The sequence below is a fragment of the Williamsia sp. z71 genome (assembly GCF_059553375.1).
The window spans coordinates 172,526-285,799 of the sequence record NZ_JCANWX010000006.1; the positions used below are offsets into that span (position 1 = coordinate 172,526).

Here is a 113,274-nt window from a genome sequence, read left to right on the forward strand (position 1 = left end):
GATCTTGCGCGAGGAGCGTTTCGTAGTCGAGGTGATCGCCGCTGTCGCCGGCGTCGACGACGATGATGGTGTCGATGGCGCCGGTGGACGCTCGCACCGCGTCTGCCACCGGCGCGAGCAGCCTTTCGGTGAGAACTATCGTGGCGCCACTGTCCTGGACCAGGTAACCGACCTCGGCCGGACTCATGCGAATGTTGACCGGAACCGGGATCGCCCCAAGCAGATTCGCTCCGAGCACGGCCTCGACGTATTCGGTGCGATTGAGGAGTGCGATCAGGATGCGATCACCGAATTGGAGGCCGCGACGTTGCAGCGCCGCGGCAAATCGGCGCGACCGGTCGTCGAGCTCATGCCAGGTGGTTGCGGTGTCGAGATACTTCACAGCAATCTGATCTGGTGTCATCAGCGCATGCCGTCGTACCTGGTTGTTCCAGGTATTGCGACCGGAACGCATCGGTTCACCGAGAAGCTCGCTGGTCGAGGCTGCGGCGTCTGTCATGGCGACTCCCCTGGTGTCGTCGGGCGCGGTGTGCGGCCCTCCCGCCCACCACTGTGCTCCGCGTCACACTCTAGAGGCTGAGACGATTATGCATCGAGAAATCTCAATCGGACCGTGAATTGCGTTCGGTGGCTCTGTGTCTCGGTATGTGGCAAACTCCCGTCGGCCTACGCAATCTTCGCGTCAGCCAATCTGTTCGCACAGGGACACGATGATCCCGTCCGGGCCCCGCACGTATGCCATGCGCACGCTGTTCTTGTACTCGCCGATGCCACCGACGAGCCCGTATCCGTCCCTGGCCAGCTCATCGACGACCGCCTCGAGGGCACCGACCTCGAATGACACGTTGCGTAGGCCGAGCTCGTTGGCCATCGCCGTGGGCAAACCGGGTGCGGGGTCGGGACTCACAAACTCCGCAAGCTCGATCCGCGACCCGCCATCGGGTGGCCGCAGCATTGCGATCTCGCAGTGTGCGCCCGGGATACCGCAAACGGTCTCCACGAACTCCCCCTCGACGGTCGCCGTGCCCTCGACCTCGAGACCTAGTTTGACGAAGAACGCCGTGGCTGAGGCCAGGTCTGAGACAGTGACGCCGATGTGGTCGAAACGTAGTACGTGCGCCATGGGATCAATCCTCCGGTGGTTGTCTACTTCTGCAATGGGGAGACGGAGTCGGAGCTGGAATTTCGACACAGCGGCACCATCCATACACAACGTCTCACACCGAATATCTCGCGGACAGATATTGCCGGTGCCGACTCCGGACGAGGACAGGCGCTTTGTCGCGTTGTGACTTCAAAATGGGACCGCACCCCGTGGAACCACACCCATGGGGCTCTGCGGCTCAAGGTAGGTGGAAAGGTTCGTCGATGACGAGGTGATCCCTTCGGCATGGTCACGGGCCCGAATCCCGGCGGGGACGTTCCGTGCCACCACCTCGACGTCCGTGCCCTCGTCCGCGCGGCGCAGATTCCACTCCATCTGCATCGTCTCCTGGAACGCCGGGTCGTCGGACTCGAAGTCGATCTTCTGCACAATTTGCTCTCCCGGGATGATCCGCGAGATCTGAACTTCCGTGACGTCCGAATCAGCCGATGTCTTTCCATGAGCGTCGGAAGCACCCACGCAGCGATTGGACGGTGCCGCGTAGGAATGGCGTAAGAACCCCGTTCTGGCTACGTCACCGCAGACAACCCTGCGAGCGCTTGTTCGACGTGCTCGGGCCATTCCCTCCGCTCCACCCGGTGCACGGCCGACTCGCCGCCAAATGCACTCGAGATCACCACATCCGGTTCCAGCGATGCCAGCAGCTGCAGACTGTCGGCCAGCGCGCGGGCATCGCTGAAGGCTGCGAGGTAGCCGCCGGTCCAGTCGCCCACCGCGTTCACGAAGAGCACGTCACCGGTGAACAGGTACCGGCTGCCGTCGGCGCCCGGCACCAGGTAACTCGTGCTACCCACGGTGTGCCCCGGCGTGGGGATGACCTCTACCCCGTTATCGTCGATGTGGCGGTCCGCCAGGGGAATATCGATGTGGGCGTACTTACCGATGGCGTCTGCCTCTGCCACCGGAGCGCGTAGCCTCGGCCCGAATCGCTCGGCAATGCGACCCAGCATCGGCCCGGCCTCATCCACATGGGACAGGTAGTGATCGACGAAACCGCCGCGACGGTCCAACTCGTCAAAATCTGCGTCGCTGGCAACCGAGTAAAACAACGCGTTGCGGTTCCCGGCCCACAGATAGGCATGCGTGGTCAAACCTGGGAACGGGTTGTCTTTCCGTGTCTCCCACACGCCAGGTAGGACTTGTCGCACCACGATCCTCCTCATGGACGTCGCGTTTGATCCACGCCCCATGCTGCAACTTCATGCGCAGTTGAAGTCAAGGGGTTGCGACTGTCTCGAGAAGGCACGAGCGATCAGAGATTGGTGAGAGAGTGAACCCCCCGAGGGTGCCCGGAAAGGAACGGCAGATGCGCGGACGTCGACTGATGGTGGGTTTGGTAGTCGCAGGTCTCGTACTGGCAGTGCCGGCTTGCGGTATCGGCGACAGTGGAGTTGCCGAGGGACCCGACGCCACAGCGGCCGCGAGCGTGTCCACGAACGAGACCGGCTCGCCTGACAGGCCCGATTCAATTCCCGCTCAGGTGACCGTGCACCGACCAGGCTTCGTTGACATCGATCAATCCGCCGGCGACCTGCCCGTGTGGCCCGGACCGGACCCCACCGAGTTCCTCAAGCCCAACCCGCCCGCGGGTGAGATCGGCCAGCTCACGGGAGTGCAGGCAACGGACGTGTTTGTTGTGGCCCAACATAATCCGGATTCACTGTGGAACGTTGCCGGCACAGCCCAGTGGCTGGTGGCCCCCTCTCGTGAGGGTCGTGGACCGAGCGGCGGATTCTGGCCTGGTCAAAGGCTCGTTGTTTCGAGCGAGCGTCTCAAACAGCCGGGACAACGGTGTGGACCAGTTCCCGCAGTTCCGCCTTCACTTGTTGCGCGCTCAGACCAGACTTCAGTAGGTACTCGATGAGATCTGAACGCAGCGCGGCGAGCAGCGCGTGTGCCTGGAAGGAGGCGCGCTCACCCGCACCTGCATCAGCGAGAGCGTCACTGATTGCGTTGTGCCACAACGCATATTGCGCACTGCTATAGGGGTCGTTGACACCCTCGAACGCCAGCATCAGATAACGGTTCTCGAGTTTGAATGTCGCGAGCGCCTCCACTATGGCGCGAACTCTTTCGGAGCCGGGGCCTCCCGGGCCGAGGGGTGGCGCGCCGTCGAGAACGCGCTCCTGCAGCGACTGCTGCTTTTCGGCTATCAGGCTTTGCAGCAGCCCATCGCGATCACCAAACCGCCGAAACAGGGTTCCCTTGCCAACGCCGGCCGCGGTGGCCACATCATCCATCGACACGTCGCGGGAGCTGGCCGCGGAGGCGAAGAGACGATCCGCTGCGGCAAGGATGGACTCGCGATTGCGGCGCGCATCGGCGCGCTCCTTCGGTTGCGTCACGGGGGTACCTTCCTGCCACCTTGCTATACGGACCGCCGGTCCGTATGTTCATATTCGGACTGCCAGTCCACATCGTAACCGAGGGGAACGCCATGACGAATCCGCCGCCGACTGCGGACCAGGTCTTTCGCCGCAGTCTCGCTCTGCTGCTGGCCAAGGACATCACCGCATGGCTCGCACTATGTGCGGACGACATGGTGATCGATTTCCCGTTCGCCCCCGAGGACTACCCCAGCCAGTTGAACGGCAAGGCCGCGGTGGCGGAATACATGAGGGACTACACCGACCTCGTTGACCTGCACCACATCACAGCCCTGGAAACCCATCCGACAAATCATGGGGACCGTGTGGTCGCCGAGTGGAGCGGCGCGGGCCGCGTGGTAGCGACCAAGACCCCGTATTCGATGTCGTACATCGTCGTCGTCACCGTCCGAAACGGCCTCATGACCCACTATCGCGACTACTGGAATCCACTCGGAATTCCCAAGTCTTTCAGCGATGCCAAGACCAACCAGGATGGAATAACAACAGCATGAGTACATCGTCAACTCTCGTCATCGGCGCCTCGGGCAACACCGGCCGCCGGGTGGTCCACCACCTGGTCGAACGCGAGCAGTCCGTGGTGGCCGCCGGCCGTCAAGGCACGGCAATCCCGGGGGCAGCGTCGGCAATCTTCGATTGGTACGACAGCTCCACGCACGCGTCGGCTTTGATTGGCGTGGACCGCATATACATTGTTCCGCCGGTCGGTGATCCCGAGCCGAGCCGAGTGGTGATCCCATTCCTTCGCCTGGCCGCTCAAAAGGGCGTGCGCCGCGTGGTGCTGCTCAGCTCGTCGGCAATTCCCGTCGGCGGGCCCGGTGTCGGCGCAGTGCACGCCCAGCTGCCACAGATCATCGACGAATGGACGGTGCTGCGACCGTCGTGGTTCATGCAGAACTTCACCGACAACCACCTCCACGCAGATTCGGTGCGCTCCGACGACACGATCTGGACGGCCACCGGAACAGCACGTGTTGGCTTCATCGACGCCGACGACATCGCCCGTGTCGCGGCCGAAGCCCTGCTCGAGGCGCAACCGCGAAACCAGGAGCTCATCCTCACCGGCCCAGAAGCGGTGTCCTACGACCAGATCGCCGAGGTCTTGTCGGCGACCACCGGGAGAGCGGTTACGCACAAGCAGCTTTCAGGAACTGCACTCCGGGTCCGGATGGGGCAGGTCGTGCCGCCCGCGTTCGCGGAGATGCTTGCGGTCATGGATGAGTCGATCGCCGAGGGGTCCGAGGATCGCACGACCGAAGAGGTGGAGCGCGTGACCGGCGACCCCCACGTAGCTTCCGCGAGTACGCAGAGTTGCACGCGCACAAGCTCAACAGGTGATCTGAGGTTGACGTCGGCGTTCAGGTCGGATCGACGCTCATGTCCCCCGTCTCGGGTGTCCCATCAACCAAGCCATAGCGCAGGTATACAGCGCCTCTCGAACCAGCCACTGGGGGTTCGAGAAGCTTGAGATTGGTCGGCACAGCCCCACCGTCGAACACCCCCTTCCCCACACCGAGCACGATCGGATGCACCCAGAGGTCGAGCCGGTCGAAGAGCTTCTCGCGCAGCAGGGTCTGCACCAGGTTCAGGCTGCCGACAACCTTGATGTGTTCGTGGCGGTCCCGGATCTCGCGGACCGCGTGGGCCAGATCCGGGCCGAGCTGCTTCGATCCCGCCCACGGGAGGTCGGGTTTGCCGCGGGAGGCGACATACTTCGGGACGCTGTTGAAGAGCGTGGCGATCTCGTTGTCCTCGCCCCCCTCCTGATGCGGCCAGTACGCGGCGAAGATGTCGTACGTCCGCCGGCCGAGCAGCAGCGCGTCCGTGCCCTCGTACGCAGCGTGTACCTGCGCACCGGTGGCGTCGTCGATTAGAGGCGCCTGCCAACCACCGAACGGGAATCCCTCGGGATCTTCGTCGGGGCCGCCAGGCGCCTGCCCGACGAGGTCGAGGGTTGCGAACAGCTCTATGTCGATCAGGCCCATGGTCAGCTCCCCTATGCGTTGGTTACCTATGTCCAGAGATAGACCAGCGAACGCAGGAGAAGTCATCGGCGCAGTGGGGCTACTGTTCGCTGAGCAAGGCTGCGACCAGAAACGCGGTCGTGGTGCGTTGCCAGTGCTCCGGCGTCCAGCCGAGAGTATTTATGGCGACGAAGTAGTTCTCGACGCTGGCGATCAGAAAGGCAAGATCGGCGGCGTCCTCGACAGTGAGTCCACTACGTAGCGCGTCGCGATCGGCCAGTAGGTCTGCGAGGGCGCGGTACGCGGTGCGGCGTTGGCCCTCATTGACATCCCACTGGGTCGCAAGGTCGGGATCGGTGCCGACGGTGCCGCGGACGACGGCGAGCAGCGGAGCCACCCGCTGCAAGATCTCGCGGCCACCGGCCATCCAGAGCTCGATGATCCGGACCGGGTCGGATTCGGCCATCAACTCTTGGAACCACGGACGGTCGAGCAGAGGCACCGGCTCATCGTCGCCGACTGCCGCGATGTCGAGTGCCTCCTTGAGCAGCGTCGCCTTGTTTCCGAAATGGAAGTAGACCGTCTGCGTCGCGACGGCCGCGCGCGTCGCGACCTGATCGAGAGTTGTTGAGCCGTAACCCTTGTCAAGGAACAGGTCTGCAGCTGCGGTGATGATCCTGCGCCTGGTCAGCCGGGTCTTCTCGGCGCGGCTGACAGTCGGTGCCGGTTCGTTGTTGACGGAATTGATCATTTGTTAGAGACTACTCTAGTGACTCACTATAGTTCACTACAACGGAAATGGAGGAGATCATGCCCGACCTCGCCCCGATCCATCACGTGAAGATCCCGGTCAGCGACGTTCACGCCAGCATCGACTGGTACCGGCGGGTGCTCGGGCTGGAAGTGGCCATCGAGTTCACCGAAGATGACGAGCTGCGTGGCGTCGCCCTCAAGACCCCTGACGGCACCACCCAGATCGCGCTCCGGCACGATCCCGTTCGCGCCGCTGCCCTGTCCGGCTTCGACCTCGTCGCACTCCGCGTCCCGACCCGCGATGGTGTCCACGCATGGGTCGAACACCTGGCCACAGTCAGTCAGCAGCACGGTGGGATCGTCACCGGCCACCACGGCGGCGCCGTCCTCATCGGGCTGCACGACCCCGACGGCATAGAGATCCGTCTCTACGCGGACTGACCCAACCCACAAACCGAAAATGCACCGAGAAGAGGAGAACGCCATGAAATATCACGATTCCGGAGGAACCGGCGAGCCGCTGGTCCTCGTCCATGCGGCCGCATTCGCAGACTGGTTCGTCCCACTCGACCGCGAGCCGGCCGTCGCCGACCTGCGCCGGATCCGCGTCACCCGCACCGGATACGCCGACCCCGCACCCGCCGAACCACTGTCGGTCGCCGACCACGCCGCGGAGTGCGCCGAACTGGTCCGTAGCCTGGGGATCGAGCGGGCCCGCGTGCTCGCGCACTCCTCCGGCAGCGCGGTCGCACTACAGCTGGCGCTGGACCACCCGGAGGTGGTCGGTGAGCTCGTCTTGGTCGAACCGCCGCTGATCGACCCGCTTTTGCCACCCGAGGATCGGGCGGCCGTCGCCGCCGCCATCGGCCCGGCTCTGGGTGCAGCGATGGGCGCCGCGGCCCAGGGTGACCTGCCCACCGCCTTCGACACCTTCCTGGCTGCCCTGTGCGGACCGGCGTACCGAAGCGTCATAGCAAACGCCCTCGGCCAAGCCCGCCTCGAACGCGCCGAACGCGACTGCGGCTACTGCTTCACCGGCGAGGTGCCCGCGCTCAGCGCGTGGGACTTCGACAAAGAACTGGCACGCCAGATCACCCAGCCGGTCCAGCTCGTCGCCGGTGGCGACAGTCCAGTCTTCACGCATCGGCTGGTCGACTACGTCGCCGCGATGTTGCCCGACGCCTGCACCACCGTCGTCCCCGGGCACAACCACCTGCTCCCCCTCACCGCCCCAGCCCTGCTGGCCGAGCTGGTCCGGAACCCGGTCGTCACTGTCTGACCGCAACAGTTCTCGTCGTCAGCGCTCCGGTACGCCGAGAAGGAAGGTGCGCAGCGCTTCGTTGAACTCGTCCGGGGCTTCCAGGTTGCAGAGGTGCCCAGTTCCCTTGAGCACAACCAGTTCCGAGTCACTGATGGCGGAATGGAGAGACTGCGCCACGGACAGCGGAGCCCGGACATCCTGATCGCCGCAGACCACAAGCGCCGGAATCTCGATGCCGGGCAGTGTGTCTCGCAGGTCTACATCGGAGGCTCGCGCCATGGCGCGGAATCCGACGGGGCGAACCTGCAGGAGACTCGCCCCGAACGCTCCGACCACATCCCAGGGAGTCGTACCGCAGAACATCGTCGGGAGCAGTGTGTCGACGAGTTCCCCCGACGAGAGGTCGGCCAATTCCAAGGCCTGCCGTAGCCGTTGGTCGGCCACCTCGGAAGGCAATGACCCTCGCCACCCCGCGTAGGCCGATACCAATGTCAGAGAACGTGCAATGCCCGGGTGGCGCCGATTGAAATCCAAGGCCAGCGCACCACCGAAGGAGAGCCCGACAACGTGTGGGTTGTCGAGCCCAAGGTGGTTGATGAACTCCGCAAGATAGTCGGCATACTCCCCTACGCCGGTGCCGGCTGGAGGATCCGAAGAAGACCCGGCGCCGGGCGCGTCCCAGGCCACCACCGTGAAGTCGTCGGCAAGCCCGTCCAGTTGCGGCTGCCACGTTCGCGGGCCGTCACCGACGTATCCGTGGACGAGGACGAGCGGGGGTCCGTGCCCGGCCCGTTCGTATCCGATCCGTAGTCCCGCAACCTCGACCCTGTCCATGACTCGCCCCCCAGCGTCGGAAGTGCTCGACACCCAGATTGCCCCGATTGACGATGCCGAGCAAGGGTTACGGCGATTCTGGCGCAACGTTCATCAAAAGAATCGACTCCGACGCACACGAATACTCGGAGCCCGGCAACCGAAAACCGCATCTCCCTGATATTCGCCTCGACGGTCACTACGATTTTGGCGAACAGCGTTCGACAGAGCGTTGTTGAGTCGGGGGGCACACGTGAAGATCAGTCGGGCTACGGGCGCATTGGTGGTGGGAATCCTACTGGCCACAACCGCTCTGGTGGCAGTGCAAACCCCCGTCGCATACTCTGCACCGTCACGTCAGCGCACCGAATCAATCGTGCAGACCTCATCCCCGATCACCTCGGTCGTCGAATCAGTTGTTCGCGTCAATATTCCGCTTCCCAGTACGGTAGGCGCACATCCCACTGCCTGCGATTGGCTTTCGTACCAACGGTATCGCGCCGCCGACGGGCCAACAGCCTCCGCGGACGCAGACAAAATATTGATTGCTCAGCCCGGCGTGCTGGAAGGCGCCGGCGCGTTCGACAGCGTCGCGCGCAATACCGTGGCCGCCGCCGCGGCCGACGGCCGGCAAATCGAGTTCTGGGCTCTGGACCGGCGCTCGAATTGCTTGGAGGACCACACCGGAATCGACGCAGCGGTCGCCAACCAAGACATCAGCGTTGCCATCGATTACTACTACGGGCAAGGCGCAGTCGATGGACGGCGATTCGAGGGATTCGTACCCGATACCGATCTGGGGTGGCTCTCGCACATCGGGATCGAGCAGACCGTCGTTGATCAATACGATCTGCTGAGCGCCGAACTGCCCGACCCGGCGTTTCGGAAAAACAAGGTGCTCTGCGGTGGTCATTCGCTCGGTGGCTCACTGACCGCCTATTTCGTCCAATGGGAATTCGATGGCCGACCTGGTTACCAACAGTGTTCCGGCTACTTCGCACTCGACACCACAATCGATACGACGTTGCCACTCGGGGACATGTCGACACTCAGCGCGCTGCTCCCCCAGACGTCTCTCGGAATGGACGCTCTGGACGCACTGACCACCCGCGGACTGCTCCCACGATCGGCGAACCTTCCAGCACTGATCAACCCCGAGACCATGAACCTACTCGGCCTTGTCGGCGCCGCCGCCCACATCGATCCGAACAGTGAAACGCACTTCCTGAAGAGTGTGCGCAACAACAATATTGACAATTCGTTACGGCTACTCTTTTCCCGAGACGCCGCGGGCCTCGCCACCGACACGACGCCGCTCAGAGAATTTCGCCTCACCAACACGGCCCTCCTCGGCGGGTTGATGGACAACAACTCCCAACCATTGGCCTTTCTGCAAACCTCCGTCGGCATGTTCGATGGCGGATTGCTGGCCGACAAGAACTTCCCCCTGTCACACGACCTCAATGTCGCGAACCGCCGAATCGCCGCGGGAATGCTCGGACCCGATCCCCTGGTCATACCTGCAGTCGCACGGGGACCGCTCTACACGTGGCAAAACTTCGACGAGGTCACCAGCAGTACGCCTCTCGACCAATACGGGCGCCCCTACACCACCCCCGCCCACGAAGTCACCGACATCAACGACCTCGCCAGGAGTCTCGCGGACCATCCCTTGGATTTCACTGAGCAGTACTTTCCGATGAGGCTGTTGGTCGAGAGTGTCCTGGGACCCACCACGCCCGCGATCACCAACCACCTCCGCCACCCAGCGGGACTCACCGCCCACCCGATCTTGAATCTCCTCGGTGGGAGTGGAATCACCGCCGGCGTGATGACCACACCGGAAGATCTTCCACGTGGCCGGACCGTCATCGCCCCCGGCTACCACCACCTCGACGTCCTGACGGCCGCAGCCCGGCAAAACAACGGAACCGCGGACCCCATATCGTCCAACCTGGCCGAGTTCGCCACCAAGTAGCTCCTGGAGGCTGTTGTCGACGGTGTCGAACCCGAACCGGTCTCGAGTTCCGAATTTGCTGTGCCAGCGTCTGTTGCCGGTGTCAGGTCTCTGATGGTTGACGATGGTGGTTGTCTGATGCAGGCAGTGCAGCGGAAGCCAGGAGGGCAAGTTTGTCAGCGTCCGCGGACCCTGGGTCGGGGTGATAGACAACAAGTTTGAGGTGCTCGGCGCCACCGATGCTGAGCCTCTCCCGGTTGAGGGTCATCTCGCCGACCTGCGGATGATCGAAATGCATGGGCGCGCCGAACTGCCCTTTGACGTCGTGCCGGGCCCAGAGCTCACGGAACCGAGGGCTCGCGAGTGAGAGCTCGCCGGCGAGTTCGATGAAACGTGGATCGTCGATATCGGTGCCCACGGACTGCCGCAGATTTGCGATGAGGCACTGCGTGGAGTCCTTCCAATCGGGATACAGGGCCTGCTCGGCCGGATCGAGGAACAGATCTTTGAGCTGATTGCCACCGACGGCCAACCGAGGCGAAAGAGCAACTGCCAGTGCGTTCGAGGCCAGGATGTCGAAATACCGTCCCTCGATGTAGGCAGGCTGCGCCATCGAGGCCACGAGCTTGACCATGCCGGCGGGCACCGTCTCCTTGCGTGGCCGCCGTCGGCTCGGTCGGGGCTTTTCCGAGACCAGCGACATGAGGTATGCAACGTGATCCTCGTCGAGATGCAGTACGCGAGCGATCGATTCGAGGACCTGCGTCGACGGATTGCGATCGCGGCCACGCTCGAGGCGTAGGTAGTAGTCGGCACTGATACCGGCCAGCATGGCGACTTCTTCGCGTCGCAGGCCTGGCACTCGGCGCACGCCCACGTCGGGCATGCCCACCTGCTGCGGCGTCACGAGTCCACGGCGTGCGCGGAGATACTCGCCCAACGTGTTTGGCCGGTTCGTCATGACATCAGCGTAGAACTTCCGCGGCGACCGAGAGGGGGCCTGCCACACCCAGGGATCAACGGGGCACTGCCGCCGGCGGGCGGTCGTACCTAACGTCATTTTCGGCCCACCTGGGGCACGTATCGGAAGGAAGCGCCATGACCGTCACACTGATCACCGGAGCCAACAAAGGAATCGGGTTCGAAACTGCCAGGCAGCTCACGAATCTCGGTCACACCGTCTACATCGGGGCACGCGACGCCGACCGAGGCGCGAAGGCTGCAGCCGATCTCGGGGCGCGCTTCGTACAACTAGACGTGACCGACGATGCGTCGGTGAGCGCAGCGCTGGCCACAATCGACTCGGAACAAGGCCACTTGGACGTGCTGGTGAACAACGCAGGAATCTCCGGCGGCGGGATCGTCGACGGCCCAACCGCTCTGCGGGTATTCGATACCAACGCGGTCGGAATCGTCCGGGTCACAGAGGCGGCGCTGCCCCTGCTCCGCACGTCGCAGAATCCGATCGTGGTCACCATCTCCAGTAGCGCCGGGTCGTTCTGGGCGGTCAACAATCCCGACCGCCCGGAGTTCGGGCTGGCGGCGCCGCTCTATGCCGCCTCCAAATCGGCCGCGACCATGCTCATGGTCCAGTACGCCAAGGCCGAGCCCGGCATCAAGTTCAACGCACTCGAACCCGGCTTCACCGATACCGATATGACGGCAGCACTGGGGATGAGCGGCGGACGATCGGTTGAGGAAAGCGCCAGGACCGCCGTCCGCCTGGCCACGCTGGGCTCCGACGGCCCTTCCGGAACTCTCCGGGACGAAGCCGGCGAACTTGCTTGGTAGCCGAGCATTTTCACCGATCCTCCCTTGCCGTGATGCTCACTTGGACAGTAACTTGCCTTTGGGTATAGTTATTGAGTGACTCACATCACGGTCAAGGGGTGTCGTGGCCCATCGGTCGTCCACCACTTGTCCTCGCAGTTTTGTTGACATTGGTGCGATAAGCCCGTGTCCCGAACGGGATCCGGTTTTCCTGACCGAGGAGTTCGAATTGCCTGAGCCGACGGACCTTGACCACATCCGGAAACTTTATGCCGACGAGCGGCAGCGGCGAGTGCGAGCGCAGGGAACCGGCCAGTATCACTACGTCGAGGACTCGGTCGATCCATGGGCAACACCGATCGTCCGGGACGCGGTGCACGATGAGGTCGATGTGGTGGTGATGGGTGCGGGTCTGTCGGGACTCGTGTTGGGGGCGATGCTGCGAACCGAGGGTGTCGATCGGATCCGCATGATCGACAACGCGGGCGACGTGGGCGGTACCTGGTATTGGAATCGATATCCGGCAGCACAGTGCGACGTGCAGTCGTACATCTATCTGCCACTCCTGGAGGAAATGGGCTACATCCCGACCGAAAGGTACGCCTACCAACCGGAGATTCTGGAATATTGCCAGTCGATCGCCCAGAAGTATGACCTCTACCGTGACGCCTACTTCCAGACCGAGGTCGTAGATGCGACCTGGAACGAATCGAATGCACGGTGGACGGTTACCACCAATCGCGGCGATGTCATCGAAGCGCAGTTCGTGGTGATGGCGGGAGGCGCCCTGCAACGACCCAAGCTGCCGGACATTCCCGGACTCGAGACCTTCGGTGGCGCTTTGTTCCACTCGAGCCGCTGGGACTACGCCTACACAGGCGGAGCGCCGGGGCCCACAGGTGGCGGGCTTCCGGGGTTGGCGGACAAGCGCGTCGGCTTGATCGGCACCGGCGCCACCGGGCTGCAACTGGTATCGCCGTTGGCCCGGGCTGCGCAGCATCTGTCTGTCTTTCAGCGAACGCCGGTTGTCGTTCTCCCGCGGGACAACCGGCCCACGGATCCGACCTGGGCCGCGACACTGGAACCGGGTTGGCAAGACCGCCATATGTTCTCGTTCAACGAGCAGACCGTGGACGGAGCCGCCGAAGACCTCATCGACGACGCGTGGAGTCACACCGTGTTTCCGGTGATGGCAAGCCACAATCGGGCCATGTTCGGGGCCGGCGAGTTACTCGAGCAGGCCGAGGTCGACGACCTCGCCGCGATGAACGTCGCCCGCGCCCGGATTGCCTCGATCGTCAAAGATCCCGAGACCGCCGCCGCCCTGATGCCGAACTTCCGGATGCTCTGCAAACGGACCTCGTTCCACGACGACTATCTGGAGTCGTTCAACCGGCCCAATGTGGCCCTGGTCGACACCAAAGGCGCCGGTGTGCAGAAAGCCACCCCGACCGGCGTGGTTGCCGACGGCCGTGAGTATGAACTCGACTGTCTGATCCTGGCGACCGGCTTCGACATCGGCCGCGGGCTATTGAAAGCCTGGGGCGTTGATCCGGTCGGCGTGAACGGAATACGGATGACCGAGTACTGGGGCAAGGGCGTCCGGACGCTCCACGGTATGCAGGTGCACGGTTTCCCGAATCTTTTCCTACACGGTCCCGGCCAGGTCGCTCCGGCCTACAACTGGACGAGCAGCGTGATCGAGATGGGCCGGCACATCACCTATGTGATCGCCACGGCCCGAGCCAGGAACGTGCAGCGCGTGGACGCCACCACAGATGCCGAGGAGTACTGGGTCGGTGTGCTCGGCCAGACCCCCTCGGCGCTGGTCGATTACCGGAGGGATTGCACCCCGGGATATTTCAACAACGAGGGCAATGTCCGGGCGGGGGCGTCCCCGAACTTCGGCCGTGGCGCCAATGAGTACTACAGCATTCTGCAGAAGTGGCGTGCAGACGATCTTTTGACGGGACTCGAGTTGATGTGACGGCCAAACCCTGGGCCGAAGTTCGCGGACGGTCACCTATGTAGATACTGCTGCATCCAACAGCAATGCCGTTGGATGCAGCTTGGTGATCACCTACGCGTCAGCGGTTCATTCTCGAGAATTGGTCCCATCGGTCTGGGAAAAGAATCGCCAGTCGCCGTCCGCATTGACTTCCATACGGAAACCCAGCTGCCCGGAAGGAACCTCACGGTTCTTGAACCATTCGTAGGCATCTTCGGCATTGTTGAACTCGACCTCGTCGATAACATCTTCGTCAGGGTTGAGCACTCGATATTCCGCCATGTCTCCCTCTCGTCGAACTGCGTTCCCACGACTCTCCGCGGGTCATCCGTCGGGTACCCGACAGTTCGCGTGCCTACACATCGGTCAGGTCTCGGTCGTCTCCACCGGACTCCTGCGCCGCCGGACGATGCCGGTGACCACCGCAAGGATCGAGCCGACGGCGAGGATGACCGCCGATGCGAACGGAAGGAGATTGTCGATGAGTCCGATGATGAGGACCACCGGAATCGCCAGAGCCGGCCACGGGATGGTCATCCGCCAATTGCCCGAACTCCAGCCCAGGATGGCGCAGATCCCGGCAATGAACAGTGCCAGCCCGCCGCACAGGACCCAGCGGCCTGCTGCGGTCAATTCGCCGACCGGATGCAACACATACTGCTCGATTCCGACGCCGAGGAGAGCCGCCCCCAACGTGAGTGGTAGGTGGCCGTAGATATACCCATCGGCGCGTCCACTGCCGACCGCACGGTCATCGTCCTGTATCTCGGTCTTCGCCTCGGCACCACCGATGTCGAAATACATCCACCACACCGCCGCGGCAATGGTGAAGCCGAGCGCCGCCACCAATGAGGACGACCACGCCCAGTGGGTTTCGTGCATCCCGAGCACGATCGCCGAGATGGATTCACCCAGCACCAGAATGACAAAGAGCCCGAAGCGCTCCGGCAGATGTTCGAGGTGCAGTGGCACGTTGGGGCCCCATCGGGTGGCCGCGAATGGCGCCATCGCCTCGATCGCAATGCCGACCGCCCACAGGATGTACGTGATCGGCGACGGAGTGAACAAGGATACGGTCCAGATGACCACGCTGATGACCGTGGCCGCGAAATACAGGTTGATCGTGACCCGTACTTCGGCGATATGACGCCACGCGCGCAGATACAGCCCGGCGAGGATCACGCGGGTAGCGATGTAACCGACACCGAACGCCACGGTCCCGTCGCCTCCGACGGCGGTGGCCGCACTGGCCGCCATCACCGCAATCGCGAAGGTGGCGGCCAATTTCACCACGCGATAGACAACGTCATTGGTATCGAACCGGTTTGCGTACAGCGTGGTGGTCACCCAGGACCACCACGTGACCACGAACAAACCCGTGAAGACGGCCGCACCGTGCCACCCGAGATCATCTTTCAGGGCGAGCGCGAGCTGATGGATGACCAGCACATACGCAAGGTCGAAGAAAAGCTCGAGTCTGGTTGCCGCACGGTCATCTTTGGTCCGCAGTCGTGGCGGCTCGATGAGCGGGGTGCGCTGACCGCCACCGGTGTCGTCGTCGTCAGCGGTCTGATCGCCGGACTGGCTCGTAATGCGCTCACCCATCTGTGAGTTGTCCTTACTGTAGGCCCGCCGGTGTGCATTGAGCCAGGAACGACACAATCACGTCATTCCCCGATACCCACAGGTGAACGCCCGCAAACCGCCCGGTATCAGCCACTATCCGGCGCCCGCCGTCAGGCGGGCGACCACGCTCACGATTTGACGAATGCGGCCTCGATCAGCAGGTGGGTGGCCGGCCGGGAACCCTTCTTCGTGTAGCGCAGTCCCCAGTCGCTGCGATCGAGGTGGATGTCCGCGGTGACCGTCGCGACGCCATCCACCACGACGACCTGGGCTGGGACGGTCACGGGTCGTGTGTGACCGTGAACGGTCAGATCGCCGACGACATCTACCTGTCCCGAGTCCTCGGCTCGCACCTGTTTCGCCGCAAAGGTGATGGTGGGGTATGTCCGGACGTCGAAGAAGTCCGCCGAGCGCAGGTGCTCATCACGCTGACGGTTATTGGTGTTCAAGGACGTGGCGTCCACGACCAGCTTTCCAGTTACGCTCCCGTCGTCACCGACCGTGCCGGCACCTTCGGCGACCTCGAAAGTACCGGACACGGTGAACACCCATAAGCCCTTGGCGGAGAAGGTGATCGAGGTGCGGCCAGGGACCAGCGCCCACGGCCCGGCCAGCGCCCGTAGATCAGAGAGAGAATCGATCCGCGATGTCATGGTCAACCTCCGGTAGTCGGGATCCGAGGCCGGCGAACCATCGGGTCCGGCAGCAGGATCGCCAGTGTAACGAGGTCGAGCAACGCTACCCACGCGACAAAGCCGACGATCTTCGCGCTCAGCCACAACTTTTTGAGCAGCGACTCAGGCCGGATGAACCTGCAGGGTCGCCGACCGCGGGCCTTCTTCTTCGAGGTGGTCCACGATCGAGGCGTACTGGCCGTACTTGGCCCGATAGGCGGCGTCCACCCGCACGAGGTCCTGGTCCGCAGCGTCGGTGAAGGTGACGTCAAAGGTGTTCTGGCGCGCCACTATCTGACCGTTACGAGTGGCGATCGCGGCGCGGAACCAGGCTGCGGTGGGCCCGTTGGCCGAGCGGACGAACACGTCGGCGCCGTCGCGGACGATCCAGATGGTCGTCGGCCCGCGGGCGCTCCCGTCCCGCCGGTAGGTGATCACCTGCACCTCCTGCGGCGCGGTGAGTACGGCGGCGTCCTCAATATTCCATGTCTTCATCGGTGCCCCTCGGTTCGGCTTTGACCTGCGGATCACACCCGACGATTTCTTTCTGCACGGCCAGGCCCTCCGCCATGCGATTGTCCGGTGTGGTCGTGGGCTGGTCCGGCAGCGGTAACTCGATACCGTGTTCGGCCGGCACCTCGTTGGTCGCGTGGAGGAAATCCAACGCCTTCGACATGCCCACATACGGCCCCGCTTGGTACACAACCTCTTCCACCTCGATCGGTGTCACCCCGACCGTCAATGCCGCCCCGAGCGTGACCCGGTATTCGCGCACCGCCTGGACGGCGATCATCGAGGCGGGTTGCACCATGGGTCGGGTCCTGGCGTCGAGGCGGCTGTCCGCGAGCACCTCGTCGAAAGCAAAGTCGTCGAAGTAGTCGATCAACCCGGGATCGGTCTGCGCCAACGCAGATGCATGATCCGGAAACAGCTCATCGCGACTTTTCTGCGCTCGGGCATTCACCACCATCCTTTGCCCTCCTCATCGCGGCCACACCTTCAACTCGACAGAGCCCGACGTTTTGAATGTATGTCCGCTGTCTTGATCGCGGGAGGGCCTATCAGTACCCCGTTCGCGAACCGGACGGTCGATCTCGACAAATGGTGCATCACCCGCGGATTCATGTCCGACCGCGCGGAAGACCAGAACAGCCCGGTCCACCGTTTGGCTCCCGTGATGTCATTCACGACTCGTCAGTACCAGTGGCGCCCCGTCGGTGACGGCGATGGTGTGTTCGCTGTGAGCGGTACGCGATCCGTCGGCGGAGCGGATGGTCCAGCCGTCGTCGTCGTAGATGATCTTGTCAGTGGTGCGGGCGAGCCAGGGCTCGAGTGCGAGAGTCAATCCGGGACGCAGTTTGAGACCCCGTCCGGCGCGGCCGACATTCGGGACGTGTGGGTCTTCGTGCATGGTGCGCCCGAGTCCGTGGCCTCCGAACTCGGTGTTGACCGGGTACCCGTAGTCGGCGGCCACAGCGCCGATGGCGGCTGAGATGTCACCCAGGCGGTTGCCGGGCAATGCTGCCGCGATCCCCGCCTCCAGAGCGACTTCGGTGGCTTCGATGAGGCGCTCGTCCTCGGGCCGGGGAGCGCCGACGATCACACTGCGCGCGCTGTCGGCGACCCACCCATCGATCGAGACCGCAATATCCATGGTCAGGAGGTCACCGTCACGTAGTACGTAGTCATGTGGTAGCCCGTGCAGCACAGCATCATTGACCGACAGGCAGATGACGTTTCGGAACGGACCTCGTCCAAACGAGGGAGCGTAATCCCAATAGCACGACTCAGCACCGCGCTGGGAGATCAGATGGCGGGCGCGATGTTCGAGGTCGAGCAAGTTCACACCCGGTTTCGCCCGGGCGGTCAGGTCGTCGAGCAATCCGGCGATGAATGCGCCGGTGACGCGCATCGCTTCGATCTCGCGAGGTGTCTTCAGTTCGAGCACGGAATTCCTCTCCAACCGGCCCAGCTGGCCGGTATTTAAATACCAGCTTAGCCCGCGAATCCGGTATTTTCATACCGGCCTGGAGTAGGCTGGCGACATGGTTCGTCTCCCGCTCACTCCTGCTCAACTCGCGACCGGTCAGCGCCTCGGCGCGTATCTGCGTCAAGGACGCGGCGATCGCACTCTCGCCGAAGTGGCACAGGCCGCGGCGATCTCGCCCGAAACCCTGCGGAAGATCGAGACCGGCCGGATGCCGACCCCGGCATTCACAACCATCGCGGCACTGGCCCGTGCCCTCGCCCTGCCACTCGACGACCTGGCGGACATCTGTGTGGCTCCTGACACCGACCTTCGGAAAAGTGGCTGACGCGAGCTCACCGGTCTATCGGCCAGACCTTCCTCACCACCGCTTTACGGATCTCTTCGATCCACAGCACTGATGAGGCGACGGCGATGGCGAAGAACCACTGGGTGCCGGTCAGTGACGTGGTGTCGAAAAGGTCTTGAAGCGCACCGATATTGATGACCCCGATGTGCAGCACGATGATCGCCACGAGCGAGAACCAGATCGCCTGGTTCGTGAAGGTCTGCAGTGAGAACACGGATGTCCGGTCAGAGCGCACGTTGAGCAGGTTGAACACCTGATAGAAGACGAACGTCGTGAATCCCAGCGTGGTGTCGAGGAGCGGATCGTCGGCGTTATCCGGGAAGATCTCATCGGCGCCGGCGATGACGAGAATCGTTCCGGTGGCCATCACCACTCCCAGCGCAAGAATACGAAGCAGCCGATTGCGGGTGAGAAGACGTTCGGTCGGCGAGCGTGGCTTCTGCCGCATGATGTCGGGCTCGGTCGGGTCGACACCGAGCGCGAGCGCGGGTGGCCCGTCCATGATGATGTTGACCCAGAGGATCTGGATCGCAGTAAACGGTGATCCACCGGCGATCCCGGCGACACCCGCGGTGAGAAAGATCAAGACAAAACCCCACGCGGTCGTGAGCTGAAACTTCACGAACTTGATGATGTTGGCGTAAATGCCGCGCCCTTCTCGGACGGCCGCAATGATCGTCGCGAAATTGTCATCGGTGAGAATCATTTTCGCCGCGCCCTTGGACACGTCGGTTCCGGTGATACCCATCGCGATTCCGATGTCGGCTTGCTTGAGGGCGGGTGCGTCGTTGACTCCGTCACCGGTCATGGCCACCACCTCGCCCGCGTCTTGCAATGCCCTGACGTACCGGATCTTGTGTTCGGGTGCCACGCGCGCCAGAACACCGAATCTTGCTGCACGATCCCGTAATTCGCCGTCGTCGATCGTATCGAGATCAGTCCCCGACACGGCTTCACCGACGATCCCGAGGTCACCGGCAATCGTCGACGCCGTGGTGAGATGGTCACCGGTGATCATGTGTACCGCGATACCGGCATCCTTGGCGGTCTCGATGGCTTCGCGCGCTTCCGAACGCGGTGGGTCGAGGATGCCGACCACGGCATAGACGGTCAAACCGTCGACCGCGTCGAACAGCCCTTCTGCGTCGTCCGGCACGTTGTCGAGCGTCTTGCCGGCAATCATCAGGGTGCGCAGACCTTCTCGTGCCAGGTCGTCGACGACCGCGGCCAACCTCGCCCGGTCATCATCGGTGAGATCGCGATCCCCATCGATGTCACGCACCCGGCTCGCACGCTCCAGCAGTGGTCCCGGTGCGCCTTTGGCGTAACAACGCACGCCGGCGGTGTCGGGACTCTGGTGGACGTGGAACGTGGCCATGAACTTGTATTCGGAATCGAACGGGACCTCGGCCACGCGCGGATAGGTTCGGCGGGCGCCGAGTACGTCCACGCCACCCTTCTCGGCAAGGACCCCGAGCGCTCCCTCGGTGGGATCGCCGACCAACACGCCATCGGACACAGCGGCGTCGTTGCACAGTGCCATCGCCAGGAACGCGCGCCGAAAATCGGGCAGGGGTTGCTCTCCATCGGACAGGATCTTGCCCTCGGTGGAGTATCCAGAGCCGGTTACCCGGAAGGTTTGGCCCGCTGCCTCGAGTCGCCGGACCGTCATCTCGTTGAGTGTCAGTGTGCCCGTCTTGTCCGTGGCGATCTGCGTTGTGCTGCCCAGGGTCTCGACAGCCGCTAGCTGTTTGATGATGGCCCCGCGTTTGGCGAGCCGCGAGGCTCCCATCGCCAGCGTGAAAGCGACAACTGCGGTCAACCCTTCCGGAATCGTTGCCACCGCAAGCGAAACCGCCGTCAGCAGCATGTCCGACCATGACTCACCTCGAATCAGGCCGAGTACGAACACGATCAGAACCACCACAAACGCAACGCCGGTCAACAACGTGGCGAGTTGATCGATGCGGCGCTGCAAGGGGGTCTTGGCGGCACCCGCAGTATGCAGAAGCGCGGCGATGGTGCCGAACTGAGTGTTCATCCCGGTGCCGGTCACGACCATGGTGGCTCGTCCGCGGGTGACCTCGGTGTTCATGAACAGCGTGTTCGTCCGATCACCGATGGGCAGATCAGGATCGTCGAGGACAGCGATGCTCTTGTCCACCGGGTGCGACTCCCCCGTCAACGCCGACTCGGCCACCTGCAAGCGCGCGGCCTCGACCACCCGGCCATCGGCGGGTATGACGTCGCCCGCCTCCAACAAGACCACATCGCCCGGCACTATCTCGGTGCGGGGCACGTTCTGCACACGACCGTCTCGGCGCACCCGCGAGACCGCCACAGACATATCGCGAAGAGCCTGCAGATTGCCTTCGGCCTTGGTCTCCTGGACGTAATTCAGCACCGTGTTGAGAGTGATCACCGCCAGGATGACCACGGGCGTCTCCCATTCGTGGGAGACCGCTGCGCTGACCGCTGCGGCGATGATGAGCACCACCGTCATCTTGTCGGCGAGTAACCCGAGGATTCTGCGCCATGCCGGGATACGGGCGGCTTCGTCCAGGCTGTTCTCGCCATGGACCTCGAGGCGTCGGCGCTGGTCCTCACTTGACAGACCCTGCTCGACATCGACGTCGAGATCCCCGACGATCGTCTCCACACTCGCGGTGTGGACAACGCTTGGTAGCTGCTCGGTCATCTGGCGCTCCTTACTGGGCTCGCCAGAGATTGCTCAGAATAACCTCTGGCGCACAGGCCGATCCGCGCATACGTCCGAAAGGACCGATCCAGACGGGCGGCACTGCACCGGTCGCTCGGCCCAAGCGGTCCACGCTCGGACCCATCACCTCTGCGGGTCGAAGTCGACAGTGAATCGACCATGCGGCGGTTCCGACATTATCGCAGCCATCGCTCCCCTGCGTGTGGGTTGACGCACGCGGGTGAAAGTGAGTTCATGTTGTGACGACCAGCTTTTGGAGAGGCCACCGATGACCGAGGACAGCCGCAGGAAGGTACGGCGGAGCGGACCGTGGTGGTATGCCCCAAAGCGGTGGATGTACCGGGGCGGTCACCCTCATGCGCTCGCCCGGGCGATGAACTCGCTCTCGGCATGGATGTACGATCGCGGCTGGTTGACGGCGGGGCGGGCCGCGACGCTGGTGGTTCGAGGCCGACGCAGCGGCGCGCCCATCTCGGTGCCGGTGGTGGTCGCCGATTTCGAAGGAGCGCGCTACCTGGTGTCGATGCTCGGCGACGACGCCAACTGGGTACGCAATGTGCGCGCCGCGGCCGGCGTGGCCACGCTCGGTGCGCAACCGGTGCGTCTCGTCGAAATCCCCGTCGACGAACGAGCACCCATTTTGCGTCTTTATCTGAAGGTGGCGCCGGGAGCCAGGCCGCACATCCCGGTCCCCCGCACCGCGCCGATGACCGAATTCCAGAGTGTCGCAGCATCATATCCCGTATTCAGAATCGAACAACACCCCGACGCTCCCGGCTGACTGCCTACGATTCAGAGGGAGAAACCGTCACGAATCAGTCTTGATCATTGATGCGTGCGCGGATCGCAGCGGCGGTGTCGGCGTTCTCTGACTCCAGTTTTTGTATATAGGCGACGGCGTCGCCGACTGTACGCAGCGCAGCGAGATCTTCATCAGGGATTTTGACGCCATACTTATCTTCGGTTTGCACTGCTATTTCAACCATCGACAATGAGTCGATATCGAGGTCGTCGACGAATGATTTCTCGATGGTGATCTCTTCTGGCTCGATGCCGGTGACCTCTTCGATGATTTCAGCTATGCCGGCGATCAGTTCTTGTTCAGTGGCCATGCGTGGAAGTCCTTCTCTAGGAGGGGGTTACAGCGTTGAATGTCAGCTGGGAGATCGGCCGGCCTTTGTCTCGGCGACATCATTCGTGGTTCGAGTCGGGTATCGCGGTGTTGTGCCCGGCCGCCTTCGCAATTCCAATTCCGGGTACATGGGATCGAACACTTCGAAGCATTCTTCGATCGCCGCAGTGAGCAGCTTCCACACCTGGTGCGCCGTGGGTTTGCGGTCCTCCCACCCCGACCCGTAGACCTCGACACCATCGTCGAGGCCGAGTTCGCTCGGCGGTATGACGGTATGTGAACCGGCACACCCATCAGCGTGAAGGCCTGGGCAGCGATGGACGATATAGCTACCGCGGTGGTCCCAGCCCAATGCCGTCGATTGGTCAGGAAAACCATTCCATCGCGACTGGGAGAACACGAGTATCCGCTCCCCCGTGGCCATCTGAACATATTCCCGCGACATCGTGTCCGCGCGTCCCAGCGAAGCCGGGAATGCGAGCTCGATTCCATGCGCGGCCATTCGTTCGAAACTCGGGATGTCGTCCCCCTCGACCACGAACCTCTCACCGGCGAGATCGGCGACGTCCACCCACACCTGATGCGCCAGTCGTACGACTTCGCGCTGCTGATCGGAAGGGACAGTCGGCTCGAGCGACATGGCACGAATCGAAGATTTCGACAACCCGATCTCGCCGGCGATCTTCCGATCACTGAGACCCTCGGCCCGCATCAACGCAATGGCGCCCGCGATCACATGACGTTGCGCCAGGTCAGCGTCCGAAGAACGCGTACGAGCGGTCTCCACCGCTGCCGCCGCTACGTCGATGCGATACGAATGTGAGGAAGGCACCAACCGAGTGTGACACGCCCGGTTGCCAAGTGTCCATAGGTTTGGACAGTTGGCATTTGAAGTGTTCGCACCTCTCTCAGGAGTGTGACGTCAGACCGGGTGTTTTGATGATTCTTTCTCGGTACTGACTGCGCCGCCGGCGTCACCTTCTTTGTCTTCGGCTGCGGCCACGGTGATTTTCAGCCCGTCATCGCCCGCGTCGACGTTGACGGTGTCACCCGGCACGAGTGCTCCATTGAGCAGGTAACGCGACAGTTTGTTGTCGAGTTCTCGCTGCACCGTCCGACGTAGAGGCCGCGCACCGAACTCCGGCTGGTATCCGGTGCGTGCCAACCAGTCCTGGGCCGCAGTACTCACCTCGAGTTCGATGTCCTGGGCGTGGAGTCGACGTCGAGTGCTGTCCAGTGTCAACTCGACAATCTGTCGCAGCTGCACCTCGTCGAGACGCTGGAATGTCACGATTTCATCGATGCGATTGAGGAACTCCGGCCGGAAATGCGAATGCAGGCGTTCCATGAGTTGCACCGCGATCGTGTCGGCGTCCGGTGTGGTGAGGATCAGGTCGGACCCCAGGTTACTGGTCAGGATCACGATGGTGTTCTTGAAATCGACTGTGCGGCCCTGCGCGTCGGTGACACGACCGTCGTCGAGTAGCTGCAGCAGCACATTGAAGACGTCCGCATGTGCCTTCTCGACCTCGTCGAAGAGGATCACCGAATACGGCTGCCTGCGCACTTTGTCGGTCAACTGGCCGGCCTCTTCGTATCCGACGTAGCCGGGAGGAGCACCGACCAGACGGGAGACGGTGTGCTTCTCCTGGAACTCGCTCATGTCGAACCGAATCAGGCGATCCTCGTCTCCGAAAACGGCTTCCGCCAGCGCTTTTGCGAGTTCGGTCTTGCCGACACCGGTCGGCCCCAGAAAGAGGAACGAACCGATGGGTCGTCTGGGATCGGCCAGCCCGGCCCGGGCGCGTCGAACCGCCTCGGCGATGACGGCGACGGCCTGGTCCTGGCCCACGACACGGGAATGCAGCACGTCCTCCAAGCCGAGAAGCTTTGCCCGTTCCTCGGTGGTCAGCTCCGAAACGGGTACACCCGTTTGCCGGGAGACGACCTCCGCGATGTCCACGATGGTGACATCCTGGGTGCGCACGTCGGATGACTCTCCGAGGGTTTCCTTTTGCGCCGCGATCTCGGCCTTCAATTCAGCGGCACGATCGTAGTTCTCCGACGCGACGGCCGAGTCCTTCTCCCGCTCCAACCGAGCCAATTCTTCTTCGACGGCTTTGGCGTCGGTGTCAGGCGTCTTGGTACGCAACCGCACCCGCGCTCCGGCCTGGTCGATCAGATCGATCGCCTTGTCCGGCATGAACCGATCGGTGATGTAGCGGTCGGAGAGTTCGGCAGCGGCGACGAGCGCCTCATCGGTGTAGTGGACCTGATGGTGCGCCTCGTAGGTGTCGGCAAGCCCCCGCAGGATCTCGATCGTGTCATCGACCGATGGTTCCGCCACCAGGATCGGCTGAAAGCGACGCTCGAGGGCGGCGTCCTTCTCGATGTACTTGCGGTACTCGTCGATGGTGGTGGCGCCGATGGTGTGGAGTTCGCCGCGGGCCAGAGCCGGCTTGAGGAGGTTTCCCGCGTCCATCGATCCTTCACCACTCGAGCCCGCGCCCACGATGGTGTGTAGCTCGTCGATGAAGATCACCAGCTCATCCGTATGTGCCCGGATCTCATCGAGGATCTTCGTCAGTCGTTCTTCGAACTCACCTCGATACTTGCTGCCCGCCACCACCTGACCGATGTCCAGAGCGATCACCCGGCGGTCCGCGAGGGTGGACGGAACATCACCGTTGACGATGCGCTGCGCCAACCCTTCGACTATCGCGGTTTTGCCGACCCCCGGATCGCCGATGAGGACTGGGTTGTTCTTGCGGCGTCGGGAGAGGATCTCCACGGTTTGTTCGATCTCGTCCGCACGACCCACCACCGGATCGATGTTCCCGGCACGCGCCTCCGCGGTCAGATCACGTCCGTATTCCTCCAGGGCGGGCGTTTCACTGTTACCGCCGCCCGACCCCGATTGCGCTCCATCGGTTTTCAGATTGCCGGCCAGGGCCTGTGCCGCAGGCGTCTCGGCGCTCGACGCGATACCCAGCAGTATGTGCTCGGGTCCGACATAGCTGGCGCCGGCCTGATAGGCCTGCTGCTGGGCCGTACGAAGCGCGAGCTTGGTCGCGGGACTGAGCGGTAGGTCACCGCTGCGGGGTTCCGAGGGCACCGCGGTGATGCGCTCGTACATCTGGTTGGCGAGCTCCTCGGGGTCGATCCCCAACTCTTTCAGGATGGTCTGCGAGGTTTCGACCTGCGCTGCCGCATAGAGCAGGTGTTCCGGTGTGAGCTCACCACTGTCCCACTGCTTTGCGGCTTCGCGAGCCGTTGCCACCAGCAACTTGGCCTCATCGTTGAGCAGCCGCCCCAAGTCGACGCGTTGGACCTGCGGACGGGGCCGTTCAGTGCCGAAGAATCGGTTGAACATGTCGTCGAACGGGCTTTGATCCATCCAGGGATTGGTCATGAGCCGTGCCTTTCTCTCTCCAGTGCGGCGGCCTCACCACTCGGCGACATTGCCGCGCCAACGTGGTTCATCCGAGATCGAGAACAATCCGCCCATTTATCTCGCCATCGGTCATGGCCGTGAAGATGTCATTTATCTCCGGTAGCTGCCGCACCGTGTATGTGGGCTTGATGAGTCCACGCGCGAAGAAGTCGAGCGCTTCCGCCATGTCCTTTCGAGTGCCGACGATCGAGCCTCGCACGGTCAGACCGAAGAGCACCGTGGTGAAGATGTCGAGCGGAAACGCCTCCGGCGGCAGGCCGACCAGGGAGACGGTACCGCCGCGGCGAAGACCCGCCACCGCCTGCGGAAAGGCACGGGCATTGACTGCGGTGACCAACGCTCCATGCGCCCCGCCGCCCGTCGCCTCGACGATGACCGCGGCCGCATCGGAGACCTTGGCAGCATTGACGCCGATCTCTGCACCGTGTTGCTCGGCCAGGGCAAGCTTGGAGTCGTCGACATCGACCGCGATCACCCGCCGCCCCATCGCACGTGCGTACTGGACGGCGATATGCCCGAGTCCGCCGATACCGGAGATCAGCACCCAGTCACCGGGCTGGGTATCGGTGACCTTCAGACCCTTGTACACGGTGACGCCGGCACACAGGATGGGTCCGACGGCACCCAGGTCGACGTTGTCGGGAATGATCGGTGCGTACCTCGAGTCGACGAGCATATGCGTCGCGAATGATCCGTCCACGCTGTATCCGCCGTTGATCTGATTGGGGCACAACGTTTCCCATCCGGTCTCGCAATATTCGCATTCGCCGCAGGCACTCCACAACCAGGCGTTGCCGACGGTGTCCCCGATGGCGAGACGCGTCACGTTCTCGCCCGCGGCGATGACCTTCCCCACGCCTTCATGGCCAGGAACGAACGGGACTTGCGGCTTGACCGGCCAATCGCCCCGAGCCGCATGCAGATCGGTGTGGCAGACACCGGAGTACTGGACTCTCACCAGGGCCTCGAAAGGTCCCGGGGATGGGATCGGAGCGTCTTCGATGAACAGTGGATCGGTGAAGCTCTGCACGACCGCTGCCCTCATCATGTCCATCGCTGTGTTGACCCTTCTGTCCGAAGTTCCCGGTCCCTGACGTCCGGGCGGCAACCGCCGATCACGCCACGAATCCCAGTGCATCACGGTTGGTCTCACTGCCGCTCGGGCACAAAGTCATCGAACGAATGCCAACGGTCATCGCTAGGCGGGCCGGCCTGTGGACCTTCGTCATCAGGATCGTCCGGCTCGTTCACACTCGGCCGGCCGGCCCCTCTGGGTGTTGGCCGCAGACCTGCGGCACACAGAGCGTCCGCTGTTGGCAGCCGAATCCCTTGTGCCGCACTGCCGTTTATCGATCGAGCACCCCTACCCCGGCGTGCCGGCGGCACGATCCTCGCGGTGGGATCAACCCTGCCGGACTCTGAAATCCACTCGTGGAGAGTGCCCGACCAATTCGGACATCGTTCCGGTTGGTTGCACACCGAACTGACCCGCGTGGGCCCCAGGTGCCCTTCGGCATGGCATGTGGTGCCCTGCGGCCCTATCGAATCGGACCGAAAGGTGGGACCGTGGTTACGGTATGGGCCGTGCTCGATGTCAGGAGCGAACATGGAGAACAAACCGATTGTGGTCGGTGTCGACGGCTCGGCGGCGTCTTACGGCGCAGTGCGATGGGGAGCTCGCGAAGCCGTGATCAGATCGACCCGACTACTGCTTCTCTGCTGTGTCGATGACGACCTGATCACCCTCAGCGACTATCCGGTACCCGACGCATACTTCGATCTCCTCAACGACCGTGCAGACAAAGACCTCACCGAGGCGAAGGCGCTGGCGGCGTCCGAGGTCGCCGACGCGGGGACCGACATCGTCATCGACACGAGACGTCTTCTGATCGAACCGCGGCTGGGCCTGCAGCGCATGTCAGAGAGCGCGGAACTGCTGGTCGTCGGCGCTGAAGGGCAAACCCCCCGGGTCCCCGGCGTTCTCGGGCGGGTCGCCGATGCGCTGACCTCCCACGCGGCGTGCCCCGTGGTGGTGGTTCGCGACCATCCCGGGCCGGCGCGGGACACGACGCCCGACGCAGTGGTCGTCGGCGTGGACGGATCGAGATCCGGCGAGCTGGCGGTGCGTCAGGCCTATGAGGAAGCAGCCTTGCGCAACGTTCGACTCGTGGCCGTTCACGCCTGGAACGTCACGAAACTTCACCCGCTGTTCAAGGCCGAACACTCGGGCCTGTCCTGGGATGACGCCCACACCGCCGAAGAGGCGCTTCTCGCCGAAGCGCTTGCCGGATACCGCGAGAAGTATCCAGACGTCGAGGTGTCACCATTGGTACCCGCCAGCGACCCCGTCGGCGCACTCCAGGATGCATCGGCTGACGCCGCCCTGCTGGTCATCGGTTCACGAGGGCGGAGCAACTTCATCGCCCGGGTTCTCGGGTCGACCAGCCGTGTGCTGCTGAACACCGCCTCGTGTCCGGTGCTCATCGCACGACCCTGACCCGGGTGCTCAACGCGGTCGGTGGAGCAGGCGCCGACGCCTACAATCGATGCAGTGGCAGCTGGGTCCGCCATCACCATCCGAGGAGCACGACATATGGGAAGTGGATCTGTGACCTCGGTGTTCTTGGTCGATGACCACGAGGTGGTTCGCCGAGGGCTCGTCGAGATCATCGGGTCCGACCCTGAACTCACCGTCATCGGGGAAGCCGGCACCTACGCTCAGGCCCTTGCCCGGATACCGGCATTGAAACCCGATGTGGCTGTTCTCGACGTTCGGTTGCCTGATGGCAGCGGCATCGAACTGTGCCGGGAGTTACGCACGAAACTCGACTCCCTCCGGTGTCTGATGCTGACGTCATTCACCGAGGACCAGGCCATGCTCGATGCCATCCTCGCCGGAGCCAGCGGGTATGTCGTCAAGAACATCGCCGGAATGGACCTGGCCAAAGCGATCAAAGACGTTGGGGCAGGTAAGTCGCTGCTGGACAACACCGCGGCCGCAGCGCTCATGGATCAACTCCGCACGCAAGGGGCGGCCGGTCCCCTCGACGCGCTCACAGAGCAGGAACAGACACTTCTCGCCCTGCTCGGCGAAAGTCTGACGAATCGCCAGATCGCCGGCCGGATGCACCTCTCGGAAAAGACTGTGAAGAACTACGTCTCCCGGCTGCTGGCGAAGCTCGGAATGGAGCGCCGCACGCAGGCGGCGGTGTATGCCGCCAAGCTCGAGGGACATCCGAAGAACCCGGGCCACTGAGGTTGTCGGCCCTTTCGTTCGGCCGCCACAGCAGGGTCTTTCTGCCCTCCCGCCGACGTGTCGAAGTCGGGTGCAATAGGTAGACCGTTACCAACCGAGAGGCCCTCCGATGAACAAGCCTGCGACCCGCCATCCGATCCAGTCACTGCTCCCGGACGTGTCAGATTTCTTCGCCGGGTTCCCCGCACTCGGCTCCATGCGGCCGAGTTCGAATCTGATCCGGATCGAAGACGAGTTGAGCGACGACAAGTACGTTGTGCGTGCCGAATTGCCGGGTATCGACCCGAAAAAGGACGTCGAGGTCACAGTCCGGGACGGCATGCTGACCCTCAAGGCAGAGCGCACCGTCGAGGAGAAGTCCGACACCCGATCCGAGTTCACCTACGGGTCATTCATCCGCTCGATGCCGCTGCCCAACGGTTTCGAAGAGGACAAGGTCAAGGCCGACTACGACAAGGGCATTCTCACCGTCACGGTTCCGCTGTCGGAATCCAAGTCACAGGGCAAGCAGATCACCGTCGAGACCAAGTGAGCCGCTCGGCCATCTGAGAAGGCACACAGTCACATCGGGACGCGCCACGACAACACCAGACCGGTCCCCGAAGCCGGGCCGCCCAGCGTCAGGTCCCCGCCGAGTTCACGCGCCCGGGATCGCAGATTGCCCAGCCCGCTGGGACTCACGGTGGCCGGCATGCCGATTCCGTCGTCGACGACCTCGACCGTGAGGTCGTTGCCGACGGAAATCGTCACGGTGATCGTTTCTGCTGCGGCGTGACGAACACCGTTGCTGACCGCTTCCCTGACCACCGCAACGACATGGTCGCCCATGTCCGGTCCCACCACGGACAACGGACCACTCAATCGCAGGTAGGTCCTGACGCTGGTGTCCCCCGCCTGGTTGTCGATGACCTCGTGTATTCGCTGACGCAGCTGCGTGGATGGGGTCCCCTCATCCTGCAGATCGAAGATGGTCGTGCGTATCTCTTGGACCACGTCCTGCAGATCGTCGATCGTGCCGGTGAGCCGCCGCCGCACATCTGGGGACTGTGACCGCTGCAGGGTGCCCTGCAGATTCATTCCCGCGGCGAAAACCCGCTGGATGACGTGGTCGTGCAGGTCGCGCGCGATTCGGTCCCGATCTGCCAACACCTGTAGTTCGTGGCTTCGCCGTATGGCCGCCGCCATCGCCAGGTCCGATGCCGTCTGGTCTGCGAAGTCCGTGACCAGCTTCAGCACGTCATCGCCGAACGGTCGCTTTCCGGTGCGACGCGCGACGACCAATACGCCACTGATCGTGGCCCCGCCACTGAAGGGAACGACCACCGCCGGCCCTGCCGACCCCGCGGTGAGGCCCGTGAGCTGATCGTCCAATGTCTCGCACAAGACCGGCGTCTGTTCGGAAAAGGCCACGCCGACGGTCGTTCCTGCGACCGGGACGGCGCATCCGACCGATTGCGAAACGCGCTCACCGTCGGCAACGGTCACGGCGAGTTCGCGGACCGACTCGCGCGGTTGCTCCGGATCTCGCGGCCGCAGGACGAATACGACATCGCCGCTCGTGAGATCCATTGCCCTGCGGGCTGCCATCTCTACGACCCCGTCGATATCGGCGCCCGAGAGCAACTCGGCACGAACGTCGCTGATCGCCTCGATCCATCCCAATCTCGACTGCGACTCGTCGTAGAGCCCGGCACTGCCGACCACCACGGCTGCTGCAGAAGCCAGTGCCTCGATGAGTTCGTCTGTGTGCGTATCCGGTACATCCAGATGCGCGATCTGGTCGTGGACTTCGCCGAAAAGGTCACGCACGCGCAGGAGGGACGAGTCACCTCGCAGTTGCTGTGAAGCGGCGGACGTCAGTTCCATAGGTCCCCCGTAGATCGGGTGTTCATGCAGTATTACGTCACCCACGCTAGTGGCAATGTGCTCCCGCGGACTTCCGTTTGATCAAATTGGATCCGGCGTTTCGGAATATCGCCTTGAAATGCGAACATGCCTGCTTATCGGGCGTCACCCACGTCCGTGTGCAATATTCACATATGCGACACAACATGATTCACGACATTCCGAATTGTGGTGACCCGTCAATGCAACCGACGTTCGCCCAGCGCATAACGGTTCAATCACAATTCCGTTACAGAAGTTTGAAACATGACTTGTCTGAACTGCCTGATTCCGGGATCGCTTGTATTGCAACGCCACAACGCGATTTTCGTGAAAGAGATCATCACAACCCGAAGAATTCCACCACTTCTCAGCGAAGCGCGACGGCCAGTGCTGCGCCCATCCGGTCGACTGCCGCACGGGCGTCGGCGCTGATCAAGGTCATGTTCGCGAATCCGTGAATCAGACTCCCCGCACGATCCAACGTGACAGGAACGCCCGCTGCAGTGAGTCGCTTCGCGTAGGCAATCCCCTCGTCCCGAAGTGGATCGAATCCGGCAACGACAACATGAGCCGGCGGGAGACCCGAAAGATCTTGTGCCAGCAGAGGGGACACTCGAGGGTCGCTGCGCGTGGCATGGTCGGGCACGTAGTGGTCGAGGAACCAGTCGATGCGCTCGTCGGTCAGATACATCCCGGTCGCGAACTCCCGGCGCGAGTCCCGCCGGGTTGAAGCGTCCGTCCCCGGGTAGATCAACAATTGCAGGCAAGGGGTCACTGCCTCGCCCCGTACCTGTTGTGCCACAACAGCACTCAGATTACCGCCGGCACTGTCCCCGGCGACCGCAATCCGTGACGTGGAAACCCCCCAGTGCGGGGCGGAGGACACTGCGTACCGCCACGCGGCGACCGCATCGTCGACGGCGGCCGGAAAAGGATGCTCGGGAGCAAGCCGATAGTCCACGGACAGAACGTCGGCACCCGATGCAACGGCCAGCCTGCGCACCAGATTGTCGTGACTGACCCGATCGCCGATCACCCATCCACCACCGTGGAAGAAGACCACAATGCCCGTCGAGCCCACCTGGGCCCGGTACCGGGTGATCGGGAGCAGGCCGCCGGGGCCCTGAACCAACAGATCCTCTTCGACGGCCATCGCCGGGAGTTTCTCGGCCATGGCAACAGCGTTGTCCCGTAGGTCCGCACGCGCCTGGGCGACCGACTTTCCGGCGATGTCAAACGACTTCAGATGCGCCGCGACAAAACCCGTCACGGCCATCTCGACAGCCAGCCGGTCACCGTCCGCATTCACGCGGCTTCGGCGGCCCGCCACCCGCAACACGGCTTCGGGAATACGCGCGGCGGCCTGCATGAGGCAACGCTGAGTTCTGACGCGGGGTGACAATGACGGTTCGGTGGCCTGACTCACGCTGGTGAGCGTACTGCGTTCACTCGACGAGTGAGTTTGCCACCAAGACTTCGGACGATGACAACGGACCGGCGCATCGGTGGCCGGATGTCGGTCCGGCCACCGATGCATTCAACCTGCGATCAAATGTTGACCGCGGGTCACACCGTCCCGCGTTCGCGGAACTCCGCGATATCAGCTGGATCACAACCGATTTCGCTCAGGATCACATCGGTATCGGAGCCGTGTGGGCGTCCGGTGTGCCGAATGTTTCCCGGTGTCTCACTCATCCGCCACATCACGTTCTGCATCCGCATGGGACCCAGATCGGCATCGTGGACCGTTGTTGTCATGCCGATGTGCTGGACCTGTGGATCCTTGAGCAGGTCACTCGGCTTGTACACCGGTGCCACTGCCGCCCCTGCGGACTCGAACGCATCAATCACTTCGTCGCGCGTCCGTTCGGCGATCCAGGAACCGACATAGCCGTCGAGGAGATCTGCATGGGCTGCACGCTGACGGCCGGTGGCGAACCACGGTTCGTCGACGACCTCGGGATGCCCGACGAGCCGCAACACCCGTTCGGCGATGGAGTTCGCACTGGTGGAGATCGCGAGCCAGTGATCGTCCATGGTGCGGTACAGGTTCCGAGGAGCGTTGTTGCTCGATCGGTTCCCGCTCCGCTTCTGGTCGATGCCGAGTTGGTCCGCATAGATGATGCCCGGACCGACAGCGGTCATGATCGGACTGAGCAGGTCCAGATCGATGACCTGCCCCTTGCCTGTGCGTTCCCGATGAAAGAGCGCCATCGACACAGCCGAGGTTCCGGCGATACCGGCGATCGAGTCCGCGAGGCCGAAAGCCGGCAGGGTGGGCGGTCCATCGGCGGCACCGGTGAGATGGGCGAAGCCGCTCATCGATTCGACCAGCGTGCCGAACGCAGGCCGGGTGGAGTACGGCCCGGTCTGACCGAAGCCGGTCACGCGCAGCATGATCAGCCCTGGATTGACCTCGGACAGCACGTCGTAGCCCAGGCCCCACTTCTCGAACGTTCCCGGCCGGAAGTTCTCGATCACCACGTCTGCCTCGGCGACCAGGCGCCGGAAGATCGCTGCGCCTTCGTCGCTGCCCAAATACAGCGACAGCGTGCGCTTGTTGCGCGAGACCATCTTCCACCACAGTGGTTGACCGTCCTTTTCCAGTCCATGACCTCGCATCCCGTCCGGGCGGGTGGGATGCTCGATCTTGATCACATCTGCCCCGAAGTCACCCAGAATCTGCGCAGCCAACGGTCCGGCCAGGATGGTCGACACGTCGAGAACCCGAATGCCGGCCAGCGGGCCGGTCGGAACCGGCCCGCTGCTGACCTCCGTGGAATCGGTGGTCACCGGATCACTCATTTGTACGGACGGTGCAGGTAGCGACCGGCCGGCGTCCCGGACACAGCGCCGTCGGTCAGCACACGCTGTCCACGGACGAAGGTGTCGGTGACCTTGGCCGCCAGCTCAAATCCTTCGAACGGGGTGTATTCCTGCGCGGACTCCGAATCTTCCGGGCTGACCGTCCAGTTGTGGTCGGGGTCGACGAGCGCCAGGTCGGCGTCCATGCCGACCGCGATGGCGCCCTTGCCCGGGAGTCCGTAGCGCTCGGCCGGATTGGTTGCGGTGAGCCGGGCGATCCGCTGCCAGCTCAGGCCACGCTTGCGGCCCTCGCTGACCAGTCCGGGCAGAAGGTATTCGGCGCCACCGAATCCGGACTTCGCGGCGAAGATGTCGCCCCGGTCTTCGGCGAACTTCTTCTCGTCCTTGCAGCAGGCGTGATCGCTGACAACCCAGTCGACGTTGCCGGCGATGACGTGCTCCCACAGCGCCTCGACGTCGTCACGGGGGCGCAGCGGCGGGTTGACCTTTCCACCGAGGCCGTACGCGGTGTCGATATCGGCGAGGAGATGTCCGATGGTGACCTCACGCCGGAAGTTCACGTGCGGGAATGCTTTTGCCATCCGCATCGCGGCGACGAACGCCTTGGCCGAACTCAGGTGAAGCAGGTTGATGTTGGGCATCTGCGTCTCGTCGGCGAGGAACGACGCGATGGTGACCGCCAGGCCCTCCGAGTGCTGCGGGCGCGAGGCACTGTACGCGGCGAGGCCGGTCAACGTCCCCTCTTCTTCGACCAACTTGGTGTAGGCGCTCATGATCTCGGCGGTCTCGCAGTGCAGAGACAGCGAGACGTGGTCGGCCTTGTCGGCCAACTGCTCGCGCGCCTTCTGGATACCGCGCATGACGAACTCGAAGTGCGCGATGTCGTACCGCTCGTCCTTCGGGATCATCAGGAACTCACTCTGGTCGGTGGAGCGACCATGCAGTCCGTGACTTCCGTAGAACATAAAGATCTTGAACGAGGTGACACCGTGATCCTCGATCAGCGAGGGGATCTCGGCGATGTGCTCTTTCGACATCGGCGCCAGGTGGTAGGCGTAGTCGACGAAGGGCTTGCCCTCGGTCTGCTCGAGCACCTCGGGGAACACATCACCGTAAGCGCCACCCTTGTTGAGGTAGTACTGCCCGGTCCGCATGTACGAGAGCGCTGTGGTGACACCGCCCTGCACAGATGCCCGTGACTCGATCTCGGCGTCTTCGCCGAGCGGGTTGTAGATGCCCCAGTGCTGGTGCGCGTCGACGACACCGGGGAACGCGATGCGTCCGGCAGCATCGATGACCTCATAAGTGGGGTCGACGGGGATCGATGCCTCGATGCGGGAGAACTTGCCGTCGGTGATCAGGATGTCGAGGAACTCGCCCTCTTCCGGATGTTCCGGTCCGGTCTGAACGACCCTTGCATTCTTGATCAGCAGCGATGGACTCGCCATGGTGGTTCCTTTCAACTGGGGAGGATCGTGATTCGGCCGAGAGTCGTTCTCGGCTGGTTTCAAAGAGCGGCGAGGACCGAGTTCGCAGCCAGGTAGGACAGACCCAACGCGGGCAGAAGACCGTTTCCGGCCAGGTATCCGGATGCACCGTGGCCCGAGATACCCATGGCCGCACCGCCCGAGGCATAGAGTCCGGGTATGGGTGCGCCTTCGGCGGCAAGCACCCGAGCCCGACGATCGACCCGCAGGCCGCCCTGGGTGTGGAAGAGGGCCGGAACGATTTCCACGGCGGCATAAGGGGCTTCGAGGGTGTGGCCGAAGTTCGACCGCCCGAAGGGGTCGGCGTCGGAACCGTTCGAGTACTCGGCAACGCGGGCGAGTTCGTCGGCCACCTGCGCCTGCGGCAGTCCGGTCGCTTCGGCCAGCTGCTGGGCCGAGTCGGCCCACACCACGGCACCCGAGTCGACGGTCTGCCGAAAATCGGTGAACAGCAGGCACCGCTCGTAGATCTCTTTGTCGATGACGATCCAGCCGGACGAAGCAGGCTGTGCGGCAAGGATCGCGGCATATTCGGAATAGCCGGTGGTCTCGTCGCCGAATCGCTTGCCTTCGACGTTGAGGACCACTCCCCCGTGCATGATCGTCGCCCAGCCCACCAGAGTGGTCGCCTTCTTGGACAGCGCCGCATGACCCTGGTAGCCGTCCAAAAAGGCCGTGTCGGCACCGAGACGCCGGCCGATGTCCAGCGCATCGCCGGTCGAATACTCGCTGCCGTGGTAGACGGCAGAAGCGATCTCGGGCAACAATTCGGAGACCATCGCACTGTTGGCACCGAATCCGTTGGTGGCCAACAGGACGGCGGTCGTCTCGATCTCCTCGGTAGCCCCATCGGGCGATGTGATCGTCACCGAACACACCGCACCGGCGTCGTCCAGGGTGACGTCGCTGAGCTTGGCCGGGACCATCAGATCGATTCGGGGATGCGCCGCCACCAGGCGGATCAGGTGATCGATCAGGGCACTGCCGTGCCGACCCTCGATGGTGTGGCAGCGCAGTGCCGAGTGCCCGGGGTACGGGAAGTCGGTGACCAGATCGAGTGGCAGCTCGAGGTCATCGGCCATCCATTCCACGAGAGGAGCACTGACCTCGGCGAGCGCGCGGGCCAGCGCCATGTCGACCGCACCCTTGGTCTTGCGGACCATGTCCTCGATGAACCGCTCGGGCGAGTCGTCGATGCCGGCAGCTGCCTGCCAACGCGAACCGGCGCCGGGCACCATCGCCGTCGACATGGATGTGTTGTTGCCACGCCGGAAATGCTCGCTCGCCTCCACCACCAGCACGTCGAGACCGCCCTGTGCTGCGCGCAGCGCCGCGATCAGGCCGCCACCGGCACCGGCCACTACAAGGTCGGGTCCGTTCTCACTCATGAATGCCTCACAGTTCCTGGTCTTTCGTTCGAATCGGTTGGTGGTGGTCGTCAGTGGTCGGCGTTGTGGGGACGGGCGGACGTCGATGTGCTGATCGCGAAGGGCCCGGCAGGGGCGAGCGAAGGATAGTTCACGATCCGTCGTCGCCGGCGGGGCCGCGGCACCGGAACATGTTCGATCATTACTCAGCCCTGAGGCCATCTGAATCGCCATCGTTTCGTTAACCGGAACGTTAGTTGCCCTAAGCGGATTCGTCCACTGTATGAAGAAACACGTGGTCAAGAAACGTCTTCGTTACAATTAGACACCTTTTTGTCACACGATGGTGTTTAATATCCCTCATGCAAGCGCCTACCTGGCACCAGCAGGTCCGCTGGACGGAACAGCTCGAATCAGTGGACAGAATCAAGTCTCGTTAACGAACGGACGTCAACATGCGGCTTCGGCACGGTCGACCATCTCGGCACGACTCTGATTCGACAACTGATCTCACACAGCGAGAGGAACTCCTTTGACAACCGGGCTTCGGCAGCGTGGTCGTGCCAATTTCAACTTCCTCGCAGATCTGGCCGCGTGGAGCGGTAAGGAACTGCAGGCGGCGGCGTCCAAGGACCTCGACACCCTGACCGAGGGTGCGCAACTGCCCGAGGGCCTGCAAGCCCAGATCAGGTTTGCCGCAAATCTTCTGGAGCAGTCCCAGAACTACACATGGGACCGGTTCTACACCCGATTCTCGGGAGAACAGCAGTTCGCGGCAGCACGCGAAGCCTACGACGACGGCAGCCTCGCAGTCGAAGCCGAGTACGAGGCCAACACGGACAAGGGTGGAACCCTGGTTCTGGACCCGGCGGTCGAAGCACCGAAGTATTGGTCGGACACCGAGTTCCATCTCGCACCCGGCGGATGGGAAGGTCATGAACGAATGGGCTTCATGATCCATGACTACGTCTACGACCTGCTCTTCGCCACCGGCGGCATCGGCGCGGTCAAACCCGGTGAGTCATTCGCCGATCAACGCCTACTCGTCGCGCAAGAAGGCCGCCTCGGTTCCTACGAGTCGATCCTGGAGTTGGGCATCGGCACCGGGCGATACGCCTCGGCTCTGCAGCGGGCCTGGCCCGACGCCAAGGTCTCGGGTGTCGACCTCGGACGCACCGAGCTGGAGCACGCCAAACTCATCGCAGCCCGCAACGGCTGGGAATGGGATCTGCGCCAGGCGGCGTGCGAGGCGACGCCCTACGCGGACAACAGCTTTGACATGGTGACCGCGTTCATCCTGCTTCACGAGATCCCGGTCCCGGCGGCTCGTACCATCGCGGCCGAGGCCTTCCGGGTCTGCCGACCCGGCGGCGAGGTCATCATCGGCGATGTGGCACCGTACGCGGAGCAGGATTCGCTGTTCCGGTGTGTGGTACTCGACTGGGAGACCGAAAACCGCAACGAACCGTTCTGGCGTGGCGCACTGCTGCTGGACCGTACCGCTTTGCTTCGGGACGCCGGCTTCGTCGATGTCGAGGAATACGGTGTCGGCCCCGGCAACTACCCCTGGGTCGCGCGCGGCGTCAAACCTCAGGCCTGACCCCCTTGCCATCCATTGCTGGCGGACCCCGAACCGGCTGTTGCAAAAACGAATCGAGACGAACATGAGTAGCAGTCCCTCCTACTTGGAGAACGCGACCAATGACGAACTGGCGCGCATGGTCACGACACTGACCCAGGAACTGTGGATTCTGCGGGACCGCGTGATGACCCTCGAACAGGTCCTCGAAGACAAGGATGTCGTCACCGTGGAAGCCGTCGATCTCCACGAACCCGGCGAAGCCCTTTCTGCTCGTCTTGCCACCGAGCGCCGGCGAATCATCCGCAAGGTTCTCGGCGCACCCGTCGGCGTCCGGCGATGACAGCCGCGTTGCGATGCTCACCAGTGCAATGACTTTGAATGTTCACAATGGCCATACCCGAGCGGGGTGGGCCCCGCACCGGCAATACCGAGGAGTGGTCGATGGCAACCCAGTCGAATGACGAATCAGCGAGCAAGGCCGGCTCGGTGAACAACACCACCACCTCGGCCGCCCGGGCCGCAGACATCCTCCTGCACTTCACCAACGGACCGCTCGGCGTGTCGCGTGTGGCCCGGGAACTGAATCTGTCGAAGGCAGTGGTCCACCGCGTCCTGACCACATTCGTCGACCGTGGACTGCTGGTCATCACGAGTCCGGACCGCGAGTATGCACTCGGGCCTGCGGCCGCGGCTCTGGGCGCCTCCGCTCTGCGTTCGTCTCCGTTGCGAGAGGTAGCCCGGCCGCTGCTCACCGACCTGCAACAGCAAACCGGCGAGACGGCAACTGTGACAGCGATGGCCGGCCGCGGCCGGATCTATCTCGACCAGGTCGAGAGCCGCAACGAAATCAAGATGACAGTGGAACTAGGACGTCGGTTCCCGCTGCACACCGGAAGTTCCGGACGCGCAATCCTGGCTTTCCAGACGCGGGCGCTGAACGACGCCGTGCTGGCCGAGCCCCTCGACCGCCTCACCCCCGCAACGATCACCGACCCGGACGCCCTCCGGGCGAGTCTGCAGGAGATCAGGGAAAAGGGTTGGTGCGTCTCCAGCGGTGAGCGGCAGGAGGGCGCCTCATCGATCGCTGCTCCGGTTTTCGATCTCGATGGCCTGGCCGTAGGAGCGCTCTCGGTCTGCGGGCCGATCCACCGGATGACCAACGAAGTTCTTCTCGGCTATGTGCCAATTGTGACCGCGGCTGCCGACCAGGTGTCCCGAACACTCGGATGGCGAGGCGGTCTGCCGACCGATGATCGAACGGACGAAACGCATGCAGATGACGCCTAGGACCTGGTTGTACGTTCCCGGCCACTCCGGGACACGGATCGGCAAGGCGATCGCCAGCGGTGCCGATGCCGTCGTCATCGATCTCGAAGACGCGGTTCCGCCGGATGCCAAGGCGCAGGCCCGTTCTGCGGCTGTGGCGACGATCGAGCAATGGGCGGATGCACCGGATGCACCCCAGATCTGGGTGCGCGTGAACGACACGGCGAGCCCGTGGCATCGCGCCGACATCGACGCGCTGGCGAATACAAGCCTGGTCGGTAGCTCCAGCGGCGGAATCCGGATACCGAAAGCCGAAGCGCCCGAGTTGATCCAGGCCATCGGAGATCAGACCGGTATCCGGATGCAGCTCTTGGTCGAATCTGCGCGTGGTCTTCTCGGCGTTGCCGCGCTCGCCGCGGCACATCCCCTGGTCACCGGCATCAGCGCCGGCGAGGCCGACCTTGCCGCCGACCTGCGGGTACCTGCATCGGGGCTCACCTGGGCGCGTGGTTGGCTGGTCGCCTCGGTCCGGGCGGCCGGGCTCGAGTCACCGATCCAGAGTGTCTACACCAAGGTCTCGGACCTCGACGGACTGCGGGCCGACAGCGAATGCGGCCGCGATACCGGGTTTTTCGGACGGTCGGTGATCCACCCTCGGCAGATAGGCGTCGTGCACGAGGTCTTCACTCCGGCGGCAGCCGAGATCGATCGGGCTCAGGAGACCGTGGACGCTGCCGCACAGGCGCAGTCCGAAGGCACTGCCGCGTTCATCGACAAACATGGTCGTTTCATCGACAACGCGGTCGTGGAGCAGGCGCGTGCCGTACTCGCTCGCGCCCGAACCACACCGTCTTCGGCGAGCACCGGCGCCTGACGCGCAGCATCGCCCCCAACTAATCACGGTGCCGCCGGAGATCCCGGCGGTGCGAACGACAGGAGTATCTGATGACCTCAACAACTGCGGTGGATCCACTGATGTCGGCGGTCGCCGCCGGCGTGCGCCACGTCGAACTCGGCCACCCGTATTTCACCGGGATGCCCTGCTCCCCCAACCATCCCGGATTCCGGATGACACTGATCCGGCGGCACGGCGACATGGTTCGACCCGACGGCGGGTCGGCAGCGAACGAGATCATCGTCACCGGCGGTCATGTGGGTACCCACGTGGACGCACTGTCACACGTCAGCGACTGCGGCAAGCTCAACGGGGATGTCGACGCCTACGAGGCCCAGGCCGGCGGCCGCTTCAAAGACAAAGGCGCTGAACAGATCCCCTTCATGATGACCCGGGGGATCCTCCTCGACATCGCCGGCCTGCACGGTGTGGACACCCTGCCTGCGGGGTACGCGATCACCGCCACCGACCTGCAGAACGCGGCGGAACTCGCCGGAGTGACACCGCGTCGCGGGGACGTGGTTCTGGTCCGCAGCGGCTGGGCACGGCACTTCGAGAACCAGGACGTGTACCTCGGCCAGACCGACGGCGTACCCGGCCCCAACGAAGAGGCGGCGCAATGGCTGGCCGACTTCGGCATCGTCGCCACCGGTTCCGACACCACCGCCTACGAGAACATTCCGGCAGGCAAGGGGCACAGCGTCTTGCCGGTGCACCGAATCCTGCTCGTGCAGAACGGAATCCATATCATCGAACACCTGAACCTGGAAGATGCTGCGGCGCAGAAGCTCACCGAGTTCACGTTTGTGATGGCGCCGCTGCGCATCGTCGGCGGCACCGGATCCCCCGTTCGCCCGGTGGCAGTGGTGTCGGCATGAGCGCGGTTACACCGGACTCCCCCCAGCTCACCGTCGTCCAGCAACTGGCGGCATTGGCGTACACCGTCACCCGGGACGGTCTGGCCGACGACCTCCGCGGTGACGTGGCCCGGCGGGTCCTCGATCTGGTCGGCAACAGCGTTGCCGCCCGCCATGAGACCCCGGCCGCGGCCGTGATCGCGGTTGCGAAGAACTGGGGTGGCCGTGAGGCGGCAACCGGTATCGGCACCGGAATGCGATTCCCGGCAGCCACCGCAGCCCTGATCAACGGAACCCTCGCCCATTCGATGGACTCCGACGACACCCATCTGCCGTCGGTTCTGCATCCCTCCGCATCGGTGATCCCGGCTGCCCTTGCCGTGGCCGAGGCCGAGGGCGTCGACGCGGTCACCATGCTCGACGCAGCCGGTGTCGGTATCGAGGTGGCCGTCCGACTCGGAATGGGCGGCTACGACGAAACTTTGGGCAACTCGGAGTTCTTCGAGCGAGGCCTGCATGCGACGTCAATCTGTGGTGCCATCGGTGCTGCCGTCGCCGCCGCGATGGTGTACCGGCTCGACGAGTCCAAGATCGCGCACGCGGTCGGTATCGCCGCCAGCATGGGCGCCGGACTCATCGAGGCCAACCGCACCGGCGGAACCGTCAAGCGTGCCCATTGCGGGTGGGCCGCGCACGCCGGTGTGACCGCAGCCGAACTGGCGATGAACGGGCTCACCGGACCACCCACCGTCATCGAGGGAAGATTCGGATTCCTCAACGCCTACTGCGGCGACCGGGCAGATGCCTCGGCCGTCGTCGACCGGCTCGGCGAGCACTGGGAACTCCCGGGCATCTTCTTCAAGCCGTACCCGTGCAACCACTTCACGCACGCCGGAATCGATGCCGCCCTGGCCATTCGGGAACGCGGCGTGGATCCGTCCGACATCAAGTCAATCGAACTCGGCGTCTCGGGTCCGGTGCTGCGCACGATTGCCCAACCAGTCGAGGACAAGGCACGGCCGAAGTCCGGCTATCACGCGGCGTTCTCGGGTCCGTACACCGTGGCAGCCGCGCTGCTCGGCGGCAGTGGACTCGGTGTTGGGCACAGCGACTTCACCGACGCGAGCGCCGGCGACGAGAACCGGCTCGCGCTCGCGGCGAAGGTGACCTGCGTCGAGGACGAGGAGTGCAACCGGATCTACCCGAACCAGTTCCCGGCGGTGCTGGCAGTGGTCACCACCGACGGCACCCGGCACGAAGCCCGGATCAGCGTCAACCGCGGAGGACCCGGGAACCCGTTGTCCTCAGAGGAACTGATGACCAAGTTCGGACTGAACGCAACCAACACGTTGGGCCAGTCGACCCAGCTCGTCGGAGAACTCGCCCTCGGCCTGGCACACGGTGGCACCGTGAGTGATCTGATGAGCGCGCTCATCGATTGATCCGCTCCCTCACCGCGCAGGCCCGGTCGGAGCTGCGCGGTGAGCGGTATGTGGCCGTGGTCCGTCGTAGCCACCGAGCATGGTGTCGGCCTGACTACTCGACCCCTCGCCGAGATGATGTCGACGCGGCATCAATCGCGTCCGCCCGCGGCATCCCCGCCCGCGCACCGACGTGACCCACCGAGAGCGTGGCCGCGGTCATGCCACGCGAGCTCGCATCCCGAACGGGAACTCCGGCTGCCAGGGCGGTCACGAAGACACCGTTGAAAGTGTCTCCGGCGCCGGTGGTATCCCGAACGGTGACGTCTGATCGGGCAGGCAACGGCGTCGCCTCCCCTTCGGGTTCGACGACCAGGACGCCATTCCCGCCCAGGGTCACCACGACCGGAGCCTTGGTGCGGTCAGCAACCTGCACTGCCATCTTCTCGACCGAGACGTCGCCGTCACCTCCGAGCAAGCGGTACAAGTCACCCAATTCGGATCCATTGGGAGTGACCAGGGGCGCAAAGCGCAAGAGATCCAACAGGCCCGGCGTCACGGGGGCCGGATTGAGCACACATCGAATCCCGTGAACGGCTGCGGATTCAACCGCGGCAGCCACTGCGTCCGGCGTGATCTCGGTGCTGACCAGGACACAGGTTGCCCACGTCGCTGCTCGCTGCACTGCTGCCCGCACCGATGAGGCGTCGACAACCGCGTTCGCCCCGGCGCCGACCGCGATCTGATTCTCCCCTGCGGCGTCGACCACGATCAGCGCCATGCCCGTCGAAACCCCTTCGAGCACAGCCACATCTGAGACATCGATGCCTTCCGCGCGAAGCTCGGCCAATGCACCTGACCCGGTATCGTCGGACCCGACGGCCCCGCAATAGCGAACCTCTGCGCCCGCCCGTGCAGCCGCGACGGCCGCGTTGGCTCCCTTTCCGCCCCCATGGCGCTCGACCCGTGGACCGACAACTGTCTCCCCGGGGCCGGGCAAGCGGTCGGTCGCCACCACGAGGTCGACGTTGACCGCTCCGACCACCAGAACACGTGGGGTCACTTCTTCCCTCCGTTCACCCGCCGGCATCACGGCACCTTCACCGGGTCTTGCCGACTGAATCTGCTTCTGCCAAAACAGTACGGAACGTACGCCGCGACGAGCTCCACGGGCGGCAGGGATTCACGGGGCCATCACCGTCGCCAGCCAGGGCGTCGAGTCGGCGGTTGAGGCGCTGACCGTGCCGCTGTGGTCGGTCGGGTAGACACGCAAGGTCACCGGTTGCCCATTGGCGGCGAGCGCGCCGGCCAAGGTCAGTGCGAACGGAGCCGGCACATCGCTGTCCAGCAGTCCCTGCCCGAGGAAGATCGGGCGGTCATAACCGCGATCGGGCGTGGCCATGTACTCCCGCAGGGCGACGGCCAGGCCGGGCACCTCGGCCAGCGGCCTGCTGAACACTGTTCGCGAGTCCAGACCGTTTGTGATCTCGGACATCGCCGGGACGCACAGTGTCCGGGCCTGGTCCACGAGTTGTTCGGCCCGCGGCGTCAACGCCGAACGTGTGTCGATGTCGGGGCGGGCGTCGAGAAAGCCGGCCAGGATGTACAACATGTAGGTGGTCAGTCCGGACGGCAGGGCGATCGGCGGGAACACCGGTCCGAACAGGCTTCCCGGATATTCGATGTAGGCGGGCGTGCCGGTGGCGACCACGCCGCGATAGTCGAGCCCGGTTCCGGCAGACAGCGCTGTCGCTCGCTGGGCAGCGCCGAGCGCCGCACCTGCGCCCTGGGACTGGCCGACGATGGCCCACCTCGTGGCCAGCGGCACATCGACGGACCGCGCTGCGATGACCGAATCCACGACACTGCGCGCCGCCGCCTCCGTACCGAGATACTGCATGAGTCCGGGCGTCCCGAGTCCGGCGTAGTCGGTGGCGACGATGGCGTATCCCTGCCGCAGCCAGTGACCAAGGTATGCCGCGTCTTGTTCGGGCCGAGGAAGAGCCGACGGTGTGCAGTCGTCGCCGAGTCCGGTGGTGCCGTGAGCCCAGGCGACAACGGGCCAACCCCCGTCGGGAACCGGTCCTACCGGAATGAACACGGCGGCGGTACTCGTTGTGACCTCTGCATCGGCGGAACGCCTTGTGGTGTAAAGGAATCGATGCGCGATTGATGCCTCGGTCAATGTCAGGGCCGGATCGAGTTCCGTCTGAGCAACGAGCACACCAGGACCCGACCCCACCGGAGCCGGACGGTCACGCGCATCAAGGCCGGACCACCGCGGGGCCGCGAAACCGGGTTCCCCCTCAGCGAATGCCGGGGGCGAGATTGCAGCGATGAGCAGGATCCAGGTCAGTGCCACCATCGCGCCGACCGTCCGCCTCCACATGCCGTCATGCTAGCCGCGTCAGACGTCGATACCGCGATATCAGCCATCAACCTGACGGCGGCCGCGTGAAGTGCTGACACGAGCGACCGGTGCCCCCTACCGGCGACCGCCTACCCGCACCTCACCGATCCCGCGCTGTCACGCGGTACCACTGTCACCCCTGGGCGCCGGTGTCATCGAGAACACCCACCGACACCCCATACGGCAAGAACCGGACCTTGCGTCGCGGATCGACGTTGTCCTTGTGCGAACGCAGAGCGTCGAGTTCAGACGCGAACACCTGGTCGATGCGCGCTGTTCCATCCTCGTCCACCGTGTAGATGGCCCACACGCCGTCACCGGTGTCACCGGCGGTTTCCGGAGTTGGCGCCGCGGGCTTGGCCTTTGCGGCGGAGTTGCCGAACATCGACTCACTGAAGAACGCCACGAGGGGCTGCTCGCCGCCTGATTGCGACATACCCTTGGCGACCTGGCCGAACAGGTCGCGTAGCCCGTCGCCGGCTTCGCGGGCGATGCGGTCGATGTCTTCGGGATCGAAACCGAACGGTCCGTTGGTGCTCATAGCTCTCACTCCTTGTAGTGGTCCACTCCAGTGTGCACGCACGAAGCGTTGTCCGGGTCCGATGCAGGTCGTGGCCGACAACCGAGGAGGCCGGCCCGTAACCGTCAACCCACGCAGCAGGGTCCACCAGAAGCGCCGTCTTCGGCCAGAAGCTGCGGCGACGTACCGAATGTCTCCGAATCGGCGAGAACCGTATAAACCTCCCACTTCTCGTTTGCCGGCCCGGTGACCCACACCTTGTCCTGGGTGGCGAAACAACAGGTGGTGCCGATCTCTTCGGCGGTGAACAAGCCCTCGTCGCCAAGTCGCGCGATCTCGGCGTGAACTTTTTCGCTTGAATCCACCTCGACGCCCAGATGATTGAGCAAGCCACCCTTGCCCGGATTCTCGATCAGGACTAGTTTCAGCGGCGGTTCGACGACGGCAAAATTGGCATAGCCCGGCTTGCGCTTCGCAGGCTCGACGTTGAACAACTTCGAATAGAACGTGACCGCCGCGTCGAGATCATCGACATTGAGGGCGAGCTGAACACGGGACATGACACCACCTCCACCTGTATGACATACATCTAATTACTCCTGCCCAGAGTGCCACCTTTTCGACATATGTCAAGAACTGGCGCGGGCCCCTCCATGTGCACTTCTGGCCACTATCACCGGCGGTCTCCGCCTCGCGGATAGGCCAACCTTGTATCAGCACAGTGCCCACCGCACCCCTTGCGCTGACATGGAGGAAATCAGTCCATGGCGGTAGCATCGCGTCGACGAGGAGCAACATGCGTGCTCGTCGGCGCCACCGGCGAGCACGGGGCAGCCCGCGAGATCGGTACACACCTGACCACCAGAGCAGGCAGATGATGAACTCGAATCAGCATGATGACAACGCACCGCAGATTCGCACAGAACCGCGACACCAATACGGCGAGCCGGTCAGGATCGATGACCAGACGACCGTTATCCCGGTGTCCCGTCGGTCAATACGAGGCGGAACCGTCCCGTTGGGGTTGTACACGATAGTCAACGGCGAAACCACCTGGACTCCTGCGATCGATGGAGCAAGAGTCGCGCTGATCGGAGTTCTCACCGGCCTCATCGCGGCGACACTCGCCTCGGCCGCCGTGCTCAAACAACCACCCTGGCCACGAATGACCATCAACGCCTAGCCGATCTCGCCACACTCAATTTTTACTGATTCCAGAAAACGCACACTGACGACAACCATGGTGCCTATCGTGGAGTCGTGGCCCCCACACCGGACAACGCGGATCGGCTACGCGGTTCAGACCTTCGGGTCACCCGGCCGCGAATAGCGGTGATGGACACTGTCCACCACCACCCCCACTCCGATACCGAAACGATTTTCGCTGCCGTGCGGGTGGTTCTGCCGACCGTGTCGCGCCAAGCCGTATACGACGTTCTCAATACGTTGACCACAGCGGGGCTGCTTCGGCGCATTCAGCCGGCCGGCCACATCGCACGCTACGAAAGTCGGGTGGGTGACAACCACCATCACGTGGTGTGTCGTATCTGTGGGGTGATCGCCGATGCGGACTGCGCCATCGGCGAACGCCCTTGTCTCACAGCCTCCGACGATCACGGCTTTGTTCTCGACGAGGCCGAGGTCATCTACTGGGGTCGATGTCCGGATTGCACCGAACCCGCCATGAACCGGTCACATCCGTGATCACCGCCCAGTTCACCACCGCCTGAAAGGAATCCTGTGACCTCTGACAGCCGTCCCCCCAATGCCGATACCGGGACAAGAAGCACCAGTGAGAGCGAGAATCCGGCGATTCCGTCGCCGAAGCCCAAGGCGCATGCGCCACTGACGAACAAAGACTGGTGGCCGGAGCAGATCGACCTGTCGATCCTGCACTCCCATACGTCGAAATCGAATCCGCTCGGTGCCGACTTCGACTATGCAAAGGAGTTCGCCAAGCTCGATGTCGACGCGCTCAAGGCGGACCTCATCGCATTGATGACCGATTCGCAGGACTTCTGGCCTGCTGATTACGGCCACTACGGGGGCCTGTTCATCCGGATGAGCTGGCACTCCGCAGGCACGTACCGAATCTTCGACGGTCGCGGCGGTGGCGGCCAGGGTGCCCAACGTTTTGCCCCCCTCAACAGTTGGCCGGACAATGCCAATCTCGACAAGGCGCGCCGACTGCTCTGGCCGGTCAAACAGAAATACGGCAACAAGATCTCCTGGGCCGACCTATTGGTGTTCGCCGGCAACACCGCATTGGAATCAATGGGATTCCAGACGTTCGGCTTCGGATTCGGACGACCGGACATCTGGGAACCCGAAGAGGTGTTCTGGGGGCCAGAAGACGAGTGGCTCGGCACCGACAAGCGCTACCAGGGCGAGCGTGAGCTCTCCCAGCCGCTCGGCGCCACCACCATGGGACTCATCTACGTGAATCCCGAAGGCCCAGAGGGTAAACCGGATCCCATCGCCGCGGCCCAAGACATTCGCGAGACGTTCAGCCGCATGGCGATGAACGACGAAGAAACCGCGGCCTTGATCGTTGGCGGACACAGTTTCGGGAAGACCCACGGGGCCCACCCGGCAGATCGGATCGGACCCGAACCCGAGGCCGCACCGATCGAGCAGCAAGGTCTGGGTTGGAAGAACGGCTACGGCAAGGGGAAAGCCGAAGATGCCATCACCAGCGGACTCGAGGTCGTCTGGACATCGACACCTACTCAGTGGGGCAACGGCTTCCTGGAGATCCTTTACGGCTACGAATGGGAGCTGACGAAGAGTCCGGCCGACGCGTGGCAGTTCACAGCCAAGGACGGCGCCGGTGCCGGCACGATCCCCGACCCGTTCGGCGGACCGGGACGCGCACCGACAATGCTGGTCACCGACGTTGCACTGCGCGAAGACCCGATTTACGCCGAGATCACGCAGCGCTGGTTGAAGAATCCGGAACAACTCGCCGAGGCCTTCGCGAAGGCTTGGTACAAGTTGCTGCACCGCGACATGGGTCCGCTCTCCCGCTACCTGGGTCCTTGGATTCCCGAGCCGCAACTGTGGCAGGACCCGGTTCCGGCGGTCGACCATCCGTTGGTCGATGACCAGGACGTTTCTGCGCTGAAGGGCAAACTGGCAGACTCCGGACTGTCGGTCTCCCAGTTGGTCAATGTGGCGTGGTCGTCGGCGAGCAGCTTCCGCAGCACGGACAAGCGTGGCGGCGCCAATGGTGCACGTATCCGTCTTGAGCCGCAAAAGGACTGGGATATCAACGAACCCGCCGAATTGGCCAAGATCTTCCCCGTCCTCGAACAGATCCAGCAGGACTTCAACGATTCGGCGTCGGGCGGCAAGAAGATCTCGTTGGCCGACCTGATCGTGCTGGCGGGTTCGGCGGGTATCGAAAAGGCGGCCAAGGCAGCCGGTCACACAGTCACGGTGCCCTTCGCGCCGGGCCGGACCGATGCTTCGCAAGAGAGCACCGATGTGGACTCGTTCTCGGTCCTCGAACCTCGCGCGGACGGATTCCGGAACTATTCACGCAGTGGCGAGAAGATCAATTTGGAAACGCTGTTCCTCGATCGGGCGTACATGCTCGATCTGACCGCTCCGGAGGCAACGGTGCTCGTGGGCGGCCTGCGGTCCCTCGGCAGCAATCACGCCGGTAACACACATGGTGTCTTCACCGACCGTCTGGGAACCTTGACGAACGACTTCTTCGTCAACCTTCTCGACGGCAGCACCGAGTGGAAGCCATCGGAAAACGACGAGAATGTCTACCAGGGCACGGACCGGGTCACCGGCGACGCCAAGTGGACCGCCACCCCAGCAGATCTGGTGTTCGGTTCACATTCACAGCTGCGTGCTCTGGCCGAGGTCTACGCACAGGCCGATGCCGATGAAAAGTTTGTGAACGACTTCGTCTCGGCGTGGGTCAAGGTCATGAACAACGACCGGTTCGACCTGCGCTGAATTCGGACCGTCCTGAGTTCGAACTGAACGATTGCACCCCGCTTGCCTTCTGGCAGGCGGGGTGCAGTCGTTGTGTTGCATTCAGCCGGTCCCAGCGACAATGCAAGAGGAAGCCGGAGCCGGCGCGGTGCCGGAGGTACATGACCTGCGGGGGCACATACGATGGTGTTCGACATCAAATCGGAGCACACCATGCATGACGCCCACACCTTCGGTCAGGACACCTTCGACGTCACAGCCATGCTCGCCCGGCTGGCGCAGAAGGGTCCGTATTTCACCGTCGGCGCCGGCCCGGTGCCCGCAGGCGATTGGCAGCCCACCGCCGCGCTCCGAGAACGTTCCGTCCGGAACCGAGTCGTGGGGGAAGTCTCCGCCGCGCTGAACGTCGACGAAGACCGCGTCGCCGCATCCACGTTGTTCTTCGGATATGCGGCCCGGTTGTGGTCGGTCACAGCGGGCACCCGTCAGGACGACGGCCGCTGCGTACACCTGGGACCAGACGAACTGCTGTGGCGCAGTGTCAACGGATCACTGCAGCTTCATATCGAGGACCCACGGATGGGGCGATCGGCCCGGGTCGAGGTCCTCGACCAGCAGCTCGACCCCTGCGTCGAAGCGTGGCGAGACATCGTGGCCCCCGGATTGCTTTGGGGCAACACCACTTCCGCGCTACTGGGCGCCGCCCGGATCACCGGCGACAGCCACTCCCGCTGGGTGTCCGCCCTCCTCGATGATCCCCGCCTCCAACTCACCGTCGACCCGCTGCGCCATCGCCGACGCAGCTGCTGCCTCTTCTACCGCACGCCCACCGGAGGTGTCTGCGGAGACTGCCCGTTCCCCTCGCCGCCCACGACCGGCCCAGCAACGGAAATACCGTGACCGCCGGCAATGAGTAAGGGACGCTGATCCCCCCCACCCACCGCTGCGGGGTCGATCACCCAGGTCGGCCCGCGGCGGGGAGGAACGCTCCGTGAAAGGTCATGGGGACGTGGTGGCGCAGATTGATCGAGGCAACCGGTCCCCGATCTGGATCGCGCGCCGGCAGGACAACCACCCGGGACCTTTGCGATGCGGGTTGATGTTCCAGGGTCAACAGCCAACCATCTCCTTCGGCGCCTGAGGTGTCGTCCGGAGCGAAGAGCGGCTCACAGATCGTGCCACCGGCAGCGGCGACATACCTGCGCTGCGTCCCGCAACTGTGGTCGATGGTGGTGATGGTATCCGGGTTGCCACCGGCGATCGACGCCTCGGCGAGGTACGAGAACCGATGCGGCACAGTGGTCTTTCGCTGATCGAGTTGAGGGAACTCACACCCGGCATCGTTGAGTTGCTCCTCGGTGACCTTGCGGGTGTCACGGTTGATGGTGAGCCGTTTCAAGGTGCCACCGAACGCAGGCCCGGGGTTGTCCCGGAAGTTGTGCAGATGCTCGTTCCATCCTTCCCAACCCCACTTCTGATCATGCGCAACGAGTTCGACGACGGTCTCGGCATCGCCGTCGTAGGCGTTGTTGACGTGGAAATGGAACAGCGCCTCGTGATCGATGCTGATCGGTGCATCGCCGGACCTGGGCACCAGGACGATGCGGGTCCCGCGGTCCGGCTCGAAGGTCAGAGCATCGTCCATCGGCCGCAGCCCGAGAACGGCCGGGACCGGGTTCTTGACCACGATCGGATCGATGATGAACACGAGGTACCGCCGGGTGAGGGCGAAGTCGTGGATGAAACCCAGCCTGGATATCGGGATCCTCTGGATCTCGGCAAAGCTGCCGCCCGGCGCGAGACGGTAGCAACGGATCATCGGCCGGGGAAAGAAGTCGAGCCCGAAGTTGAATGTCTCCCCGGTTGCCGGATCGGTTTTCGGGTGAGCCGAGAAGGCACCGAGGCGCTTCAATCCTCCGTTGAAGCTGTCGAGGCCGATGGTCGCCAGGGTCTCCGGGTCGAGCCGGTGGGGCCGACCACCCTCCCACAGCGAATACAGCTTGTTGTTGTGCAGCAGCACATTTGTGTTGGACATGTTGGCCGGGCCACGCAGAGCATTCGCCAAGACCCCGCCGACACGCTGGGTCCCGATGCCGCGCGGCGGCCGGGATGCGTTGTTGGCGCGCGCATACGCCCGGGTCCGCACGTACCGGCTCCGGTAATGCACGTCCCCGGAATGGATTTCGATCCTGGAGACCATTCCGTCGCCATCGAAGATGTGGTGCACCGGATGTCCGCCGACATCCAGACGTCCCGGTCCGATGCGGTAGAGAACACCGTTGAGATTGTCGGGGATCCGCCCCTCGACATCATCGACCCGATAGGCGAACTCGACGTGCTGAGAATCCCACGGGGAGCGGCCCACCTCGGCCGTCGTATCAGTCGCACGGCCCGTCGCAGAAACACCCATCCAAGCAGCGTCGCATAGCTGAGACGAATCATCAATAGTGTCTCAATGAGCCCCCAGCCGTCGGCCTCACCTGATCAGTCGAGACAGAACTCGTTCCCTTCCGGATCGGTCATGACGATGTGGCCGGTGCCCAGCGGCGGATCCGGCTCGTAACGTTGCACCCGGGTCGCCCCGAGCTCCACCAAGCGGGCGGCTTCCTTCTCCAACGCAGCCATTCGCTCCTCACCGGTCAGTCCCGGAACGGCGCGAACATCGAGGTGGACCCGATTCTTGGCGGTCTTGCCCTCCGGTACGCGCTGAAAGAACACCCGGGGGCCGGTTCCATCCGAACCGACCAACGCCGAAGCGTCGTTGCGACGCTCCGGCGGGATGTTCATCGCTTCGAGCGCCGCATCCCAGGAGTCGAAGCCCGGCGGCGGGGACTGGAGTTGATAATCCAGCACGTCCGCCCAGAACTCCGCCAGTGCAGCCGGATCTCCACAATCAAATGTCACCTGAAACTCGCGACTCATCGCCTTGGCCCCTTTTGTGTCGGTGTGCATGTCGCCGCCCGGTCACATGGCCCGGAGGCCTGACCGTTCAGAGCCCAGGCTGGCACACCAACAGGACAGATTCGGTCCTGAATCCCCCGACGAGTCGATTACTTGTAGCGCGGATTGTTGCCGACCGGAATCGTGATGTTGATCGGCATCCTCAGCTCGGACATGTAGAGCAACACGAACTGACGGAGGAACTCATCGAACAACCAGTAGGCCTCTTTGGGCACGCCCACGTCGAGCAAGCCCTCACGAACGGCGACGTATGGGCCCCACGCGGTCTCCAGTAGCGGAGTCCACACGGGTTCGGTGGGTAGACGAAGCCAGTCACCGATCTTGTCGCCCAGCATGAATCGGGTCAACGCTCCGAGGATCGGCCGGCTCAACAGCGTCAGGTCGAGGTTCATGCCGAGGTCCAGGAGCATGTCCGCGAGCTTGATGCCCTCGGGTGTCGGCGCGAGAATCGGATCGAGCACCTGCTGGGCCTGCGATTCCGCCGTGCCCCACGAGTTCGGGATGTACTCGTCCTTCACACCGAGCAGGTGGGCGCTCAACTGCCAGGAATGCAAGAAACCGGCGGATTCGTCCGCTGCGATCGGCACACCCCAGCGTTTGAAGTTGCGCATCACCGTGGTCGGCAAACTGTGCCACGTGACCATGATGTCGGCCTGACTGATGGGCACCTCTTCCGAGGCCGAGTTCACCCAGTGGCCGGACTGCGGTAACAGGTGACGCACGGCGGCATGCGCCAACCTCGTCTTCACGCAGGTGACCACCATCTCGCCATCAGGCTGATACGCATTGAGCGATCCGATGTCGTAGCCGAGTTTGGCGGTCTTGGTGATGCGATCCTTCATGTCCGCACCACCCTTGGAGTAATACACCGCGCGGGCTTCCCGTGGAATGACGGTGCTCATCATGCCGCTGGCAAATCCATAGATCACGCCGAGGTACGTGCCCCGCTTCTGGTTGAACCGCACCGCGTCCGCAAGCTTTTTCTGATCACTCCAGTCCGGGAGTTGCCGCGCATATTCGATGAAGTCCCGCAGGTCCTTGGGCAATCCCTGTGGGAGGGGCTGGCCGTTCTTGGTCCAATGACGCAGCAGTTCATTGACTTTCTGCACCTCGCCGCGTTCGAAAAGGGCAGCGACGACCGGATCGGCCTCGACATCCCATACGCCGCGCGGGTCGGCGCCGACTCCCGTCCCGGGCACCGAACCGGCCGGCGACCACGTCCACGGCGTCGCGGGTGCGACCAGCGCAGCTGCTCCGGCGGCCCCGGCGATTCCGCCCGCCTTCAACAAACTGCGCCTGTTGAGATTGTCCATCGTTCGTTTTCCCCATTCCTATTCTGTTTCAGTGAAACAGGAAACGTTTCCTTGTATCATACCTATCAGAGTGTGCCGTACATCACAAGTTAGGCCGAGCTGGAATATGATCGTGCCGAGACAGCGACGCTGAACAAGGAGGGCTAGTGGCATCTGCGCCGACCGACAGCCCTCGATCCCCCGAATCCAGATCCTTGATCGAGCGCGCTTTTCACCAGGCACGGGAGCAAGCGGACAACGGCGATCGAACCCGAACGCGGCTGCTCGACGCGGCGTATGAGCAGTTCTGCCGCATGGGCATCCAGCGGTCATCGATGGAGGACGTGGCACGTCGGGCCGGTTTGTCCCGGATCACCGTCTATCGACGATTCGCCACCAAAGACGAACTGGTCGAGCAGGTGATGCTCCGGGAGTTCCGGCGATACTTCGACCGATTCCTCGTCGACATCCAGCAGGCGGAATCCGCCGCTGACCGGGTGGTATTGGGTTTCGTGAGTTCACTGCGTGCGATCCGCGGCAATCCGATGATCGGCGGCCTGATCTCTGCCGAACCGAATCTCGTCGCCGGTTCCATGATCGGCGACGAGGGGCTGATGCTCGCCACCGTCCGCCAGTTCCTGGCCGCCCAGCTACGCCAGGAGCAACGTGCGGGCAACGTCTCGACAGACCTCGATACCGACCTCGTTGCCGAGATGATGGTCCGGATCTCGGCGTCGTTCCTGGCCATTCCGAGCCGCGTCATCGACCTGGACAACGACGACGAACTGGCAGCAATCGCCTGGCAGTTCCTCGTACCCATGCTCGATCCGCCGAAGAACTCGCACTGACAGACGCCGATGAGTTCAGCCGCCCCTTGCGGTCTACATCGTCGGCACCCTGGACAACCCGAGCCGGGGGTCGGAGATCTGACCACACGAGAGGCGAATCGGCATGGGTGCACTCGAGGGCAAGGTCGCATTCGTCACCGGAGCCGCACGCGGCCAAGGCCGGGCCCACGCCGTGACCCTGGCCCGCGAAGGAGCCGACGTCGTCCTGTGCGACATCGCGGCACCGGTTCACGACATCGACTATCCTGCGCCCACCCCCGACGACCTCGCAGACACGGTCAGGATGGTCGAAGCGCTCGACCGCAGATGCTTGTCCGCTGTCGCAGACGTTCGCGACCTGTTGTCATTGCAGGACCTCGTCGACCGCGCGACCGTCATGTTCGGCTCGATCGATGTCGTCGTGGCCAACGCGGGGATCGCGAGTTCGGGCCCGATCGCCACGATGTCCGCACAGCGGTGGCAGACCATGATCGATGTGAATCTCACGGGCGTGTTCAATACATTCCGGGCGACCCTGCCACACATGATCGATGCCGGATCCGGTCGGCTCGTTGCCACCTCATCGATTGTTGCCGGCACCGGAGCCACCAACGCGGGCCACTACGCCGCCGCCAAGGCCGGCGTTGTCGCACTGGTGAAGTCGGTCGCCTACGAGGTCGCGGAGCGCGGGATCACGGTCAACGCAGTCCTTCCGTCAGGTGTGAACACGCCGATGATCCACAACCCGTCAACGTATCGGATGATCCGACCGGATCTCGACGAACCGACCTTGAAAGACGTCGAAACCGTCTTCGCGCGGGGTCGTCCACGTCCCGGCTTGCTGGAACCCGAAGATGTGGCCAACGCGGTGCTCTACCTGGTGTCCGATCACGGGCGATGCAAGTCCGGCGAGACGCTCATCCTCTCGAACGGGCTCGAGTAGGACGGAACAATCCAACATTCAATCAGCTGAAAAGATTCATGTTCTCTGCGAATGAGAGTAGCATTCTCGTAGGCCTGCCCCCGGGGCACTGCAGCCCAGTACGAGAGGACTCCGATGAATATTGACGACATGGTGATGGTGAGCATCGACGATCACGTGGTCGAACCTGCCGACATCTTTGAAAAGCACTTCCCCAAGAGCCTCATGGATCAGGCACCGAAGCTGACTGCCAATCCGCGCAACCCAAAGGTCCAAGCCTGGCTGTTCCAGGACAAGGTGGTCGGCAGCTCCGGCCTCAACGCCGTGGTGTCCTGGCCGAAGAACGAGTGGGGCATGGACCCGACTGGCTACGCCGAGATGCGGCCCGGCGTCTACGACATGGACCTGCGCGTGCGCGACATGGATGCCAACGGCACCCTCGCGGCCACGCTCTTTGCCACCTTCCCCGGCTTTGCCGGAACGCATCTGGCCAGCCTGCCCGACAAGAAACTGTCCCTGGTGGCATGCAAGGCGTTCAACGATTGGGTTGTCGGCGAGGTACCCGGCGCCCATCCCGGACGGTTCATCCCGCTCGGCATCCTTCCGTTCTTCGACGTCGACGAGTCGGTCAAGGAAGTCCACCGGCTCGCCGCAATGGGATGCCGGTCGATCAGTATCCCGGAAACCCCGTACGGCATGGGCTTCCCCAGTTTCGAATCCGGCTACTGGGACCCGATCTTCGCCGCCTGCGTCGAACACGGCATCGTGCTGAGCCTGCATATCGGTGGTGGCTTCGGCCTGGTCCAGCGGCCCGAGGGCTTCAACATCGACGACATGATGGTGCTGACCCCGTTGATCTCCACGATCGCGGCCAACGACGTCATGCTCAGCGGTGTCTTCCTGAAGTTCCCCGAGCTCAAGTTCGCGATGAGCGAGGGTGGCATCGGCTGGGTCGCACCGTGGCTCGATCGCCTCGAACGCCACGTGGTCAACCAGTCGTGGACCGGTAAGTCGTTCACGCCCAAGGGGATGTCGCCCACCGATGTGTGGAAGAAGAACTTCCTGGCCTGCTACATCACGGAACCGAGCGGCTTGAACAACCGTGATCACATCGGGATCGACACCATCGCATGGGAATGCGACTACCCACATTCGGACTCCACCTGGCCGTTGTCACCGGAGACGCTGAAGCCCGAACTGGACGCTGCCGGACTGACCGACGAGGAGATCGACAAGGTCACCTTCGGAAACGTCGCCAAGTTCTTCAACTGGGATCCGTTCGAGCACACCCCACGCGAGCAGGCGACCGTGGGCGCACTGCGCGCCCGGGCCAAGGATGTCGATATCAACGAGACCTCGAAAGAGGAGTACCGCCGACGCTACGAGCTCGCCAACACGTAGAAGGTCGCTGTGTGATTGTGGCCCATCGGATCTGATCCGGTGGGCCACACCCATGTGACCGATCGACGGTGACCGCACCTGCGGTGACCGCCTTCCACGCGTTCGCCGCTAGCCTGGTCGGGATATGACTGAGCAGAGCTTGCCCCATCTCCCGAATCCGGTAGGTCGATGATCCGTCTGGTGGCCTTTGCGGTTGTGGCCGCGCTGTTGACCTACTGGTTTCACCGCAGACTCGTCCGGGCGACCAGACTTCCACGACCGTGGTCGATCGTTGTCGACTGTGCCCTCACCCTCCTGTGGGTGCTCGCGGTCATCGGGATGGGCAGTGGCAACCAATTCGATACCCGATGGGCCCGGCCACTCGGATTCGCCGGATGGGTGTGGCTCGGGGTCGGCTTCTATCTGATCCTCGGGCTGCTCCTGATCACCATCGGATCTGCATCGTCCCGACTGATCGGAGCACTGCGCCGGCGCCGATCGCGCACCGGTTCCGACGAATCCAGCGGCGACGGGTCGAGTGATGAGCGGGCAACCGGGGGCAAGCGACTGTTGGTGGTGCGCGTGGCGACCGCCGCGGTGGTCGCCGGAGCGCTGGTCACCACAACCTACGGCGTGATCGTTGCGGCACAACCGAGGGTCGTCGATGTCTCGGTGGCACTCCCCCGCCTTCCGGCAGAATTCAACGGTCTCAGGGTCGCGCTCGTGTCGGATCTGCACGTCGGTCCGGCCCGCGGCGTCGGGTTCACCGAACGAGTCGTGAAGCTGGTCAACGAACAGCGCCCGGACCTGATCGTCATCGCCGGCGACCTCATCGACGGTACGGTCACCAATGTTGCCGCCGACCTCGAGCCGCTGGCCGGTCTGTCCGCACCGTTGGGTGTGTACGGCGTCAGCGGCAATCACGAGTTCTATGCCGACGACGGCGGACGCTGGCTCGATGTGTGGGATCGGTTGGGAATCCGGACCTTACGAAACGAGCGGGTATCGATCGAACGGGGCGGCGCGAGCATCGACATCGTCGGAATCCACGACTACACCTCGCCGCAACCGTACGAACCGGATCTTCCGGCCGCGCTGGACGGTCACGATCCCGCCACCTTCACGTTGCTGGTGGCACATGAACCACGCCAGGCGTTCGAGGCGTCAGACCTCGGGGTCGACCTGCAGGTGTCCGGGCACACGCACGGCGGCCAGATGTGGCCGTTCAATTACCTCGTTGGCCTGCAACAACCTTCGGTATCCGGACTCGATCGGGTCGGTGACACGGTTCTGTACACCACGCGCGGGGCCGGCGCCTGGGGGCCACCGGTGCGGGTCGGTGCACCGCCCGAGATCACCGTCCTCGAACTCCAGCGCAAGGCCTGACACGACAGCGCGTCGACGTCATAGCGACCCTGACCGATCAGCTCACCGGGGACGGCGCATCCGCCAGCGCACCTGGTTCTCCGTCCCATCGGTCCAGGGACACGATGTCGCGCAGCGGCTTTCGGCGAACGGGGCCGTGGCGCCCACGTGGCCATCCGACCACGACGTGTCCGGCGATGATCCAGTCCGCCGGGACACCGACCGCCTCCCGGAAGAGCGGCTCGCCCTCGTAGGACGCCCAGCCGGTCAGGCAGGCACCCAACCCCTGAGAGCGGGCCGCGAGCAGGAAGTTCTGCATCGCCGGGAAGATCGATCCGCCGAGCAACAGCTCGGACGCGGTGTCGAAGTTCTGCTGGACGAAGAGGACCGAGGTGAATTCCCCGGCGCGGTCATGCAATTCGTATGTCGCGCGGTTCGTCCGCGCGCGACGGCTGTTGTCGTCGTCGGCCGGGCGCGACATCCCATACACCGGCTCGATCACATCGAGCGCATGTTTGGCTGCCTTGCCGACCACGACCCGTTGCTCCGGGGATCGCAACACGACGAACCGCCAGGCCTGCGCGTTGGCGCCCGACGGCGCCCAGGAAGCAGCTTGCAGGCAGCGGGCCAACGTGGCGTCGTCGACGGGCTCGTCGGTGAATCTCCGGATCGCGCGAGCGGTCGACATCGCTTCCCAGACATCCGTCGTCGTCTCACCCATACAACACTCCTACCCCATCCCGGACCGGCCTCGAAGGACACGCCCGGCGCTGCGAACTGACCCGACAATTCGGTGATTTGTCTAGGTCACTCTCTCATGTCACGTCAGGCGTGCTCACGCCAACAGCGACGACCTGCGTGGATCCGACCCGAATCCGCGATCAGAGGCAATAACACCGAAATCTGATCTTCATACGTACCAGTCGTCCAGTAAGGTGTTCAACTGACACGCGCTCCGCAGCCCTCGTACGCACGAGGGCTGCGGACATATCTGGAGGAGCTGGGATTTCTTTGTACTCACCAATTGACGCCGCCATCGACGTATTCCTCAATACCAATCCGTGGGCGATGGACATCCTTCGTTTCTTCCTCGCCGGACTGCCCTGATCGACCGCTGACCGGGCACCAGCGTCGCTGCCCGCTCCAGTAGGCTTCCGACCCCGCAACATCTCACCGATGTTGCGGGGTCGGTCTGTTCTCCATGTCAGTGCGGTTCACGTATCCCGCGGTAGATCCCCCCGCCGGACGGTCCAGGCTGCAACACCCGGTGGATGGACCAGACCGGGAATCGGTAGGCATGACCGCCTGGTCACCGTCCCGATACTGCCGGCGCACGTGCGCTTTCGAGCCGGAAGCACCAACTTCTCCCAATCGAACGCGGAACGCTGTATGGTGAGCCTGCCCTAAGCCCCGTCCGTAGTCCTTGATGTGAGGAATCCCAGTGCACTGGAAGAACCGCCGTTCGGCCGTATCAAAGATCGTCATCGCGTCCGCGACGGTGGCTGCGCTCATCGGAGCATCGGCGTGTTCCTCGCCCGACGAGGACACCGACACGTCGGCAACGGTCTCCGCGGAGCCCGGCGCCCTGCCGGTGACCATCGAACAGAACTTCGGTTCGGTCACCATCGAGAAAGAGCCCACCCGGGTTGCCGCGGTGGGTGTCGGTGACGCGGACACCCTGCTGGCGCTGGGTATCGTCCCGACCACGATGAGCCCGTTCAGCGATCCCGAGGCCAAGCGCGTGACCGAGCCCTGGAACGAGGACTTGATCGGCGACGCCACCCCGGTTGCGCTGGCCGAGGCGAGTTCCAATCTAGGCGCGGAGATCCCGAACATCCTGGCCACGAATCCCGACCTGATCGTCGCCGTGAACAGCTCGGTGACCAAGGAGCAGTACGACACCCTGAGCAAGGTCGCGCCGACGATCCTGCGTGAGGCCCAGTACCCGGACTGGCAGGTGCCGTGGCAGGCCGCCGCGACGCAGGTCGGCAAGGCCGTCGGAATGCCCGAGGAAACCCAGAAGCTGATCGATGAGACCGAGCAGGTGTTCACCGACGCCCAAACCGAGTACCCGACCATCGTTGGCAAAAAGGGCGCGGTGATCACCAACGGAACCGACGGTGGCGTCGCGATCTACGCCGACACCGACGGTCGCGGCCAGACGCTCGCCGACCTGGGTATGACGTTCCCGGCCGAACTCGAGCCGACCATCACCAGCGGCTTCTACGGCTCGATCTCGACCGAGAACCTGAACCTGCTGAACTCGCTCGACAAGGTCGTCGTCGTCGACTGGCAGGGATCCAACGACAAGCTCAAGCAGAACGCCGCCTTCATGAATCTCGATATCGTCAAGCGTGGCGGGGTCGTATGGGTGGACCAGGTCCTCGGCGGCGCGATGTCGGTCCCGTCCGTGCTCACCATCCCGTACGTCGTCGAACAACTGGCGCCGCAACTCGCGCAGTAATAACGCCTCAGCATTTCCACACGTCCCCGGGTTCGCGTATGCGCAACCCGGGGACGTGTGCCATTTGTGGACTTACGCTGGTCCCGTGGCCTACTTCGTCACCGGCGCAACCGGGTTCATCGGTCGGCATCTTGTCGGGCAACTCCTCGACAATCGTGCCGGGACCGTCTTCGTCCTGGTACGCAAACGATCACGGGCCACACTCGACCGGCAGATCCGAATCTGGGACACCGACCGGGTGATCCCGGTGGTCGGCGATCTGCAAGAGGCCCGACTCGGTGTCGACGCGGAGTGGATCGATGAGCATCGGGGCACGATCGACCACTTCTTCCACCTCGCGGCCATCTACGACATGACCGCCTCCGACGAGACCAACGAATCGCTCAACGTCGGCGGCACCGGGGCCGCTCTGTCCTTGGCAGATGCACTCGAAGTCGGCTGCTTCCATCATGTTTCGTCGGTCGCGGCCTCCGGAGATCACAAGGGCATCTTCGACGAGACGATGTTCGACGAGGGCCAGGGTCTGCCATCTGCCTACCACCGTACGAAGTTCGAGTCGGAGCGAATGGTCCGCGACCAGCCATCCGTTCCATGGCGGGTCTACCGGCCGTCCATCGTGGTCGGGCATTCCGAGACCGGCGAGATGGACAAGATCGACGGTCCCTACTACTTCTTTCCGGCGATCAAACGGATTCGCGACCTGTTGTCCGCCGGTGTCCCCCTGCTCGCGATCGACCTCGGAGACACCAACCTGGTGCCTGTCGACTACGTCGCCCGCGCCATGGACCACCTCGCTCACGTGCCCGAGCTCGACGGGCAGGCGTTCCATTTGACCAACCCCGAACCGCAGAACACCGTGCGCATGGTCAACAGCTTCAGCGCCGCGGCGAAAGCACCGCAGTTCGCTCTACCCATCGACAGGTCGGTCACCGATCGGCTCCCGACCCAGCTTCTGCCCCGAGCGCTGCAGCCGGTCGAGATATTCACCGGTGCGCTTCGCCTCGGCGTTGTCCAGTCGGCGTTGCGCGGGACCGTCGGGAGGCTCGGGATTCCGCCAGAAGTATTGGCCCACGTGTCTTTTCCGGCGGTGTACAGCTCTGCCCGCACGATGGAAGCGCTGGCCGGTTCCGGTATCGCAGTGCCTCAACTCGATTCGTATGCGTCGGAGTTGTGGGCCTACTGGGAGCAATTCCTCGACGATTCGATCGTCTCCGACCGCCGCACCGTCGACGCACTGGCCGGGCGGACCGTGGTGATCACCGGGGCGTCATCGGGTATCGGTCTGGTGACCGCCGTCAAAGTCGCCAAGGCCGGCGCGATCCCGATTCTGATCGCTCGCGGGGTCGAGAAGCTCGAGGCCACCAGAGATCTCATCGAAAGTCAGGGCGGAACCGCGCACGTATACGGCTGCGACCTGTCGGACCTCGACGCCATCGACGCCCTCACCAAACAGCTGAGCCTGGATTTCGAGCGGATCGACTTCGTCGTCAACAATGCGGGCAGATCGATCCGCCGGTCACTGAAGTTGTCCGAGGATCGCTTCCACGACTTCGAAAGAACGATGCAACTCAACTACTTCGGCGCCATCAGGCTGGTCATCGGGTTGCTCCCGACGATGCGTCAACAGGGCCGAGGTCACATCGTCAACGTCTCATCCATCGGTGTCCAGACGAACCCGCCTCGATTCAGCGCCTACGTCGCCTCCAAGGCCGCCCTCGATTCCTGGTCCAATGTGGTCTCATCGGAATTGTTCGGTGACGGGATCTCGTTCACCAGCATTCACATGCCCCTGGTCCGGACACCCATGATCGCGCCGACCAAGATCTACGATCGGTTCCCGACGATCAGCCCGGGCCAGGCGGCCGGCAAGGTCATCTCGGCCCTGGTCGAGCGGCCACACGAGATCAACACGAAGATCGGCAACCTCGGTGCACTCGCACACACCCTGACCCCCAAGCTCGCGTTCCGCGTCTTGAACCTGGCCTACCAGGTCTTCCCTGATTCAGATGCTGCTCGCGGCGACGACGCGGGTCGACGCGAATCCGAGCAACTGATCCTGGCCCGCGTGCTCGGGGGCGTTCACTGGTAGGTCGTCCAGCCGGTGCCGGCCGGGGCGACCGGAGGCCACCGCCGGCACCGGCTGGTTGTTTCGACTCCGGTCAGCCGACGAGCTTGGCGACCAGCGCGGCGATGGTCGCCGGACTCAACCCGAGTCCGGTGAGCAGATAATTGTGCACCGATCCGTAATCGGCCTGGAGCTGAGCCAGACCTGCCTGCAGGTAGCTCGCGTCGACATGCAGGAGCGGTGAATAGAGCGCGACCGCTTCCGGGCCACGCGCTGCCTCGACGCCAGCGAGCTGGCGATTGATCGATGCCGCCGAATACTGGTTGGTCAGCAGGTAATCGGACATGATCGTCTTCGGCGAGACCCCGACCAGACTCTGCAGGACAGCGGTCGCCCAGCCCGTGCGGTCCTTACCGGCAGTGCAATGAATGACCTGTGCTCCCGGTGTCGACGCCAGCCCTTCGAACAGCGCCGTGAAGCTCTTCCTGACCTCGGCGTCGCTCACGAACAGTCGATTCATCTCCTGCATGAAGGCAACCGAGTCCGCGGGAGTCTTCAGCTGAGCCACCTGGCTCAGCATGTCGCCCGCCAGGGTCGGCAACCAGGTCCGCGTGGCACCGGCCGGCAAGCGGTCTTCTTTGCCCTCGATCTCCGCTGCCGTTCGCAGGTCATAGACCTTCGTGATACCCAGGTTGCCAAGTATCGCCAGGTCGGATTCATTGGCCACCAGTGCATTCGAACGGTAGATGACACCCCGGTTGAGGTGCACACCGCCGAACCCCTGGTATCCGTCGGCCGGGCCTGCGATGTCACGGAAGTTGTCCACGGAGGCCAGCACAGGCGTTGCCGGAATCGATGGGCCCTGCGATGAACCAAAACCGAGACCGCCGAGCGGATCAGCAACGGGGGCAGCGACCGCCGACGGCGAGCCGAACAGGACCAGCGAACCGGCGACCGCAAGGGTGATGGCAAAACCGGTGTTGCGGCGGTAGACGCCGGCGAGTGTTCGAGACAATCGATTGTCCTTTGGTTGATCGGTGGAAGTACGTGCGAGAACGTACACACCATCGTGCCGACGAAACCGCGAATTCCGAATACTGGCAATACGCCTCTCAGATGAGACACCGGGTAGGAAGATCGATCGAGGGACTACCTGCGAACGGCGACACGCCGCGCGACACAGCCTGCGATTATGCGCCTTTCCTTTACGAGAATGGCATTTCCGGTTATTGTGAACGACGTGCCGCAGGTCCCTCTGGACTCATCGTGGGGCACCAGAACTCGGAGGATGGCTCATGACGACGAAGGCGCTCGCGCCCGACGTTTCCACCTGGCCCGCGGAGAACCCGCAGCTCATCGGCAGCAAATGCGATGCCTGCGCCGCGACGACCTGGCCCCGCCAGGATCGTTGCCCGCGGTGCAGCGGCCCGGATATGTCGGATCTCCTATTGCCCCGGCGCGGCAAGTTGATCGCCTTCACCACCCAGGGATTTGTTCCGAAACTTCCGTACGCCGGTGGCGAGACGGCAGCAACGTTCGAGACCTTTGGTGTCGGTCTCATCCAGCTCGACGACGTGGTTCGGGTCGAAGCACGTCTGACCGAAGCGGATCCGGAGAAGCTCGCGGCCATCACGGACGTCGAACTCACCTTCATCCCCTTCTACACCGAAGAAGACGGCACCGAGATCATCACCTGGGCGTTCGCGCCGGTGTCAGAGAACAGCTGAGCGAGGAGACCGAATATGAACGACGTTGCGATCATCGGCGTGGGTCTTCACCCATTTGGCCGATTCGGTACCAAGTCGGCCATCGAAATGGCCGCGGACGCAATCCAACTCGCGCTCGCCGACGCCGGTGCCGAGTGGAAGGACATCCAGTTCGGTATCGGCGGTAGCTACGAAGTCGACAACACCGACGCGGTCACCAGGCTCGTCGGCCTGACCGGCATCCCCTTCACCAACGTGTTCAACGCCTGCGCCACCTCCGCCAGCGCGATCGAGCAGACCGCGGACGGAATCCGTTCGGGCAAGTACGACATCGGCATTGCCGTCGGTACCGACAAGCACCCGCGCGGCGCCTTCACCGCGGATCCGGCGATGCTCGGACTGCCCGCCTGGTACGCCGAGAACGGTCAGTTCGTCACCACGCAGTTCTTCGGGATGAAGATCAGCCGGTACATCCGCGATCACGACATCTCCGTCGAGACGCTGGCCAAGGTCGCGGCCAAGAACTACCGCAACGGTGGGCTCAACCCAAAGGCCTTCCGCCGCACGCCGATCAGCGAAGAAGACATCCTGGGCGCCCAGATGCTCAACTACCCGCTGACGCATTACATGTTCTGCGCCCCCGATGAGGGTGCCGCCGCAGTCATCATGTGCCGCGGCGACCTCGCTGCCCGCTTCACCCAGAAGCCGGTGTTCCTGAAGTCGACCGCGATCCGCACCCGCACCTATGGTGCGTACGAGGTGCACGCCACCTGGGCCGCGGTCGATGAGGATGTCTCGCCGACCGTCTACGCCTCCAAGGCCGCCTACGAGATGGCCGGCATCGGACCCGAGGATGTCGACGTCATGCAGCTGCAGGACACCGACGCCGGCGCCGAGATCATCCACATGGCAGAGAACGGCTTCTGCGCCGACGGCGATCAGGAGAAATTGATCGCCGAGGGCGCCACCGAGATCGGCGGATCGATGCCGGTCAACACCGACGGCGGACTGATCGCCAATGGTGAACCGATCGGGGCCTCCGGAATCCGCCAGGTGCACGAACTCGTGCTCCAGCTGCGCGGACAGGCCGGCGACCGCCAGGTGCCCGGCAACCCGAAGGTCGGCTACGCCCAGGTGTACGGCGCACCGGGAACCGCTGCCGCATCGGTCCTCTCGCTGTAACCCCCCTCTCCAAACGAGCCACAAATACGAAGACGAGCCACAAATATGTGGCTCGTCTTCGTATTTCCGGCTCGTTTGCGCGTTTGCGGGTCAGTCGATGACGAGGGTCGGCAGGCCCAGCGCGCGATCACGGACGGAGAAGACGCGGGTGCCGGGCTTGCGACCGGCCCGCATCTCGCTCACGTCCACATCGGCGGCAACCAGCCTGCGGTACGTCACGTCGATGTCGACTGAACGCCAGGCGATACCCCACAGGGTCGTCGCGGCAGCTGTCTTCGTCGAAGACGGATCACCCTGTCCGACAACGACTTCCACGACCACATTCGAGGCACGGAAGAAGAGCTGGTGAATGCTGTCGTGGATCGACTGCTCCAACCGGAAGTCCATGCCGAGGGTCGCGCCGAACAGCGCCACCGCACTGTCGCGGACCGCCGCATTGAACACGAGGTGGTCGACGGCGGATAGTTCCGAACCGGCGGCCGACACACCCCGGGCAGCCTCGATCACCCCGACCGACGATTCGGTGGCGGCCTCGGCACGTCCCGGCGCGGTCTCGGTGAGCGCGAGCCCACGGCGGCCGAGCAACCGGGTGGTGGCAGCGAAGTCGTCGGTGCCGAACAACGCCCGATGTGGCCTGCTCTTCGGACTGCCCTCACGCAATTCGATGTGTGCGTTGTCCACTGTCAGTGGGGCGCCCTCGTCGACCCCGAGGAGCCGTCGGTAGGCCCGGCGGCTCGCATCGACATCCTCGGTGGTCACCACGATGACCGACCGCAGGGATGGTGACTGCTCTGAACTCATCGACCATTCCTATCATCGACGGCTCGAGCGCCCGGTCGACCGGATGTGCGCCACGTAGGATTCGCACATGACTCTCGATCACGGCGACCCCGGCGATGCCCCCTCCGTTCCGGCCCCACTGACCGAGGTCGCCGATTCGACGCGACCGTCGGCGGCCGAAGAAGCGCAGACGATTGCCGCCTCGACCAATGCCGGAACGCTCGCCAGCCTGACCGCCGAGGGCGACCCGTGGGCCTCGTTTGTCACCTATGGACTACTCGGTGGCGCGCCGGTCCTGTGCGTGTCGAACATGGCCGAACACGGCCGGAATCTGGCGGGCAACCCGCGCGCAAGTATCGCCATCGTCGCACCCAATGCCGCATCAGATCCGCTGGCGAGCGCGCGGATCACTCTGGCAGGACATGTCGAACGGCCGACCGGCGATGAGTATGCCGCCGCTCGTGAGGCGCATCTGGCAGCGGTTCCGGCTGCGAAGTACTACGTGGACTACAGCGATTTTGCCCTCTGGATCCTACGGGTCGAGCGCGTCCGGTGGGTCGGCGGATACGGACGGATGGACTCGGCGACTGCCGAGGCCTACCTGGCCGCCACGCCCGATCCGGTGACCCCAGGGGCCGCGCGCGCCATCGAACACCTGAACAACGATCACGCCGACTCCCTGGTCGAGATGGCACAGGGACTGGGCGGATTCCCCGACACCACCGAGGCCGCCTGCACCGGCGCCGATCGCTACGGCCTCGACCTCCGCGTGGTCACACCTCGCGGAATCGCCTACACGCGGGTGGGCTACTCGGAACCAATCACCACAGCGGCCGACCTGCGGATGGCGACGGTTGATCTGGCCAAGCGGGCGAAATCTGCGCTGTAGTTGTCACACAGAATCAAATGATGCCGCGCTGCGGTAGTACGGAGACTGGATACATGTCGATCTCACGCAAGGGCGAGTCCACGCCCACCGAACCAGAAGCGGATCTCGATGTCGTGATCATGGGAGCCGGGTTGTCCGGGATCGGGGCAGCGTACCGCCTGCAAACCGAATGCCCCGACCTGTCGTACGCGATCCTCGAAGCACGCGATGTCATGGGCGGTACCTGGGATCTGTTCCGGTATCCGGGCGTACGTTCGGACTCCGACATGTTCACCCTCGGATACCAGTTCCGCCCGTGGCGCGACGCGAAGACGATCGCCGATGGTCCCTCGATCCTGCGATACATCCGGGAGACGGCAGCCGAGTTCGGCATCGACGACAAGATCCGTTACCGCACAAAGATTGTCGCCGCCGACTTCTCGACCGCCGACGCGCTGTGGACACTGACCATCCACACCCGTAGCGCGGACGGGTCGGTTCTCGAGCAGACCATCCGCTGCCGGTTCCTGTACTCCTGCGCGGGTTACTACAACTATGACCACGGACATTCACCGGACATCCCTGGTCTCGACACCTTCGCCGGATCCGTTGTCCACCCACAGTTCTGGCCCGAGGACCTCGACTATGCCGACAAGCAGGTCGTGATCATCGGCAGCGGGGCCACCGCGGTGACACTTGTGCCGGCGATGGCCCCGACTGCCGCGCACGTGACGATGCTGCAACGCTCACCCACTTGGATCAGCGCCGTTCCCAGCCGCGACAAGATCGCCGACCGGCTCCGCGCCCTACTGCCCGCACACGCCGCGCATCGACTCATCCGTACGAAGTACATTCTGTTCAGTATCGGTGTCTACCAATTCTGTCAGCGACGACCGCAGGCCGCCCGCGCAATGCTGACCAAGCTGAGCACGAAAATTCTCGGCGATGCCGACGTGGTGGCCGAGCACCTGACTCCGTCATACGACCCGTGGGACCAACGATTGTGCGCCATTCCCAACGCGGATCTGTTCAAGGCGATGAAGAAGGGCGACGCCGAGATCGTCACCGACCGCATCGAATCCGTCCTCCCGGAAGGCATTCGCCTCGAATCCGGCCGGACGCTGCCGGCAGATGTGATCGTCACCGCCACCGGTCTCGAACTGCTGGCCTTCGGTGGCCTCGAACTCCGAGTCGACGGTCAACAGGTCGAGCTGTCGAAGCAGTTCGTCTGGCAGGGCGCGATGATCACGGGCATCCCCAACTTCGCCATCTGCATCGGTTACACCAATGCGTCGTGGACCCTGCGGGCCGACCTGATCAATCGACTGGTCTGCAAGGTGCTGAACTTCATGGACCGCAACGACTACGCCGCGGTGGTCCCCGAACCTGACCCTTCGCTCCAGGAGCGCCCCCTGCTCGATCTGGCCTCGGGATACGTCCAGCGATCGATCGATTCGTTCCCGCGCCAAGGCGACCGCAGTCCGTGGAAAGTCCGGCAGAATTACCTGCTCGACTCGGCGACCACATTGCGGACCAATCTCGGCAAAACCCTGCGGGGCACACCGAGATCGCAGGTCACCGGCTCCCGGAAATCTGCTGACGTGCTCCGCTGATCTCCTCGTCGAGGTCGAGTCCATACGTCGGTCCCGAGGTGTGCGCGTAGGCGGACAGCCGTGCGGTCGCGCGGTCGAGCAGCCGCATCGCACCGCGATGATTACCTCGGGCCTGGTGGGTCAGCGCCACACAAAGCTGAGCGAGCCCCTGCCAGAGGTCCTTTTCGGTTTCGGGGCAGCTCTTCCAGCGCACCTCGTACACCTCGTGCGCCGAGAACGGCCGGCCCTGACGAAGGAGTGCGGTGGCAGCGGCGATGGTTTCTGCCGGCGGCAGCGGCTCCTCCGACACCGGCTCCACACCGACCGCCCCGTAGGGCAACGGCCGGCCCAGTGCATCGCGAGGGCGGGCCTGCCGCGCCCGGCCGGCCGGGTCGCGATCCCGATCATCGGTCATCTGTCATCACCTCGCCACCTGGTTCTCACCTCCCACGGGTGAACTTCCATCGTGACGCACTCCGGCCCCGGACAGCGGGTTTACGCTGATGGCCGGCGCGTCGATGATCGGTGCACTGATCTGCGTGCGCTGCCGTGCAGCCACCCACGAGATGAGGCGCGATCATGGACTCGACCAGCACCGACGAACCACTCGACGACTCCGAACGCGCTGAACTCCTGCGGCTGCGCCGCGAACTCGCCGAGGTGTCGAACGCACCCGCCGGTCGCGCAACGGCCCGGCGCGGACACCGGGGCCTGCGCTGGACCGCGGCCGCGATACTCCTGGTGCTCGTGGCGATTCTGGCGTACTCGGCAGTTCTCGCGCGGTATGCGCGTGCCGAGGTACTCGACACCGACCGCTACCTCCAAACGGTGGCGCCCCTGGCGGAAAACACCGTGTTACACAACGAATTGGCCGCCCAGATCACCGATGAGATCATGACACGCGCCAATATCGAGAAGGTCACCACCGATGCGCTCAACGCGCTGACCCAGAACGCGCCGAATGTTCCACCCGCGGTCACCGGTCTGGCTCCGGTATTGACTCAGCAGGCGCGATCGTTCATCGATGAAACAGTGCAGCGGCTGCTCGCCTCAGACCAGTTCCAGACCCTGTGGACCGCGGCCAACCGGCGGGCCCACGAGAATCTGGTCGCGGTCCTGACCGGAGACAATGCCAGGGCAGTCCAGATCGACGATGACGGCACCGTCAGCATCGAGCTCAAGCCGGTCATCGACAACGTCCGGGCCGCACTGATCGACCGCGGATTCGCGTTCGCCTCGGACATCCCCGACATCGACAAGTCGTTTGTGATCTTCCAGTCGCCCGATCTGGTCAAGGCACAGAATGCCGTCTCCGCCCTGGACAAGGCCGCATCAATTCTGCCGTGGGTGACCCTCCTCGTTGCCGCCGCCGCCATCTGGGCCGCGCCCAGCGGATCTCGACGACGGGCGTTCGCCTTGGTCGGGGTGGTGATCGCCATCGCCATGGCCCTGCTGGCCATTTCGATCAGCATCGGGCGGGCCGTCTACCTCGACGCGGTACCGCCCGACGTGATGTCCGACGACGCCGCATCGGTCCTCCTCGACACGCTGGTGGTGCCCCTGCGGACCAGTCTGCGTGCGGTGGCCGTCCTGGGTATCACGATCGCCCTGATCGGCTACCTCACCGGTTCCTCCGCATCGGCAGCTGCGATCCGGCGCGGATTCGGCACGATGATGAACGCAACGCGGGGCCATGGGAGCGGTCACGTCCCGCACCGGGTCGAGATCTATGCCGCGCAGTTCCGCCTGCCACTGCGCATCGCGATCATCGCGATCGCGATCATCGTCCTGGTCTTCTGGGACTACCCCTCGGGGCTGGTGGTCATGATGACGATTCTCATCGCTGTCCTGGCAGTACTCGCCGTCGAACTCCTCTCCCGGCCCGCGATCGGCCGTACCCCACCTGAGTCCGGCCCCGAGGGCTCCGGCCAGGTCCCGGCGACAAGTCCGGCCGGTGATGACAGGCCGGCGGATTCATCGCATATCGTTGCAGCCAAGAGCGTCAACGAAACGGAGACGATATGAAAAAGCTTGTGGCCCTGGTTTCCTTGGCCGGCTGCTTGGTGTTCGCTTCGGCCTGCAGCAGTGAAGAGGTCGAGGATGCAACCCAACAGGCGCGCAGCAGCGCAGAGCGGGCCATCGACAGTGCATCCGAAGTCGGCGGAAACGTCCAGGACAAGACGTACGCCGAAGCGCTGAAATCGCAGGATGCCTCATTCGGCGACAACGATGAGCAGATCGCCGCTGCCCGGACCGTATGCGATGAGCTGACCAACGGGACAAGTCTGAACGACACGATTTCCTCGACCGCCGATGCCACCGGGCTCAGCGATTCCAAGGCACGCACGATGATCAACATCGCGGTTCCGATCTACTGCCCGGGCAACATCGGCAAACTCGCCGGCAACTGAGTCCATGAGCTGAACACCCAACAGCGCACCGGCACAACCAATACCGCGCGCTGCGACCGGCCACGTCTGGTCGCAGCGGGCCGCGGCCGCATATACGATCACCGAGTGCTCGGGGAATTGGCCGAACAGCCGGCAACACGATGACGTCGATTCTGATCGCCATGCTGGTGATCGTCAGCTGGTCCCTCATCGCCGGCCGCCTGGCACGATTTCGGATATCCGGGGCGTTCCTGATGGTGATGGCCGGATTCGCGATCGGGCTGACCACCAGAAACGACATCGGTAATGCGCTCGATACCGTTGTCGCCGAACGTGTTGTCGAGCTGATCCTGGCGGTGTTGTTGTTCGTCGACGCAACCGAGGTCAAGGGCGGCTACTTCGCCGGCGAACGCCGAATCTCGTTCCGGTTGTTGCTCATCGCGATGCCGCTGTCGATCGCCGCGGCCCTGCTGTTGGGTGTTGCGTTGCTGCCGAGTCTGTCGATCGGCGTCCTGCTGCTCATTGCTTGCATCATCATCCCCATCGACCTGGCACCGGCGTCGTCGATCGTCCGTGACCACCGCATCTCACCTCGGGTTCGTCACCTGCTGAATGTCGAGAGCGGTTACAACGACGGAATCGTCGCACCGCTCTTCATCTTTGCCCTCACCCTGGCCGGTGACCACACGCACGCGCAGTCCCCGGCGGACGCACTCGAGACCGCCTTGCCCGCGGCGCTGACGGCTGTTGTCGTCGGTGCCGCGGTCGGCTTCGTCGCCGCGTGGTCGACCAACCAGTCCCTCGGCCGCGGCTTCGCCACCGAACAGTCGATCAGGATCAGCCTCGTCATCTTTCCGCTCTTCGCCTACGGTTGCGCACAGCAGGTGGACGGGAATGGCTTTGTTGCCGCGTTCATCTGCGGTATCGCCTACAGGGCCGCCCGCAAGGACGGGCCCCGCGACGAAGAACTCTCGCTCGTCGATGATGTGGGTGCGCTCGCCGCGCTCACCATGTGGTTCGTGTTCGGCTGCGCGTCGGTGCTGGTGTTCGAGTTCGGATTCATCTGGCAGCTCATCATTCTCGGTCTCGCCGCACTGACCGTGCTGCGAATCGGGCCGGTGTACCTGTCGCTGATGGGTACAGACCTGAGCCGCGTCGATCGATTGGTGATCGGCATGCTCGGCCCCCGCGGCACGGCGTCCATCGTTTTCGGGCTACTCGCGTTCAATGCGCTCGACGGCACCATCGCCGACGACACCCTCTACGCCATGACGGTCACGGTGATGGCCAGCGTGGTGATCCACGGCATCGGCTCCAGCGTGATCGCTCAGTGGCTGGAGCGACGAGCGCAGCGCGTCGACATCGGCGAGCGCAGTTGACCGACGGGGCGGATCCGGTGGGAGCCGAGGGTCCTCACCTGGTGTCCGGTTCGAGGGACGCGACTTTCTTGCGGATCTTTGCCACCCGTTCGCGCTGCTGCTCGGCATCCCGATCTGACGCCGCGGCGTGATCGGCCGCGGCCTGCTCGGCACGTCGGACGAATTGGAGTTCTTGTTCGGCCTGGGTCAGCTGCTCATGCAGTTCCGCCACTCGAGCCGCGGCGTCGTCAACAGCTGCCTGGGCCCGATCGGCGTCCTTCGCCGCATCCTTGGCCGTCGACACCGCGGCGCGCTCGGCTTCTTCGGCCTCGGCGAGCTGTGATCGGGCGGCCACCAGAGCATCGTCGGACGTCTCCTTCTTGTGCGCGCGGGTCGACGGTCGCTTGGTTTCGCTGCCGCCCACCAAGGTCAACCCCGCCGGCCCCATCCCGCTGTAGCTGACCGCGGAGAGCAACCGACCGGCCCGGACGAGTTCTCCGATCTCGGGATCGGCCAGTGCCGCATGCAGGGATTGACCGACCTCACGGAGCGCGGTCTCACTCGCCTGATGTCCACGATCGGATGCCAGCGCGCCGGCTTTCCGGGACAACGCCCGGACCACCTGCTGGCGCTGGGTGGTGAGCATCCGGAGGTCGTCCCCGGAGAGGTGACGTTGGGCCTCCCGCATCGCCTCACCGAGTTCGAGTAGATTCTCGACATCCTCCGAGTTCTCCCGGGACAGGATGTTGACCATCCACGCGACGGTGGTCGGGCGACGCAGGCCGGTGATCTCGATGGCGAGCGCGCGGTCGCCTGCAGCGCGGGCTTCTTTGGCCCGGGCCGTGCGGACCTCGACAAAATCCCCGGGCTCCAGACCGTACAGTTCGTCGGCCACCTCGTTGATGTCCACTGCGATCGCCCCTGCCCACCGACCTACGAGTCGGCGGTCACCCTACTCAGGAAGAACACCGGGATCAATCGCTCCGTCCGCTCTTCGTAGATCGCGAAGTTCGGCCAGGTGTCGAGCAGGATCTTCCAGACCTCGTCACGCTCGGGTCCGGTGACCTCTCGCCACTTGACCTTCAACGTTTTTCCGCGGTGCACGATCTCGGCCGTCTCGCAGGCCCGGAGGTTGAGCACCCAGCTGGGCATCTCCGGATTCCCGAAGTACGAGCCCGCGATCAGCCAACCGTCGTCCTTGAGGGCACACAGCAGTGGTGTCGAGCGCATGGTGCCGGTCTTACGCCCGGGCACCCGCAACACGATGTTCGGAAGTCCGGCGATGTCGAGCACGCTCACGCGCCCCTTCGTGGCGCGTTGTAAACGCACGTCCGACTTCTCGATGAACGGAAGCATTTTCGGCATCCACGAGACGGCGCCTATCTTGACCGCCAGCGGCGTCAGTATCCCCACCCGGGTCAGGCTACCCACTCAACGCGCTGACGACTGCATCAATCCCCGACCGGGTCAGGCGTTTGCACCGACCCGGGTGTTCGAACGCTTGCCGGCATCGGCAAGCCACGGCACCTTTGTCCCCAGAACTGCGTCCACACTGAACTTTCCGGCACCCACGACAGCGAGCAGGAGCGCACCCATCCCGAGCGACAAGACCAACTCGTAGCCACCGTCCGATGCCCAGATGCCGTTGTCGATATGCGTGATGAACAGCGCGCCCAGCATGGTGAGGAACAGCAGCGCACCGACGATCGGCGTCAGGACCCCGGCGATCAGGGCGATGCCGCCGACGATCTCGAGCCAGGTCACCAGAAAGGCCGACACCGGGGCGAACGGCACATCCATCATCTCGAAGCCGGCTTTCGGTCCGGCCCAACCGTTTTGCTGGAACTTCTGAAGTCCATGCGCCAAAAAGACGATGCCGAGACCGATGCGGGCACCGAGGATGCCGGCGCTACGAACGATGGGGTTACTCATTCTCTGAACTGCCTTAATGTGCGAGGTCAACTTGAGGTATCAAGTAAAGGCTACGTAAAAACTAGTTGATGCGTCAAGTGATGCGTCAAGTATCGCGAGCCGTAATAGACTTCGACGATGAACAGCGGTCCGGAGCCGAACTGGCTCGACGACGAGGAAATGGACGCCTGGATTCAGGTGGCGATCGCGCTGGCACGCCTACCCCATGCGCTCGACGCGCAGTTGCTGCGCGACGCCCAGCTGACCCATTTCGAATACGAGGTGCTCTCGGCCTTGTCCGAGGCACCGGACCGCACCCTTCGCATGAGCACGCTGGCCGAGATGTCCTACGGCTCACTGTCCCGGTTGTCCCATGTGGTCACCCGGCTGGAAAAGCGCGAGTGGGTCAGACGCTTCCCCTGCCCGGAGGACGGTCGATTCACCAATGCCGTTCTCACCGAAGCCGGTTGGGACAAGGTGGTCGACACCGCCCCCGGATACGCCGCCAACGTTCGCTCGCTGGTCATCGATCGCCTCAGTCGAGCTCAGATCCGCCAACTCGCGGCGATCGGGAAACGGATCAACGCCGGTTCACCACCGGCGCGTTGACCAGCGAGACGGTCAGGGCGCCAGGGTCAGCCAATCGGCGAATCCAGAAGGGTCGTGCCGTCCCAGTGCCCCATGTTCGAACAGTCCGAACCCCTCGACCCCGTCAGCCCCGGGGCCGGTGCACACGGCCCGTCCGACGTGGTCGATGACCCCGAACATCACTCGACCGGCAACCGCGGGGTCATTGATGTCATAGCTGACCCGTTCGACGAACTTCTCCCCGTGCCAGGTGCCATGGATCCAGTCGGGGTCACCACCATAGCCACCGCCGACGTGGATCGGGACTGCCAGCCGCGATTCGATGTCGAGGACCAGCGGCGATCCGTCGGGCGTGGTGCATTCGATGGTGGCCCCGGTGGGGATCCGCGTGCCGGAGGCGTATCGGATGGTCACCCGCGGCCAGCCGAGTTGCTCGATCCGGCCATCGGACCACACCCTGGTGCAATCGTTGAGAATCCGGTATCCGGTCGGCTCTTCCTGCATGATCAGAACGATCGCAAAGTCATCGAAGCGCATCGGTACGTAGAGCCACCACAGACCTTCAAAAGGCGGATCGGCCGGGCGGCCCGCCGGTTCCGGCTCCCCGACCGGCCGGATACCCCAGGACCGGTCACGCGTGCCAACCCACGTCGACGGATCGACGACGATGTCGGTGCCGTCGATCGACAGCGTGCCACTCCACGTACCCACCTGGGCAAACCGCTGCGCCTGCAAGGTGATTCGGCTTCCGGTACGCATGATGTGCGGTTGCTCCTGCAGAACGTCGAAGGAACCCTGCCACGTCATGTCCATGGCGATGCCCTCGGTGGGTTCGAGGATCAGACGCACCGTCCGCAGCGGCTCGACCACCTCGATCCGATAGCCGTTCACCTGCTGGTTCAGCCGGTCGGAGTCGATGGCGTCACCGAGGTGGACCGCGGTCTGCACATCACCTCGCCGCACCAACACAAAAGCATCCTTGGTGCCAAGATTCGGGTAATAACCCGCACCGGTGATCACAAATATGTCGCCGGTCCGGTTGTGGGCATTAAAGTAGCTGCGGTCATAGAAGTTTCGATCACTCGAGTCGACGAGTCCGATGGGTAGAGGCGTCTGATGAATGGGGTACTCGTCGAGCGGTCCGATCACTGCACATCCCCTTTGCCGGCACTGATGAGTTGTTCGAGGAGTGCCCGATGATGAAACAGTCCATCGATCTCGTCGGGCATCTCGATCTCGCCGAAGTGAACCTGTCGGGCCCCGGTCCGCATGAACACACACCCCCAGATCACCGCGGCGTACGCGTAGAACCAGTGAAGGTCGCCCACCGCCACACCGGTCAGTTCGGTGTACGTCGCGACGACGTCACGTTCGGTCAGCGCGTCCGGCATCCCGGGAAGTCCCAGCGTGGTGGCGATGTGCTGAAACACATTGTGCGCAAATATCATCCATGCGATATCCAGCTCGCGTGGACCGAGGGTCGTCATCTCCCAGTCGAGTACGGCCACCGGCCGGAAATCGCGATACAGCGTGTTGCCCAGTCGCGCGTCGCCCCACAACAGAACCGGCTGCGCCTCGGCGGCTTCGGTGGGCCAGTGCGCTTCGAGCCAGTCGAATGCCCGGTCCAGCAACGGTGAGCGGCCGATGTCGGCGGCAGCGAACTCATACCAGGATCTGCACCAGTTCACGTTGCGGCGCAGGGCGCTGTCCCCCACGGTGCGCTCAGCCAGGAAGCCGAAGGTGTTCTCTGGATCCGGAATCGAGTGCAACTCCGCGATGACGGCCACCGTCGAGTCCTGCACCACGCGCTGCTGTGAAGTCGAGGCATCGTGGAACCAGTTGTCGCCGAACGTATACGGCATCACATCCGGTGGCACGCTGCCGTCGACGTGGTCCATCAGGAAGAACGGCGTGCCGAGCACCTCACCGGTGGGTTCCATCCAGCGCACTTGCGGAACCGGGATGTCTGTCAACTCCCCCACCAGTCGCATGACCTCGAATTGGTGGTCGAGGCGATACTCCGGAAAGACGGGCACGTCTTCGTCGGCCGGGGTCACCCGCGCCACATATCGACGCTCGATGGTCGCGCCGTCCTGTTCCCAGGTGGCGGTGAGCACGATTGTCTCCGAGGACATCCCGTTGCTGTCGATACCGCTGTCGACGGCAACCGCAGGGGTGGCCCCGCCGGGGAGGACCGTCGACAGCCATCCGGCGAGACGAGCCGGAAGCGTGGCCGCGTCCCGGCTCGAACGCGTCAGCTTCATGTCGGCAAGTGGTTGGTCTGGTGTCACCGATACCCCTCCGGACGCTTGCGCGCCGCCTTCGAACTGTGACGCAGATTACGATTGGCTGGTTGCGTAATGAAAGCAGAGTGCCCATCCGAAGACAAGGACTTGCTGTTGCACTCCGGCCCCGCGCCCGCAGCATCCCGACACGAAGGACGATAACGGTGCCATCACCCGGTGAACCCCTGGAAAAACTCGGTTTTCTCACGATCGGGCGGTTCGATCCCGCCCGGCCGGCCGCCGGCCACGAGTCGACCCTGAGAATCATCGAACTCGCCGAGGATCTGGGATTCGACAGTGTCTGGCTGCGCCATCGACATCTGCAATTCGGGATCTCGTCACCTGTTGCGGTCCTTGCCGCCGCCACCCAGCGGACCAGTCGAATCGATCTCGGCACCGCCGTCATCCCACTCGGTCTCGAGAATCCCCTGCGCCTGGCCGAAGACCTCGCCACGGTCGACCTCCTCTCCGGCGGACGACTCAATCCCGGTGTCTCCGTCGGTACCCCGATGCGCTACGACGACTTCAAGACAAGCCTGTACCCCGAGACACACGCGATCGAGAACTTCAGCAAGGACCGTGTCCGCAGGCTCATGGACAACCTGCGCGGCGTACCGGTGAGCGCTTTCGAGGGAACCGTTGGGATAGAAGAATTCTCACGCATCGTCCAACCGCACTCCCCCGGGTTGATCGACCGTCTCTGGTACGGCGGGATGCTGTCGTCGGCGATCTGGGCCGGGCAGCAGGGGCTGAATTATCTGACGAGTTCGGTTGTCACCGCCGAAGGATCGGATTCCCTGGATTTCGCAACCATTCAGGCCCAGCACATCGATGCCTATCGAGCGCACCATCAGCAACCCGAGAAAGCGCGTGTCTCACAGGGTTTGGTGGTGATCCCCACCGACTCGGCCACACCTGATCAGATTCGGAAGTATCGGGCCTATGCCGCGGCCCGTTTCGACCGGACGCTGTCCCCGCAAGGTCCACGCAAGATGCTCTTCGCCCCCGACATCGTGGGCACCTCGGAGGAAATCGCCGATCAGCTGTTCTCCCATGCGGGCTTTCAGCGGACGAAGGAGGCGACCTTCGCATTGCCGTTCTCCTTCGACAATCCCGACTACCTGCAGATCCTCACCGACATGGCGGAGCACCTCGGTCCGAAGCTGGGGTGGACACCGGCACCGAGGTGATGATCCGCTGACATCGAACGTGTCATACCGATGATTTCTCGGCGTGCGGATGGTCAGATCAGGGTGAGGATCACAAACTCGAGGACGGTTGCGACCGTCAGAGAGGTTTCCAGACCATGTCCGAGAACACCGCAACGACCGTTGACACCGGATCCGCAGAGATTGCGCAGATCCGCGACCTCATCGACCGGTGGGCGCAGGCTGTGCGTAGCGGCGACCTCGACGCAGTCGTCGCCGACCACTCGCCCGACATCGTCATGTTCGACGTTCCACCGCCGGACGACGGCGTTCGGGGCATCGACGAATACCGGCAGACGTGGCCACAGTTCTTCCGGTGGCAGGCCTGCGGGGCAACCTTCGACATCGTCGAGGCGAACATCACCGCCGGCGACGACGTCGCGTTCGCGCACCTGTTGCTGCGCTGCGGTACCGCTGACGACTTCGCCGAGAACCCCGATCGGCGACTACGGCTCACCATCGGATTACGCAAAGAGAACGGGCGCTGGACGGTGACTCACGAGCACCACTCATTTCCCCTGGACATCGAATGACGCCCCCACGCGAGAAGGGAACCCCCCATGAAATCAGCCAATCCGTACCTGAACTTCAACGGCAACACCGAAGAGGTCTTCACGTTCTATCAGTCCGTGTTCGGCGGTGAATTGATGCTGGCCCGCTTCAGCGACATGGATCCCGGCAACATGGAGATGACCGAGGAGCAGAAGAACGGCGTTGCCCACGTCGCGTTGCCCCTCGGTGACAGCGTGCTCATGGGATCCGATGTCCCCGAGCAGATGGGCACGGTCTCGGCGGGCACCAACTTTCTCGTCTCGGTCGAGGCCGACAGCGCCGATGAGGCCGACCGACTGTTCAACGGTCTGTCCGCAGGCGGCGACGTGTCCATGCCGCTGGACAAGGTCGAATGGGCCGAGCGCTTCGGCATGTGTACCGACAAATACGGCGTCGGGTGGATGGTCGGTTACACCGGCGACGTCGAGTTCGGCAACCCGTAGCGGCGACGCCGGCAGCATCTGGCCCGGGGGCGCGCGGTCAGCTCTTCGACAACTCCGGCGTCTCGAACTCTTCGGCCTCGTCTTCTTCGGTTTCGATGGGCCCGGTGAACTGGCTGTTGTACAAGCGGTAGTAGGCACCTTGGGCAACGAGGAGTTCGTCGTGTGAGCCCTGCTCGACGATCCGGCCCCGCTCCATCACCAGGATCGTGTCGGCGTCGCGAACCGTCGACAAGCGGTGCGCGATGACAAAACTCGTACGATCGGAACGCAGTGCCGCCATTGCCTTCTGGATCAGCAGTTCGGTGCGGGTGTCGACGGAACTGGTCGCCTCATCGAGGATGAGCAACGTCGGCTTCGCCAAGAACGCCCGGGCGATGGTGATCAACTGCTTCTCACCCGCGCTGACGCCGCCGCCCTCTTCATCGATGACGGTGTCGTAGCCGTGGGGCAGAACCCGCACGAAGTGATCCACGTGGCTGACGCGGGCGGCCTCCATGATCGCCTCATCGTCGGCGTCGGGATCACCGTAGGCGATGTTGTCGCGAATGGATCCGCCGAACAACCACGAGTCCTGCAGCACCATGCCGGTCCGCTCCCGCAGATCGTCACGCGTCATATGCGAGGTGTCCACCCCGTCGAGCTTGATCGTCCCCGAATCCACGTCGTAGAAACGCATGATCAGGTTCACCAATGTGGTCTTGCCCGCGCCGGTCGGCCCGACGATGGCCACCATGTGCCCGGGTTTGGCCACCAGTGACAGGTTTTCGATCAGTGGGCGTTCGGGCACGTACCGGAATGACACGTCGTCGAAAGTGATGAGCCCCTTACTGCTCGCCGGGGACTCGGGAGTCACCGGATCCGGGGTCTGTTCTTCGGCATCGAGGATGTCGAAGATCCGTTCCGCCGAGGCCACCCCGCTCTGCATCAGGTTGACCATCGACCCGATCTGGGTCAGCGGTTGGGTGAATTGCCGCGAGTACTGGATGAACGCCTGCACATCGCCCAGACTCAGCGACCCCGCGGCCACCCGTAGTCCACCGACCACGGCGATGGCCACGTAGTTGAGGTTTCCGAGGAACATGATGGCGGGCATGATGATCCCGGAGATGAACTGGGCTTTCCAGCTGGCGTTGTACAACTTTTCGTTACGTTCGTCGAACCGCCGCTCGACATCTTCCTGCCGCCCGAACGCCTTGATCAGTTCGTGGCCGGAGAAGGCCTCTTCCACTTGGCCGTTGAGTCGGCCAGTGTTGGACCACTGCGCCATGAAGTGCGGCTTGGACCTCCTGGCCACCATCGCGGTGACCAGGACGGCCAACGGAATCGTGACGATCGCGATGAGCGAGAGCAGCGGCGAGATCCAGACCATCATCACCAGGATCGCGAGCACCGTCAGAACGGAGTTGAGGACCTGGGCGATCGTCTGCTGCAGGCTCTGCGAGACGTTGTCGAGGTCGTTGGTGACCCGGCTCAACATGTCGCCGCGCTGATTGCCGTCGAAATACCGCAACGGCAGCCGATGGATTTTTGCCTCCACCTCGGCGCGTAACTCACTGACCGTGCGCTGGGTCAGGACGTTGAGCACCCGGCCCATCCCCCAGCTCAACACCGCGGACACGAAGTACAGGACCAGAACCAGCATCAGGACCCGCGCAACATCACCGAAGTCGATACCCACACCTGGGACGAGGTCCATCGACGAGACCATGTCGGCAAACGTGTTGTCGCCTCGGTCCCGAAGGGCCTCGACCGCCTGCTCCTTGCTCTGGCCGGCGGGCAACTGATCGCCGATGACCCCGGCGAAGATCAGGTCGGTGGCATGTCCGAGCAACAGCGGCCCGACGGCGGTCAGCACCACAGAGGTGACCGCGAAGAACGCCATCACGGACACCGCCAACCGGCGCACGACCAACATGCGCAACACCCGCTTGACGGACGGGCCGAACGACCTGGGCTTCTCCACCGGGACGGCACCCATCGACGGTCCGCCGCCACCTCCCGCCCGCGTCATGCCCGACCCTCCACCGACAGCTGCGACTGCACGATCTCCGCATAGGTCGGACAGGTCTCCAGCAATTCGTCGTGCGTGCCGATCCCCACGACGGCACCGCAATCGAGGACGACGATCTGATCTGCGTCGGCGATCGTGGTGATCCGCTGAGCCACGATGAGCACGCATGCCTCCCGGGTGGCCGGACGCAGGGCCGCCCGCAGACGCGCATCGGTGCTGAGGTCGAGCGCGGAGAACGAGTCGTCGAACAGATAGATCTTCGGTTTTCGGATCAGTGCACGGGCGATCGCCAGGCGCTGCCGCTGACCGCCGGACACCGTGGTGCCCCCCTGGGCGATCTTGGTCTCCAGCTGATCGGGCATGTCGCGGACGAAGTCGGCCGCCTGGGCGACGGTCAACGCCTCCCACATCTCTTCCTCGGTGGCGTCCTCCTTGCCGTACCTCAGGTTGGACGCGACGGTCCCGGAGAACAGGTAGGGCCGCTGCGGGACCAATCCGATCTCGTCTCGAAGCACGGCCGGGTCGAGGTCTCGGACGTCGGTGCCGCCTACGAACACCGCGCCTCCGGTGACATCGATCAGGCGCGGCACCAGCGACAGCAGGGTGGTCTTGCCCGAACCGGTCGACCCGACGATGGCGGTGGTCGTCCCCGGACGGGCGGTGAACGTGATGTCGCGGATGACCGGTTCGTCGGCGCCCGGATACTGGAAACGCGCCGAACGCACTTCGACGAATCCGGCATCGGCACGCATGGGTGTCGGGAGGGTCGGCGGAACAACCGACGATTCGGTCTCCAGCACCTCGTAGATCCGTTCGGCACACACCGCCGCCCGCGGCGCCATCATCGCCAGGAACGACGCCATCATGACGGCCATCAGGATCTGGGTGACGTAGGCGATCATCGCGGTCAGGGCGCCGATCTGAACGCTCCCGTCCTCGATCAGATGTCCACCGAACCAGATGATGACCACGATGGTCACGTTGGTGATCAGCAGGACCGACGGGAACATCAGCGCCATCAGCCGGCCGACATAGAGCGACGCGTTCGTGAGGTCATCGTTGGCCCGGGAGAAGCGGGCGCGTTCATGCGGTTCCCGGACGAAGGCGCGAACCACCCGGATGCCGGTGATCTGCTCGCGCAGGACCCGGTTGACCACATCGATGCGGGTCTGCATGGCGCGATAGCCCGGCACCATCCGATAGATGATGTAGGCCATGCTCACGCCGAGGAAGGGCACTGCCACCACCAGAACCCAGGCCAGCTTGCCGCCGACGCCGATACCCAGCACGATGCCCCCGATACACATGATGGGTGCCGTCACGAGCATCGAACAGGCCATCACTCCGACCATCTGGACCTGCTGGACGTCGTTGGTCGTCCGGGTGATGAGCGACGGCGCCCCGAATGTGCCGACCTCGCGGGCCGAAAAGCTGTCGACCCGATGCAGCAGATCGTGGCGGATGTCGCGGCCGGCCCCGAGTGCGGCCCGGGCGCCGAAGTATGTCGCCGCGATCGAGGCGCAGACCTGGACCAGCGAGACCGCCAACATCCAGCCGCCGATCCGCAGGATGTAGCCGGTGTCTCCCTTGGCCACTCCGTAATCGATGATGTCGGCGTTCAGGGTGGGCAGGTACAGCATCGCGGCGGTTGCCACCAGTTGCAGTACGACAACCCAGATCAGCTGGGACCGATAGGCACCCATGTAGGTGCGGAGCAAGCGGGTCAGCATGGGGCAGTCACAGGTTTGACGTTAGCAAGCCGGCAGATCCGTTCTCACCTGGATTATCGTGTGGGCCACCGATGTCCGTTTCCAGCGCAACTGGTTCACCGAGCCCAGGGCGGCGCGATGACGTCGCCGTCGGAGGTCGTGGCCGTCAACCCCGCGGTGGTACTCACCCATACCGCCGCGGCCTCGGTGCCGCCATCGATCCTGACCTCGCTGTGCGCGCCGATCACGACGACGTCTCCGGTCCGCGCTGTCGCGTGCACACCGTCGAGAGTCACCTGCAGGTCCCCGTGCAGGATCAGCAGAACCTCTTCCCGATCGGGCCGGTGGGCGACGCCGATCTGACGGGCCGGTACTTCCAGGCGCCAGGCGCAGAGTTGTTCGCTGCCCCGAGTTGGATTCACATAGGCGCGAAAAGTGCTTCCGTGCACGGAGAAAACCGTGGCATCGGTGGACGAGATGATCGGCATGGGAAACCTCCAGGTAGGCGATAGACAAGCCTCTTGACCATATAGACAAGGAGCTTGTCTGTCGATGGCATACTTGTCCCATGACCGATACCGACTGGCAATCTGCCTCTTCCCTCCTGAGACTGTCGGCACAATTGGTCGACGGGATACAGGACGGCATGGTCCGACGCGGTTTCACCGACGTCCGACCGGTTCACGGGTTTCTTTTCGCCGCAGCGTCCTCGGGCCCGACCACCGCCACGGACATCGCCGAGCAGTTACAGGTGACCAAACAGGCAGCCGCCCAACTGATCTCTTACCTCATCGAACGCGGCTACCTGACCAAGGAGGCCAGCGACACCGACCGCCGCATCCAGCTGATCAGCCTCACCCCACGCGGACAGGCGTGCACGCGGGCGGCACAGGAGTCCGCCGAAGAATGTGTCGATTCCTGGCACGAACAGCTGCCGCGTAAAGACTTCGACACATTCGTCAGGTCGTTGAATGTCCTGTCCGGTCCCGGGCGGCTCCGTCCGAGCTGGTGACCTCAGCTGGTGGTACGCGCCCGTGCGGGTGCGACTCCGAGGAAGTCCTCCAGGATGTCCACCACCGTCAGCGGCGCCTCGACATGCGGATAGTGTCCGACGCCGGGCAAGACCTCGAGCCGACTGCCCGGAATGGCCTCGTGTGCGGCGTAGCCGTGCGCGACCGGGATGATCTTGTCGGCATCACCCCAGATGAGCAGCGTGGGTAATTCCGAATTCAGGTACAACCGGTTCATCGCACTGACCGCCTGGCCGCGATGGTCGACGACCGAACGCAGCGTCCGCAGGAATGCCTGCCGGGTTTCCCGGTCGGAGAGCGACGAATAGGACCGCCACGTCTCCGTCGCGCGCGGTGACTGGATTCCGAGCGAGCCCATCCACGACCCGATCTTGTTTCCCGCTGCCAGGATCGGCTTCGGCGCGATGACGGGCAACACGAACTCGGCCCCGGGAGCCGCCAGGAGCCGCAGGGTCCAGTTGACGTCCGGACCGAGTCCGCCGCTACCGATCAAGACAAGGCGCTCGCAGTATTCGGGGTGCTGGTACGTGAATTGCATGGCGACGCCGCCGCCGAGCGACTGACCGATGACGGTGGCCTTGTCGATCCCGAGTGCGCGCAGCAGATCCCGCAGGGTCGCGGCGAAGGAACCGAGTGAGTAGTCGCCACGTGGCTTCCCGGACTCGCCGTGGCCGGGCAGATCGGGTGCGATCACCCGATGGGTGCGGGCCAGCAGCGGCGCCACCGCGCGCCAGGTCGTCGAACTGCCTGCCATCCCGTGGATCAGCAGGAGGACCTCACCGCTCCCCTCGTCTCGATATGCGACACGCTCGCCGTGCAGGTCTATGTGGTGGAGTTCGTTCATGTCGTCTCCCATTGGGTTACCGCGTGACCCGAAACCGGGCATATCGACAGCGGCGTGTGAGTGAGCCGGATTCGGTTCCAGCTTTCCCGGGCGTGACCGTCACCAAACAGTATGGGCGCAATACACGTCATCAGCGCGTCTCCCAGCTGCAAACGAGCGGATACACGAAGACGAGCCACATAATTCTGGCTCGTCTTCGTATATCCGGATCGTTCGCGGCGCGGGCGGTAGGTCAGGCGTCGACCAGGTCCCGCGGCGGCGTGCCGCCTTCGCGCATCGGATCCTCATCTGCAGAGATGTCGATGGTCGTGCGTAGAGGCCGATTCGGGAGAAACGCCACTGCGATCAACGCGACCACCGCTGCGACCGCCGCGATCAGGAAGATCGCGCTGGTGGCATCGCCATAGGCCGCTCGCACAACCGTCTGAACCGGATCAGGCAATGCACCGATGTCGAGGTTGCCCCCGCCGGAAGCGCCGGAGATGCCCAGTTCGGACAATCCGGAAGCCGACAGATCGGCGACCCTGGTGGCCAGTACCGAACCGAGGACCGAGACACCGACAGCGCCACCGAATGTTCGGAAGAACGCGACGTTGCTCGAGGCCGCACCGATGTTGCGAACACTGACGGTGTTCTGAACGACGAGGACCAGGTTCTGCATCAGCATGCCGGTGCCGAGTCCGACGACCATCGTGAATGCTCCGACCAGCCACAGGTTGGTTGCGTGATCGATCGTCCCCAGCAGGCCGAATCCGACGATCAGCAACGTCGAACCGACGAGCATGTACGGCTTCCACTTACCGAAGCGGCTGATCAGCTGGCCCGAACCGACTGATCCGAGCAGCATGCCCGCAACCATCGGGATGGACAGGACGCCCGCCAGTGTCGGAGAGAAGCCGCGGGCGGTCTGGAAGTACTGGCCGAGGAACGTGGTGGCGCCGAACATTCCCAGCCCGACGGCGATCGAGGCGATGATTGCCAGTCCGGTGGTCCGCTCGACGACGATCTTGAGCGGGATGATCGGCGACTTCACCTTGGCTTCGACCATGACGGTTGCCAGCAGGAGCAGTACACCGGCGCCGACATACAGCGCGGATTCCTTGGAGAACCAATCGTAATAGCCGGCCTTGCCCGCGAAGGAGACCCAGATCAGCAGGACCGAGATCCCGGCGGTCAGCAACGTGGCGCCGAGCCAGTCGATCGAGACGTCTTCCCTGCGTTCGGTCTTGATGTGCAGCGTCTTCTGCAGCAGGAAGAGCGCGATCACCGCAAGCGGCACACACACGAAGAAGCACCAGCGCCATCCCAGTGGGCTGTCGACGATGACACCACCGAGGATCGGGCCACCGGACATCGACACCGCCATGACCGCACCCATGTACCCCGAATAGCGTCCACGTTCACGCGGCGAGACGATGCTGCCGATGATGGCGACGACCAGAGCCGTCAAACCGCCCATACCGACACCCTGGATCACCCGCGCTGCCAACAGAATCGGCACGTTGTGCGAGAACCCGGCAATGATCGAGCCGGCAACGAAGATCACCAGCGCGCTCTGGACGAGCACCTTCTTGTTGAAGATGTCCGCGAGTTTGCCCCAGATCGGGGTCGAGGCGGCGTTGGCCAGCAGAGCTGTGGTGATGACCCAGGCATATGCGGTCTGTGAGCCCTTCAGATCACCGATGATCGTCGGGAGCGCCGTCGCGACGATCGTTGTGGAGAGCAGCGCGGTGAACAGGCCCGCGAGGAGTCCGATCATCGTCTTGAGAACTTGTTGATGGGTCATCGCCAGCGGATCGTGATTCTCCACCGCCATCGTCGAACTAGACACAGACTTCCTCGCTTTCTACTTCGCCATCCGCTGCGGTCTCCAGTCGTCCGGTCCGGTGCATATGGTCGTTCAGAGATTGTTTGAGTTTCTGGACCGTGACCCGTGCGGCTTCGGCCTCGGCTTCAGGCCAGTCGGCGAGCACTTTCTGGAGTTCACGGGCGCGGATATCGCGGTTGCGGTACAGCAGCTCCCGCCCCGCCGGGGTCAGCGATACGCGGGTCGCGCGGCCGTCTTCCGGATCGGATTGCCGGGCGACATAACCGCTGTTGACCAGCTCGGTGATGTGGCGACTGAGTGCGGACTGACTCAGACACAGGTCTGTGGCGAGGTCCATCTGCCGACACGGCTCACCGGCAGCCAGCGCCGCCAGTACGCCGAGGCCACCCTGGTGGATCTCGGCGTTGTCGTCGGTCGCGAGCGCTCGCCGCATCATCCGGCCGAGCAGGTGCAGATCCACGATCAGGGCGTGGGCCGCCTCTGTGGTCAATGCCATGGGTGACTCCCCCCTTCAAATAATTGATTGCGTTATGCAACTATAGGTTAGTTGCATGTAGACATCAACTAAGTGGGGTCCGCAGGTATTCCGCCTCTCAACAGAACACGGGACCGCGGCCCGATCCTCCCGGTCCGCGGTCCCGCTCACCACGCAGTATTCAGTTTCGTCCGAACATCGTCACACCGATCGCACACTCGGAACGATGTCGTAGACCTCGTCGGCCCGGGCAGCCATCACGCGATCGGCCATCTCCTGTTTCACCACGACCAGACGCGCGTCCTCGTCTGCGCTGCGATCGGCCTTGCGCGAGAGGGTGATGTATTCGTCGACGACAAACCCTTCCCGGATCACCAGCGTGACGCTCTGCCCGCGATAGTCGAGGTGGAAGACATAGATCTCCATCGTCATTCCGCGTTCCGGTCGCCTCAACGTGCTGTCAACTGTGTACCGCCCCTCGGTGACGGCCCTGGTCACGAGTTCGAAGGTGTCCCGCACCCCGGGGCCACCGTGAGAGGTCGTGATCACGATGTCCCGCCGTTCGACGGGTCCATCCTGCGCCAGCACCGGCAAGGCGCGTTCGAGAACCTTGTAGGCGTGTGCGACACCGCCCGGCGCCAACGGTCCGTGGTAGCGCAGCGCGTCATCGAATCCGAACGTGAGCGCCGTGCCCTGATCGATCACTTCGAGGGAGTTCGTCATGGTGCAGTTCTCACATTCTTCTTTTGGGTGAACTCGGGAGATCCGGCGAACTCGGCAATCCATGGCATGAAGCCGTCGAGGAACCGTTCGGTTGCCGGCATGAAGTAGGCGCCGTAGTGGGACATCGGATCGAGTGTCGCGATGACCATCGTTCCGGCGGTGCTGACCTGGTCCACGTAGGCGAGCACGTCACCGTCGGGAAGCGTGAGCAGGACGTCGGCTCCGGGCGGCGGCTGGACCGCACCGTGATAGTGCCAGGTGCAATCCCCCACGCCGAGATGGGTGAAGAAGGAATGCTCCGGATTCGGGGTGCTCATCCCGAGGTCGGCCCCGGGTTCGAGCCACCACCAGTAATTGGTCGGCCGGTGTTGCCACCGGACCCCGGGCAGGAAGCCCGGCAGCGGTTCTCCGCCACTGAACGACACGACCGTTCCACCGGCATCGAGCAACTCCATGATGCGAGGTGCGGCGGCATCGAGCAATCCGCGGTGGATTCGTTCGGGGATGATGATGCCGTCGTATCCGGTCAGGTCGGTCTCGGCCAGTTCCGGCAGGTACAGCAGCCCGCCGGTGAGGTGCTCGGCGTACTTGCCGGTGGTCAGCGCGCGGTGGTGATGCGAGTTTCCGCCGTAGACCGCCGCGAGGCCCTGGCCGGTTGCGGTGGACGGGCTCGCAGGCACCGGTTCCCACTCGTCGACAGGACGCCCGCTGCGCAGCGGTTGCTCCTGCAAAGATTGCGCCTCGTCTGCAGCCCACCGGGCAAGTTGTCCGGGGATCCTCGCCGCCGTGTTGTCCTCGATGCCGACGGCATATCCGAAAAGGTCACCGGTTGCATGTACGAAGATCGTGCCCGCCGTGGACACTCGGTCGACATAGGTCACCGGCTGGCCCCCGATCAGATGCACCAGCGGCTCCGCGCCGTCCGGGACGGGATGGTGCCCACGGGCGAAAAAGCCGGCGACGCCGCGCCTTTCGGTCATGTGTGCGAGTTCGACTCCGGCGAACACCGGATGGTCGGCCACCTCGGTCACCACATACGACGCGCGCCGGCGTGGCAGCGTCGGCTCGAAGTGTCGCGCCCCCGGGAGCCAGTCCTGGTTCAGATGTCCGCAGAAGATCAGGACTTTGCCCGCATCGAGGAAGCGGCGGATCACGCCGCGATGGCGGGCCAGATGTTCCTGGTCGACGTTGGATCCGATCACCAGAATCCGATGAGGCGCCAGCGACTCGTCGGAGAGGTCGTAGCAGTCGATCGAGGTCACCTCGTAGCCGAGTTCACCCCTGGCAAAAGGTGAGAGTTCCCCGGTCGGGTGCATTGTCACCAACGCGAATTGCGTCATATTTCCTCCTTTGTCGATACGTGCCGATGGCCGGCTGCTGCCACCAGCGCTGCGGTATACGGATGCCGGGGCCTCCCGAGAACCGATTCGACCGAACCGCTCTCGACCACCTGCCCGTTCTGCATCACTGCGATTCGGTGTGAGCCCCGCTGAGCCAGGGCCAGGTCATGGGTGATGTGGATGATCGCGATTGCCTCCTCGCGGCACAGTCGCTCCATCAAGTCGACGATTTCGACCCGCAGCGAGGCGTCGAGCCCACTCGTCGGTTCGTCGGCCATGATGAGCTTGGGTCCGGTCACGATCGCGCGGGCGAATGCCACCCGCTGGCGCTCACCACCGGACAGCTCGTGCACATATCGGCCCGAATAGCGAACGGCCGGAGCGAGATTGACCGACTCCAGTGCTCGCAGCACGGCATCTCTGCGGCCGGCCGGGCTACCGATCCGGTGGATCACCATGGGTTCGGCGACGATGTCGGCAACGGTCAGGGTTGGCGGCAAAGACGCATACGGGTCCTGGAAGACCAGATGCATGTCCCGGCGGACGCGGCGGGCGACGGCGCGGCGCGTGCCGACGATGTCAGTGCCGTCGAACCGCACCGCACCGGTACAGGGCACCTCGAGTCCTGCCACCACGCGGGCCACGGTCGACTTTCCGGCGCCGGAACCACCGACGAGGGCTACGGATTCGCCCGCGTCGACCCTCAGGTTCACATCTGCCACGGCGGGTCGTCCGTGGAACGAGACGCCGAGGCCGGTGATCTCGAGCAGACTCATCGCGCGGCCTCCAGTTCCGGCGCCGGCTCCAACCTGACGACGGAGTCGATCAGACTCCGGGTGTACGGATGCTCCGCGTCCCCGATGATCTTTGCGGTCGAACCGGTCTCGACGATCTCGCCGTCCTTCATCACCGCGATCCGGTCCGCGATCGATTCCATCGCACGCAGGTTGTGCGAGACGATCAACATGCCCACGTTCAGTTTCTCTCGCAGGTCCGTCAGCAAGGACAAGATCTCGACCTCCATCAGCACGTCGAGGCCGCTGGTCGGCTCGTCCGCGATCAGGACCGCAGGATCGTTGACCAATGCCATGGCGATGACCACTCGTTGCCGCATGCCCCCGGAAAGCTGGTGTGGGTAGGCATCGATCCGGGCGGCGTCGATCCCGACGAGGACCAGCAGTTCCGCGGCGCGAACGCGTGCTGCTCGTCGCGTGTACGTCCCGTGCGCCATCATCGCTTCGATCAACTGTGCGCCCACGGTACGCACCGGGTTCAGTGCACTCATCGCTTCCTGCGGGACGAGAGCAATCCGATTGCCGCGCATGGCCCGTAGGTCGGCCGCCGACATCGTCGTGATCTCGCGCCCCTCGACCTCGACCGAGCCGTTCAGGATTTCGGCAGCCGGGGGAAGCAGTCCGACAGCCGATGATGCCACCGTCGACTTGCCACTCCCCGACCCGCCCACCAACGCCACGATCTCGCCGGCGGCGACGGACAACGACACCGTGTGTACCCCAGCGCAGCCGGGGCCGTACGAGACGGTCAGGTCTTCGATCCGGAGCGGAGCGAAGCCGTCATCCTCACACCGGGCTGCCGATTCTCTCGTATCGACAGGACGACGGCGTTCGCGCTTCTCACGCCTGCCCAGTACCGGCCGTGAACGCTCCTCGAGCGCGTTTCCGATGAGGGCAAACGCCATGACGGTCAACGCGATTGCGATGCCCGGCGGCATGATCCACCAGAGCCAGGCATCAGTGAGGAACGCACTCCGCGCATTTGCCATCGCGAGCATGGAACCCCAACTGGCAGAGGATATGTCACCGAGACCGAGAAATGCCAAGGAGGCCTCGAGCAGGATCGCAGTCTTGGCCGCAAGGATGAACTGCGGGATGACCAGCGGGAATACGGCGCGCGAAACATGCCGGCGCAGAATGTAACCGGAACCGGCCCCCATGGATTTCAGGGACTGGATGTGGTCCCGTTCGCGCAGCGACAGAACCTGCGACCGCAGTTCCCTGGCCAGTCCGGCCCACAGCACCGCCGAGATGACCAGGATCTGGGTGCCGATCCCGGGTCCGACGAAGACACCGATGACGATGGTCAGCGGCAGGACCGGAAGGGTCAGGATCACGTCGACGATGCGCATCAACACCGCATCGACCCAGCCCCGGGAGTAGCCCGCCACCACGCCGACCAGCGCACCGATCACCGTTGCGGCCAGGGCAGCGACGATTCCGACCAACAACGAGATCCGGGCACCGTGGATCAGCTGACTGAGCAGGTCGTGCCCCACATCGTCGGCACCGAGCCAGTGCTCGGCGGACGGCCGGGCGAACGGTCGGGTGACCCGCTCGGCCGGATCATGGGGAGCCAGAACCGGCGCGGCGACGGCACACAGGACCAGGACCGCGAGGATCGATCCCCCGCCCACCGCCATGCGTCTGGATCGGGCCGAGACCGTCCGGCCCAGCGCCGTCGTGACGCCCGCGTCGGAACCCCTCATGCAAAGACCTCTTTCCGTTCATGAGAGATGCGTTCACGCCGCACCCGCGGATCGATGAGCGGATAGGTGAGGTCGGCGACGATGTTGGCGGCGACGATGCCGATCGTCGCGAGCAGGAATGCACCCTGAAGCAGTGGATAGTCGCGAGCCGTGACCGCGTCGTAAGTGAGTTGTCCCAGACCGGGATAGGCGAAGACGCTCTCCACCACCACCGCACCGGAGAGCAAGGTGCCCACGGTGAGTGTCAGGCTGGTGAAGACCGGCAGCAACGCGTTGCGAAGTGCATGCCCGAGTGCGACCCTGCGCTCGGTCAACCCCTTGGCGCGGGCGAGCCGGATGTAGGGCTCATCGAGGACACCTACCGTGGACGCCCGCGCCAGCAGGAAGAACCCACCGATACCGGCGATCACGAGCGTGAGCACCGGCAGCACCATCCGGACGGCAACCGCGGTGAACCATTCCCATCCGGTGGCATCGATCGGTGCTGCCCCATACGACGGGAACCATCCCAACTGGACCGAGAAGATCGCGATCAGGATCATCCCGACCCAGAAGCCCGGCATCGAGTCGATCGCGAGAACACCTGTCACGGTCGCCGTCTCACGCTTGGTACCGCGACGCCACGCGGCCCAGGTGCCGAGGAGGGTCCCCAGCACTGCGGCGATGAGCATCGCGGTACCCACCAGCGCCAGCGTCCAGGGCAGCTTCTCCATCAGCACGTCCCACACCGGACGGTTGTGTCCGACAGACATTCCCAGGTCGCCCCGCAGCAGTCCTCCCCAGAAGGAGAGGTACTGCTCGGGGACAGACCTGTCGAGCCCGTAGCTCTGCCGGATCTGCTCGACGTATTCGGGCGCGAGGTTCCCCTCCTCGCCGCCGTACAGATACTGAACCGGATCTCCCGGCGCCAGATACGGCAGCGCGAAATTGAGCGTGACCGCTGCCCAGAGGACCAGCAGGTACTGCCCGATACGACGAAGCAGAGTCATCGGGGTCAGCGAACCGGCGCGATGGCGTTGGCGGTCTCACTGACCTCTCGAGGCAGGAATGACCACTTGTGCACGATGCCGTAGCCGGGGGTCTCGACCCACCCCCCGAAGCTGTCCGAACGGACGCCGAAGTTCTCGTCCGGGTAGTACAGCCCGATGGTGGTGGGCTGTGCGTTGTAGAGGTCCTGGATTTCGTCGAGGACCGCCAGACGTGCCTCGTTGGTCTCGGTCACCTTCCACTTCTCGTACAGCGCATCGAACTCGGGATACGGGATCGACGGCGCCTTCCAGAGGTTGCCCGAGCGATGGGACATGATGAACTGCGTCGAGTCGCCGACCGCGTGCGGCGAGTTCGTCGTGATGTACATGTCGTAGCTCTTGTCCGATGAGATGTCCGAGAGCGACCCGGTGTCGACCGCGGCCACCGAGACGTCGAGACCGACCTTGCCGAAGTCCTCGGTCAGCAGTTCTGCCGCCCGCACATCAGGCGCCAGACCGCCGTCGACGTGAATCGTGTACGTCAGGTTCTCCCCGGTCTCGTTCTCCCGGATTCCGTCACCGTTCTTGTCCGCGTATCCGAGTTCGTCGAGGATCGCGTTCGCACCCGCGACGTCGTATTTCGCCTCGGTGGGATTGGAATACGGTGCGTCCGGGTGGACGTAGCCCTGCGTGGCGGGGCGGCCCTGCCCCAGTCCCACGATCTCGAGCAGCTGATCGCGATCGGTGGCCATGTTCAGCGCGGTGCGGAATTTTGGCTCACTGAAAGGCTTTTCGAGGAAGTTGAGCTTGAGTTCGGGGTATCGCAGCGGGGAGGTCTTGATGACCGAGATCTCCGACGAATTGCCGAACTCGTCGATGAGCTCGGGTGTCAGCGACCTCGTGGTGGCATCGATCTGTCCCGACCGCAGTGCGGTGAACGTCGCCGATGAATCGGTGATGACCGGCATGATCAGCTCATCGACGGTCGGAGTGCCGGCGAAGTAGTCGGCGTTGGCCTCGAACCGGTATCCGGAGGTCGGACTGTGGTCGACCAGCTTGTACGGACCGGTGCCCACCGGAAGTCCGGTGTACTCCTTGGCCTTTGCCGGATCGACCGAAGACCACACGTGTTCCGGGAGGACCGGCAGATCGGCGAGCGTCACCGTACCCAGTTCGGGACATGCGTAGTCGCAGACGAATCGGACTCCCCCGTCCTCGGTGGTCTCCACCGTCGAGATCGAGGGGGTGTCGTTGACGTGGTGGGTGAAGCGACCGGTGGGCGCCTGATGCATGTAGTGGAAGCTGAAGACCACGTCTGATGCCGTGAACGGCACACCGTCGTGCCAGTTGACATCGTCACGCAGCGCGACTTCCCAGGTGGTCGCGTCCACCTGATCGACCGAGGTGGCCAGCCATGGCTGGGGATCGTCCACGTACGGGGACGGCGAGAGCAACTTGTCATAGATCAGCTCGGTCATCTGATCTGTTTGTCCGGCAAAAATATTGGCCGGACCGGAGTCTTTGTCGACCGCGATTGTCAAACTCTCTGCCGTCGCCGGACCCGTCAGGGTGCCGCCCGCGGAGTCGTCGTCAGAACCACAGGCCGCCACAACAAGCGCGGAAGCGAGAAGTGCCGACAAGGCGCCGCGGCGCCGCATCGAAGAAGTCGGGGAATACATCTGAATCCTTTGGTAAGGCTTGCATAACCTTTGTAAGGTTAGCCTAGCTTACTGCGGATTCGAGATGGCAGGAGTCCCCCCACGGTCCGGCCGACAACCTCGTAGGCAGGCCATAGGGCAACAACATGGCCCGACTGATCGACGAGGAACGGGGATCAAATTCCGCCGCGAACGCGAAGTGGTCGAGCAAGCGGCCGCCTCAATCAATGGGACCGAATCCCCGGCACACCACCCCTATAGACCCCGGTTCAATAGCCCTCGGTTCAGAGGAAGTCCTATGTGCGAGCCGTCTGATGCGGGTAGCCCCGACGTACCGTCCGGTCGAGAATACCGAGCGTGCTCGCCAATGAGCTGGTGTGGATGACCGGGAAGATGTTCTTCTCACGCCACTCCGGATGGATGTCGGACCAGTCATAGAACGAGGTCACCTTCGTCGCCCCATCAGCGGCCGGCTCCAGACGATAGCCGTAGACGTGCCCGATCTGCGGTCGCAGACGACCGAGAATCGTCCAGGAGACCTCGACATCGGGTTCCAGGGTCTTGATGGTGACCGTTACGTCGTACTCCCCCAAAGGGAAGTCACCCAGCGCCTCCCGATCCATGTGGACCACAAACTTGTCGCCGGCAGCTTTCACGCGGTCACCGGTTGCGTCCATCAACATCCCCGACGCGTCGATCGCCACATGTCCCTGCGGATCGGTGAGGACGGCAAAGATGTCGGCTGCGGACGCGCGGATCAGGCGCTCGGCTTCGATACGTTCGGTTTGCGTCTGTTCAACAGTCATACAACACACTAGCCACGCCCGCGCATGAAACTCATGCCTATCGTGTTCAACTCTTCCACCAGATCGAAGACCGGTTCGCCCGATCCGGTGTCGAAGCGAATCACCCGGTAGCGGTACCACGTCGGCACCGTAGTCGTGATATCGAGGACGTCGACATTGGTGTTGCCCCGTACCGGGTGGCCTGGCAGCATCAGGTCATGGCTGGTCTACTGAGCGAATCCGACATCACCAAGGCCCTCGCCGACCTGACGTTCTGGTCGCGTACCGGCGATTCATTGACCCGCACTGTCGAATGCCCGAGTTTTCCGGCAGCGATCTCGTTCGTCAACCACGTTGCCGAGGCGGCCGAAGCAGCCGACCACCATCCGGACATCGATATCCGTTGGCGCAACGTCACATTCACCCTGAGCACGCATTCAGAGGGCGGGATCACCGGCAAGGACACCCTGCTCGCCCACCAGATCGACGATCTCGCCCCCTGACCTACGCGGACGTCCTGCTCAGCGGGCCGAGAGCGCCGCGTATCGGGCGATGTGCTGGTCGGCCGGACCGAACTCGTACTCGATCGCGGTGAGACGCTTGAAGTAGTGTCCGATCGCCAGTTCCTCGGTCATCCCCATTCCGCCGTGCAACTGCACCGCATTCTGGCCGATGAACCGCGCCGACCGTCCGATGGTCGCCTTGGCTGCCGAAACCGCCAGCGACCGCTCCACCGGGTCGGCCTCGAGATTGAGCACGGCGAGATAGACCGCGGCGATGGACTGCTCGACCTCCATGTACATGTCGACCATCCGGTGCTGCAGCGCCTGGAAACCGCCGATCGGCTGCCCGAACTGCCGACGTTGCTTCGCGTATTCGACGGTGTCCGCCAATACCTTTCGCATCAGGCCCACGGCCTCGGACGCAACCGCAGCGGTGGCCTCGTCGACTGCCTTGTCGATCGATGGCCAGGCACCGCCTTCAGGGCCCAACAGTGCATCGGCGGGTAGTCGCAGGTCGGTGAACGTCAGGTCGGCGGCCTGGCGATCGTCGATCGTGCGGTAGGCGTGGCTCTCGACGCCGGCGGGCAACTCGTGCGGATCGATGTCGACCACGAACAGCGAGATGCCGTCGGTGTCACGCTGCGATCCGGAGGTGCGCGCAGTGACCAGGAGATGGTTCGCCAGCGGGGCGCTGGTGACCACCGTCTTGGCCCCGTTGATCACCCAGCCATCACCGTCGCGACGTGCCGTGGTGGTCACATCGCGGTAGGTGTGGCCCGACGTCGGCTCGGTGGCGGCAAACGCCGTGATCGCCGTGCCGGCAACAATGTCCTGGACGATCTTCGCTGCTCGATCACCGCCGGCCCGCCGGAGCAGCCCGGACCCGATCACCACCGTGTCGACAAACGGTTCGACGACCAACGCGTATCCGAGAGCCTCGGTGACGATCATGAGCTCTACGGGACCGCCGCCGAGTCCACCGTCTTCCTCGGGCAAGGTGGCGCCGAGGATGCCGAGCTCGTCGGCGAAACCGGCCCAGATCGACGGTTGCCGGCCCGCGCCGATCTTGGCCGCGGCCCGACTGCTCTGAAGGTCGTATCGCGTGCTCAGGAACTTGGTGAGTCCGTCACGAAGGAGTTCTTGCTCTTTTGTCAGGCTGAAGTCCATCAGAGCCCCAATGCTGCTTTGGCGAGAATGTTCCGCTGAATTTCGTTGCTACCGGCGTAGATCGAACCGGCTCGGTCGTTGAAGTACCGCAGAGGCGCCACCGCCTGCCACTGCTCACCGCTGACATATCCGCCCACAGGTTCGGAGAACTCCGCGATCGGGCCGCCCGGTCGGGCAGCGTGCGGCTGATACACCCGCCCGCGCGGGCCGGCGGCCTCGAGGGTGATCTCGGTGAGCTTCTGGCTGAGTTCGGTCGCGAGAACCTTCAGCATCGACGATGCCGGCCCCGGATCCTCACCCGACGCCATCGCCGACAACGTCCGGTACTCCAGTATTTCGAGGACCTTCGTCCGTATCTCGGCCTCGGCGAGCTTGGCGGAGAACGCCGGATCCTCGATGAGCGGACGACCATCCGGACCGGGCACATCCGCTGCCGCCTTGGCTGCTGATTCCGCCATGACCTGCAGCGCGGGAGCTGCTGCGGCGCCACCGCGCTCGAAGACGAGCAGGTATTTCGCGACGGTCCAGCCGTCGTCGATCTTGCCGATGACATTCGACTTCGGCACCCGCACGCCGTCGAAGAAGACCTGGTTCTGCACCTGTTCACCCGAGGTCATCACCAACGGCCTGATCTCGATGCCCGGCGATGTCATGTCGATCAGAAGAAAGGTGATGCCCTGCTGTTTCTTCTCATGCTTGGAGGTCCGGACCAGGCAGAACATCCAATTCGCCTCGGCTGCATGGGTTGTCCAGATCTTGCTTCCCGTACAGACCAGGTCGTCACCCTCGTCGACGGCAGCCATCGTCAGCGACGCCAGATCCGAACCCGCCTCCGGTTCGGAATACCCTTGGCAGAAGAACACCTCGCCCGTCAGGATGCCCGGCAGGAAAAAGTCTTTCTGTTCCTGCGTGCCGAACGCGGCGATGGCATGGGACACCATCCGAATACCCATGGGCGACAACGACGGCGCACCCGCCAGCACGGATTCGCGGCTGAAGATGTAGTGCTGGGTCAGACTCCAGTCGCAACCCCCGTGTTCGACCGCCCAGGCCGGCGCCGCCCAGCCACGCTCGTACAGGATGCGTTGCCACTCCATGCTCGCCTCGTGCTCGGAGTAGACGCTCGTCATGAGGCGGCCTGCCTCACGCAGGTCGGGCGTGAGCTTCTCATCGAGAAAGGCGACAACCTCATCCCGGAAGGCTGCGTCGGCCTCTGACCAATCCAAATCCATCTGCGCTCCCCGCGTATCCACGACTCGATTGACCACCGACGCCGCTGGAGACAAAATCTACTTATGTCTCAGGGAGCCGTCAACGGTCATGGTGCAACATCGCAACGCGCGACCCGCGACGACGTCATCGATCTCGCCCACAGCTGGTTTCGCGATGGACGCCGAGTGGATGTCCAACAGCTGTCTCGCGAACTCGGTATCGGCCGCGCGACAATTTATCGCTGGTATTCGGGCCGTGAGGTCATCATCGGCGAGGTCGTGTGGCGCATCGTTGGCGAGGCATTACGTCGCGTGGAGGACCGTGAGGGTTACCCCTCGACAGTCGAACGATTTGTGCACAATTTCGGCGAGATGGCCACGGCCGTGCGCGGTTACCGCCCACTCTCGCGGTTTGTCTCCGATGATCCCGAATATGCGCTCCGGGTGCTCAGCACCCGGTACAGCGTTGTCCAGGGCCGGCTCATCGAATGGAATGCGGTGCGGCTTGGAACGATTCCCGATATCGGATCCCACGTCGACATCACGGCTCTTGCCTATGCGATCGTGCGCGTCGGAGAATCCTTCATCTGGAGCGACATGATCACGGGTGAACCACCCGCACCAAAACAGGCAACCGCAATGGTCGAATTACTGTTGGCCGGTGCGGTCACCTCACGACCGCGGTGACGAGCAGATACTCCCATTCCATCACCCCGTCGTCGGCGAGCGCCTTGCGGGCGAGGTCGGCCAGGCCGGTGTCCAGCGCCGCGATGGCGTCCGGATTGTCGGCGTTGGCCCGGTACACCGCAATCGTCGGACCGTAGGTCGCCTTGAAGAACTCCCGGAACTCTTCCGGTGTCTCGAACCGGTCCACCTTCAGCGTCTGCTTGACCACCGCGAGCTCGGTGACGCGGTCCCCGAAGAGTGTTCGCACATGGTCCTCGTCGCCCCACAACGGTGGCGGCTGCGCGCCGGGCGGCGGTGGCGGCGCGTAGGGCTTCATCGTCGCGAACATCTGACCGACGAACCCCCGTGGCGTCCAGTTGATCAATCCGATCCGGCCGAATGGGCGGCAGACGCGGATGATCTCGTCGGCGGTCTCCCGGTGGTGTGGCGCGAACATCGCACCCACACAGGAAATGACCGCGTCGAATGTGTTGTCGTCGAATGGAAGTGCTTCGGCGTCAGCTTCCCGCCAGGTGAGTTCGACCTGCCTTTCGGCGGCCAGTTGCTTTCCGGCCGTGAACAATTCAGGGGTCAGATCACTCGCGATGACCACCGCTCCGATTTCGGCGGCCGGGATGGCGGCGTTACCCGAACCCGCGGCGACGTCCAGAACCCGATCATTTTCGCCGATCCCCACCGCGTCGACCAACGTCGGACCGAGATTCGCGATCACCTGCGTGGCGACGGCGGGATAGTCACCGGACGCCCACAATGCTCGGTGCTTGATCTTGATCGGGTCGGGGGTTGTTGTTGGTGTGGCCATCGCCAAACTCCTTCGTATGCGCAATGAACGCGGATGTTCCTGACGCCTTCGATCCTGCGACGTGGCCCCGGCGGGTTCCAGTTCCAGATCTGTACCGCAGCAGCTTCTGAATCTGTACTGGTGCGCCGAACGGACTGGGTGTGTACTGGCAGGGACAACGCAAGGAGTCCCGATGTCTGGATACGGTCAGTTCTGCCCCGTCGCCAAGGCCATGGAGGTTCTCGACGAGCGATGGACCCTGCTGGTGGTGCGTGAACTACTCGCCGGCAGCAATCATTTCAACGAGTTGCGTCGTGGTGTCCCCAAGATGTCCCCCGCCCTGCTGTCCAAGCGACTGCGAACACTCGAGCGCGCGGGGGTCATCAACCGCGAGATCGACAGCGGCAGAACCGAATACACGCTCACCCCGAGCGGCAAAGAATTGTCCACGGTGGTCGAGGCACTCAATTCGTGGGGTATGCGCTGGATTGGGGAACTCGGTGAGGCCGACCTCGATCCCCACCTGCTGCTGTGGGACATGCGCCGTACCGTCCCAGTCGACCAGTGGCCGCGCTCCCGTACCGTCGTCGCGTTTCGCCTGGCAGACGTCCCGGCCAAGGCCTCACGATGGTGGTTGGTGGTCTCCGGGGGCGGCGTCGATGTCTGCGATTACGACCCCGGATTCGACATCGACGCCACCGTCGAGGCAACCCTGCGGGATCTCACCGCGATCTGGCGTGGTGATCGTTCGTGGAACTCCGCCCTGAGATCCGGCGATGTCGAGATCACCGCCGCCCGGAACATCCGCAACGAGGTACCGGACTGGATCGGCCAGGGACAGATGTCCCGGATCCCGCGTCCGGTGTGAGGCTCTCCGTGGTGCGGCCGGTGTCATTCAGAGGATCGACGCCTCTTCGCCCACCTGCACGGTGAGCTCGACAAGATCGTCGACCAGCTGCTGTGTCGGCCCGCCGTCACGGGAGGCGTTGCGGGGATCGTTCAACAGCCGCCGCAGGATGCCTTCTGCAATGATCGTCAGCCGCCAGAGCGCCATCGTGTGCCAGTACCCGATCTCGGCGACATCCCGCCCTGTTGCTTCGGCATACGCACTGACCAGTTCGGCGCGGGTGGGAAAGCCGGGGGTGGTCGACACCCTGGACGGCCCGGTCACGCGGTCACCGGATTCGGGCCAGAAGGCGAGCAAGTTGCCGAGGTCGGCCAGCGGTTCACCGAGTGTGCACAATTCCCAGTCGACGATCCCGACCACGCGGCCGGCTGCCGGTGACGTGATGACGTTGCTCAGATGGTAATCGCCGTGGACCAGCGTCAACTCCCCCTGTTCGGGCGCGTGATCCGCCAAAGCTTTGGCCACGTCGGCTATCTCGGCGACCTCCCTGGTCTTCGAGTGGTCCCACTGTGCGCTCCAGCGCTTCAGCAAACGGCCCGCGTAGGGCTTGTGACTGGCCAGATCGGACAGTCCGGTGGCGTCGAGGTCCACCGCGTGGATCGTGCCCAGTGCACGGGGCAGGTCGAGACCGATCTGCCGACGGTGGTCCAGGGACAGTTCTTCTGCCACAGCCGGATTGTCGATGACGGCCCCGTCGATGAAACTCATCAGCACCAACGGCGCCTCGGTGATCGCGGGGTCGGCGGTCGAGGCGATCATCTCCGGCACCGGAACGGCGGTGTCGTGCAGCGCCGACATGATCCGGTGCTCACGCAGTACGTCGTGGGCCGAGGCGAGCAGCGTGCCCAGCGGCGGCCGACGCAGGATCCACCGCGAACCAGCGGAGTCCTGCACCCGAAAGGTCAGATTCGACTGGCCGTTGCCGACTCGGTCGAATGTGATCGCCCCGACGGCGCCGATATCGAGGCCGTCGATCCACTTCGACACCGCATCGGCGTCGATTCCGACCACATCACTCATGACTCCGCTCCGATTTTTCGGTACTGGGCGAGTTCCTGGCGCGCGATCGTCCGCTTGTGCACCTCGTCGGGGCCGTCCGCCAAGCGCAGCGCCCGCAGGTGGGCGTACATGCTGGCCAGCGGGAAGTCGTCGGAGACCCCGCCGCCCCCGTGCACCTGGATCGCGCGGTCGACAATCTTGAGAGCCATGTTCGGTGCGGCCACCTTGATCGCGGCGATCTCAGTGCGCGCCGCCTTGTTGCCGACGGTGTCCATCAGCCACGCCGCCTTCAGTGTGAGCAGACGCGCCATCTCGATCTCGATCCTGGCCTCGGCAATCCAATCCTGGATATTCGATTGCGCAGCAAGCGGTTTCCCGAACGCAATGCGCAGCGACGCCCGGGCGCACATGAGTTCCAGAGCGCGTTCGGCCATCCCGATGGCGCGCATGCAGTGATGGATACGGCCTGGTCCGAGCCGCGCCTGCCCGATCATGAACCCGGCCCCGGCCCCCGCCAGCACGTCTTTGTCGGGGACCCGGACATTCTCGAAGAGCACCTCGGCATGACCTTCTCGGTCCTGATAGCCGAAAACCGGGAGATTGCGCAGGACCGTGACCCCCGGCGCGTCGATCGGGACCACCATCATCGACTGCTGCGCATGGACGGCGGCGTAGGGATCGGTCTTGCCCATCACGATCAAAACCTTGCAATTGGGGTGCAAGGCGTTCGACGTCCACCATTTGCGGCCGTTGAGGATCCAGTGGTCGCCGTCTTGCTGCATGCTCATCTGGATGTTGGTGGCATCGGAACTGGCGACACCGGGTTCGGTCATCGCAAACGCGGAGCGAATCGTCCCGTCCAGCAACGGGGCGAGCCATTTCTCTTTGTGCTCGTCGGAACCGAACAGGCTGAGCACTTCCATGTTGCCGGTATCGGGCGCCGAGCAGTTACAGGCCTCGGGCGCCAGCACTGCGCTACGGCCCATGATCTCGGCCAGTGGTGCGTACTCGGCGTTGCTCAGACCCGGTCCGTAGCGTGGGTCGGGGTGAAAGAGGTTCCACAGTCCACGCGTTTTGGCCTCGGTTTTGAGTTCTTCGATGATCGGTGGATCGAAATGCGGGTCACCGGATTCACGCATCTGCCGGGCATAGATCTCCTCTGCCGGGTAAATGTGTTCGTCCATGAAGGCCAGCAGGCGCCCACGATAGTCGGCGCAGCGGTCGGTGTAGCCAAAATCCATTGCCACATACCTACATTCGTTGTCGTCGGGCGATTCGGTCAGTCCCCCTCGGAGGCCAGGTGCCGTTGGAAGCGCCGCATGCCTGCAATCCACCGGTCGTAGTCGGAACCCTTGTTACGGTAGAAGTCCAGAACCTCGGGATGCGGCAGAATCAAGAATCTCTCATCTTCCATCGCCGCCAGCACCTGATCGGCCACGTCCGCCGGGCGCAGCACCGCCCCCGATTCGGTCACGGCTCGCGCCGCAACCGAAGCACCCGGCGCATCTGTCTCGAAGCCCTCTCGCAACAGAGCGGTCTCCACTCCCATCGGGCACAGACAACTCACCGCGATCCCCCGGTCGCCGTAAGTCACCGACAACCATTCGGCGAACCCGACCGCCGCATGCTTGGTCACCGAGTATGTCGCCGACCCGATCTGGGTCAGCAATCCTGCCGCCGACGCCGTGGACACGAAGTACCCGCCACCGCTCTCGAGCCACCGCGGCACCAGGATCCGGGCGGCCCGCACGTGCGCCATGACATTCACGTCCACTGCCACCTCCCACAGGGCATCGGAGGTGTCCAGGCCCATCCCGGCGGTGGTCCCGGCGTTGGCGAAAAAGATCTCCACCGGTCCGAGCTCAGCAGCGGCGTGGTCGATCATCGCTTCGAGAACCTCGGGATCGGAGACATCACCACCCATCGCGATCGCCCGGCCGGGGTGTGTCGCGATGATCTGCTCCGCCACGGCGTCGGCGGCCGGCGCGTTGAGGTCGGCGACCAGCACACTCACCCCGGCTGCGGCCAGCGCTTTGGCCAGGGCCGCACCGATCCCGGCGCCACCTCCGGTGACAACGGCAACTTTCCCTGCGATCTCCACCCAACCGATGCTAGAGCCCCCGCCGTCGAACGGGCGCAAAACACCGCCGAGCGGGCCCTAATCACCGCCGAGCGTGCCGATAATGCAGTCAGGCGTCCCAAGCGCCGAAAGCTTGTTTCCGCTTAATTTTATTTCGGCCCGTTCGATGGTTAGTTGGGCACGCTCGGCGGTGTTATTGGCACGGTCGGCGGAATTGGCAGGGACTATTTGGCGGCACAAGGCGGTGCAGGAGCATCTTCAAACAGTGGAGCGCCCAGCGGTTCGAGGTAGACGACATCGAGAATGACCGGCACCTTGCCAAGATTTTGTCCTTGATGGACGTTGTCGTCTCCGGCGGGCTCGTTGATGAATTGCCCGGTTTTGTAGATAACCGGTTTACAGTCCGGCCCGGGGTGAGTCAGTGTGCCGGCCTGCACGATTCCCACAACAGGGCCGTCGTGGTAGTGCCACCCGGTGGTTCCGCCAGGGGCGATGGTGATCTGCTTGGCCACCGCATGCAAACCATCCGGAATGAAGGGCAAGAGATCGGCAGGAATTTCGATATCGGCGAGGGTCACCGCGGAAATCCCCTCGCCAGGAGTTGCATTCGCCGCAGTGGCCGGAACCATCAGCGCTGCACACGCGAGGGCCACAACCGTTGTCACCGAACGGACAGTTTTCATCATCTGCAAAGAATAGGCGCTATCACCCCAGCTCACCCGGCCTAGAAGGAAATCGAACAAAAGCCCTCTCACGTCCCGACCAATAGGCCATATCAGACCAGCGGCGCCGTATAATCCGACGTACATTGTCCGCGTTCACTTTTCACAGAGCCGAGGAATGCAGTGCCACCTTCTACTCGCCAGGCACCTCGACTCGGATTGTTCACCCGCAACGCGGTGGGAACGTCCTCCGCCGAAGCGTTCATGATCATCGCCATCGCCACGATCCTGGTCACCCGGGCATATCTCTGGTTGACCGACTACCCGCAGGTCGGCGGCGGCACCCTGCACATCGCCCACGCGCTTTACGGTGGCGCGCTGATGATGCTTGCACTACTGGTGAATTGGTGGTTCCTCGGCTATGGTGCGCGCGTACTCACGGTCCTGTTCGGCGGGATCGGATTCGGGCTCTTCCTGGACGAGGTGGGCAAGTTCGTCACGAAGGACAACGACTACTTCTACGGGCCCTCCGCCGAAATCATGTATGTCTTGGTGGTGGTCGTCATCATCATCGGTCGAATGATGAGGGAGATCAGGCCGCTCACCGCCAACGAAAATCTCGCGTCCGCGGCCGCCATCGCGGCCGACGGAGTCGCCCGGGGACTCCAGGCGCACCGTAGGGAACTCGCGTTACGAATGGTCGAGCAGGCCGAAGAACTCGGGGCCGACCCGGTGTCCGCGCGAAGTATTCGGGAACTCTTGATCGTCGCTCCCATCGCGTCTGCCCGTCTGTATGCGTTACAGCAGTGGGCACCTCGCCTGGTGCCGAACTTCTTCCGGCATCCGCGGTGGCTCCCGATCGTGTCCTGGCTGATGATCTTTTCGGCGACGGTCGCCTTTGCATTCTCCACCGTCGGCGTGACGCTGGGAAACACGTATTACGAAAGCAACCACGTCGAACTGGACTTCGGCGGACGGAACATCGCCACGGTCATCCTGATGGTCAGCGCCGGTGTCACGCTGGCCTTTTCGGTGCCGGCGATGATGGCCCGGAAGCGGACGGACAAACCATGGCCACTGCAACTCCTGCGCTATGCCGCACTCACGTTCACGATGCTCAACGCACTGGTTGACTTCGCAACCGACGGTTTCGGCGCTTTGGCCAACCTGGGCGTCGGTCTTTTCACTTTGGCGATCATCTCCTACCACCTCGATCTCCGGGCCCGCCAAGCCAGACCGCGGGCACACGCCGAGGCCGTCGCTGCGACCGACGATGCCGCCGAGGTCAAGTCCGTACCGCCCGAACCCGTCGGCCGGCCGTAATCATCGAGCACCAGCAAACCGCCTGGCGCCGATCACATCTGGCCCACGCAAACGCTTTGTCTCGCGGCCGGGTTGGTCCGGCCAGGACCCAAATTGGTCGAACAAACATTCGACAACCGGAGCCAAGCCAGGTAGACTGATCGTAAGCGTTTTGATCAGATGTGCTGGGGGGCATGATGACTGACGATCCACCTGTTGACTCTTCGGTTGATTCCTCGCCGGTTCCGGTACTGGTGCGCAAGTACCTCGAGTTGGAGTTGCTCGTTGCCGATATCGCGGACTGCGCTGATTCCGATATGTCTGGCGCGGAAGTCAATGAGCTTGTGCGGGTGCATGAACGGATCGCCCGTAAGGTCGAGTTCACCGGGTTGCGTCACCTGTTGCGGGTCTCGGATCGGTCATCGTTTACCGAAGCCGGGTATTCGTCACTGTTCGGTTTCACCCGTAGCGAGTTGCGGCTGACCAAAGGGCAAACCATGTCCCGGATCCGAGCCCTGGAGGCGGTCGGCCGATTCCACACGATGCAGGGTGAGGTGTTGGCGCCGAAATGCCCTGCCGCCGAGCAGGCGTGGTCGAAAGGTTTGATCGGGGCGGCGCATATGGATGTGATGTTGGATGTGCGCAAACAGATCCCGTCGGCCTCGGACCCGGCAGTCTATGACGTGGTCGATCACTGGATGACCGAAGAGGCCGTCGACCAGGATCCCACCCAGTTGATCGCGGCCGGTCGCGCGGTGTTGGCTCGGGTCGACCCCGATGGTCGGTTGACTGATGATTCGGATCGGGCCCGTAAACGGTCGATGGGTATCGGGGATCAGGGGGTGGATCTGATGGCCAAGATCACCGGCACCCTCGATCCCGAAACCCTGGCCCTGTTGAGGACAGTGATGGATGTGTGGGCGGCGCCGGGGATGAACAATCCAGCCGACCCGAACTCGCCGACCGGTGCGTCCGATGATCCGAAGCAAGACAAAGAGCTGATCAAGGCTGCGGCCGAGCGGGATACCCGCTCGAAAGGCCAACAATGTCACGACGCGTTCAAAGCGATCCTGAAAACCATTCTGGAGTGCAACCTGCTGGGCAAGTCGCATCGGGGTTTGCCGGCCCAGTTGGTCATCACGATGACCAAAGAGCAGCTTGACGAGTGCGCGGGGATCGCCAGAACGGCGTCGGGAGTCGATATCCCGGTCAAAGAGGCCCTTGATCTCGCCGCCCGGTCAGACAAATATCTGGCCGTGTTCGCCGACCACAGTGCTGAGGTGTTGTATCTCGGCCGGACCAAACGCACTGCGCAGAAGGGGCAACGGCTTGCGTTGTTCGTCCGGGATCGAGGTTGTTCGCATCCTGGCTGTACCGATCCGGCGACCTGGGTCGAGGCCCATCACCTACTTGCCTGGATCAACGGGGGCCTGACCGACATCGACATGATGGGATCAGCGTGCCCGCCGCACCACAAACTCATCGGTGATGGACCGCATCAGTGGCAGACGATCATGATCACCGAAGGTCCCGACACGGGTCGGGTCGGCTGGATACCGCCGGCGTCGGTGGATCCGGAACGAAAACCGCGGGTCAACCGGGCTCAACACGTCAACGAAACCCTCGCAGCAGCCTGGCAAAAAGTGCTCGCCGACCGCCAGGACTCACTCGCACAACACCGACAAAAACTCTCCCGCGATCACGACAACGGCGAATCCGCGCCAGAACCCGAAGCCGAACCGGAGATCGATGATCCTGACCAGACCGACTAGCGACTACCCGAGGTCACGCGCCAGTGCACGTCCGGCCGCGCGACCGGAGAAGATGCATCCGCCCAGGAAGGTTCCCTCCAGAGCGTTGTAGCCATGCACCCCGCCGCCACCGAATCCCGCGACCTCTCCGGCAGCGTACAAACCGTCGAAGGCACTGCCATCGGAGCGGATCACCTGCGAGTCGAGGTTTGTCTCCAGACCGCCCAGGGTCTTGCGCGTCACCAAGTGCAGGCGAACAGCGATCATCGGACCGTATTTCGGGTCTTCGAGGCGGTGGGGCGCTGCGACTCGAATCAGCTTGTCACTGAGGTAGGTACGCGCATTGCGGATCGCCATGATCTGCATGTCTTTGGTATAGCTGTTGTCGATCTGGCTGTCGCGGGCACGCACCTCGGCAGCCACCTGGTCGTAGTCCAACCGCGGTCCGGGGGTGATCTCGTTCATGCCTGCCACCAGATCGCGCAGATTGTCGCGAACGACGAAGTCGGCACCGCGCTCCTTGAACGCTTCGACCGGACCGGTGGCACCCTTCTTCACCCGCTGTAGAAGTAGCTTGAAGTCCTTGTCGGTGAAGTCTGGGTTCTGCTCCGACCCGGAGAGCGCGAACTCCTTCTCGATGATCGCCTGGGTGAGGATGAACCACGTGAAATCGTGGCCACCCCGCGTGATCGTGCCGAGCGTGCCCAGTGAGTCGAACCCGGGAAAGTTGGGTACCGGCAATCGTTTTCCGGTCGCGTCAAGCCATAGCGAGGACGGACCGGGAATGATCCGAATCGCGTGATCCGGCCAGATCGGGTCCCAGTTCTGGATCCCTTCGGTGTAATGCCACATTCGATCGCGGTTGACCACACTGCCGCCCGCGTCTTCGGTGATCTGCAACATCCGGCCATCCACGTGGGCAGGCACACCGGTGATCATGTGTTCCGGTGCCGGCCCCAATCGATCGACGGGCCAGTTCTTCTTCACCAGTTCGAAGTTGCCGCCGATGCCCCCGGAGGTGACAACCACCGCCTGGGCGCGCAACTCGAAGTCGGAGTCCCGTTCCCGACTCGACGACACCCCTCGTGATTCGGTCGACGGAACCAGCACCGTTCCCCGGACACCCACGGCCCGTCCGTCCTCGACGATGATCGCGTCGACCTGGTGCCGGTACCTGAAGGTGACCAGACCCCTGGCCTCGCCGGCCAGGACGGGCTCCCGGAACACCCGCACCACCTCGGGACCGGTCCCCCAGGTGATGTGGAAGCGCGGGACCGAGTTGCCATGTCCGTTCGCCGATCCGGATCCGCGTTCGGCCCATCCGACGGTGGGCATCACCTTCAATCCCAGTTCGTGCAGGTAGGAACGCTTCTCGCCGGCAGCAAAATCGACGTACGCCTCGGCCCACTGACGAGGCCAGTGGTCTTCCCGGTCGCGATCGAACCCGGCCGACCCGAGCCAATCGGCGCGGGCGAGTTCCAACGAGTCCTTGATCCCCAGTCGACGCTGCTCCGGCGTGTTCACCATGAACAGGCCGCCGAGCGACCAGAACGCCTGTCCGCCGAGGTTCTGCTCGTTCTCCTGGTCGAGGATGGCCACCCTCTTGCCGGCCTTCACCAACTCGTGAGCCGCGACCAGCCCTGCCAGACCCGCACCGACCACGATCACATCAAATTGCTCGGACACCCGCACACCCCTGCCTGGCTTCACCACTGATCGCGCTTCGAGTTCTTCCACGCTCCTGTGAGCATAGGGAAGGAGTTGCGGTGTGTCGCCGAACCCGGATCCTTTGTCCAATCCAGGCCGCACCAGATCGCCGCCCGGGCGGTGACCGGTTTCGTCCGCCAATCCATGGCACGTGGTCTGCTGGGCCCGGGCCGTCGGGCCTGAACCAGATCAGGACCTCGCGGAGCGCAGATAGTCGCTGGGCGTGCGACCGATGACAGCCTTGAACTCGCGCGCCAGATGGGCCTGATCGGCGTACCCCAGTTCCGCCGCGACGTCGGCAATCGTCGTGGCACCGCCGCGCAGGGCCATCGCCGCGTCCTGGAGTCGACGCCGCTGGATCAGCCACTTCGGACTCAGTCCGGTGCGGTGAATCGTGAGGCGTTGCAGGGCCCGGGTCGACATCGACACCGCGGTGGCCAGGTCGGCCACCCGGCGTGGTCCGTCGTCGTCTTCGACAAGGTCGACCACCCGATTGATCAGGATTCCCTCCTCATCCACCGACCACTGTTGTGCCCACCTCTCGTACAACTGCGCCACCTGCTGGTATCGATCCTCTGGGCTGCGGTCCGGCGCAGTCATCGCCGCCCGGACCCGACCGGTGAGGTTGCCGTCACCGGGGATGGGCAGGGGCGATCCGATCGGCAACGCCGGCCCCGATCGTGATCCGGGGGCCATCGACCGACCGGTCAGCACCGTGATCGCGGCCGGCCGCAGCAGCACCCCCGCAGCCCACCCACTGCCCTGCAACTTCTGTTCGCTGGTCCCCTGGCTCACGCAATACAGCGCAGCCCGATCAGGTTCGATGACCACATTGCCCCCCGGATGTTCCAGCACCGGCTGCAACACCGGCAGGTCGAGGTCCCAGACCGCGATCCACACGTGCCGTAACAGCTCGCTGGGCGGCAACGCCAGTCGATGCAGTCGCACGCCGTCGCGCCCGGGATCCAGCTGACCCCGGGGTGGGGTACCGACGTGGCCCATCTTGTCGCGTTTGTTCAAGCCCGCCCCCTGCACCCTCGGTCAGCATGAAACGCATGACAACCACAACCGCAGCACACGGAAAATACACCGAACACGGTGTACCCCATGGGTTCACCTCCCTGACACCGTTCATCGTCGTGACACCTGCCCAAGACGCCATCGCGTTCTATCAGGACGTCTTCTCTGCCACACTCACCCAGAGCACCGAGTTGCCCGGACCGGACGGCGGACGCATCGTCGCCCACGCCGAACTCGACTTCGCCAACGGGCGGCTGCAACTCGGCGATCCCGATCCCCAGTATGGACTGATCCCCCGACAGTCCGGTGATTCCGACTGTTACTCCCTGTCGCTCTACGTTCCCGACGTCGACGCAGTGGTGGCCCGGGCGGTCGACTTGGGCGCGACCGTGCGCGAGCAGGCACAGACGTTCGTCTCCGGCGACCGCTTCGCATCACTGCGTGATCCATTCGGGATCAGGTGGTCGGTGATGACGCGGATCGAAGACCTCTCCGACGAAGAAAGTGCCGCGCGGGTGGCCCGATGGGCGGCCGAACAGGGCTGAACCAACCCCGACATCAGACCCCGGCTACGCGCGACTCGAGGCACTCGCCCGCCGGCGGCCTCGCGGTCATTGGCTTCCTGACCGCGTCGAGCGCTGATCGTGGCTGCGTAAAAGCGTTGCCCGGGTCCGGGCAAGGTGGCAGCATCCGCCTCATGATCGAAGATCTTTTCTTCGCCGCACACGAGGGCTTGCCCCGCGAGGCCCCCGGCTCCGAGACGACGACGGAACTGTTGTTTCGCCTCGCCGGACTCCACACCGGTTCCCGTGGGGATCTCCCGCCACGAATCCTCGACATCGGCGCCGGCACCGGGCCCGCCACGATGGTCTTGGCAGGCCTCGGCGCGCAGGTCACCGCCATCGACACCCATCAGCCATTTCTCGACGTGCTGGTGTCGAAGACCAAGGCCGCCGGGCTACGCAGCCAGGTGACGATCGCGAACGTCTCCATGGAAGATCTCGACTATCCCGATCATTCCTTCGACCTGGTGTGGGCGGAAGGTGCCGCGTACATCATCGGATTCGACAACGCACTGACGTCGTGGCGCCGACTGCTGGCACCGGGCGGAGCCCTGGTGCTCACCGAGGCGGACTGGCTCACCGCGTCGCCCTCGGCCGCCGCCACCGAGTTCTGGAATTCCGCATATCCGGAGATGCGAACGACCGGTGAGAATGTCTCCGCCGCAATCGAACTCGGATGGACGGTCGCGGCCACCTATCTTCTGCCCGAGACCGACTGGGATGAGTACTACATCCCCCTGGGTTTGCGGATCGACGAGCTGCGGCAGGAGCAACCCGACTCGGCGGCAGATCTCGAGCTGGTCGGTCAGGAGATTGACGTCCGCCGGGACCACGGTTCCCACTACGGTTATACCGGGTACGTCTTACTGCCCAGGGAGGTCGAACGATGAGCGGTCCCGAAACGATTGCCGACAGATACCACCGCCGCGCCACCACTTTTGCCGACGTGATCGCTGCTGCGCCGCCGGATCGCTGGTCATCGCCGTCGCCCTGCGCGGAGTGGACCGCGGCCGACGTCTTGCAGCATGTGCTGGACATGCAGTCCGCGATGTTCTCTCCCCTGGATCAGACCCTGTCACCGGCACCAACCGTGGATACCGATCCCCGCGGCGCCTTCGACCACGCGCGCGCAGACATCCAACGGGCACTTGCCGATCCGACGGTCGCCGAGGCCACGGTGCAGACGCCCGTGGGCCCTTCCACATTCGCCGACCACGTCGATCAGGTCGCCAGCGCAGACCTGGTGGTCCATGGCTGGGATCTGGCGCGTGCGCTCGGACTCGAACACCGGATCGATCCCGCTGAGGTCGAAGCGGCGTGGCCGGGCGTCCAGGAGATGCCCGACATCATGCGTGTCCCGGGTGCTTTCGGACCTGGGATCGTCGTCTTCGGGCCGATCGTGGACGTACCGGACACCGCACCGCTGCACGACAGGTTCCTGGGCTTGCTGGGGCGAGATCCCTACTGGAAAGCGCCGTAACCGGGTCGTTTTCGTGCGTAGCCTGGTCACATGGGTATCACCTACACCAGCAAGGTCTCCGCCCCTATCGACGACGTGTTCGCCTGGCATGGCAGGCCGGGAGCTTTCACCCGGCTCTCGCCGCCTTGGGCACCACCATGGTTGGTGCGGGAAACCGACTCGCTGGAGGACGGCGCCGCGGTGCTGTCGTTCGGATACGGTTTGAAATGGGTGGCCCGGCATCAGGCGACCCGCTTCCATCCGCCGAATCAGTTTGTCGACCAACTCGATTCGTGGCCGCTTCGGTTGGTGATGACATGGACGCACCACCATGGTTTCTCCGAGATCGATCCGCAGACCACCAAGGTCACCGACACCGTGGACACCACTGTCCCCGGCGCACTGTTACGTCCGATGTTCCGCTACCGGCACCGACAATTGGCCGATGACCTCGCCGTACACGCGTGGGCCATGCCGCTGGCCGGTAAACCGTTGACGGTCGCCATGACCGGCGCGTCGGGACTTGTCGGAACCGCCTTGCGCGCGTTGCTGACGACCGGCGGCCACCGCGTCATCGCACTGGTCAGACGCGCCCCCAAAGGTCCCGACGAACGGCGCTGGAACCCCGCCGATCCCGCCGAGGACCTCCTGTCCGGGGTCGACGCCGTCGTACATCTGGCCGGGGCATCGATCGCCGGACGATTCAACGACGCACAC

The 113,274-nt window shown here is 63.8% G+C and carries 113 protein-coding genes (2 of these 113 only partly in view); 49 read left to right on the forward strand and 64 right to left on the reverse strand.

What is annotated here, in order from left to right:
- The 5 genes from fadD5 to AC51GR_RS15990 form a co-directional block, all read right to left on the reverse strand.
- Positions 1–499 carry the 5' portion of a fatty-acid--CoA ligase FadD5 gene (gene fadD5, locus AC51GR_RS15970; protein ID WP_496325610.1) on the reverse strand. Its footprint begins 1,106 nt before the window's first position, so 499 of the gene's 1,605 nt are visible here — the first part of the coding sequence; the start codon lies at positions 497–499; its stop codon lies beyond the left edge, outside the window.
- A gap of 183 nt (positions 500–682) precedes the next feature.
- Complete coding sequence (locus tag AC51GR_RS15975) at positions 683–1,123, reverse strand: VOC family protein (RefSeq protein ID WP_496325611.1); 441 nt, start codon at positions 1,121–1,123, stop codon at positions 683–685.
- Between the two features lie 171 nt (positions 1,124–1,294).
- Entirely contained in the window at positions 1,295–1,624 is a 330-nt protein-coding gene (locus AC51GR_RS15980) for an SRPBCC domain-containing protein (RefSeq protein WP_496325612.1), read from the reverse strand.
- Between the two features lie 50 nt (positions 1,625–1,674).
- Positions 1,675–2,313 carry an MBL fold metallo-hydrolase gene (locus AC51GR_RS15985; protein WP_496325883.1) on the reverse strand — a complete coding sequence of 213 codons (639 nt, stop codon included), beginning with the start codon at positions 2,311–2,313 and terminating at the stop codon, positions 1,675–1,677.
- 624 nt (positions 2,314–2,937) lie between these two features.
- Positions 2,938–3,510: a TetR/AcrR family transcriptional regulator gene (locus AC51GR_RS15990; RefSeq protein ID WP_496325613.1), complete on the reverse strand. Its 573-nt coding sequence runs from the start codon at positions 3,508–3,510 to the stop codon at positions 2,938–2,940.
- A 92-nt stretch (positions 3,511–3,602) separates the two neighbouring features.
- On the opposite strand from AC51GR_RS15990, the gene AC51GR_RS15995 reads away from it, so the two are divergent.
- On the forward strand, positions 3,603–4,046 hold the full coding sequence (locus tag AC51GR_RS15995) for a nuclear transport factor 2 family protein (protein ID WP_496325614.1): 444 nt from the start codon (positions 3,603–3,605) through the stop codon (positions 4,044–4,046).
- The gene (locus AC51GR_RS16000) at positions 4,043–5,020 is read left to right on the forward strand and encodes an NmrA family NAD(P)-binding protein (RefSeq protein ID WP_496325615.1); all 978 of its coding nucleotides are present in this window, start codon (positions 4,043–4,045) and stop codon (positions 5,018–5,020) included. Before AC51GR_RS15995 ends, AC51GR_RS16000 begins: the two co-directional genes overlap by 4 nt.
- Here AC51GR_RS16000 and AC51GR_RS16005 read toward each other — a convergent pair.
- Together AC51GR_RS16005 and AC51GR_RS16010 are read right to left on the reverse strand one after the other, a co-directional pair.
- Positions 4,911–5,537 (reverse strand): dihydrofolate reductase family protein, encoded by a 627-nt coding sequence (locus AC51GR_RS16005; protein ID WP_496325884.1) that lies wholly within the window; start codon positions 5,535–5,537, stop codon positions 4,911–4,913. The genes AC51GR_RS16000 and AC51GR_RS16005 overlap by 110 nt on opposite strands.
- A 79-nt stretch (positions 5,538–5,616) precedes the next feature.
- Positions 5,617–6,267, reverse strand: a complete 651-nt coding sequence (locus tag AC51GR_RS16010) for a TetR/AcrR family transcriptional regulator (RefSeq protein ID WP_496325616.1) — start codon at positions 6,265–6,267, stop codon at positions 5,617–5,619.
- A gap of 59 nt (positions 6,268–6,326) precedes the next feature.
- Between AC51GR_RS16010 and AC51GR_RS16015 the strand changes: the two genes are divergently transcribed.
- Entirely contained in the window at positions 6,327–6,710 is a 384-nt protein-coding gene (locus AC51GR_RS16015; RefSeq protein WP_496325617.1) for a VOC family protein, read from the forward strand.
- 43 nt (positions 6,711–6,753) lie between these two features.
- Positions 6,754–7,548: an alpha/beta fold hydrolase gene (locus AC51GR_RS16020; protein WP_496325618.1), complete on the forward strand. Its 795-nt coding sequence runs from the start codon at positions 6,754–6,756 to the stop codon at positions 7,546–7,548.
- A gap of 18 nt (positions 7,549–7,566) precedes the next feature.
- Here the strand turns inward: AC51GR_RS16020 and AC51GR_RS16025 are convergent, their stop codons facing one another.
- On the reverse strand, positions 7,567–8,364 hold the full coding sequence (locus AC51GR_RS16025) for an alpha/beta fold hydrolase (protein ID WP_496325619.1): 798 nt from the start codon (positions 8,362–8,364) through the stop codon (positions 7,567–7,569).
- Positions 8,365–8,884: 520 nt separating this feature from the next.
- On the opposite strand from AC51GR_RS16025, the gene AC51GR_RS16030 reads away from it, so the two are divergent.
- Positions 8,885–10,321 (forward strand): hypothetical protein, encoded by a 1,437-nt coding sequence (locus AC51GR_RS16030; protein WP_496325620.1) that lies wholly within the window; start codon positions 8,885–8,887, stop codon positions 10,319–10,321.
- Positions 10,322–10,403: 82 nt separating this feature from the next.
- Here the strand turns inward: AC51GR_RS16030 and AC51GR_RS16035 are convergent, their stop codons facing one another.
- Positions 10,404–11,261: a helix-turn-helix domain-containing protein gene (locus AC51GR_RS16035; RefSeq protein WP_496325621.1), complete on the reverse strand. Its 858-nt coding sequence runs from the start codon at positions 11,259–11,261 to the stop codon at positions 10,404–10,406.
- Between the two features lie 137 nt (positions 11,262–11,398).
- Here AC51GR_RS16035 and AC51GR_RS16040 point away from each other — a divergent pair, with 137 nt between their 5' ends.
- Together AC51GR_RS16040 and AC51GR_RS16045 are read left to right on the forward strand one after the other, a co-directional pair.
- The gene (locus tag AC51GR_RS16040; RefSeq protein ID WP_496325622.1) at positions 11,399–12,091 is read left to right on the forward strand and encodes an SDR family NAD(P)-dependent oxidoreductase; all 693 of its coding nucleotides are present in this window, start codon (positions 11,399–11,401) and stop codon (positions 12,089–12,091) included.
- 208 nt (positions 12,092–12,299) lie between these two features.
- Positions 12,300–14,057, forward strand: a complete 1,758-nt coding sequence (locus AC51GR_RS16045) for a flavin-containing monooxygenase (RefSeq protein ID WP_496325623.1) — start codon at positions 12,300–12,302, stop codon at positions 14,055–14,057.
- Positions 14,058–14,165: 108 nt separating this feature from the next.
- Here AC51GR_RS16045 and AC51GR_RS16050 read toward each other — a convergent pair whose 3' ends face one another.
- From AC51GR_RS16050 to map, 6 genes are all read right to left on the reverse strand, one after another.
- Positions 14,166–14,360 (reverse strand): hypothetical protein, encoded by a 195-nt coding sequence (locus AC51GR_RS16050; protein WP_496325624.1) that lies wholly within the window; start codon positions 14,358–14,360, stop codon positions 14,166–14,168.
- An 84-nt stretch (positions 14,361–14,444) separates the two neighbouring features.
- Positions 14,445–15,683 (reverse strand): low temperature requirement protein A, encoded by a 1,239-nt coding sequence (locus tag AC51GR_RS16055; RefSeq protein WP_496325625.1) that lies wholly within the window; start codon positions 15,681–15,683, stop codon positions 14,445–14,447.
- Positions 15,684–15,832: 149 nt separating this feature from the next.
- The gene (locus tag AC51GR_RS16060) at positions 15,833–16,357 is read right to left on the reverse strand and encodes a YceI family protein (protein WP_496325626.1); all 525 of its coding nucleotides are present in this window, start codon (positions 16,355–16,357) and stop codon (positions 15,833–15,835) included.
- 144 nt (positions 16,358–16,501) lie between these two features.
- The gene (locus AC51GR_RS16065) at positions 16,502–16,873 is read right to left on the reverse strand and encodes a DUF2255 family protein (RefSeq protein ID WP_496325627.1); all 372 of its coding nucleotides are present in this window, start codon (positions 16,871–16,873) and stop codon (positions 16,502–16,504) included.
- Positions 16,854–17,348: a carboxymuconolactone decarboxylase family protein gene (locus AC51GR_RS16070; protein ID WP_496325628.1), complete on the reverse strand. Its 495-nt coding sequence runs from the start codon at positions 17,346–17,348 to the stop codon at positions 16,854–16,856. The genes AC51GR_RS16065 and AC51GR_RS16070 overlap by 20 nt, the downstream gene beginning before the upstream one ends.
- A gap of 210 nt (positions 17,349–17,558) precedes the next feature.
- Complete coding sequence (gene map / locus AC51GR_RS16075) at positions 17,559–18,326, reverse strand: type I methionyl aminopeptidase (protein ID WP_496325629.1); 768 nt, start codon at positions 18,324–18,326, stop codon at positions 17,559–17,561.
- Positions 18,327–18,423: 97 nt separating this feature from the next.
- On the opposite strand from map, the gene AC51GR_RS16080 reads away from it, so the two are divergent.
- Positions 18,424–18,693: a helix-turn-helix domain-containing protein gene (locus tag AC51GR_RS16080; RefSeq protein WP_496325630.1), complete on the forward strand. Its 270-nt coding sequence runs from the start codon at positions 18,424–18,426 to the stop codon at positions 18,691–18,693.
- A gap of 7 nt (positions 18,694–18,700) precedes the next feature.
- On the opposite strand, the gene AC51GR_RS16085 is transcribed toward AC51GR_RS16080, so the two are convergent.
- A complete protein-coding gene (locus tag AC51GR_RS16085) occupies positions 18,701–21,412 on the reverse strand; it encodes a cation-translocating P-type ATPase (protein ID WP_496325631.1) in 2,712 nt (903 codons plus the stop codon).
- A gap of 289 nt (positions 21,413–21,701) precedes the next feature.
- Here AC51GR_RS16085 and AC51GR_RS16090 point away from each other — a divergent pair, with 289 nt between their 5' ends.
- Entirely contained in the window at positions 21,702–22,214 is a 513-nt protein-coding gene (locus AC51GR_RS16090; protein WP_496325632.1) for a PNPOx family protein, read from the forward strand.
- Positions 22,215–22,248: 34 nt separating this feature from the next.
- Here AC51GR_RS16090 and acpM read toward each other — a convergent pair whose 3' ends face one another.
- The 4 genes from acpM to adhP form a co-directional block, all read right to left on the reverse strand.
- The gene (gene acpM / locus AC51GR_RS16095; RefSeq protein ID WP_496325633.1) at positions 22,249–22,545 is read right to left on the reverse strand and encodes a meromycolate extension acyl carrier protein AcpM; all 297 of its coding nucleotides are present in this window, start codon (positions 22,543–22,545) and stop codon (positions 22,249–22,251) included.
- A gap of 42 nt (positions 22,546–22,587) precedes the next feature.
- The gene (locus AC51GR_RS16100; RefSeq protein WP_496325634.1) at positions 22,588–23,397 is read right to left on the reverse strand and encodes a hypothetical protein; all 810 of its coding nucleotides are present in this window, start codon (positions 23,395–23,397) and stop codon (positions 22,588–22,590) included.
- A gap of 90 nt (positions 23,398–23,487) precedes the next feature.
- Positions 23,488–25,977, reverse strand: a complete 2,490-nt coding sequence (locus tag AC51GR_RS16105; protein WP_496325635.1) for an ATP-dependent Clp protease ATP-binding subunit — start codon at positions 25,975–25,977, stop codon at positions 23,488–23,490.
- Positions 25,978–26,044: 67 nt separating this feature from the next.
- Positions 26,045–27,073, reverse strand: a complete 1,029-nt coding sequence (gene adhP, locus AC51GR_RS16110; RefSeq protein ID WP_496325636.1) for an alcohol dehydrogenase AdhP — start codon at positions 27,071–27,073, stop codon at positions 26,045–26,047.
- 552 nt (positions 27,074–27,625) lie between these two features.
- Between adhP and AC51GR_RS16115 the strand changes: the two genes are divergently transcribed.
- The 3 genes from AC51GR_RS16115 to AC51GR_RS16125 all read left to right on the forward strand — a co-directional run bounded on the left by AC51GR_RS16115 (position 27,626) and on the right by AC51GR_RS16125 (position 29,807).
- Positions 27,626–28,516, forward strand: a complete 891-nt coding sequence (locus tag AC51GR_RS16115) for a universal stress protein (protein WP_496325637.1) — start codon at positions 27,626–27,628, stop codon at positions 28,514–28,516.
- Between the two features lie 96 nt (positions 28,517–28,612).
- Complete coding sequence (locus tag AC51GR_RS16120) at positions 28,613–29,275, forward strand: response regulator (RefSeq protein WP_496325638.1); 663 nt, start codon at positions 28,613–28,615, stop codon at positions 29,273–29,275.
- A 109-nt stretch (positions 29,276–29,384) separates the two neighbouring features.
- On the forward strand, positions 29,385–29,807 hold the full coding sequence (locus AC51GR_RS16125; RefSeq protein ID WP_496325639.1) for an Hsp20/alpha crystallin family protein: 423 nt from the start codon (positions 29,385–29,387) through the stop codon (positions 29,805–29,807).
- Positions 29,808–29,836: 29 nt separating this feature from the next.
- Here AC51GR_RS16125 and AC51GR_RS16130 read toward each other — a convergent pair whose 3' ends face one another.
- The 5 genes from AC51GR_RS16130 to AC51GR_RS16150 form a co-directional block, all read right to left on the reverse strand.
- Complete coding sequence (locus AC51GR_RS16130; protein ID WP_496325640.1) at positions 29,837–31,141, reverse strand: GAF domain-containing sensor histidine kinase; 1,305 nt, start codon at positions 31,139–31,141, stop codon at positions 29,837–29,839.
- A 388-nt stretch (positions 31,142–31,529) separates the two neighbouring features.
- Positions 31,530–32,588: an alpha/beta hydrolase gene (locus tag AC51GR_RS16135; RefSeq protein WP_496325641.1), complete on the reverse strand. Its 1,059-nt coding sequence runs from the start codon at positions 32,586–32,588 to the stop codon at positions 31,530–31,532.
- A gap of 140 nt (positions 32,589–32,728) precedes the next feature.
- A complete protein-coding gene (locus tag AC51GR_RS16140; protein WP_496325642.1) occupies positions 32,729–33,967 on the reverse strand; it encodes a CaiB/BaiF CoA transferase family protein in 1,239 nt (412 codons plus the stop codon).
- Positions 33,964–35,436 (reverse strand): dihydroorotase, encoded by a 1,473-nt coding sequence (locus AC51GR_RS16145; RefSeq protein WP_496325643.1) that lies wholly within the window; start codon positions 35,434–35,436, stop codon positions 33,964–33,966. Before AC51GR_RS16145 ends, AC51GR_RS16140 begins: the two co-directional genes overlap by 4 nt.
- 59 nt (positions 35,437–35,495) lie before the next feature.
- The gene (locus AC51GR_RS16150) at positions 35,496–36,863 is read right to left on the reverse strand and encodes an FAD-dependent oxidoreductase (RefSeq protein WP_496325644.1); all 1,368 of its coding nucleotides are present in this window, start codon (positions 36,861–36,863) and stop codon (positions 35,496–35,498) included.
- A gap of 511 nt (positions 36,864–37,374) precedes the next feature.
- Between AC51GR_RS16150 and AC51GR_RS16155 the strand changes: the two genes are divergently transcribed.
- The 6 genes from AC51GR_RS16155 (at position 37,375) to AC51GR_RS16180 (ending at position 42,884) form a co-directional block, all read left to right on the forward strand.
- Positions 37,375–38,442, forward strand: a complete 1,068-nt coding sequence (locus AC51GR_RS16155; protein ID WP_496325645.1) for a class I SAM-dependent methyltransferase — start codon at positions 37,375–37,377, stop codon at positions 38,440–38,442.
- A gap of 64 nt (positions 38,443–38,506) precedes the next feature.
- Positions 38,507–38,764, forward strand: coding sequence for a hypothetical protein (locus AC51GR_RS16160; protein ID WP_496325646.1), 258 nt, complete (start codon positions 38,507–38,509; stop codon positions 38,762–38,764).
- A 101-nt stretch (positions 38,765–38,865) separates the two neighbouring features.
- Entirely contained in the window at positions 38,866–39,711 is an 846-nt protein-coding gene (locus AC51GR_RS16165) for an IclR family transcriptional regulator (protein ID WP_496325647.1), read from the forward strand.
- The gene (locus tag AC51GR_RS16170; RefSeq protein WP_496325648.1) at positions 39,695–40,564 is read left to right on the forward strand and encodes an HpcH/HpaI aldolase/citrate lyase family protein; all 870 of its coding nucleotides are present in this window, start codon (positions 39,695–39,697) and stop codon (positions 40,562–40,564) included. Before AC51GR_RS16165 ends, AC51GR_RS16170 begins: the two co-directional genes overlap by 17 nt.
- A 71-nt stretch (positions 40,565–40,635) precedes the next feature.
- Entirely contained in the window at positions 40,636–41,463 is an 828-nt protein-coding gene (locus tag AC51GR_RS16175; RefSeq protein ID WP_496325649.1) for a cyclase family protein, read from the forward strand.
- Positions 41,460–42,884, forward strand: coding sequence for an MmgE/PrpD family protein (locus AC51GR_RS16180; protein ID WP_496325650.1), 1,425 nt, complete (start codon positions 41,460–41,462; stop codon positions 42,882–42,884). Before AC51GR_RS16175 ends, AC51GR_RS16180 begins: the two co-directional genes overlap by 4 nt.
- A gap of 94 nt (positions 42,885–42,978) precedes the next feature.
- On the opposite strand, the gene AC51GR_RS16185 is transcribed toward AC51GR_RS16180, so the two are convergent.
- The 4 genes from AC51GR_RS16185 to AC51GR_RS16200 form a co-directional block, all read right to left on the reverse strand.
- Complete coding sequence (locus AC51GR_RS16185; protein WP_496325651.1) at positions 42,979–43,953, reverse strand: PfkB family carbohydrate kinase; 975 nt, start codon at positions 43,951–43,953, stop codon at positions 42,979–42,981.
- A 93-nt stretch (positions 43,954–44,046) separates the two neighbouring features.
- Complete coding sequence (locus AC51GR_RS16190) at positions 44,047–45,252, reverse strand: lipase family protein (protein WP_496325652.1); 1,206 nt, start codon at positions 45,250–45,252, stop codon at positions 44,047–44,049.
- Positions 45,253–45,406: 154 nt separating this feature from the next.
- Complete coding sequence (locus tag AC51GR_RS16195) at positions 45,407–45,814, reverse strand: Rv0313 family protein (RefSeq protein WP_496325653.1); 408 nt, start codon at positions 45,812–45,814, stop codon at positions 45,407–45,409.
- 104 nt (positions 45,815–45,918) lie between these two features.
- Positions 45,919–46,353 (reverse strand): ArsI/CadI family heavy metal resistance metalloenzyme, encoded by a 435-nt coding sequence (locus AC51GR_RS16200; RefSeq protein WP_496325654.1) that lies wholly within the window; start codon positions 46,351–46,353, stop codon positions 45,919–45,921.
- A 317-nt stretch (positions 46,354–46,670) separates the two neighbouring features.
- On the opposite strand from AC51GR_RS16200, the gene AC51GR_RS16205 reads away from it, so the two are divergent.
- The 4 genes from AC51GR_RS16205 to AC51GR_RS16220 all read left to right on the forward strand — a co-directional run bounded on the left by AC51GR_RS16205 (position 46,671) and on the right by AC51GR_RS16220 (position 50,644).
- On the forward strand, positions 46,671–46,976 hold the full coding sequence (locus AC51GR_RS16205) for a hypothetical protein (RefSeq protein ID WP_496325655.1): 306 nt from the start codon (positions 46,671–46,673) through the stop codon (positions 46,974–46,976).
- A 77-nt stretch (positions 46,977–47,053) separates the two neighbouring features.
- Positions 47,054–47,497 (forward strand): Fur family transcriptional regulator, encoded by a 444-nt coding sequence (locus tag AC51GR_RS16210; RefSeq protein WP_496325656.1) that lies wholly within the window; start codon positions 47,054–47,056, stop codon positions 47,495–47,497.
- 36 nt (positions 47,498–47,533) lie between these two features.
- Positions 47,534–49,765, forward strand: coding sequence for a catalase/peroxidase HPI (gene katG / locus AC51GR_RS16215; RefSeq protein WP_496325657.1), 2,232 nt, complete (start codon positions 47,534–47,536; stop codon positions 49,763–49,765).
- A 192-nt stretch (positions 49,766–49,957) separates the two neighbouring features.
- Positions 49,958–50,644 carry a (2Fe-2S)-binding protein gene (locus AC51GR_RS16220; RefSeq protein WP_496325658.1) on the forward strand — a complete coding sequence of 229 codons (687 nt, stop codon included), beginning with the start codon at positions 49,958–49,960 and terminating at the stop codon, positions 50,642–50,644.
- A 55-nt stretch (positions 50,645–50,699) separates the two neighbouring features.
- Here AC51GR_RS16220 and AC51GR_RS16225 read toward each other — a convergent pair whose 3' ends face one another.
- From AC51GR_RS16225 to AC51GR_RS16235, 3 genes are all read right to left on the reverse strand, one after another.
- The gene (locus tag AC51GR_RS16225; protein ID WP_496325659.1) at positions 50,700–52,154 is read right to left on the reverse strand and encodes a carotenoid oxygenase family protein; all 1,455 of its coding nucleotides are present in this window, start codon (positions 52,152–52,154) and stop codon (positions 50,700–50,702) included.
- A gap of 74 nt (positions 52,155–52,228) precedes the next feature.
- Positions 52,229–52,666 (reverse strand): VOC family protein, encoded by a 438-nt coding sequence (locus tag AC51GR_RS16230; protein WP_496325660.1) that lies wholly within the window; start codon positions 52,664–52,666, stop codon positions 52,229–52,231.
- Between the two features lie 128 nt (positions 52,667–52,794).
- The gene (locus tag AC51GR_RS16235; protein WP_496325661.1) at positions 52,795–54,018 is read right to left on the reverse strand and encodes an oxygenase MpaB family protein; all 1,224 of its coding nucleotides are present in this window, start codon (positions 54,016–54,018) and stop codon (positions 52,795–52,797) included.
- A 146-nt stretch (positions 54,019–54,164) separates the two neighbouring features.
- Between AC51GR_RS16235 and AC51GR_RS16240 the strand changes: the two genes are divergently transcribed.
- From AC51GR_RS16240 to AC51GR_RS16255, 4 genes are all read left to right on the forward strand, one after another.
- A complete protein-coding gene (locus AC51GR_RS16240; RefSeq protein WP_496325662.1) occupies positions 54,165–54,845 on the forward strand; it encodes a TetR/AcrR family transcriptional regulator in 681 nt (226 codons plus the stop codon).
- A 103-nt stretch (positions 54,846–54,948) separates the two neighbouring features.
- The gene (locus tag AC51GR_RS16245; protein WP_496325663.1) at positions 54,949–55,767 is read left to right on the forward strand and encodes a mycofactocin-coupled SDR family oxidoreductase; all 819 of its coding nucleotides are present in this window, start codon (positions 54,949–54,951) and stop codon (positions 55,765–55,767) included.
- Positions 55,768–55,881: 114 nt separating this feature from the next.
- Complete coding sequence (locus AC51GR_RS16250; protein ID WP_496325664.1) at positions 55,882–57,147, forward strand: amidohydrolase family protein; 1,266 nt, start codon at positions 55,882–55,884, stop codon at positions 57,145–57,147.
- 168 nt (positions 57,148–57,315) lie between these two features.
- Positions 57,316–58,512 (forward strand): metallophosphoesterase, encoded by a 1,197-nt coding sequence (locus tag AC51GR_RS16255; protein WP_496325665.1) that lies wholly within the window; start codon positions 57,316–57,318, stop codon positions 58,510–58,512.
- Between the two features lie 37 nt (positions 58,513–58,549).
- On the opposite strand, the gene AC51GR_RS16260 is transcribed toward AC51GR_RS16255, so the two are convergent.
- Positions 58,550–59,212, reverse strand: coding sequence for a nitroreductase family protein (locus AC51GR_RS16260; protein WP_496325666.1), 663 nt, complete (start codon positions 59,210–59,212; stop codon positions 58,550–58,552).
- Positions 59,213–59,932: 720 nt separating this feature from the next.
- Between AC51GR_RS16260 and AC51GR_RS16265 the strand changes: the two genes are divergently transcribed.
- Both AC51GR_RS16265 and AC51GR_RS16270 read left to right on the forward strand, forming a co-directional pair.
- A complete protein-coding gene (locus tag AC51GR_RS16265) occupies positions 59,933–60,955 on the forward strand; it encodes an ABC transporter substrate-binding protein (protein WP_496325667.1) in 1,023 nt (340 codons plus the stop codon).
- Positions 60,956–61,040: 85 nt separating this feature from the next.
- Positions 61,041–63,044: an SDR family oxidoreductase gene (locus tag AC51GR_RS16270; RefSeq protein ID WP_496325668.1), complete on the forward strand. Its 2,004-nt coding sequence runs from the start codon at positions 61,041–61,043 to the stop codon at positions 63,042–63,044.
- A gap of 70 nt (positions 63,045–63,114) precedes the next feature.
- Here AC51GR_RS16270 and AC51GR_RS16275 read toward each other — a convergent pair whose 3' ends face one another.
- A complete protein-coding gene (locus AC51GR_RS16275) occupies positions 63,115–64,035 on the reverse strand; it encodes a tyrosine-protein phosphatase (protein ID WP_496325669.1) in 921 nt (306 codons plus the stop codon).
- Between the two features lie 280 nt (positions 64,036–64,315).
- Here AC51GR_RS16275 and AC51GR_RS16280 point away from each other — a divergent pair, with 280 nt between their 5' ends.
- Positions 64,316–64,747 (forward strand): Zn-ribbon domain-containing OB-fold protein, encoded by a 432-nt coding sequence (locus tag AC51GR_RS16280; RefSeq protein WP_496325670.1) that lies wholly within the window; start codon positions 64,316–64,318, stop codon positions 64,745–64,747.
- Positions 64,748–64,762: 15 nt separating this feature from the next.
- Positions 64,763–65,908: a thiolase family protein gene (locus AC51GR_RS16285; protein WP_496325671.1), complete on the forward strand. Its 1,146-nt coding sequence runs from the start codon at positions 64,763–64,765 to the stop codon at positions 65,906–65,908.
- A gap of 90 nt (positions 65,909–65,998) precedes the next feature.
- Here AC51GR_RS16285 and AC51GR_RS16290 read toward each other — a convergent pair whose 3' ends face one another.
- A complete protein-coding gene (locus AC51GR_RS16290) occupies positions 65,999–66,709 on the reverse strand; it encodes a VOC family protein (protein WP_496325672.1) in 711 nt (236 codons plus the stop codon).
- Between the two features lie 67 nt (positions 66,710–66,776).
- Here AC51GR_RS16290 and AC51GR_RS16295 point away from each other — a divergent pair, with 67 nt between their 5' ends.
- Complete coding sequence (locus AC51GR_RS16295; RefSeq protein ID WP_496325673.1) at positions 66,777–67,577, forward strand: HugZ family pyridoxamine 5'-phosphate oxidase; 801 nt, start codon at positions 66,777–66,779, stop codon at positions 67,575–67,577.
- 53 nt (positions 67,578–67,630) lie between these two features.
- Complete coding sequence (locus AC51GR_RS16300; protein ID WP_496325674.1) at positions 67,631–69,169, forward strand: flavin-containing monooxygenase; 1,539 nt, start codon at positions 67,631–67,633, stop codon at positions 69,167–69,169.
- Here the strand turns inward: AC51GR_RS16300 and AC51GR_RS16305 are convergent.
- Positions 69,132–69,563 (reverse strand): DUF309 domain-containing protein, encoded by a 432-nt coding sequence (locus AC51GR_RS16305; protein WP_496325675.1) that lies wholly within the window; start codon positions 69,561–69,563, stop codon positions 69,132–69,134. The genes AC51GR_RS16300 and AC51GR_RS16305 overlap by 38 nt on opposite strands.
- 161 nt (positions 69,564–69,724) lie before the next feature.
- Here AC51GR_RS16305 and AC51GR_RS16310 point away from each other — a divergent pair, with 161 nt between their 5' ends.
- The 3 genes from AC51GR_RS16310 to AC51GR_RS16320 all read left to right on the forward strand — a co-directional run bounded on the left by AC51GR_RS16310 (position 69,725) and on the right by AC51GR_RS16320 (position 72,917).
- Positions 69,725–71,173, forward strand: a complete 1,449-nt coding sequence (locus tag AC51GR_RS16310; RefSeq protein WP_496325885.1) for a hypothetical protein — start codon at positions 69,725–69,727, stop codon at positions 71,171–71,173.
- Positions 71,170–71,559, forward strand: a complete 390-nt coding sequence (locus AC51GR_RS16315) for a DUF732 domain-containing protein (RefSeq protein ID WP_496325676.1) — start codon at positions 71,170–71,172, stop codon at positions 71,557–71,559. Before AC51GR_RS16310 ends, AC51GR_RS16315 begins: the two co-directional genes overlap by 4 nt.
- Positions 71,560–71,699: 140 nt before the next feature.
- A complete protein-coding gene (locus tag AC51GR_RS16320) occupies positions 71,700–72,917 on the forward strand; it encodes a cation:proton antiporter domain-containing protein (protein WP_496325677.1) in 1,218 nt (405 codons plus the stop codon).
- Positions 72,918–72,951: 34 nt separating this feature from the next.
- On the opposite strand, the gene AC51GR_RS16325 is transcribed toward AC51GR_RS16320, so the two are convergent.
- The 3 genes from AC51GR_RS16325 to AC51GR_RS16335 are packed head-to-tail and all read right to left on the reverse strand — an operon-like array spanning position 72,952 to position 74,828.
- Positions 72,952–73,806, reverse strand: coding sequence for a hypothetical protein (locus tag AC51GR_RS16325; protein WP_496325678.1), 855 nt, complete (start codon positions 73,804–73,806; stop codon positions 72,952–72,954).
- Positions 73,807–73,829: 23 nt separating this feature from the next.
- Entirely contained in the window at positions 73,830–74,309 is a 480-nt protein-coding gene (locus AC51GR_RS16330; RefSeq protein WP_496325679.1) for a nitroreductase/quinone reductase family protein, read from the reverse strand.
- Positions 74,310–74,363: 54 nt separating this feature from the next.
- A complete protein-coding gene (locus AC51GR_RS16335; protein WP_496325680.1) occupies positions 74,364–74,828 on the reverse strand; it encodes a DoxX family protein in 465 nt (154 codons plus the stop codon).
- A gap of 117 nt (positions 74,829–74,945) precedes the next feature.
- Here AC51GR_RS16335 and AC51GR_RS16340 point away from each other — a divergent pair, with 117 nt between their 5' ends.
- A complete protein-coding gene (locus AC51GR_RS16340; RefSeq protein WP_496325681.1) occupies positions 74,946–75,416 on the forward strand; it encodes a MarR family winged helix-turn-helix transcriptional regulator in 471 nt (156 codons plus the stop codon).
- Between the two features lie 12 nt (positions 75,417–75,428).
- Here the strand turns inward: AC51GR_RS16340 and AC51GR_RS16345 are convergent, their stop codons facing one another.
- Both AC51GR_RS16345 and AC51GR_RS16350 read right to left on the reverse strand, forming a co-directional pair.
- Positions 75,429–76,544 (reverse strand): Rv3169 family protein, encoded by a 1,116-nt coding sequence (locus AC51GR_RS16345; RefSeq protein ID WP_496325682.1) that lies wholly within the window; start codon positions 76,542–76,544, stop codon positions 75,429–75,431.
- Positions 76,541–77,659 (reverse strand): phosphotransferase family protein, encoded by a 1,119-nt coding sequence (locus tag AC51GR_RS16350; protein ID WP_496325886.1) that lies wholly within the window; start codon positions 77,657–77,659, stop codon positions 76,541–76,543. Before AC51GR_RS16350 ends, AC51GR_RS16345 begins: the two co-directional genes overlap by 4 nt.
- A gap of 185 nt (positions 77,660–77,844) precedes the next feature.
- Between AC51GR_RS16350 and AC51GR_RS16355 the strand changes: the two genes are divergently transcribed.
- From AC51GR_RS16355 to AC51GR_RS16365, 3 genes are all read left to right on the forward strand, one after another.
- A complete protein-coding gene (locus tag AC51GR_RS16355; protein ID WP_496325683.1) occupies positions 77,845–78,870 on the forward strand; it encodes an LLM class flavin-dependent oxidoreductase in 1,026 nt (341 codons plus the stop codon).
- 116 nt (positions 78,871–78,986) lie between these two features.
- Entirely contained in the window at positions 78,987–79,421 is a 435-nt protein-coding gene (locus AC51GR_RS16360) for a YybH family protein (RefSeq protein WP_496325684.1), read from the forward strand.
- Between the two features lie 27 nt (positions 79,422–79,448).
- A complete protein-coding gene (locus AC51GR_RS16365; RefSeq protein ID WP_496325685.1) occupies positions 79,449–79,883 on the forward strand; it encodes a VOC family protein in 435 nt (144 codons plus the stop codon).
- Between the two features lie 37 nt (positions 79,884–79,920).
- Here the strand turns inward: AC51GR_RS16365 and AC51GR_RS16370 are convergent, their stop codons facing one another.
- The 3 genes from AC51GR_RS16370 to AC51GR_RS16380 all read right to left on the reverse strand — a co-directional run bounded on the left by AC51GR_RS16370 (position 79,921) and on the right by AC51GR_RS16380 (position 84,091).
- Positions 79,921–81,894 carry an ABC transporter ATP-binding protein gene (locus AC51GR_RS16370; RefSeq protein WP_496325686.1) on the reverse strand — a complete coding sequence of 658 codons (1,974 nt, stop codon included), beginning with the start codon at positions 81,892–81,894 and terminating at the stop codon, positions 79,921–79,923.
- Positions 81,891–83,624: an ABC transporter ATP-binding protein gene (locus AC51GR_RS16375; RefSeq protein ID WP_496325687.1), complete on the reverse strand. Its 1,734-nt coding sequence runs from the start codon at positions 83,622–83,624 to the stop codon at positions 81,891–81,893. The genes AC51GR_RS16370 and AC51GR_RS16375 overlap by 4 nt, the downstream gene beginning before the upstream one ends.
- 95 nt (positions 83,625–83,719) lie before the next feature.
- A complete protein-coding gene (locus AC51GR_RS16380) occupies positions 83,720–84,091 on the reverse strand; it encodes a cupin domain-containing protein (RefSeq protein ID WP_496325688.1) in 372 nt (123 codons plus the stop codon).
- Between the two features lie 80 nt (positions 84,092–84,171).
- On the opposite strand from AC51GR_RS16380, the gene AC51GR_RS16385 reads away from it, so the two are divergent.
- Positions 84,172–84,615: a MarR family winged helix-turn-helix transcriptional regulator gene (locus tag AC51GR_RS16385; protein WP_496325689.1), complete on the forward strand. Its 444-nt coding sequence runs from the start codon at positions 84,172–84,174 to the stop codon at positions 84,613–84,615.
- A 2-nt stretch (positions 84,616–84,617) separates the two neighbouring features.
- Here AC51GR_RS16385 and AC51GR_RS16390 read toward each other — a convergent pair whose 3' ends face one another.
- The 11 genes from AC51GR_RS16390 to AC51GR_RS16440 form a co-directional block, all read right to left on the reverse strand.
- Positions 84,618–85,478, reverse strand: a complete 861-nt coding sequence (locus AC51GR_RS16390) for an alpha/beta fold hydrolase (RefSeq protein ID WP_496325690.1) — start codon at positions 85,476–85,478, stop codon at positions 84,618–84,620.
- Between the two features lie 232 nt (positions 85,479–85,710).
- Positions 85,711–87,264, reverse strand: coding sequence for an MDR family MFS transporter (locus tag AC51GR_RS16395; RefSeq protein WP_496325887.1), 1,554 nt, complete (start codon positions 87,262–87,264; stop codon positions 85,711–85,713).
- Between the two features lie 37 nt (positions 87,265–87,301).
- The gene (locus AC51GR_RS16400; RefSeq protein ID WP_496325691.1) at positions 87,302–87,802 is read right to left on the reverse strand and encodes a MarR family winged helix-turn-helix transcriptional regulator; all 501 of its coding nucleotides are present in this window, start codon (positions 87,800–87,802) and stop codon (positions 87,302–87,304) included.
- Between the two features lie 180 nt (positions 87,803–87,982).
- Positions 87,983–88,504: a hypothetical protein gene (locus tag AC51GR_RS16405; RefSeq protein WP_496325692.1), complete on the reverse strand. Its 522-nt coding sequence runs from the start codon at positions 88,502–88,504 to the stop codon at positions 87,983–87,985.
- Positions 88,501–89,844 (reverse strand): hypothetical protein, encoded by a 1,344-nt coding sequence (locus tag AC51GR_RS16410; RefSeq protein WP_496325693.1) that lies wholly within the window; start codon positions 89,842–89,844, stop codon positions 88,501–88,503. Before AC51GR_RS16410 ends, AC51GR_RS16405 begins: the two co-directional genes overlap by 4 nt.
- Entirely contained in the window at positions 89,841–90,620 is a 780-nt protein-coding gene (locus tag AC51GR_RS16415) for an ABC transporter ATP-binding protein (protein ID WP_496325694.1), read from the reverse strand. The genes AC51GR_RS16410 and AC51GR_RS16415 overlap by 4 nt, the downstream gene beginning before the upstream one ends.
- Positions 90,617–92,347 carry a dipeptide/oligopeptide/nickel ABC transporter permease/ATP-binding protein gene (locus tag AC51GR_RS16420; protein ID WP_496325695.1) on the reverse strand — a complete coding sequence of 577 codons (1,731 nt, stop codon included), beginning with the start codon at positions 92,345–92,347 and terminating at the stop codon, positions 90,617–90,619. Before AC51GR_RS16420 ends, AC51GR_RS16415 begins: the two co-directional genes overlap by 4 nt.
- Complete coding sequence (locus AC51GR_RS16425) at positions 92,344–93,336, reverse strand: ABC transporter permease (RefSeq protein WP_496325696.1); 993 nt, start codon at positions 93,334–93,336, stop codon at positions 92,344–92,346. Before AC51GR_RS16425 ends, AC51GR_RS16420 begins: the two co-directional genes overlap by 4 nt.
- A gap of 5 nt (positions 93,337–93,341) precedes the next feature.
- Complete coding sequence (locus AC51GR_RS16430; RefSeq protein ID WP_496325697.1) at positions 93,342–94,994, reverse strand: ABC transporter substrate-binding protein; 1,653 nt, start codon at positions 94,992–94,994, stop codon at positions 93,342–93,344.
- 275 nt (positions 94,995–95,269) lie between these two features.
- Positions 95,270–95,779: an SRPBCC family protein gene (locus AC51GR_RS16435; protein WP_496325698.1), complete on the reverse strand. Its 510-nt coding sequence runs from the start codon at positions 95,777–95,779 to the stop codon at positions 95,270–95,272.
- 8 nt (positions 95,780–95,787) lie between these two features.
- Positions 95,788–95,970: a hypothetical protein gene (locus tag AC51GR_RS16440; protein WP_496325699.1), complete on the reverse strand. Its 183-nt coding sequence runs from the start codon at positions 95,968–95,970 to the stop codon at positions 95,788–95,790.
- A gap of 6 nt (positions 95,971–95,976) precedes the next feature.
- On the opposite strand from AC51GR_RS16440, the gene AC51GR_RS16445 reads away from it, so the two are divergent.
- Positions 95,977–96,261: a 4a-hydroxytetrahydrobiopterin dehydratase gene (locus tag AC51GR_RS16445; RefSeq protein WP_496325700.1), complete on the forward strand. Its 285-nt coding sequence runs from the start codon at positions 95,977–95,979 to the stop codon at positions 96,259–96,261.
- Positions 96,262–96,279: 18 nt separating this feature from the next.
- Here AC51GR_RS16445 and AC51GR_RS16450 read toward each other — a convergent pair whose 3' ends face one another.
- Both AC51GR_RS16450 and AC51GR_RS16455 read right to left on the reverse strand, forming a co-directional pair.
- Entirely contained in the window at positions 96,280–97,428 is a 1,149-nt protein-coding gene (locus AC51GR_RS16450) for an acyl-CoA dehydrogenase family protein (protein WP_496325701.1), read from the reverse strand.
- Positions 97,428–98,660, reverse strand: a complete 1,233-nt coding sequence (locus tag AC51GR_RS16455; RefSeq protein WP_496325702.1) for an acyl-CoA dehydrogenase family protein — start codon at positions 98,658–98,660, stop codon at positions 97,428–97,430. Before AC51GR_RS16455 ends, AC51GR_RS16450 begins: the two co-directional genes overlap by 1 nt.
- A gap of 63 nt (positions 98,661–98,723) precedes the next feature.
- On the opposite strand from AC51GR_RS16455, the gene AC51GR_RS16460 reads away from it, so the two are divergent.
- Positions 98,724–99,326 carry a QsdR family transcriptional regulator gene (locus AC51GR_RS16460; RefSeq protein ID WP_496325703.1) on the forward strand — a complete coding sequence of 201 codons (603 nt, stop codon included), beginning with the start codon at positions 98,724–98,726 and terminating at the stop codon, positions 99,324–99,326.
- Here AC51GR_RS16460 and AC51GR_RS16465 read toward each other — a convergent pair.
- On the reverse strand, positions 99,307–100,128 hold the full coding sequence (locus tag AC51GR_RS16465) for a class I SAM-dependent methyltransferase (protein ID WP_496325704.1): 822 nt from the start codon (positions 100,126–100,128) through the stop codon (positions 99,307–99,309). The genes AC51GR_RS16460 and AC51GR_RS16465 overlap by 20 nt on opposite strands.
- A gap of 172 nt (positions 100,129–100,300) precedes the next feature.
- Between AC51GR_RS16465 and AC51GR_RS16470 the strand changes: the two genes are divergently transcribed.
- Complete coding sequence (locus AC51GR_RS16470) at positions 100,301–100,975, forward strand: winged helix-turn-helix transcriptional regulator (RefSeq protein ID WP_496325705.1); 675 nt, start codon at positions 100,301–100,303, stop codon at positions 100,973–100,975.
- A 27-nt stretch (positions 100,976–101,002) separates the two neighbouring features.
- On the opposite strand, the gene AC51GR_RS16475 is transcribed toward AC51GR_RS16470, so the two are convergent.
- From AC51GR_RS16475 to AC51GR_RS16490, 4 genes are all read right to left on the reverse strand, one after another.
- Positions 101,003–102,034 carry a phosphotransferase family protein gene (locus AC51GR_RS16475; protein WP_496325706.1) on the reverse strand — a complete coding sequence of 344 codons (1,032 nt, stop codon included), beginning with the start codon at positions 102,032–102,034 and terminating at the stop codon, positions 101,003–101,005.
- Positions 102,031–103,254, reverse strand: a complete 1,224-nt coding sequence (locus tag AC51GR_RS16480; RefSeq protein ID WP_496325707.1) for an acyl-CoA dehydrogenase family protein — start codon at positions 103,252–103,254, stop codon at positions 102,031–102,033. The genes AC51GR_RS16475 and AC51GR_RS16480 overlap by 4 nt, the downstream gene beginning before the upstream one ends.
- Before the next feature lie 38 nt (positions 103,255–103,292).
- Positions 103,293–104,114 carry an SDR family oxidoreductase gene (locus AC51GR_RS16485; protein WP_496325708.1) on the reverse strand — a complete coding sequence of 274 codons (822 nt, stop codon included), beginning with the start codon at positions 104,112–104,114 and terminating at the stop codon, positions 103,293–103,295.
- A 203-nt stretch (positions 104,115–104,317) separates the two neighbouring features.
- Positions 104,318–104,779, reverse strand: coding sequence for a cupin domain-containing protein (locus AC51GR_RS16490; protein WP_496325709.1), 462 nt, complete (start codon positions 104,777–104,779; stop codon positions 104,318–104,320).
- A 240-nt stretch (positions 104,780–105,019) separates the two neighbouring features.
- Here AC51GR_RS16490 and AC51GR_RS16495 point away from each other — a divergent pair, with 240 nt between their 5' ends.
- Both AC51GR_RS16495 and AC51GR_RS16500 read left to right on the forward strand, forming a co-directional pair.
- On the forward strand, positions 105,020–106,078 hold the full coding sequence (locus AC51GR_RS16495; protein ID WP_496325888.1) for a hypothetical protein: 1,059 nt from the start codon (positions 105,020–105,022) through the stop codon (positions 106,076–106,078).
- A gap of 173 nt (positions 106,079–106,251) precedes the next feature.
- Positions 106,252–107,829, forward strand: coding sequence for an HNH endonuclease signature motif containing protein (locus tag AC51GR_RS16500; RefSeq protein WP_496325710.1), 1,578 nt, complete (start codon positions 106,252–106,254; stop codon positions 107,827–107,829).
- 3 nt (positions 107,830–107,832) lie between these two features.
- On the opposite strand, the gene AC51GR_RS16505 is transcribed toward AC51GR_RS16500, so the two are convergent.
- Positions 107,833–109,494, reverse strand: a complete 1,662-nt coding sequence (locus AC51GR_RS16505) for an FAD-binding dehydrogenase (RefSeq protein WP_496325711.1) — start codon at positions 109,492–109,494, stop codon at positions 107,833–107,835.
- A 210-nt stretch (positions 109,495–109,704) separates the two neighbouring features.
- On the reverse strand, positions 109,705–110,535 hold the full coding sequence (locus AC51GR_RS16510) for a helix-turn-helix domain-containing protein (RefSeq protein ID WP_496325712.1): 831 nt from the start codon (positions 110,533–110,535) through the stop codon (positions 109,705–109,707).
- A gap of 26 nt (positions 110,536–110,561) precedes the next feature.
- On the opposite strand from AC51GR_RS16510, the gene AC51GR_RS16515 reads away from it, so the two are divergent.
- The 4 genes from AC51GR_RS16515 to AC51GR_RS16530 form a co-directional block, all read left to right on the forward strand.
- Positions 110,562–111,080 (forward strand): VOC family protein, encoded by a 519-nt coding sequence (locus tag AC51GR_RS16515; RefSeq protein WP_496325713.1) that lies wholly within the window; start codon positions 110,562–110,564, stop codon positions 111,078–111,080.
- 152 nt (positions 111,081–111,232) lie between these two features.
- Positions 111,233–111,988: a class I SAM-dependent methyltransferase gene (locus tag AC51GR_RS16520; RefSeq protein ID WP_496325714.1), complete on the forward strand. Its 756-nt coding sequence runs from the start codon at positions 111,233–111,235 to the stop codon at positions 111,986–111,988.
- Positions 111,985–112,578, forward strand: coding sequence for a TIGR03086 family metal-binding protein (locus AC51GR_RS16525; protein WP_496325715.1), 594 nt, complete (start codon positions 111,985–111,987; stop codon positions 112,576–112,578). The genes AC51GR_RS16520 and AC51GR_RS16525 overlap by 4 nt, the downstream gene beginning before the upstream one ends.
- Before the next feature lie 30 nt (positions 112,579–112,608).
- A protein-coding gene (locus AC51GR_RS16530) for a TIGR01777 family oxidoreductase (RefSeq protein WP_496325716.1) crosses the window boundary here: on the forward strand, positions 112,609–113,274 show its beginning. The gene runs 705 nt beyond the window's last position; 666 of the gene's 1,371 nt are visible here — the first part of the coding sequence; its start codon is at positions 112,609–112,611; its stop codon lies beyond the right edge, outside the window.

Excerpts from the sequence above, each read along its gene's own strand:
- AC51GR_RS16040 (WP_496325622.1), top strand. The coding sequence starts at position 11,399 with ATGACCGTCACACTGATCACCGGAGCCAACAAAGGAATCGGGTTCGAA.
- AC51GR_RS16380 (WP_496325688.1), bottom strand. The coding sequence starts at position 84,091 with ATGCCGATCATCTCGTCCACCGATGCCACGGTTTTCTCCGTGCACGGA.
- AC51GR_RS16455 (WP_496325702.1), bottom strand. The coding sequence starts at position 98,660 with ATGGATTTGGATTGGTCAGAGGCCGACGCAGCCTTCCGGGATGAGGTT.
- AC51GR_RS16140 (WP_496325642.1), bottom strand. The coding sequence starts at position 33,967 with ATGAGTGATCCGGTGACCACCGATTCCACGGAGGTCAGCAGCGGGCCG.
- AC51GR_RS16160 (WP_496325646.1), top strand. The coding sequence starts at position 38,507 with ATGAGTAGCAGTCCCTCCTACTTGGAGAACGCGACCAATGACGAACTG.
- AC51GR_RS16425 (WP_496325696.1), bottom strand. The coding sequence starts at position 93,336 with ATGACTCTGCTTCGTCGTATCGGGCAGTACCTGCTGGTCCTCTGGGCA.
- AC51GR_RS16470 (WP_496325705.1), top strand. The coding sequence starts at position 100,301 with ATGTCTGGATACGGTCAGTTCTGCCCCGTCGCCAAGGCCATGGAGGTT.
- AC51GR_RS16335 (WP_496325680.1), bottom strand. The coding sequence starts at position 74,828 with ATGAGTAACCCCATCGTTCGTAGCGCCGGCATCCTCGGTGCCCGCATC.
- AC51GR_RS16185 (WP_496325651.1), bottom strand. The coding sequence starts at position 43,953 with ATGCCGGCGGGTGAACGGAGGGAAGAAGTGACCCCACGTGTTCTGGTG.
- AC51GR_RS16000 (WP_496325615.1), top strand. The coding sequence starts at position 4,043 with ATGAGTACATCGTCAACTCTCGTCATCGGCGCCTCGGGCAACACCGGC.
- AC51GR_RS16065 (WP_496325627.1), bottom strand. The coding sequence starts at position 16,873 with ATGAAGACATGGAATATTGAGGACGCCGCCGTACTCACCGCGCCGCAG.
- AC51GR_RS16500 (WP_496325710.1), top strand. The coding sequence starts at position 106,252 with ATGATGACTGACGATCCACCTGTTGACTCTTCGGTTGATTCCTCGCCG.
- AC51GR_RS16405 (WP_496325692.1), bottom strand. The coding sequence starts at position 88,504 with ATGACGAACTCCCTCGAAGTGATCGATCAGGGCACGGCGCTCACGTTC.
- AC51GR_RS16375 (WP_496325687.1), bottom strand. The coding sequence starts at position 83,624 with ATGCTGACCCGCTTGCTCCGCACCTACATGGGTGCCTATCGGTCCCAG.
- AC51GR_RS16285 (WP_496325671.1), top strand. The coding sequence starts at position 64,763 with ATGAACGACGTTGCGATCATCGGCGTGGGTCTTCACCCATTTGGCCGA.
- AC51GR_RS16465 (WP_496325704.1), bottom strand. The coding sequence starts at position 100,128 with ATGGCCACACCAACAACAACCCCCGACCCGATCAAGATCAAGCACCGA.
- AC51GR_RS16320 (WP_496325677.1), top strand. The coding sequence starts at position 71,700 with ATGACGTCGATTCTGATCGCCATGCTGGTGATCGTCAGCTGGTCCCTC.
- AC51GR_RS16175 (WP_496325649.1), top strand. The coding sequence starts at position 40,636 with ATGACCTCAACAACTGCGGTGGATCCACTGATGTCGGCGGTCGCCGCC.
- AC51GR_RS16410 (WP_496325693.1), bottom strand. The coding sequence starts at position 89,844 with ATGACGCAATTCGCGTTGGTGACAATGCACCCGACCGGGGAACTCTCA.
- AC51GR_RS16390 (WP_496325690.1), bottom strand. The coding sequence starts at position 85,478 with ATGAACGAACTCCACCACATAGACCTGCACGGCGAGCGTGTCGCATAT.
- AC51GR_RS15975 (WP_496325611.1), bottom strand. The coding sequence starts at position 1,123 with ATGGCGCACGTACTACGTTTCGACCACATCGGCGTCACTGTCTCAGAC.
- AC51GR_RS16090 (WP_496325632.1), top strand. The coding sequence starts at position 21,702 with ATGACCGAGGACAGCCGCAGGAAGGTACGGCGGAGCGGACCGTGGTGG.
- AC51GR_RS16255 (WP_496325665.1), top strand. The coding sequence starts at position 57,316 with ATGATCCGTCTGGTGGCCTTTGCGGTTGTGGCCGCGCTGTTGACCTAC.
- AC51GR_RS16450 (WP_496325701.1), bottom strand. The coding sequence starts at position 97,428 with ATGGACTTCAGCCTGACAAAAGAGCAAGAACTCCTTCGTGACGGACTC.
- AC51GR_RS16295 (WP_496325673.1), top strand. The coding sequence starts at position 66,777 with ATGACTCTCGATCACGGCGACCCCGGCGATGCCCCCTCCGTTCCGGCC.
- AC51GR_RS16085 (WP_496325631.1), bottom strand. The coding sequence starts at position 21,412 with ATGACCGAGCAGCTACCAAGCGTTGTCCACACCGCGAGTGTGGAGACG.
- AC51GR_RS16125 (WP_496325639.1), top strand. The coding sequence starts at position 29,385 with ATGAACAAGCCTGCGACCCGCCATCCGATCCAGTCACTGCTCCCGGAC.
- AC51GR_RS16225 (WP_496325659.1), bottom strand. The coding sequence starts at position 52,154 with ATGGGTGTTTCTGCGACGGGCCGTGCGACTGATACGACGGCCGAGGTG.
- AC51GR_RS16370 (WP_496325686.1), bottom strand. The coding sequence starts at position 81,894 with ATGACGCGGGCGGGAGGTGGCGGCGGACCGTCGATGGGTGCCGTCCCG.
- AC51GR_RS16340 (WP_496325681.1), top strand. The coding sequence starts at position 74,946 with ATGAACAGCGGTCCGGAGCCGAACTGGCTCGACGACGAGGAAATGGAC.
- AC51GR_RS16205 (WP_496325655.1), top strand. The coding sequence starts at position 46,671 with ATGAACTCGAATCAGCATGATGACAACGCACCGCAGATTCGCACAGAA.
- AC51GR_RS16525 (WP_496325715.1), top strand. The coding sequence starts at position 111,985 with ATGAGCGGTCCCGAAACGATTGCCGACAGATACCACCGCCGCGCCACC.
- AC51GR_RS16025 (WP_496325619.1), bottom strand. The coding sequence starts at position 8,364 with ATGGACAGGGTCGAGGTTGCGGGACTACGGATCGGATACGAACGGGCC.
- AC51GR_RS16105 (WP_496325635.1), bottom strand. The coding sequence starts at position 25,977 with ATGACCAATCCCTGGATGGATCAAAGCCCGTTCGACGACATGTTCAAC.
- AC51GR_RS16490 (WP_496325709.1), bottom strand. The coding sequence starts at position 104,779 with ATGATGAAAACTGTCCGTTCGGTGACAACGGTTGTGGCCCTCGCGTGT.
- AC51GR_RS16020 (WP_496325618.1), top strand. The coding sequence starts at position 6,754 with ATGAAATATCACGATTCCGGAGGAACCGGCGAGCCGCTGGTCCTCGTC.
- AC51GR_RS16350 (WP_496325886.1), bottom strand. The coding sequence starts at position 77,659 with ATGAAGCTGACGCGTTCGAGCCGGGACGCGGCCACGCTTCCGGCTCGT.
- AC51GR_RS16120 (WP_496325638.1), top strand. The coding sequence starts at position 28,613 with ATGGGAAGTGGATCTGTGACCTCGGTGTTCTTGGTCGATGACCACGAG.
- AC51GR_RS16430 (WP_496325697.1), bottom strand. The coding sequence starts at position 94,994 with ATGTATTCCCCGACTTCTTCGATGCGGCGCCGCGGCGCCTTGTCGGCA.
- AC51GR_RS16050 (WP_496325624.1), bottom strand. The coding sequence starts at position 14,360 with ATGGCGGAATATCGAGTGCTCAACCCTGACGAAGATGTTATCGACGAG.
- AC51GR_RS16010 (WP_496325616.1), bottom strand. The coding sequence starts at position 6,267 with ATGATCAATTCCGTCAACAACGAACCGGCACCGACTGTCAGCCGCGCC.
- AC51GR_RS16445 (WP_496325700.1), top strand. The coding sequence starts at position 95,977 with ATGGCTGGTCTACTGAGCGAATCCGACATCACCAAGGCCCTCGCCGAC.
- AC51GR_RS16005 (WP_496325884.1), bottom strand. The coding sequence starts at position 5,537 with ATGGGCCTGATCGACATAGAGCTGTTCGCAACCCTCGACCTCGTCGGG.
- AC51GR_RS16440 (WP_496325699.1), bottom strand. The coding sequence starts at position 95,970 with ATGCTGCCAGGCCACCCGGTACGGGGCAACACCAATGTCGACGTCCTC.
- AC51GR_RS16145 (WP_496325643.1), bottom strand. The coding sequence starts at position 35,436 with ATGGCGAGTCCATCGCTGCTGATCAAGAATGCAAGGGTCGTTCAGACC.
- AC51GR_RS16220 (WP_496325658.1), top strand. The coding sequence starts at position 49,958 with ATGCATGACGCCCACACCTTCGGTCAGGACACCTTCGACGTCACAGCC.
- AC51GR_RS16435 (WP_496325698.1), bottom strand. The coding sequence starts at position 95,779 with ATGACTGTTGAACAGACGCAAACCGAACGTATCGAAGCCGAGCGCCTG.
- AC51GR_RS16080 (WP_496325630.1), top strand. The coding sequence starts at position 18,424 with ATGGTTCGTCTCCCGCTCACTCCTGCTCAACTCGCGACCGGTCAGCGC.
- AC51GR_RS16520 (WP_496325714.1), top strand. The coding sequence starts at position 111,233 with ATGATCGAAGATCTTTTCTTCGCCGCACACGAGGGCTTGCCCCGCGAG.
- AC51GR_RS16300 (WP_496325674.1), top strand. The coding sequence starts at position 67,631 with ATGTCGATCTCACGCAAGGGCGAGTCCACGCCCACCGAACCAGAAGCG.
- AC51GR_RS16180 (WP_496325650.1), top strand. The coding sequence starts at position 41,460 with ATGAGCGCGGTTACACCGGACTCCCCCCAGCTCACCGTCGTCCAGCAA.
- AC51GR_RS16395 (WP_496325887.1), bottom strand. The coding sequence starts at position 87,264 with ATGACCCATCAACAAGTTCTCAAGACGATGATCGGACTCCTCGCGGGC.
- AC51GR_RS16200 (WP_496325654.1), bottom strand. The coding sequence starts at position 46,353 with ATGTCCCGTGTTCAGCTCGCCCTCAATGTCGATGATCTCGACGCGGCG.
- AC51GR_RS16250 (WP_496325664.1), top strand. The coding sequence starts at position 55,882 with ATGAATATTGACGACATGGTGATGGTGAGCATCGACGATCACGTGGTC.
- AC51GR_RS16195 (WP_496325653.1), bottom strand. The coding sequence starts at position 45,814 with ATGAGCACCAACGGACCGTTCGGTTTCGATCCCGAAGACATCGACCGC.
- AC51GR_RS16385 (WP_496325689.1), top strand. The coding sequence starts at position 84,172 with ATGACCGATACCGACTGGCAATCTGCCTCTTCCCTCCTGAGACTGTCG.
- AC51GR_RS16360 (WP_496325684.1), top strand. The coding sequence starts at position 78,987 with ATGTCCGAGAACACCGCAACGACCGTTGACACCGGATCCGCAGAGATT.
- AC51GR_RS16035 (WP_496325621.1), bottom strand. The coding sequence starts at position 11,261 with ATGACGAACCGGCCAAACACGTTGGGCGAGTATCTCCGCGCACGCCGT.
- AC51GR_RS16015 (WP_496325617.1), top strand. The coding sequence starts at position 6,327 with ATGCCCGACCTCGCCCCGATCCATCACGTGAAGATCCCGGTCAGCGAC.
- AC51GR_RS16400 (WP_496325691.1), bottom strand. The coding sequence starts at position 87,802 with ATGGCATTGACCACAGAGGCGGCCCACGCCCTGATCGTGGATCTGCAC.
- AC51GR_RS16245 (WP_496325663.1), top strand. The coding sequence starts at position 54,949 with ATGGGTGCACTCGAGGGCAAGGTCGCATTCGTCACCGGAGCCGCACGC.
- AC51GR_RS16460 (WP_496325703.1), top strand. The coding sequence starts at position 98,724 with ATGTCTCAGGGAGCCGTCAACGGTCATGGTGCAACATCGCAACGCGCG.
- AC51GR_RS16165 (WP_496325647.1), top strand. The coding sequence starts at position 38,866 with ATGGCAACCCAGTCGAATGACGAATCAGCGAGCAAGGCCGGCTCGGTG.
- AC51GR_RS16190 (WP_496325652.1), bottom strand. The coding sequence starts at position 45,252 with ATGTGGAGGCGGACGGTCGGCGCGATGGTGGCACTGACCTGGATCCTG.
- AC51GR_RS16475 (WP_496325706.1), bottom strand. The coding sequence starts at position 102,034 with ATGAGTGATGTGGTCGGAATCGACGCCGATGCGGTGTCGAAGTGGATC.
- AC51GR_RS16315 (WP_496325676.1), top strand. The coding sequence starts at position 71,170 with ATGAAAAAGCTTGTGGCCCTGGTTTCCTTGGCCGGCTGCTTGGTGTTC.
- AC51GR_RS16290 (WP_496325672.1), bottom strand. The coding sequence starts at position 66,709 with ATGAGTTCAGAGCAGTCACCATCCCTGCGGTCGGTCATCGTGGTGACC.
- AC51GR_RS16280 (WP_496325670.1), top strand. The coding sequence starts at position 64,316 with ATGACGACGAAGGCGCTCGCGCCCGACGTTTCCACCTGGCCCGCGGAG.
- AC51GR_RS16305 (WP_496325675.1), bottom strand. The coding sequence starts at position 69,563 with ATGACCGATGATCGGGATCGCGACCCGGCCGGCCGGGCGCGGCAGGCC.
- AC51GR_RS15995 (WP_496325614.1), top strand. The coding sequence starts at position 3,603 with ATGACGAATCCGCCGCCGACTGCGGACCAGGTCTTTCGCCGCAGTCTC.
- AC51GR_RS16170 (WP_496325648.1), top strand. The coding sequence starts at position 39,695 with ATGCAGATGACGCCTAGGACCTGGTTGTACGTTCCCGGCCACTCCGGG.
- AC51GR_RS16415 (WP_496325694.1), bottom strand. The coding sequence starts at position 90,620 with ATGAGTCTGCTCGAGATCACCGGCCTCGGCGTCTCGTTCCACGGACGA.
- AC51GR_RS16150 (WP_496325644.1), bottom strand. The coding sequence starts at position 36,863 with ATGAGTGAGAACGGACCCGACCTTGTAGTGGCCGGTGCCGGTGGCGGC.
- AC51GR_RS16365 (WP_496325685.1), top strand. The coding sequence starts at position 79,449 with ATGAAATCAGCCAATCCGTACCTGAACTTCAACGGCAACACCGAAGAG.
- AC51GR_RS16115 (WP_496325637.1), top strand. The coding sequence starts at position 27,626 with ATGGAGAACAAACCGATTGTGGTCGGTGTCGACGGCTCGGCGGCGTCT.
- AC51GR_RS16235 (WP_496325661.1), bottom strand. The coding sequence starts at position 54,018 with ATGGACAATCTCAACAGGCGCAGTTTGTTGAAGGCGGGCGGAATCGCC.
- AC51GR_RS16070 (WP_496325628.1), bottom strand. The coding sequence starts at position 17,348 with ATGGTGGTGAATGCCCGAGCGCAGAAAAGTCGCGATGAGCTGTTTCCG.
- AC51GR_RS16060 (WP_496325626.1), bottom strand. The coding sequence starts at position 16,357 with ATGACATCGCGGATCGATTCTCTCTCTGATCTACGGGCGCTGGCCGGG.
- acpM (WP_496325633.1), bottom strand. The coding sequence starts at position 22,545 with ATGGCCACTGAACAAGAACTGATCGCCGGCATAGCTGAAATCATCGAA.
- AC51GR_RS16480 (WP_496325707.1), bottom strand. The coding sequence starts at position 103,254 with ATGGATTTTGGCTACACCGACCGCTGCGCCGACTATCGTGGGCGCCTG.
- AC51GR_RS16130 (WP_496325640.1), bottom strand. The coding sequence starts at position 31,141 with ATGGAACTGACGTCCGCCGCTTCACAGCAACTGCGAGGTGACTCGTCC.
- adhP (WP_496325636.1), bottom strand. The coding sequence starts at position 27,073 with ATGGACATGATGAGGGCAGCGGTCGTGCAGAGCTTCACCGATCCACTG.
- AC51GR_RS16420 (WP_496325695.1), bottom strand. The coding sequence starts at position 92,347 with ATGAGGGGTTCCGACGCGGGCGTCACGACGGCGCTGGGCCGGACGGTC.
- AC51GR_RS16055 (WP_496325625.1), bottom strand. The coding sequence starts at position 15,683 with ATGGGTGAGCGCATTACGAGCCAGTCCGGCGATCAGACCGCTGACGAC.
- AC51GR_RS16495 (WP_496325888.1), top strand. The coding sequence starts at position 105,020 with ATGATCATCGCCATCGCCACGATCCTGGTCACCCGGGCATATCTCTGG.
- AC51GR_RS16515 (WP_496325713.1), top strand. The coding sequence starts at position 110,562 with ATGAAACGCATGACAACCACAACCGCAGCACACGGAAAATACACCGAA.
- AC51GR_RS16230 (WP_496325660.1), bottom strand. The coding sequence starts at position 52,666 with ATGAGTCGCGAGTTTCAGGTGACATTTGATTGTGGAGATCCGGCTGCA.
- AC51GR_RS16260 (WP_496325666.1), bottom strand. The coding sequence starts at position 59,212 with ATGGGTGAGACGACGACGGATGTCTGGGAAGCGATGTCGACCGCTCGC.